This window comes from Geodermatophilus sp. SYSU D01186 (assembly GCF_054050215.1).
In genome coordinates this window covers 1-97,346 of sequence record NZ_JBJGYW010000019.1, presented here as the reverse complement: position 1 = coordinate 97,346, position 97,346 = coordinate 1, and the positions used below count along the sequence as shown (strand labels likewise).

At 74.6% G+C, this 97,346-nt stretch carries 99 protein-coding genes, 4 tRNA genes and 1 riboswitch; of the genes, 60 read left to right on the top strand and 43 right to left on the bottom strand.

Translation table 11 applies throughout. From position 1 onward, the window contains the following. Together ACI784_RS15445 and ACI784_RS15440 are read left to right on the top strand one after the other, a co-directional pair. The coding region (locus ACI784_RS15445) for a zinc-binding dehydrogenase (protein ID WP_457014041.1) at positions 1–614 on the top strand (614 nt) is incomplete at its 5' end. Further along, positions 611–1,219: an MBL fold metallo-hydrolase gene (locus tag ACI784_RS15440; protein ID WP_456922403.1), complete on the top strand. Its 609-nt coding sequence runs from the start codon at positions 611–613 to the stop codon at positions 1,217–1,219. The genes ACI784_RS15445 and ACI784_RS15440, both read left to right, overlap by 4 nt. A 54-nt stretch (positions 1,220–1,273) precedes the next feature. Here the strand turns inward: ACI784_RS15440 and ACI784_RS15435 are convergent, their stop codons facing one another. Then, positions 1,274–1,942, bottom strand: a complete 669-nt coding sequence (locus tag ACI784_RS15435; RefSeq protein WP_456922404.1) for a DUF5701 family protein — start codon at positions 1,940–1,942, stop codon at positions 1,274–1,276. Positions 1,943–2,091: 149 nt separating this feature from the next. Here ACI784_RS15435 and purF point away from each other — a divergent pair, with 149 nt between their 5' ends. Both purF and purM read left to right on the top strand, forming a co-directional pair. Beyond that, on the top strand, positions 2,092–3,645 hold the full coding sequence (gene purF / locus ACI784_RS15430) for an amidophosphoribosyltransferase (protein WP_456922405.1): 1,554 nt from the start codon (positions 2,092–2,094) through the stop codon (positions 3,643–3,645). Next, positions 3,642–4,703: a phosphoribosylformylglycinamidine cyclo-ligase gene (gene purM, locus ACI784_RS15425; protein ID WP_457014040.1), complete on the top strand. Its 1,062-nt coding sequence runs from the start codon at positions 3,642–3,644 to the stop codon at positions 4,701–4,703. Before purF ends, purM begins: the two co-directional genes overlap by 4 nt. Before the next feature lie 135 nt (positions 4,704–4,838). On the opposite strand, the gene ACI784_RS15420 is transcribed toward purM, so the two are convergent. From ACI784_RS15420 to ACI784_RS15410, 3 genes are all read right to left on the bottom strand, one after another. Then, positions 4,839–5,063, bottom strand: coding sequence for a DUF3073 domain-containing protein (locus ACI784_RS15420; RefSeq protein WP_456922407.1), 225 nt, complete (start codon positions 5,061–5,063; stop codon positions 4,839–4,841). A 184-nt stretch (positions 5,064–5,247) separates the two neighbouring features. Continuing rightward, positions 5,248–5,736 (bottom strand): ester cyclase, encoded by a 489-nt coding sequence (locus ACI784_RS15415; protein ID WP_456922408.1) that lies wholly within the window; start codon positions 5,734–5,736, stop codon positions 5,248–5,250. Positions 5,737–5,900: 164 nt separating this feature from the next. Beyond that, the gene (locus ACI784_RS15410; RefSeq protein ID WP_457014039.1) at positions 5,901–6,965 is read right to left on the bottom strand and encodes a Glu/Leu/Phe/Val family dehydrogenase; all 1,065 of its coding nucleotides are present in this window, start codon (positions 6,963–6,965) and stop codon (positions 5,901–5,903) included. A 109-nt stretch (positions 6,966–7,074) separates the two neighbouring features. On the opposite strand from ACI784_RS15410, the gene ACI784_RS15405 reads away from it, so the two are divergent. From ACI784_RS15405 to ACI784_RS15390, 4 genes are all read left to right on the top strand, one after another. After that, positions 7,075–8,058: a sugar ABC transporter substrate-binding protein gene (locus tag ACI784_RS15405; RefSeq protein WP_457014038.1), complete on the top strand. Its 984-nt coding sequence runs from the start codon at positions 7,075–7,077 to the stop codon at positions 8,056–8,058. A 104-nt stretch (positions 8,059–8,162) separates the two neighbouring features. Then, positions 8,163–9,104: an ABC transporter permease gene (locus ACI784_RS15400; protein ID WP_457014037.1), complete on the top strand. Its 942-nt coding sequence runs from the start codon at positions 8,163–8,165 to the stop codon at positions 9,102–9,104. Continuing rightward, positions 9,101–9,919 carry an ATP-binding cassette domain-containing protein gene (locus ACI784_RS15395; RefSeq protein WP_457014036.1) on the top strand — a complete coding sequence of 273 codons (819 nt, stop codon included), beginning with the start codon at positions 9,101–9,103 and terminating at the stop codon, positions 9,917–9,919. The genes ACI784_RS15400 and ACI784_RS15395 overlap by 4 nt, the downstream gene beginning before the upstream one ends. A 152-nt stretch (positions 9,920–10,071) precedes the next feature. Next, on the top strand, positions 10,072–11,433 hold the full coding sequence (locus tag ACI784_RS15390) for a M23 family metallopeptidase (protein WP_457014035.1): 1,362 nt from the start codon (positions 10,072–10,074) through the stop codon (positions 11,431–11,433). Positions 11,434–11,534: 101 nt separating this feature from the next. Here ACI784_RS15390 and ACI784_RS15385 read toward each other — a convergent pair whose 3' ends face one another. Then, positions 11,535–12,053, bottom strand: a complete 519-nt coding sequence (locus ACI784_RS15385; protein ID WP_457014034.1) for a hypothetical protein — start codon at positions 12,051–12,053, stop codon at positions 11,535–11,537. 59 nt (positions 12,054–12,112) lie between these two features. On the opposite strand from ACI784_RS15385, the gene ACI784_RS15380 reads away from it, so the two are divergent. The 3 genes from ACI784_RS15380 to ACI784_RS15370 are packed head-to-tail and all read left to right on the top strand — an operon-like array spanning position 12,113 to position 15,902. Then, a complete protein-coding gene (locus ACI784_RS15380; RefSeq protein WP_457014033.1) occupies positions 12,113–12,982 on the top strand; it encodes an MBL fold metallo-hydrolase in 870 nt (289 codons plus the stop codon). After that, entirely contained in the window at positions 12,979–14,286 is a 1,308-nt protein-coding gene (locus tag ACI784_RS15375; RefSeq protein ID WP_457014032.1) for a class I adenylate-forming enzyme family protein, read from the top strand. The genes ACI784_RS15380 and ACI784_RS15375 overlap by 4 nt, the downstream gene beginning before the upstream one ends. Continuing rightward, positions 14,283–15,902 (top strand): GMC family oxidoreductase, encoded by a 1,620-nt coding sequence (locus ACI784_RS15370; protein ID WP_457014031.1) that lies wholly within the window; start codon positions 14,283–14,285, stop codon positions 15,900–15,902. The genes ACI784_RS15375 and ACI784_RS15370 overlap by 4 nt, the downstream gene beginning before the upstream one ends. Before the next feature lie 3 nt (positions 15,903–15,905). Here the strand turns inward: ACI784_RS15370 and ACI784_RS15365 are convergent, their stop codons facing one another. Continuing rightward, the gene (locus ACI784_RS15365) at positions 15,906–17,981 is read right to left on the bottom strand and encodes a transglycosylase domain-containing protein (protein ID WP_457014030.1); all 2,076 of its coding nucleotides are present in this window, start codon (positions 17,979–17,981) and stop codon (positions 15,906–15,908) included. A 155-nt stretch (positions 17,982–18,136) separates the two neighbouring features. Then, complete coding sequence (locus ACI784_RS15360; protein ID WP_456922432.1) at positions 18,137–18,343, bottom strand: hypothetical protein; 207 nt, start codon at positions 18,341–18,343, stop codon at positions 18,137–18,139. A gap of 186 nt (positions 18,344–18,529) precedes the next feature. Between ACI784_RS15360 and ACI784_RS15355 the strand changes: the two genes are divergently transcribed. Then, positions 18,530–19,207 (top strand): phosphodiesterase, encoded by a 678-nt coding sequence (locus ACI784_RS15355; RefSeq protein ID WP_457014029.1) that lies wholly within the window; start codon positions 18,530–18,532, stop codon positions 19,205–19,207. A gap of 7 nt (positions 19,208–19,214) precedes the next feature. On the opposite strand, the gene ACI784_RS15350 is transcribed toward ACI784_RS15355, so the two are convergent. After that, on the bottom strand, positions 19,215–21,794 hold the full coding sequence (locus tag ACI784_RS15350; protein ID WP_457014028.1) for a DUF4062 domain-containing protein: 2,580 nt from the start codon (positions 21,792–21,794) through the stop codon (positions 19,215–19,217). A 167-nt stretch (positions 21,795–21,961) separates the two neighbouring features. On the opposite strand from ACI784_RS15350, the gene ACI784_RS15345 reads away from it, so the two are divergent. The 3 genes from ACI784_RS15345 (at position 21,962) to ACI784_RS15335 (ending at position 25,685) form a co-directional block, all read left to right on the top strand. Further along, the gene (locus tag ACI784_RS15345) at positions 21,962–22,846 is read left to right on the top strand and encodes a hypothetical protein (RefSeq protein WP_457014027.1); all 885 of its coding nucleotides are present in this window, start codon (positions 21,962–21,964) and stop codon (positions 22,844–22,846) included. After that, positions 22,839–24,536 (top strand): NAD(P)/FAD-dependent oxidoreductase, encoded by a 1,698-nt coding sequence (locus ACI784_RS15340; RefSeq protein ID WP_457014026.1) that lies wholly within the window; start codon positions 22,839–22,841, stop codon positions 24,534–24,536. The genes ACI784_RS15345 and ACI784_RS15340 overlap by 8 nt, the downstream gene beginning before the upstream one ends. Before the next feature lie 156 nt (positions 24,537–24,692). Continuing rightward, positions 24,693–25,685, top strand: a complete 993-nt coding sequence (locus ACI784_RS15335) for a glycosyltransferase (RefSeq protein ID WP_457014025.1) — start codon at positions 24,693–24,695, stop codon at positions 25,683–25,685. Positions 25,686–25,692: 7 nt separating this feature from the next. Here the strand turns inward: ACI784_RS15335 and ACI784_RS15330 are convergent, their stop codons facing one another. From ACI784_RS15330 to ACI784_RS15315, 4 genes are all read right to left on the bottom strand, one after another. After that, the gene (locus tag ACI784_RS15330) at positions 25,693–26,181 is read right to left on the bottom strand and encodes an N-acetyltransferase family protein (protein ID WP_456922438.1); all 489 of its coding nucleotides are present in this window, start codon (positions 26,179–26,181) and stop codon (positions 25,693–25,695) included. Positions 26,182–26,233: 52 nt separating this feature from the next. Next, positions 26,234–26,307 (bottom strand) — tRNA-Phe (locus tag ACI784_RS15325). A gap of 24 nt (positions 26,308–26,331) precedes the next feature. Further along, positions 26,332–26,405: transfer RNA gene (locus ACI784_RS15320), tRNA-Asp, on the bottom strand. Positions 26,406–26,420: 15 nt separating this feature from the next. Further along, a tRNA-Glu gene (locus ACI784_RS15315) sits at positions 26,421–26,493 on the bottom strand. A 141-nt stretch (positions 26,494–26,634) separates the two neighbouring features. Here ACI784_RS15315 and ACI784_RS15310 point away from each other — a divergent pair. After that, on the top strand, positions 26,635–27,300 hold the full coding sequence (locus ACI784_RS15310) for an AMIN-like domain-containing (lipo)protein (protein ID WP_457014024.1): 666 nt from the start codon (positions 26,635–26,637) through the stop codon (positions 27,298–27,300). A 63-nt stretch (positions 27,301–27,363) separates the two neighbouring features. On the opposite strand, the gene ACI784_RS15305 is transcribed toward ACI784_RS15310, so the two are convergent. Genes ACI784_RS15305 through ACI784_RS15295 form a run of 3 tightly spaced genes read right to left on the bottom strand, consistent with a single transcriptional unit; the run spans position 27,364 to position 29,736 of the window. Then, positions 27,364–27,699 carry a hypothetical protein gene (locus tag ACI784_RS15305; RefSeq protein WP_457014023.1) on the bottom strand — a complete coding sequence of 112 codons (336 nt, stop codon included), beginning with the start codon at positions 27,697–27,699 and terminating at the stop codon, positions 27,364–27,366. 22 nt (positions 27,700–27,721) lie between these two features. Next, a complete protein-coding gene (locus tag ACI784_RS15300; protein WP_457014022.1) occupies positions 27,722–29,227 on the bottom strand; it encodes a metallophosphoesterase in 1,506 nt (501 codons plus the stop codon). A gap of 29 nt (positions 29,228–29,256) precedes the next feature. Beyond that, positions 29,257–29,736 carry a GtrA family protein gene (locus ACI784_RS15295; RefSeq protein ID WP_456922442.1) on the bottom strand — a complete coding sequence of 160 codons (480 nt, stop codon included), beginning with the start codon at positions 29,734–29,736 and terminating at the stop codon, positions 29,257–29,259. 220 nt (positions 29,737–29,956) lie between these two features. On the opposite strand from ACI784_RS15295, the gene ACI784_RS15290 reads away from it, so the two are divergent. The 5 genes from ACI784_RS15290 (at position 29,957) to ACI784_RS15270 (ending at position 34,394) form a co-directional block, all read left to right on the top strand. Further along, the gene (locus tag ACI784_RS15290) at positions 29,957–30,832 is read left to right on the top strand and encodes a Rieske 2Fe-2S domain-containing protein (protein ID WP_456922443.1); all 876 of its coding nucleotides are present in this window, start codon (positions 29,957–29,959) and stop codon (positions 30,830–30,832) included. A gap of 157 nt (positions 30,833–30,989) precedes the next feature. Further along, entirely contained in the window at positions 30,990–31,718 is a 729-nt protein-coding gene (locus tag ACI784_RS15285; RefSeq protein ID WP_456922444.1) for a hypothetical protein, read from the top strand. Between the two features lie 571 nt (positions 31,719–32,289). Next, positions 32,290–33,111 (top strand): MEDS domain-containing protein, encoded by an 822-nt coding sequence (locus ACI784_RS15280; RefSeq protein ID WP_456922445.1) that lies wholly within the window; start codon positions 32,290–32,292, stop codon positions 33,109–33,111. Beyond that, positions 33,108–34,187, top strand: a complete 1,080-nt coding sequence (locus tag ACI784_RS15275; RefSeq protein ID WP_457014021.1) for an anti-sigma factor RsbA family regulatory protein — start codon at positions 33,108–33,110, stop codon at positions 34,185–34,187. Before ACI784_RS15280 ends, ACI784_RS15275 begins: the two co-directional genes overlap by 4 nt. 134 nt (positions 34,188–34,321) lie before the next feature. After that, positions 34,322–34,394 (top strand) — tRNA-Lys (locus ACI784_RS15270). 73 nt (positions 34,395–34,467) lie between these two features. Here the strand turns inward: ACI784_RS15270 and ACI784_RS15265 are convergent. Then, a complete protein-coding gene (locus ACI784_RS15265; RefSeq protein WP_457014042.1) occupies positions 34,468–34,815 on the bottom strand; it encodes a tyrosine-type recombinase/integrase in 348 nt (115 codons plus the stop codon). Between the two features lie 92 nt (positions 34,816–34,907). On the opposite strand from ACI784_RS15265, the gene ACI784_RS15260 reads away from it, so the two are divergent. Both ACI784_RS15260 and ACI784_RS15255 read left to right on the top strand, forming a co-directional pair. Continuing rightward, complete coding sequence (locus tag ACI784_RS15260) at positions 34,908–35,150, top strand: hypothetical protein (RefSeq protein WP_457014020.1); 243 nt, start codon at positions 34,908–34,910, stop codon at positions 35,148–35,150. Positions 35,151–35,423: 273 nt separating this feature from the next. After that, positions 35,424–35,780: a hypothetical protein gene (locus ACI784_RS15255; RefSeq protein WP_457014019.1), complete on the top strand. Its 357-nt coding sequence runs from the start codon at positions 35,424–35,426 to the stop codon at positions 35,778–35,780. A 426-nt stretch (positions 35,781–36,206) separates the two neighbouring features. Here the strand turns inward: ACI784_RS15255 and ACI784_RS15250 are convergent, their stop codons facing one another. Continuing rightward, complete coding sequence (locus ACI784_RS15250; protein WP_457014018.1) at positions 36,207–36,584, bottom strand: hypothetical protein; 378 nt, start codon at positions 36,582–36,584, stop codon at positions 36,207–36,209. A 540-nt stretch (positions 36,585–37,124) separates the two neighbouring features. Here ACI784_RS15250 and ACI784_RS15245 point away from each other — a divergent pair. Further along, positions 37,125–37,760 (top strand): hypothetical protein, encoded by a 636-nt coding sequence (locus ACI784_RS15245; protein ID WP_457014017.1) that lies wholly within the window; start codon positions 37,125–37,127, stop codon positions 37,758–37,760. A 689-nt stretch (positions 37,761–38,449) separates the two neighbouring features. Here ACI784_RS15245 and ACI784_RS15240 read toward each other — a convergent pair. Next, on the bottom strand, positions 38,450–38,683 hold the full coding sequence (locus tag ACI784_RS15240) for a hypothetical protein (RefSeq protein WP_457014016.1): 234 nt from the start codon (positions 38,681–38,683) through the stop codon (positions 38,450–38,452). A gap of 133 nt (positions 38,684–38,816) precedes the next feature. Here ACI784_RS15240 and ACI784_RS15235 point away from each other — a divergent pair, with 133 nt between their 5' ends. From ACI784_RS15235 to ACI784_RS15225, 3 genes are all read left to right on the top strand, one after another. Then, positions 38,817–39,128 (top strand): WhiB family transcriptional regulator, encoded by a 312-nt coding sequence (locus ACI784_RS15235; RefSeq protein ID WP_457014015.1) that lies wholly within the window; start codon positions 38,817–38,819, stop codon positions 39,126–39,128. Positions 39,129–39,174: 46 nt separating this feature from the next. Further along, complete coding sequence (locus ACI784_RS15230) at positions 39,175–39,477, top strand: hypothetical protein (RefSeq protein ID WP_457014014.1); 303 nt, start codon at positions 39,175–39,177, stop codon at positions 39,475–39,477. A gap of 88 nt (positions 39,478–39,565) precedes the next feature. Continuing rightward, positions 39,566–39,820 (top strand): hypothetical protein, encoded by a 255-nt coding sequence (locus ACI784_RS15225; RefSeq protein ID WP_457014013.1) that lies wholly within the window; start codon positions 39,566–39,568, stop codon positions 39,818–39,820. A 71-nt stretch (positions 39,821–39,891) separates the two neighbouring features. On the opposite strand, the gene ACI784_RS15220 is transcribed toward ACI784_RS15225, so the two are convergent. After that, the gene (locus ACI784_RS15220; RefSeq protein ID WP_457014012.1) at positions 39,892–40,023 is read right to left on the bottom strand and encodes a hypothetical protein; all 132 of its coding nucleotides are present in this window, start codon (positions 40,021–40,023) and stop codon (positions 39,892–39,894) included. A gap of 707 nt (positions 40,024–40,730) precedes the next feature. On the opposite strand from ACI784_RS15220, the gene ACI784_RS15215 reads away from it, so the two are divergent. Then, the gene (locus tag ACI784_RS15215; RefSeq protein ID WP_456922447.1) at positions 40,731–40,871 is read left to right on the top strand and encodes a hypothetical protein; all 141 of its coding nucleotides are present in this window, start codon (positions 40,731–40,733) and stop codon (positions 40,869–40,871) included. Positions 40,872–41,009: 138 nt separating this feature from the next. On the opposite strand, the gene ACI784_RS15210 is transcribed toward ACI784_RS15215, so the two are convergent. Further along, complete coding sequence (locus ACI784_RS15210; RefSeq protein WP_457014011.1) at positions 41,010–41,723, bottom strand: DUF4386 family protein; 714 nt, start codon at positions 41,721–41,723, stop codon at positions 41,010–41,012. An 81-nt stretch (positions 41,724–41,804) separates the two neighbouring features. Beyond that, the gene (locus tag ACI784_RS15205) at positions 41,805–42,440 is read right to left on the bottom strand and encodes a LysE family translocator (RefSeq protein ID WP_457014010.1); all 636 of its coding nucleotides are present in this window, start codon (positions 42,438–42,440) and stop codon (positions 41,805–41,807) included. 143 nt (positions 42,441–42,583) lie between these two features. Here ACI784_RS15205 and ACI784_RS15200 point away from each other — a divergent pair, with 143 nt between their 5' ends. From ACI784_RS15200 to ACI784_RS15190, 3 genes are all read left to right on the top strand, one after another. Beyond that, the gene (locus tag ACI784_RS15200; protein WP_457014009.1) at positions 42,584–44,149 is read left to right on the top strand and encodes a flagellin N-terminal helical domain-containing protein; all 1,566 of its coding nucleotides are present in this window, start codon (positions 42,584–42,586) and stop codon (positions 44,147–44,149) included. 331 nt (positions 44,150–44,480) lie between these two features. Continuing rightward, the gene (locus ACI784_RS15195) at positions 44,481–44,720 is read left to right on the top strand and encodes a hypothetical protein (RefSeq protein ID WP_456922451.1); all 240 of its coding nucleotides are present in this window, start codon (positions 44,481–44,483) and stop codon (positions 44,718–44,720) included. 78 nt (positions 44,721–44,798) lie between these two features. After that, complete coding sequence (locus ACI784_RS15190) at positions 44,799–45,701, top strand: hypothetical protein (RefSeq protein WP_457014008.1); 903 nt, start codon at positions 44,799–44,801, stop codon at positions 45,699–45,701. A 51-nt stretch (positions 45,702–45,752) separates the two neighbouring features. Here ACI784_RS15190 and phaZ read toward each other — a convergent pair whose 3' ends face one another. From phaZ to ACI784_RS15165, 5 genes are all read right to left on the bottom strand, one after another. Next, complete coding sequence (gene phaZ / locus ACI784_RS15185) at positions 45,753–46,610, bottom strand: poly(3-hydroxyalkanoate) depolymerase (protein ID WP_457014007.1); 858 nt, start codon at positions 46,608–46,610, stop codon at positions 45,753–45,755. Then, a complete protein-coding gene (locus tag ACI784_RS15180) occupies positions 46,594–48,324 on the bottom strand; it encodes a PHA/PHB synthase family protein (protein WP_457014006.1) in 1,731 nt (576 codons plus the stop codon). The genes phaZ and ACI784_RS15180 overlap by 17 nt, the downstream gene beginning before the upstream one ends. Before the next feature lie 71 nt (positions 48,325–48,395). After that, positions 48,396–49,457: a lysylphosphatidylglycerol synthase transmembrane domain-containing protein gene (locus tag ACI784_RS15175; protein WP_457014005.1), complete on the bottom strand. Its 1,062-nt coding sequence runs from the start codon at positions 49,455–49,457 to the stop codon at positions 48,396–48,398. Then, the gene (locus ACI784_RS15170; RefSeq protein ID WP_456922456.1) at positions 49,454–50,050 is read right to left on the bottom strand and encodes a hypothetical protein; all 597 of its coding nucleotides are present in this window, start codon (positions 50,048–50,050) and stop codon (positions 49,454–49,456) included. The genes ACI784_RS15175 and ACI784_RS15170 overlap by 4 nt, the downstream gene beginning before the upstream one ends. Then, complete coding sequence (locus ACI784_RS15165) at positions 50,047–51,741, bottom strand: lipopolysaccharide kinase InaA family protein (protein WP_457014004.1); 1,695 nt, start codon at positions 51,739–51,741, stop codon at positions 50,047–50,049. Before ACI784_RS15165 ends, ACI784_RS15170 begins: the two co-directional genes overlap by 4 nt. Positions 51,742–51,835: 94 nt before the next feature. Between ACI784_RS15165 and ACI784_RS15160 the strand changes: the two genes are divergently transcribed. Together ACI784_RS15160 and ACI784_RS15155 are read left to right on the top strand one after the other, a co-directional pair. Continuing rightward, positions 51,836–52,741, top strand: a complete 906-nt coding sequence (locus tag ACI784_RS15160) for an ABC transporter substrate-binding protein (RefSeq protein ID WP_457014003.1) — start codon at positions 51,836–51,838, stop codon at positions 52,739–52,741. Between the two features lie 73 nt (positions 52,742–52,814). Continuing rightward, positions 52,815–53,522, top strand: coding sequence for a hemerythrin domain-containing protein (locus ACI784_RS15155; RefSeq protein ID WP_456922459.1), 708 nt, complete (start codon positions 52,815–52,817; stop codon positions 53,520–53,522). Between the two features lie 201 nt (positions 53,523–53,723). On the opposite strand, the gene ACI784_RS15150 is transcribed toward ACI784_RS15155, so the two are convergent. Together ACI784_RS15150 and ACI784_RS15145 are read right to left on the bottom strand one after the other, a co-directional pair. Then, a complete protein-coding gene (locus ACI784_RS15150; protein WP_456925012.1) occupies positions 53,724–54,125 on the bottom strand; it encodes a cupin domain-containing protein in 402 nt (133 codons plus the stop codon). 118 nt (positions 54,126–54,243) lie between these two features. Continuing rightward, on the bottom strand, positions 54,244–55,896 hold the full coding sequence (locus ACI784_RS15145; RefSeq protein ID WP_457014002.1) for a flavin-containing monooxygenase: 1,653 nt from the start codon (positions 55,894–55,896) through the stop codon (positions 54,244–54,246). Between the two features lie 239 nt (positions 55,897–56,135). Between ACI784_RS15145 and ACI784_RS15140 the strand changes: the two genes are divergently transcribed. From ACI784_RS15140 to fmdA, 6 genes are all read left to right on the top strand, one after another. Further along, on the top strand, positions 56,136–57,467 hold the full coding sequence (locus ACI784_RS15140) for an MFS transporter (protein WP_457014001.1): 1,332 nt from the start codon (positions 56,136–56,138) through the stop codon (positions 57,465–57,467). A 202-nt stretch (positions 57,468–57,669) separates the two neighbouring features. Continuing rightward, positions 57,670–58,590, top strand: a complete 921-nt coding sequence (locus ACI784_RS15135; protein WP_457014000.1) for a hypothetical protein — start codon at positions 57,670–57,672, stop codon at positions 58,588–58,590. A 73-nt stretch (positions 58,591–58,663) separates the two neighbouring features. Then, positions 58,664–60,214 carry a gluconokinase gene (locus ACI784_RS15130; protein ID WP_457013999.1) on the top strand — a complete coding sequence of 517 codons (1,551 nt, stop codon included), beginning with the start codon at positions 58,664–58,666 and terminating at the stop codon, positions 60,212–60,214. Between the two features lie 81 nt (positions 60,215–60,295). After that, on the top strand, positions 60,296–61,873 hold the full coding sequence (locus tag ACI784_RS15125; protein ID WP_457013998.1) for an FMN-binding glutamate synthase family protein: 1,578 nt from the start codon (positions 60,296–60,298) through the stop codon (positions 61,871–61,873). Positions 61,874–62,024: 151 nt separating this feature from the next. Further along, on the top strand, positions 62,025–62,303 hold the full coding sequence (locus tag ACI784_RS15120) for an FmdB family zinc ribbon protein (protein WP_456925006.1): 279 nt from the start codon (positions 62,025–62,027) through the stop codon (positions 62,301–62,303). Between the two features lie 84 nt (positions 62,304–62,387). Next, entirely contained in the window at positions 62,388–63,641 is a 1,254-nt protein-coding gene (gene fmdA / locus ACI784_RS15115) for a formamidase (protein WP_456925005.1), read from the top strand. Between the two features lie 57 nt (positions 63,642–63,698). Here the strand turns inward: fmdA and ACI784_RS15110 are convergent, their stop codons facing one another. Next, positions 63,699–63,866: a hypothetical protein gene (locus tag ACI784_RS15110; protein WP_456925004.1), complete on the bottom strand. Its 168-nt coding sequence runs from the start codon at positions 63,864–63,866 to the stop codon at positions 63,699–63,701. A gap of 126 nt (positions 63,867–63,992) precedes the next feature. Here ACI784_RS15110 and ACI784_RS15105 point away from each other — a divergent pair, with 126 nt between their 5' ends. Further along, positions 63,993–64,211, top strand: a complete 219-nt coding sequence (locus ACI784_RS15105; RefSeq protein ID WP_456925003.1) for a hypothetical protein — start codon at positions 63,993–63,995, stop codon at positions 64,209–64,211. A 103-nt stretch (positions 64,212–64,314) separates the two neighbouring features. Continuing rightward, a complete protein-coding gene (locus ACI784_RS15100) occupies positions 64,315–65,040 on the top strand; it encodes an AmiS/UreI family transporter (protein WP_456925002.1) in 726 nt (241 codons plus the stop codon). Between the two features lie 46 nt (positions 65,041–65,086). Here ACI784_RS15100 and ACI784_RS15095 read toward each other — a convergent pair whose 3' ends face one another. Both ACI784_RS15095 and ACI784_RS15090 read right to left on the bottom strand, forming a co-directional pair. Continuing rightward, the gene (locus ACI784_RS15095) at positions 65,087–65,707 is read right to left on the bottom strand and encodes an FMN reductase (protein WP_456925001.1); all 621 of its coding nucleotides are present in this window, start codon (positions 65,705–65,707) and stop codon (positions 65,087–65,089) included. Next, positions 65,704–66,861 carry an LLM class flavin-dependent oxidoreductase gene (locus tag ACI784_RS15090; RefSeq protein WP_457013997.1) on the bottom strand — a complete coding sequence of 386 codons (1,158 nt, stop codon included), beginning with the start codon at positions 66,859–66,861 and terminating at the stop codon, positions 65,704–65,706. Before ACI784_RS15090 ends, ACI784_RS15095 begins: the two co-directional genes overlap by 4 nt. A 195-nt stretch (positions 66,862–67,056) precedes the next feature. Further along, positions 67,057–67,204, top strand: a riboswitch (cyclic di-AMP (ydaO/yuaA leader). A 227-nt stretch (positions 67,205–67,431) separates the two neighbouring features. Between ACI784_RS15090 and ACI784_RS15085 the strand changes: the two genes are divergently transcribed. From ACI784_RS15085 to ACI784_RS15055, 7 genes are all read left to right on the top strand, one after another. Further along, positions 67,432–68,283 (top strand): aggregation-promoting factor C-terminal-like domain-containing protein, encoded by an 852-nt coding sequence (locus tag ACI784_RS15085; RefSeq protein WP_456924999.1) that lies wholly within the window; start codon positions 67,432–67,434, stop codon positions 68,281–68,283. Positions 68,284–68,383: 100 nt separating this feature from the next. Next, a complete protein-coding gene (locus ACI784_RS15080; RefSeq protein ID WP_457013996.1) occupies positions 68,384–69,022 on the top strand; it encodes a class I SAM-dependent methyltransferase in 639 nt (212 codons plus the stop codon). A gap of 5 nt (positions 69,023–69,027) precedes the next feature. Beyond that, a complete protein-coding gene (locus ACI784_RS15075) occupies positions 69,028–69,663 on the top strand; it encodes a TetR/AcrR family transcriptional regulator (protein WP_457013995.1) in 636 nt (211 codons plus the stop codon). Positions 69,664–69,724: 61 nt separating this feature from the next. Further along, positions 69,725–71,218 (top strand): flavin-containing monooxygenase, encoded by a 1,494-nt coding sequence (locus tag ACI784_RS15070; protein WP_457013994.1) that lies wholly within the window; start codon positions 69,725–69,727, stop codon positions 71,216–71,218. Then, on the top strand, positions 71,215–72,063 hold the full coding sequence (locus ACI784_RS15065) for an SDR family NAD(P)-dependent oxidoreductase (protein WP_457013993.1): 849 nt from the start codon (positions 71,215–71,217) through the stop codon (positions 72,061–72,063). The genes ACI784_RS15070 and ACI784_RS15065 overlap by 4 nt, the downstream gene beginning before the upstream one ends. Before the next feature lie 17 nt (positions 72,064–72,080). Then, positions 72,081–72,809 carry a DUF72 domain-containing protein gene (locus ACI784_RS15060; RefSeq protein WP_456924994.1) on the top strand — a complete coding sequence of 243 codons (729 nt, stop codon included), beginning with the start codon at positions 72,081–72,083 and terminating at the stop codon, positions 72,807–72,809. Between the two features lie 19 nt (positions 72,810–72,828). Further along, positions 72,829–73,185: a nuclear transport factor 2 family protein gene (locus ACI784_RS15055; protein ID WP_457013992.1), complete on the top strand. Its 357-nt coding sequence runs from the start codon at positions 72,829–72,831 to the stop codon at positions 73,183–73,185. A 104-nt stretch (positions 73,186–73,289) separates the two neighbouring features. Here the strand turns inward: ACI784_RS15055 and ACI784_RS15050 are convergent, their stop codons facing one another. After that, entirely contained in the window at positions 73,290–73,733 is a 444-nt protein-coding gene (locus tag ACI784_RS15050; protein ID WP_457013991.1) for a DUF2784 domain-containing protein, read from the bottom strand. Positions 73,734–73,810: 77 nt separating this feature from the next. Here ACI784_RS15050 and ACI784_RS15045 point away from each other — a divergent pair, with 77 nt between their 5' ends. Then, positions 73,811–74,227 carry a hypothetical protein gene (locus ACI784_RS15045; protein WP_456924991.1) on the top strand — a complete coding sequence of 139 codons (417 nt, stop codon included), beginning with the start codon at positions 73,811–73,813 and terminating at the stop codon, positions 74,225–74,227. 7 nt (positions 74,228–74,234) lie between these two features. Here ACI784_RS15045 and ACI784_RS15040 read toward each other — a convergent pair whose 3' ends face one another. Continuing rightward, positions 74,235–74,618: a VOC family protein gene (locus ACI784_RS15040; RefSeq protein WP_456924990.1), complete on the bottom strand. Its 384-nt coding sequence runs from the start codon at positions 74,616–74,618 to the stop codon at positions 74,235–74,237. Between the two features lie 68 nt (positions 74,619–74,686). Here ACI784_RS15040 and ACI784_RS15035 point away from each other — a divergent pair, with 68 nt between their 5' ends. From ACI784_RS15035 to ACI784_RS15025, 3 genes are read left to right on the top strand one after another with little or no spacing between them, the layout of a single operon-like run. After that, positions 74,687–74,896 (top strand): DUF4177 domain-containing protein, encoded by a 210-nt coding sequence (locus ACI784_RS15035; RefSeq protein ID WP_457013990.1) that lies wholly within the window; start codon positions 74,687–74,689, stop codon positions 74,894–74,896. A gap of 14 nt (positions 74,897–74,910) precedes the next feature. Further along, positions 74,911–75,735 carry a pentapeptide repeat-containing protein gene (locus ACI784_RS15030; RefSeq protein ID WP_457013989.1) on the top strand — a complete coding sequence of 275 codons (825 nt, stop codon included), beginning with the start codon at positions 74,911–74,913 and terminating at the stop codon, positions 75,733–75,735. Next, complete coding sequence (locus ACI784_RS15025) at positions 75,732–76,283, top strand: GXWXG domain-containing protein (RefSeq protein ID WP_456924987.1); 552 nt, start codon at positions 75,732–75,734, stop codon at positions 76,281–76,283. The genes ACI784_RS15030 and ACI784_RS15025 overlap by 4 nt, the downstream gene beginning before the upstream one ends. A gap of 6 nt (positions 76,284–76,289) precedes the next feature. On the opposite strand, the gene ACI784_RS15020 is transcribed toward ACI784_RS15025, so the two are convergent. Genes ACI784_RS15020 through ACI784_RS15000 form a run of 5 tightly spaced genes read right to left on the bottom strand, consistent with a single transcriptional unit; the run spans position 76,290 to position 81,648 of the window. Next, complete coding sequence (locus ACI784_RS15020; RefSeq protein WP_457013988.1) at positions 76,290–76,742, bottom strand: hypothetical protein; 453 nt, start codon at positions 76,740–76,742, stop codon at positions 76,290–76,292. 48 nt (positions 76,743–76,790) lie between these two features. Next, positions 76,791–77,750 carry an anti-sigma factor RsbA family regulatory protein gene (locus tag ACI784_RS15015; protein ID WP_456924985.1) on the bottom strand — a complete coding sequence of 320 codons (960 nt, stop codon included), beginning with the start codon at positions 77,748–77,750 and terminating at the stop codon, positions 76,791–76,793. Further along, the gene (locus ACI784_RS15010; protein ID WP_457013987.1) at positions 77,747–78,628 is read right to left on the bottom strand and encodes an MEDS domain-containing protein; all 882 of its coding nucleotides are present in this window, start codon (positions 78,626–78,628) and stop codon (positions 77,747–77,749) included. The genes ACI784_RS15015 and ACI784_RS15010 overlap by 4 nt, the downstream gene beginning before the upstream one ends. Before the next feature lie 45 nt (positions 78,629–78,673). Then, entirely contained in the window at positions 78,674–80,080 is a 1,407-nt protein-coding gene (pntB, locus tag ACI784_RS15005; RefSeq protein ID WP_456924983.1) for a Re/Si-specific NAD(P)(+) transhydrogenase subunit beta, read from the bottom strand. Next, a complete protein-coding gene (locus tag ACI784_RS15000) occupies positions 80,077–81,648 on the bottom strand; it encodes a Re/Si-specific NAD(P)(+) transhydrogenase subunit alpha (protein WP_457013986.1) in 1,572 nt (523 codons plus the stop codon). The genes pntB and ACI784_RS15000 overlap by 4 nt, the downstream gene beginning before the upstream one ends. Positions 81,649–81,882: 234 nt before the next feature. Here ACI784_RS15000 and ACI784_RS14995 point away from each other — a divergent pair, with 234 nt between their 5' ends. Then, positions 81,883–83,934 carry a putative bifunctional diguanylate cyclase/phosphodiesterase gene (locus ACI784_RS14995; protein ID WP_457013985.1) on the top strand — a complete coding sequence of 684 codons (2,052 nt, stop codon included), beginning with the start codon at positions 81,883–81,885 and terminating at the stop codon, positions 83,932–83,934. A gap of 32 nt (positions 83,935–83,966) precedes the next feature. Beyond that, positions 83,967–84,785: an HDOD domain-containing protein gene (locus tag ACI784_RS14990; RefSeq protein ID WP_457013984.1), complete on the top strand. Its 819-nt coding sequence runs from the start codon at positions 83,967–83,969 to the stop codon at positions 84,783–84,785. A gap of 54 nt (positions 84,786–84,839) precedes the next feature. Here the strand turns inward: ACI784_RS14990 and ACI784_RS14985 are convergent, their stop codons facing one another. Then, positions 84,840–85,991: an acyl-CoA dehydrogenase family protein gene (locus tag ACI784_RS14985; protein WP_456924979.1), complete on the bottom strand. Its 1,152-nt coding sequence runs from the start codon at positions 85,989–85,991 to the stop codon at positions 84,840–84,842. 7 nt (positions 85,992–85,998) lie between these two features. Continuing rightward, a complete protein-coding gene (locus ACI784_RS14980) occupies positions 85,999–87,174 on the bottom strand; it encodes an acyl-CoA dehydrogenase family protein (protein ID WP_457013983.1) in 1,176 nt (391 codons plus the stop codon). A gap of 128 nt (positions 87,175–87,302) precedes the next feature. Here ACI784_RS14980 and ACI784_RS14975 point away from each other — a divergent pair, with 128 nt between their 5' ends. Further along, on the top strand, positions 87,303–88,133 hold the full coding sequence (locus ACI784_RS14975; protein ID WP_457013981.1) for a hypothetical protein: 831 nt from the start codon (positions 87,303–87,305) through the stop codon (positions 88,131–88,133). A gap of 8 nt (positions 88,134–88,141) precedes the next feature. Here the strand turns inward: ACI784_RS14975 and ACI784_RS14970 are convergent, their stop codons facing one another. Together ACI784_RS14970 and ACI784_RS14965 are read right to left on the bottom strand one after the other, a co-directional pair. After that, positions 88,142–89,311, bottom strand: a complete 1,170-nt coding sequence (locus tag ACI784_RS14970) for a 4-hydroxybenzoate 3-monooxygenase (protein WP_457013980.1) — start codon at positions 89,309–89,311, stop codon at positions 88,142–88,144. Between the two features lie 50 nt (positions 89,312–89,361). Next, positions 89,362–90,138 carry an IclR family transcriptional regulator gene (locus tag ACI784_RS14965; RefSeq protein WP_456924975.1) on the bottom strand — a complete coding sequence of 259 codons (777 nt, stop codon included), beginning with the start codon at positions 90,136–90,138 and terminating at the stop codon, positions 89,362–89,364. A 69-nt stretch (positions 90,139–90,207) separates the two neighbouring features. Between ACI784_RS14965 and pcaH the strand changes: the two genes are divergently transcribed. Genes pcaH through pcaC form a run of 4 tightly spaced genes read left to right on the top strand, consistent with a single transcriptional unit; the run spans position 90,208 to position 93,394 of the window. Next, positions 90,208–90,954 (top strand): protocatechuate 3,4-dioxygenase subunit beta, encoded by a 747-nt coding sequence (gene pcaH, locus ACI784_RS14960; RefSeq protein ID WP_456924974.1) that lies wholly within the window; start codon positions 90,208–90,210, stop codon positions 90,952–90,954. After that, the gene (gene pcaG / locus ACI784_RS14955) at positions 90,951–91,610 is read left to right on the top strand and encodes a protocatechuate 3,4-dioxygenase subunit alpha (RefSeq protein WP_457013979.1); all 660 of its coding nucleotides are present in this window, start codon (positions 90,951–90,953) and stop codon (positions 91,608–91,610) included. Before pcaH ends, pcaG begins: the two co-directional genes overlap by 4 nt. A gap of 23 nt (positions 91,611–91,633) precedes the next feature. Continuing rightward, positions 91,634–92,962: a 3-carboxy-cis,cis-muconate cycloisomerase gene (gene pcaB, locus ACI784_RS14950; protein WP_457013978.1), complete on the top strand. Its 1,329-nt coding sequence runs from the start codon at positions 91,634–91,636 to the stop codon at positions 92,960–92,962. Positions 92,963–92,998: 36 nt separating this feature from the next. Further along, entirely contained in the window at positions 92,999–93,394 is a 396-nt protein-coding gene (gene pcaC / locus ACI784_RS14945; RefSeq protein ID WP_456924971.1) for a 4-carboxymuconolactone decarboxylase, read from the top strand. Positions 93,395–93,708: 314 nt separating this feature from the next. Here pcaC and ACI784_RS14940 read toward each other — a convergent pair whose 3' ends face one another. Next, complete coding sequence (locus tag ACI784_RS14940) at positions 93,709–95,472, bottom strand: ScyD/ScyE family protein (protein ID WP_457013977.1); 1,764 nt, start codon at positions 95,470–95,472, stop codon at positions 93,709–93,711. Positions 95,473–95,741: 269 nt separating this feature from the next. Between ACI784_RS14940 and ACI784_RS14935 the strand changes: the two genes are divergently transcribed. Beyond that, positions 95,742–97,202: a benzaldehyde dehydrogenase gene (locus tag ACI784_RS14935; protein WP_457013976.1), complete on the top strand. Its 1,461-nt coding sequence runs from the start codon at positions 95,742–95,744 to the stop codon at positions 97,200–97,202. Positions 97,203–97,346 lie beyond the last annotated feature (144 nt).

Here is a 97,346-nt window from a genome sequence, read left to right as displayed (position 1 = left end):
TGCTCGGCTGCGGCGTCATGGCCGGCGTCGGCGCCGCGATCAACACCGGTGCGGTCAAGCGCGGCGAGAGCGTGGCGGTGTTCGGCTGCGGCGGCGTCGGTGACGCCGCGATCGCCGGCGCGAAGCTGGCCGGCGCGACGACGATCATCGCCGTCGACATCGACGACCGGAAGCTGGAGTGGGCCAAGAAGTTCGGCGCCACCCACACCGTGAACAGCAAGAACACCGACGCGGTGGAGGCGATCAAGGGCCACACCGGCGGCTTCGGTGTGGACGTCGCCATCGACGCCGTCGGCCACCCCGCGGTGTTCGAGCAGGCGTTCTACGCCCGCGACCTGGCCGGTCGCGTCATCCTCGTCGGCGTCCCGACCCCGGACATGACGATCGAGCTGCCGCTGATCGAGGTCTTCGGCCGCGGCGGTGCGACGAAGTCCTCCTGGTACGGCGACTGCCTGCCCAGCCGCGACTTCCCGATGCTCATCGACCTGTACCTGCAGGGCCGCTTCCCGCTCGACGACTTCGTCTCCGAGACGATCGGCATCGACGACGTCGACGCCGCCTTCGAGAAGATGCACCACGGCGAGGTGCTGCGTTCGGTGGTCGTCTTCAAGTGAGCGCTCGCATCGACAAGACCGTCGTCAGCGGGGTCTTCAGCCTCGACGGCCAGGACTTCGACGTCGACAACAACGTCTGGCTGGTCGGCGACGACAGCGAGGTGCTCGTCATCGACGCCCCGCACGACGCCGCACCGATCCTCGAGGCGGTCGGCGGACGCAGGGTGACGGCGATCGTGCTCACCCACGGGCACAACGACCACATCACCGCCGCGGTCGCGCTGCGCGAGGCCACCGGGGCGCCGATCTGGTTCAACCCGCAGGACCGGATGCTGTGGGACGTCGTCCACCCGGACGCCGCGCCGGACGACGAGCTGACCGAGGGGACGACCTTCACCGTCGCCGGGACGACCCTGACGGCGCTGCACACCCCCGGCCACTCGCCGGGCAGCACCTGTCTGCACGCCCCGGACCTGAACACGGTGTTCACCGGCGACACGCTGTTCTGCGGCGGTCCCGGCGCCACCGGGCGGTCCTACAGCGACAAGCCGACGATCCTGAACTCCATCAGGGCGCGGCTGCTGACGCTGCACGGTGACACCGTGGTGAAGACCGGCCACGGCGACGACACCACCGTCGCCGCCGAGACCGACAACATCCACTGAGCGACCCCCTCCGCCCCACCTCCCGCACGCGGGAGGTGGGGCGGAGCGGCGCTCTCAGGTGACCGGCGCGCGGCGCCGGGCGGAGGCGAAGCCCAGCCACGTGTGCCGGTTGCCGGCCCAGCACCAGCCGACCTTGGGGGCGTGCCGCCGCTCGCGGCCGTCGCGGCCGGTCCCGTTGCTGATCCACAGCGCCGGCGTCCGGGCGTCGAGCCGCCCGTCGGGCCTCCGCCGCCGCGAGCCGATCGTCATGAAGCAGTGGTTGCGGTCGAGGACCCCCGGAGCCTGCAGCACCCAGTGCAGCCCCTCCCCGAGGGTCAGCGGCGTCCGGTCCGCGCCGGTGATCGCCGGCAGCGCCTCGTCGGGGCTCCAGTTCGCCATGGCGTCGCCGCGGTCGGGCTGCTCGACCAGGTAGAGCGGCCCGCCGGGCAGGCCGACCTGCTCGATCGGGGCGAACGCGTCGACGTCGGTCATGTCGGCGACGACGAACCCGCGGCGACCGCCGACCTCCAGCAGCGGCGCGAGCGCCGAGACCGGTGCCAGCTGCGGCGACAGGACGAGGAGCGCGCCGTCGTCCCGGACGCGGGCAGCGCAGCCGCGCAGGTCCTGGGCGGACAGCCCGGCCACCTCGTGCGCACCGAGGGCGATCAGCCGCTCGGCCTGGTCCGCGACGCGCGGCAGAGCGGGGAGCACGGTGGGCGGGGCGGCGGGCAGGACGGCGGGCACGGGCACCTCCGAGACGGACGGACACGGCCGGAGACCAACGCGCCGGTCCCCGCCCGGGTTCCTGACGACCCGCGCGGGCCGGGCCGGACGTGGGCACGGTCACCCCGCGGCTCGCGGGCAGCGGCCGCCGCCCCGGTACCGTGGACACCGTGCCTCGCGGTGATGGACGGCTGACGCACGACCTCGACCCCCAGTCTCCCGGCCCCCAGGACGCGTGCGGCGTCTTCGGTGTCTGGGCGCCGGGGGAGGAGGTCGCGAAGCTCACCTACTTCGGTCTCTACGCCCTGCAGCACCGCGGTCAGGAGGCGGCCGGGATCGCGGTCTCCGACGGTGCCTCGGTCGTCGTCTACAAGGACCTCGGGCTGGTCAGCCAGGTCTTCGACGAGGCCACCCTGGGCAGCCTGCACGGGCACCTGGCCGTGGGGCACACCCGCTACTCCACGACCGGTGCGTCGACGTGGGAGAACGCCCAGCCCACCTTCCGCACCACCGACGCCGGCACCGGCCTGGCGCTGTGCCACAACGGCAACCTGGTGAACACCGCGGAGCTGGCCGCCAAGGCCGCCGACAGCGGGGTGCGGGGCGCCTTCAGCTCCACCACCGACTCCGACCTGGTGACCGCGCTGATCGCCGCCCGGCCCGACCTCTCGGTCGAGGCCGCCGCCATGGAGGTGCTGCCGCAGCTGCGCGGCGCCTTCAGCTTCACCTTCATGGACGAGACCACCCTGTACGCCGCCCGCGACCCGCAGGGCGTGCGACCCCTGGTCCTCGGCCGGCTCGAGCGTGGCTGGGTGGTGGCCAGCGAGACGGCGGCCCTGGACATCGTGGGCGCCTCGATCGTGCGCGAGGTCGAGCCGGGTGAGCTCATCGCCATCGACGAGGACGGCCTGCGCAGCCAGCACTTCGCGGCGGCCGAGCCCAAGGGCTGCGTCTTCGAGTACGTCTACCTCGCCCGCCCCGACACGACGATCGGCGGCCGCGGGGTGCACGCCGCGCGCGTCGAGATCGGCCGGCGGCTGGCCAAGGAGCACCCGGTCGACGCCGACCTGGTCATCCCGGTCCCCGAGTCCGGCACGCCGGCCGCGGTCGGGTACGCCGAGGCCAGCGGGATCCCCTACGGGCTCGGCCTGGTCAAGAACTCCTACGTCGGCCGCACCTTCATCCAGCCGTCGCAGACGATCCGCCAGCTGGGCATCCGGCTCAAGCTCAACCCGCTGCGCGACGTCATCCGTGGCAAGCGGCTGGTCGTCGTCGACGACTCCATCGTGCGGGGCAACACGCAGCGGGCGCTGATCCGCATGCTGCGCGAGGCCGGCGCGGTCGAGGTGCACGTGCGGATCTCCTCGCCGCCGGTGAAGTGGCCGTGCTTCTACGGCATCGACTTCGCCAGCCGCGCGGAGCTGATCGCCAACGGCCTGGACGTCGACGGGGTGCGCGCCTCCATCAACGCCGACTCGCTGGCCTACGTCTCCGAGCAGGGCCTGATCGCCGCCACCGAGCAGCCGGCCACCCGGCTGTGCACCGCGTGCTTCACCGGCCAGTACCCGATCCCGCTCGGCGAGACCGAGGTGCTGGGCAAGCACCTGCTGGAGGGCATCGGCCGCCGGGTGGACGCCACGCGTGCGGTCAGCGGCTGGACCGGCCAGCAGGCCGGCAGCGCCACCGTGCCCGGTGGTGCCGACGACGCCCTGACCCGCCCGTGAGCAACGGCAGCGAGTTCACCTACGCCGCCTCCGGCGTCGACATCGACGCGGGGGAGCGCGCCGTCACGCTGATGCGGGCGGCGGTGGAGAAGACCAACCGCCCGGAGGTCGTCGGCGGCCTCGGCGGGTTCGCCGGCCTGTTCGCCCTCGACACGACCAAGTACCGCAGGCCGCTGCTGGCCTCCTCCACCGACGGCGTGGGTACCAAGATCGCGCTGGCCCGCGCCCTCGACCGCCACGACACCGTCGGGATCGACCTGGTCGCGATGGTCGTCGACGACCTGGTGGCCTGCGGCGCCGAGCCGCTGTTCCTGCAGGACTACGTCGCCTGTGGCCGGGTGGTGCCCGAGCGCATCGCGGCGATCGTCACCGGCATCGCCACCGGTGCCACGCTGGCCGGCGCGGCGCTGGTCGGCGGGGAGACCGCCGAGCACGGCGAGCTCATGGGCGCCGACGACTACGACCTGGCCGCCACCGCCGTGGGCGTCGTCGAGGCCGACGCGGTCCTGGGCCCGGAGCGGGTCCAGGACGGCGACGCCGTCATCGCGATGGCGTCCTCCGGCTTCCACTCCAACGGCTACTCGCTGGTCCGCCGCGTGGTCGCCGCCGCGGGGCTCGACCTGCACGCCACCCCGGCCGGCCTGGGCCGGCCGCTGGGCGAGGAGCTGCTGGAGCCCACCCGCATCTACGCGCTCGACTGCCTGGCCCTCGTGGAGCGGTTCGGCGTCGACGGCGTGCACGCCTACGCGCACATCACCGGCGGTGGCCTGGCCGGCAACACCGCCCGCGTCGTCCCCGACGGCCTGGAGGCCGTCCTCGACCGGGGCACCTGGGCGCTGCCGGCGGCCGTGCGCCTGCTCGAGGAGCACGGGGTGCCGCGCACGGAGTCCGAGCGGGCCTTCAACTGCGGCGTCGGCATGGTCGCCGCGGTGGCCCCGGAGGTCGCCGACGAGGCGGTCGCGGCGCTGGCCGCGCGCGGGGTCCCGGCCTGGGTCGCGGGCAGCGTGCAGGAGCGCTCGACCGACACCGCTGCACGGCTGGTCGGCAGCTACCGCTGAGCCCGCTGCCGGCCGGCACCGGGAGCCGCCGGACCCGGGGGGCCGGCGGCAGCAGGAGCACGCGCAACGACACCGCCGCCCCCGAGGGGGCGGCGGTGTCGTGCGGTCAGACCGACGGGTGCGGGCGCACCCGGATCAACGGCTGGTGGCCCAGTCGTCGTCCGAGTCGTCGTCCGCCCAGCGGTCGGTGTACTCGTCGTCCTCGTCATCGTCGTCGGTCGCCCGGTGAGGAGCGGTGTACGACGACGACGGTGAACCGGCCAACTCGCGCTGGAGCGCGGAGAGGTCGGTGTTCGGTGAGCTGTACTTGAGCTCACGGGCCACGCGTGTCTGCTTGGCCTTCGCTCGGCCGCGCCCCATCGGCTCGACCCCCTCGTTACGGAGTACGGGAGCCCAGCTCCGGGCTGGACGGCCCGCGTGGCGACCCCGACTGAGTGACTGTGTCTCGGACGAGCTTACGACACGGATCCGCGACGGGCACGGGTCTCCCCCCGCAGTCCCCCGTCAGGGCGTCGTGGGGAGGCCGGACCCGTCCGTCCGGGTGTCAGCGGGGCGCGCGGGCGGGCGCCTCGTCGGTGGTGGCCCGCGGCCCGGGGACCGCTGCGGGGGCCGCCTCGGGCTGGCTGAGTCCCAGCTGGGTCAGGAAGTCCAGCTGGTCGTAGTAGAAGCGGTGCTGCACGGCCACCCCGTCCCGCACGGTGACGAGGTCGCACTCGCGGAGGCGGAGGGCCCTGCCGGTGGGAGGGATGTCGCCCTCGGGTCCGCTGAGCGTCCCCGTGTGCGTCCCGACGAGGTACCCCTCGTCGATGGCGGTGTCGCCGCTCTCGTACTCGTTCCCGGACTCCCACGTCAGGTCCGGGAACGCGCTCCGGAAGCCCATGAGGTACTCGACGATCGCCGGACCGCCCTGGAGCCGGGGCCCCTCCGGCCGGTCGGCGACGGCGTCCGACGCGTACAGCCGGCCCAGAGCCTCGGCATCGCCCCGGACGACTGCGTCGGTGATGCGGTCCATGGTCTCGCGTGCCTGACCCATGACGACCTCCTCGGTCGCCCCGCCGCCCCGTCCGTCCGACCGTCGCCGTCGGCGAGGCGCCGGGCGCCGTCGCGAGCAGCGCGTCCCGGGCCGGGCCCACGCCTGCGGCGGGACCGTCCCCAGCCTCGGTCCCCGCCGTCCCGCGGAGCAAGGGGCGAACGACCTCAGCGCGGCAGGCGGATGGTGGCCAGCCGGCCGACGGCGGCCATGCGCTCCTCGGCCAGTCGGTCGGCCGCGACGGCGGGGGAGACGCCCTGCTCCTCGGCGCTGCGGAACACCCGCAGCGCGACGTCGAAGATGCCGGCGGCCCTGGCCTCGGCGCGGGCGAAGGAGAACCCGTGCCGCTCGTCCTCCACCTGGATCACCCCGCCGGCGTTGACGAGGTAGTCCGGGGCGTACAGGATGCCCCGGCGCATGAGCTGCTCGGCGGTGCCGTCGTGGGCGAGCTGGTTGTTGGCCCCGCCGCAGACGATCTCGGCCTCCAGCTCCGCGACCGTCTCGTCGTCCAGGGCCCCGCCGAGGGCGCAGGGGGCGTAGACGTCCGACGGCGTGCGCACCAGCGTCGCGGTGTCGGCCACCGCGTCGACGGCGGGGTGGCGGGCCAGTACCCGCTCCACCGCGCCGGCGTCGACGTCGGTGACCACCACGTCGGCGCCGTCCTCCACGAGGCGGTCGACCAGCCAGCTGCCCACCTTGCCGACGCCGGCCACGGCGACCGTGCGCCCGGCGAGGGAGGGCTTGCCCCAGCGGTGCTGCGCGGCGGCCCGCATGCCCTGGAAGACGCCGTAGGCGGTGAGCACCGAGGAGTCGCCGCAGCCGCCGTTGGCCTCGGAGCGGCCGTGCGCGAACCGGGTCTCCCGGGCGACGACGTCGAGGTCGGCGTTGTAGGTGCCGACGTCGCAAGCGGTCAGGTAGCGGCCGCCCAGGGACTCGACGAACCGGCCGTAGGCACGCAGCAGCGCCTCGGTCTTGTCGGTGGCCGGGTCGCCGATGATGACCGCCTTGCCACCGCCGAGGTCCAGCCCGGCCAGGCTGTTCTTGTAGGCCATGGCCTTCGACAGGGCCAGCGCGTCGGCGACCGCGGCCTCCTCGCTGGGGTACGGGTAGAACCGCGTGCCGCCCAGCGCCGGACCCAGCGCCGTGGAGTAGATGGCGATCACCGCGCGGAGCCCGGACCCCGGGTCGGAGCAGAAGACGACCTGTTCGTGACCGGAGCCGAGAACGTCCACGCGGCGAGGGTAGAACGCGGGGGCGGGGGCTCCGGCGGGCCCGCGCAGGCGGGCGGGCATGATCGGGGGTCGGACACCCCCAGCGACCCCCTCGGAGGACGACCGCTCCATGGCTGCACCGAGCCGACTGCTCGCACTGGCGGTCGCGGCGCCGCTGCTGCTCGCCGCCTGCACGACCGAGGGCGGCAGTGGGGGCGGCGGCGGGAGCGGCGGGGGTGGTCTCGACGCCGGTGGGGACCTCACCTTCGCCGTCGTCACGCACGGCTCGGCCGGTGACGCGTTCTGGGACGTCGTGCAGAACGGCGCCGAGGCCGCGGGGGAGGACCTCGGCATCTCCGTGGACTACCAGAGCGACGGCGACGCGCAGCGCCAGTCGCAGCTGGTCGACGCGGCGGTCAACCAGGACGTCGACGGCCTCGTCGTCTCGATGGCCAACCCGGACGCGCTGCAGGACGCCGTCGAGGCCGCGGTCGCGGCCGGGATCCCGGTCGTGACGATCAACTCCGGCGGGGAGCGCTCGGTGGAGTTCGGCGCCGTCGGGCACGTCGGCCAGGACGAGGAGATCGCGGGGCGCGGCGCCGGGGAGCGGCTGGCCGCCGACGGTGCGCAGAACGTCCTGTGCGTCGTCCACGAGCCGGGCAACATCGGCCACGAGCAGCGCTGCGCCGGCGCGGCGGAGGGCCTCGGCCGGCAGCTCACCCCGCTGCAGGTCGACATCAACGACCTGCAGGGCGCGCAGTCGACGATCACCTCGCAGCTGCAGAGCGACCCGAGCATCGACGGCGTCCTCACGCTGAACTCCGCGGTCGCCGCGGTGGCCGTCGCGGCGGTGTCCGACGCCGGCTCCGACGCCGCGATCGCCACCTTCGACCTCAACCAGGACGTCATCAGCGGCATCCAGGCGGGGGACATCTCCTTCGCCGTCGACCAGCAGCAGTACGAGCAGGGCTACCTGCCGATCGTGATGCTCAAGCTCTACGCGCAGAACCTGAACACCGTCGGCGGCGGGCACCCGGTGCTCACCGGCCCCGGCATCGTCGACGCCGGGAACGTCGACGACATCGCCGGCCTCGCCTCGGCCGGCACCCGCTGAGCGCCGCCGCCGAGGCCGCCCCGCAGGCCGACGAGCGCATCGCCGCCGTCGGCCCCCTGCGGCGGCTGCTGGTCAAGCCCGAGCTCGGCGCCCTCATCGGCGCGGTGGTGGTCTTCGCGTTCTTCGCGCTGCAGTCGCCGGTGTTCCGCTCGCTCGGTGGCGTGGCGAACTGGCTGGACCCGGCGTCCACGCTCGGGATCATGGCCGTCGCGGTCGCGCTGCTCATGATCGGCGGGCACTTCGACCTCTCCGCCGGCGTGATGACCGGGACGACGGCGCTGACGGTCGGCATCGTCGCGACGGAGTTCGGGCAGGACGTCTGGGTCGCGATCGCCGTCGCGCTGGTGCTCGCGCTGGGGGTCGGCTTCCTCAACGGCTGGCTGGTGACCCGCACCGGGCTGCCCAGCTTCATCATCACGCTGGGCTCGTTCCTGATGCTGCAGGGCCTGAACCTGGGGCTGACCAAGTTCTTCACCGGCACGGTCACCGCCGGCGGGATCGCCGCAGCGCCGGGCTACGGCAGCGCGGAGTGGGTGTTCGCCTCCCGGATGCAGATGGCCGGGGTCGAGTTCCGGGTGGCGGTCCTGTGGTGGGTGCTGGTCACCGCCCTGGCGGCCTGGGTGCTGCTGAAGACGCCGTTCGGCAACTGGGTCTTCGCCACCGGCGGGGACGAGGTCGCGGCCCGCAACGTCGGCGTCCCGACCCGGCGCACCACCGTCACGCTGTTCATGACGACGGCCGCCGCGGCCTGGTTCGTCGGCACGACCCTGGCGATCCGGCTGACCTCGGTGCAGGCCAACACCGGCATCGGCCAGGAGCTGATCTACATCGTCGCCGCGGTCATCGGCGGGTGCCTGCTCACCGGCGGGTTCGGCTCCGCGATCGGCGCCTCGCTGGGGGCGCTGGTGTTCGGCATGACCCAGCTGGGCATCGTCTACCTGCGCTGGGACGCCGACTGGTTCTACTTCTTCCTCGGGGCCATGCTGCTGCTCGCCGTCCTGACCAACCGGCTGGTCCGCCGCTACGCCGAGGCGGCGCGCCGGTGAGCGGCATCGAGGTGCCCCTGCTGGAGCTGCGTGACGTCGGCAAGGACTTCGGCTCGGTGATCGCCCTGGACGGCGTGAGCACCACCGTGCGGGCCGGCGAGGTCACCTGCGTGCTGGGTGACAACGGGGCGGGCAAGTCCACGCTCATCAAGATCCTCGCGGGGGTGCACCGCCCGGACCGCGGGGAGGTGCTGCTCGACGGGCAGCCGGTGTCGTTCTCCGCCCCGCGGGAGGCCCTGGACGCCGGGATCGCCACGGTCCACCAGGACCTCGCGATGATCCCGCTGTTGGCCATCTGGCGGAACTTCTTCCTCGGGGCCGAGCCGACCCGCGGGCGCGGGCCCTTCCTGCGGTTCGACTCCGCCCACGCCAAGGAGGTCACGCGCCGTGAGCTGCGGGCGATGGGCGTCGACATCCGGGACCCCGACCAGCCGGTGGGCACCCTCTCCGGGGGCGAGCGGCAGTCGGTGGCGATCGCCCGCGCCGTCCACTTCGGCGCGCGGGTGCTCATCCTCGACGAGCCGACCTCGGCGCTCGGGGTGAAGCAGGCCGGCATGGTGCTGCGCTACATCGCCCGGGCGCGCGACCGCGGGGTCGGGGTGGTCTTCATCACCCACAACCCGCACCACGCCCACCCGGTGGGGGACCGCTTCCTGCTGCTGGGCCGCGGTCGCAGCCTCGGGGACTTCGCGAAGGGCGAGGTCAGCGTCGAGGAGATCACCCGGCTGATGGCCGGCGGAGCCGAGCTCGCGGAGCTGACGACCGAGCTGGAGCGGCCGCCGTCCGAGAAAGGGGCCGGTCAGCCCTCAAGGTGAGCCCCCGGGGTGACGAGAACAAGAGGGACAGGAGGGGAGCAGGCGCTCCGCGAGCACGGTGTGACGACTGTGCCGCGTGTTGGCTTTGTCACCAGGTGTGACGGTGCCACGCTGCGTCGGCCCCCCCGCCCCCCTCTTCCCCAGGGAGCGTCATGCTGCACAGCCGTCCCCGCCGGCGCGCGTCCGTCCCCTCCGGGGTCGCGGCGTCCCGCTCGTGGACGCGTGCCGGTGCCGTGCGGGCCCTGCTCGCCGGCGCCGTGACCGGAGTGGTCCTGGTCGGCACCGCCGCCCCCGCCGGTGCCGTCCCGGCGCCGCCGCCCAATCCGACCGACACCGAGATCGGCCAGGCGCAGTCGGCCCAGGACGCCGCCGCCGCCGAGGTGGGCCGGATCGCCGCCCTCGTCGCCGAGGCGGAGGGGCAGCTGGAGCGCTACGCCGTCCAGGCCGAGGCCGCCGGCGCCGCCTACCTGGCCGCCGAGGAGGCCCTCGCCCAGGCGCAGGAGGCCGCCGAGCGGACGGCGGCCGAGCTGCAGGTCGCGGCCGACGCCGTCACCGCGGCCACCTCCCGCATCGCCGGCTTCTCCCGTGACAGCTACATGAACGGCAGCACGCTGTCCACCGCCGCGGTGCTGCTGGACGCCGAGGGGCCGGCCGAGCTGGTCCAGCGGGCCGCGATGATCGACTACGTCTCCGACAACCAGATCGACGTCCTCGGCCAGCTCGAGATCGCCCGTGTCCAGCAGGCCAACGCCGACTCCGCCGCCCGCTCGGCCCGCGACCAGATGGCCGCCGCGGAGGCCGCGGCGGAGGAGGCCAAGGCCGCCGCCGACGGCCAGCTGGCCGCCCAGCGGGCCGCCTACGACCAGGTCGCCGCGCAGAAGGCCGACTACGACCAGCAGCTGCAGGCCGCCCAGATCAAGCTCCTCGAGCTGCAGGGCGCCCGCGACGCCTACCAGCAGTGGCAGCAGCAGAAGGCCGCCGAGGAGGCCGCGGCCGCCGCGGCCGCCCGCCGTGCCGCCGAGGAGGCCGCCGCCGCGGCCGCCGCGGCCCGGTCCGCCGCCTCCACCAGTGGCGGGGGCGCCGCGCCGTCAGGGGGCTCGGGTGGCTCCGGCCCGTACGTGAAGCCCACCTCCGGCCGCACCTCCAGCTGCTTCGGCTGGCGCTGGGGCGCCCTGCACGGCGGCGTCGACATCGCCGCCCCGATCGGCACCCCGATCTACGCGGCCCACTCCGGCGTCGTGCAGCGCGCCGGCACCGCGACCGGCTTCGGCTACGCGGTCTACGTCCGCGGCGACGACGGCGCGATCACCGTCTACGGCCACGTCAACCGGTACTTCGTCCGGGCCGGCGAGCGGGTGGTGGCCGGCGAGCAGATCGCCGAGGTCGGCAACCGCGGGCAGTCGACCGGGCCGCACCTGCACTTCGAGGTGCACCCGAGCGGGGCCATGTACGGCGGCCAAGTCGACCCGGTGCCGTGGATGCGTGCCCGCGGCGTGAGCATCAGCGGCTGCTGAACGGCCCTCTGCAGGGGCTCGCGGCCCCGTCCCGTGGCTCACCCCGAGCCTGCGAGGGGTGAGGAGGACGGGGTCCTTCCACGGTGGGGCAGGGGCCTTCCTCAACTCGTCGGGGCGGCGCCGCCGAGCCCGCAGTTGGTGGAGATGTAGCCGAGCAGGTTGGTCTGCGCGGGGCCGAGGTCCTGGGTGAGCTGCTGCTCGGCCTGCGCGAGCTGCTGTTGCCCCTCGGGGGTGCTGAGGTCCAGCGTCGCCGCGGTGGCGCCGAGCTGCCGCAGGCTGCCGACGAACGCCTCCCAGTCACCGGCGATCTCGGCGGGCGGCTCCACCTGCTCCAGCGCGCCCACGATCTGCGGCAGGTTGCCGGCCAGCTCCGCCGGGGTGGCCGTCTGCAGGCTGCTGAAGGTGGCGAAGGCCGTCGTCACCTGGGAGCAGAACTCCGCGGCCGCCGGGTCCGGGGCCGGGGTCTGCGCCGGCTCGCTGGTGGTGGTGGCCGCGGACGACGACGAGGTGCTCGGCGAGGCGGCCGGCTCGTCGTCCCCGGACCCGCCGCATGCGGTGAGCAGGACGGCGGCCGCGGCCGCGGTGACGGCCGATCGGACGAGGGAGGCGGGCACTCGCATGGCCGAACGCTAACCGCTGTGCGCGCCCGCCGTGCGACCCGCGGGCTACGGTGCCGGTCGTGCAGACCCCGGCCGACCCGCGCACCAGCTGGGACCTCCCGGCACCCGGCGAGCTGCCGCGCACGGCGGTCCTGGAGCCCCTGGTGACCCGCGTGCTGGCGCCCAACCCCTCGCCGATGACCCTCGACGGCACCAACACCTACGTGGTGGGCGCCCCGGGCACCGGCCAGGCCGTCCTCGTCGACCCGGGCCCGGACGACCCGGCGCACCTCGCGGCCGTCGAGGCGGCCCTGGGCGACCGGGGCGCCCGCTGCGTCGCCGTGCTCGTCACCCACCACCACGGCGACCACGCCGAGGCCGCGCTGCCGTGGGGCGCCCGGTTCGGCGTCCCGGTGGCCGCGGCCGACCCGCGCGTCGCGGGCCCGGGCGGCCGGGTGCTGGCGCCGGGGGAGCGGCTGACGCTGGCCGGCACGCCGCTGGGCGTCGTCCCCACGCCGGGGCACACCGCCGACCACCTGGCGTTCCGGCTGGAGTCCGGGGCGGTGCTCGTGGGCGACCACGTGCTCGGCCGCGGCACCTCGGTGGTCACCCACCCGGAGGGCGACGTGCTGGCCTACCTGGAGTCGCTGCGCCGAGTGCACGACCTGGGCCCGAGCGCGCTGTACTGCGGGCACGGCCCGGAGCTCACCGAGGACCCGGGCGCGGTCCTGGACTTCTACCTGGCGCACCGCGCGATGCGGGAGGAGCAGCTGCTCGCCGCGCTGGCCGACGGGCCGCGGACCGTCGACGAGCTCGTCGCGACCGTGTACGCGGAGGTCCCCCGGGTCGTGTGGCCGGCCGCCGCCCAATCGACCCGGGCGACCCTGGTCAAGCTGCTCGCCGAGGGCCGGGTCGAGGGCCGGCTCGACGGGCCGGTGCGGACGGCGTGACCGGCGCCGCCGTGGTCCGGGCCGCGGACGCCGAGCGCGACCAGCGGCGCGCCGCGGCCGCGCTGCGGGCCGAGGGCCTGGTCCCGGGCGACCGGCTGCTGGTGTCGGCGTCCTCCTGCTCCGCGCTGCTCGCTGTCGTCCTCGGCGCGCTGCGCACCGGGGTGGTCCCGGTCGTGCTCGACCCCGCCCTGCCGGCCGCCGAGCGGGCCGGGCTGGCCGCCGACGCCGATCCGCGGCTGGACGTCGGCGGCGTGCCGGAGCGCCTGCTCGCCGGGACGGCGGAGGCCGAGCTGGCCGACGTCCCGCTGGCCCGGCCGATGCACTACACGTCGGGCACGACCGGCCGGCGCAAGGGCGTGTGGTCCGGCGTGCTGGCCGAGGACGACGCCCGCGCGCTGGCCGCGGAGGAGATCGACCTGTGGGGCTTCGGCCCCGCTGACCGGCACCTGGTGCTCTCCCCGCTGCACCACTCGGCGCCGCTCCGCTTCGCGGTGCACACCTTGCTCGCCGGTGGGGAGGTGCTGCTGCCCGGCCCGTTCGACGCGGCCCGCGCGGCGGCGGCGATCTCCACGCTGCGGCCCACCACGGCCTTCTGCGTGCCCACGCACCTGCAGCGCCTGATCGCCCGCGACGACGTCGACTGGTCCTCCTTCCGCCGTCTCGTGCACGCCGGCGCGCCCTGCCCCGAGCCGCTCAAGCGGGCGGTGCTGGCGGCCCTGCCCGAGGGCAGCGTGTGGGAGTTCTACGGCTCCACGGAGGCGCAGTTCACCGTCTGCTCGCCCGGCGACTGGCTGGCCCGCCCCGGGAGCGTGGGCCGCGCCCGGCCGGGGCGACGGCTGGAGACCGACGAGCGCGGGCAGCTGTGGTGCGCGGTGCCGCGGTGGGCCCGGTTCGAGTACTGGCGTGCGCCGGAGAAGACGGCGGCGGCCTGGCGGGGCGACCGGGTGACCGTCGGCGACCTCGGCCGGGTGGACGACGACGGTGTCGTGTGGCTCGACGGCCGCCGCGAGGACCTGGTGATCTCCGGCGGGGTCAACGTCTACCCCGCGGAGGTGGAGGCGGTGCTCGACGCCCATCCCGGGGTCGTGGAGTGCGCGGTCGTGGGCGTGCCCGACGAGCAGTGGGGCCAGCGGGTGGTCGCCGCCTACGTCGGCACCGCGGAGCCCGCCGAGCTGGCCGCCTGGGCGCGGGAGCGGCTGAGCCCCGCCAAGCGGCCCAAGAGCCTGCACCCGGTCGCCGAGCTGCCCCGCACCTCGACGGGCAAGGTGCGCAGGCTGGACCTGCCGCGGGTCCTGGGGCTGTGACGCCACCCGAGTGGGACGTCGTCGTCGTGGGCGCCGGGACGTCGGGCGCACCGCTGGCGGCCCGCCTGGCCGACGCCGGCCGCCGCGTCCTGGTGCTGGAGGCCGGCGCCGACCACGCCCGGCCCGCGGACTTCCCGACGGTGCTGCGCGACGCGGCCACGATGGGCGCCGCCGTGCCCGGGCACCCCGCGAACTGGGACCACACGGGGGTGCTCACCGAGGAGGTCACCTTCCCGGTGCCGCGCGGCCGGGTGGTGGGCGGCTCGAGTGCGATCAACGGCGGCTACTTCATCCGCGGCACCCGCGCCGACTTCGACGGCTGGGCGGGCGAGGGCAACGACCTGTGGTCGGCCGACCGGGTGCTGCCGGCCTTCGTCCGCCTGGAGGCCGACCGGGAGTACGGCGACCGGCCGGGGCACGGCAGCGCGGGTCCGGTGCCGGTCCGGCGTCCGCGGGCCGGGCACCCCCTCGCCGACGCCTTCGCCGCCGCGGCGGCGGAGCTGGGGTTCCCGGCCGAGCCGGACAAGAACGCCGACGGCGCGCCCGGGTACGGGCCGGTGCCGCTGAACGTGGCCGACGGGGTGCGGACCAACACCGCGATGGCCTACCTCTCCCCGCGGCGGGGGCACCGGGGGCTGACCGTGCGGGGCGGCGTGCACGTGCGGCGGGTCGTCGTCGAGGGTGGCCGGGCCGTGGGGGTGGAGACCGCCGAGGGCGTCGTGCGGGCCGGCGAGGTGGTGCTCAGCGCGGGCGCGGTCGGCTCGCCGCACCTGCTCCTGCTGTCGGGCATCGGGCCGGCCGAGGACCTGCGCGCGCTGGGCCTGGACGTGGTGGCCGACGTGCCCGGCGTCGGGGCCCGGTTCAGCGACCACCCCGACCTCTACGTGACCTACCGGCCGGCCCGCCGGCTGCCGATGCCGCGGGACCTCCACCCGCTGCACGGGGTCCTCCACACCACCTCCGACGGCGGCACCACCCCCGGCGACCTCGAGGTCATGCCGTGGCTCAAGCCGTTCAGCCGGGTGATGGTCAGCCGCTCGTCCGCGGGGGTCGCCGGCGCGCTGCGCCGCCCGGCCGCCACCCTGCGGGCCGTGCGCGGGGCCTCGCTGCACCGGCTGGTCGACACCGCGCGGCGCCGCGACGACCTGTTCGTCGGGGTGGCGCTGCAGGCCGAGGACAGCCGTGGCCGGCTGAGCCTGACCTCCACCGACCCGCGCGTGCAGCCGCGCCTGGAGTACCGCTACCTGACCGAGGTCTCCGACCGCCGGCGGATGCGGGAGGTGGTCCGGCTGGCGGCCGAGCTGCTGCGGGCGCCGTCCCTGGCCCCGCTGGTGGCCGAGCGGACCGGCCTGCCCGACGACGTCCTGGCCGACGACCGCGAGCTGGACCGCTGGATCGGCCGGCACCTGGCCACCGCCGTCCACCTGGCCGGGACGGCGCGCATGGGACCGGACGGCGACCCCGGCGCGGTGGTCGACCAGCACCTGCGGGTGCGGGGGGTCGAGGGGCTGCGGGTGGTCGACACCTCGGTCATGCCGCGGGTGACCTCGCGGGGCCCGGCGGCGACCGCGGTCATGATCGGCGAGCGGGCCGCCGAGCTGATGACGGCGTCGTGACCCTCAGGCAGGCGGGGGCGGGGGCGGTGGCGGTGGCGGTGGTGGTGGCGGTTCGACGGGGATGCCCGGCGGCGGGAAGGGGACCGGCGGGCCGGCGGTGAGGATCGGCCGCATGGCGTCGTGCCACACCTGGGCACCCCGGCCGCCGCCGAAGCCGCCGACGTCCTGGTTCTGCTTGGGGTTGAGGACCATCACGCTGGCCGCGTAGCGCGGGGTGTAGCCGACGAAGGCCACCGAGAAGCGGTCCTGGCTGGTGCCGGTCTTGCCCGCGACCTGGTGGTCGGGGACGGCGGCGCGGGTACCGGTGCCGATGGGCAGCGCGGTGTCGCCGACCAGGATCTGGTTCAGCGTCGTCGCGACCGCCGGCGGCACGGCCTCGGGGGTGCAGTCGTCGCCGGTGGGCACCGGCGTCCCGTCGTCCCTGGTCAACGGCTGGCCGTTCCGGTCCAGGATCTCGGTGACCGGCGTGGGCACGCACCGGGTGCCGTTCGCGCCGAGCGTCGAGTAGGCGCTGGCCAGCGCCAGCGGGCTGGTCGCCTCGGCGCCGAGGGTGAACGAGCCGCGGTTCTCCGCGATGACCTCGTCGGCCACCGGGTCGAGCGAGAACAGGCCCATCCGCTGGGCCATCCGCACCGGCCCCTCCACGCTGCCCAGCTGGTCCTCGAGGGCCACGAAGTAGGTGTTGGAGGAGCGGATCAGCGCCTCGGTCATGCTGAGGATCGGCGGCATGTCACCGACGTTCTCCACGGTGTAGGGCGCCGTGCCGTTGCGGTAGACGCTCGACACGTAGGGGCTCGGGGCCGTGATGACGTGGGACGGCGGGATCCCGCGGTCGAGGGCCGCGGCGGCGACGAACACCTTGTAGGTGGAGCCGGCGCCCTGGCTGGCGACCAGGTTGAGGTTCACCGACTCCTGCGCCGGGTCGGCGGCGTCGTAGCCGAAGACCCGGTTGATGCTCATGGCCTGCACGTGGCCGGTGCCCGGCTCGACGGCGGTGAAGATCGCGGCGAGCGGGTCGCCCATCGGCAGGCTGGCCAGCACCGCGGCGTCCCCGGACCGCTGGACGTCCGGCCGCAGGGTGGTGCGGATGGTCAGCCCGCCGTCCTCCAGCCGTTCCTGGGAGATGTCGAGGATCTCGGTGAGGTGGCGCTGGAGGTAGTCGCAGAAGAAGCCCCCGAGGAACGCGCTGACGCAGCCGTTGGGCGGCGCCGGGGCGGGCGCGGTCTCCACGGGCGTCGCCGAGACGTCGGCCAGCTCCTGGTCGGTGATGTGCCCGAGCTCGTGCATCCGCTCGAGCACCTGGTCGCGCCGCTCACGGCCCCGCTCGGGGTCGGCCAGGGGGCTGTCGCTCGTCGGGTTCTGCACCAGCCCGGCCAGCATGGCCGCCTGCGGGAGGGTCAGGTCGGCGGCGTCCACCCCGAAGTAGGCCTGAGCCGCGGCCTGCACGCCGTAGGCGCCCTCGCCGAAGTACACGATGTTCAGGTAACGGGTGAGGATCTCCTCCTTGGGATAGGTCTCCTCCAGGGCAAGAGCCAGCCGCGCCTCGCGCAGCTTGCGGCCCAGCGTCTGCTCGGTGGCCGCCTGCCGGTCCTCGGGGGTGACGGCGGTCTGCAGCAGGGTCTGCTTGACCAGCTGCTGGGTGATGGTCGAGCCGCCCTCCTGCACCGATCCCGCGGTGGCGTTGCGGACCAGGGCGCGCATCGTCCCCTCGACGTCGAGGCCGTTGTGCTCGTAGAAGCGCGAGTCCTCGATGTCGACCAGCGCCTGCTCCATGACGTCGGCGATCCGGTCGGCGGCCACGGGGGTCCGGTTGTTCCGGTAGAAGTACGTGACCACCGACCCGTCGGCGGCGAGGACGACGGTGTTGCCCGCCGGGGTGTCGTCGGTCAGCTCCACGGGCAGCGGTGCCAGCAGGGACGCCGAGCTGCTGGCGAGCACGCCGGGGCCGACGATCCAGGGGGTCAGCAGGGCCGCGACGAGCGTGCCGGCCAGCGGGAGTGCGAGGAGCAGCAGCCCGGCGGCCCGCAGCCGGCGGTGGGGGCGCCCCCGTGCCGCCTGAGCGGTGTGCGAACCGACCATGCTCGACCTCGCCGGCGCCGAGCCACCCGGAGTGAGCCTGTCGACGCAGTCCGATCATCGCGCACGGGGACGTTCCGGAACAGTTGATCCGGAACGGCCGGAGCGTCCCGGCGGCGCGCTGTCCGCAGCCGCCGGGACGCCGGGTCAGGGTGTGTTCAGCGCGCGGCCGGGATCTCCGAGGTCGGCACCGGCTCGGACCACGCGTCGGGGTGGCTGCGGCCGGTGGCGGCGACCCACCCCGGGCTCCCGGCGGACTGCGCGGATCCCCGGGTGGCCGGACGGGCGCTCAGGTTGACGATGAGCGCGAGCAGGGCGACCAGTCCGACGAGGACCCCGCCGATCACCAGGAGCGTCGTGAACATGTCCTGAACGTATGTGCCGGACCGCTCCGACCACAGGGCGAATACCGACCGACGTCGATCGGCGGTTGCACAGGATCTGCCGGACCGCGACCCGTTCGTCACACCCGTCACTGGTCGACCACCACGGGTGCACCGGTCCTCGTCCGGCGGGGTATGGGCTGCGGACGTCGTCGACAGGAGGACCCCGTGCCCGACCTGCCCCGGACCGCCGGACGCGCCGTCGCCGTCCCCCTGGCCGCGCTGGCCCGCCTGCGCTCCGGCAAGCCGATGCACCCGCGCGGGATCGTCGTCGACGCCGTCCTCGAGCGCACCGGCGGCCCGGAGGCCGACGCGGTGTCCTGGCTGGCCGGGCCGGGCAGCCGGCCGGTGCTGGCGCGGCTGTCCCGGGGGGCGGGGCTGCCCGCCGCGCTGCCGGACCTGCTGGGCCTCGCGGTGCGCGTGCCCGGCGACCCTCCGGTCGACCTGCTGCTGTCCAGCACGGGGCGGGGCCGGCTGACCCGCTTCGTGCCGGCGTTCCGGCGGGACGCCGCGACCAGCTACTCCTCGATCATGGGGTACCGGTCCGACGCGGGGACCCTGCACCTCGCGGCCTGGCCGGAGTCCTCGGCGTCCCTGCCGAGCGAGCCGGAGCCGCTGGCCGCCGCGATCGCCGTCGGCCGGCCGGTGTTCACCCTCGCCGTCTCCCGGGGCCTCGGCCCGTGGCACGCGTTCGGCCGGCTGCGCCTGCTGGGCCCGGTGGCCGGGCGCGACCCCGACCTGCGCTTCGACGCCGTCCGGAACCCGCCGCCGGGGCTGGTGCCCGACGGCCCGATGGCCCGCTTCCGCGCCCCGGCCTACGCCGCCGCGCGGGCGGCACGCGACTGAACCCCGCTCAGCCGGCGGCGAGGCCCTCGTCCAGCGCGGCCCACGGGTCCAGCAGCGCTCCCGCGGCCCGCTGCCGGCGGTCCTCCTCGGGGCCGAGGGCGGCGGTCACGGCGTCGTCCAGCCGCCGGCCGAGCGGCTGCATGGGCGGCCAGACGGCGATGCCGGTGCGGGCGCGCGTGGCCGCGGCGGCGCCGATGAGCCGGGCGGCCAGGGGCGCGTCCCCGCGGGCCAGCGCGAGCCCGGCCAGGCCGTCCAGGCAGTAGGCGAGCCCCTCCAGGTCGTGGTCCCGCCGGTGCAGGGTCGCGGCCTCGCCGAGGGAGGCCCGCGCGGCGGGCAGGTCCCCGGCCATGAGCGCGTCGAGGGCGAGCTGGTCGGCGAGCCAGGCCGCGAGGTGGTCGTCCCCGACCGCGCGGGCCCCCTCCAGGGCCTCCCGGTGCAGCCGCGCCGCCTCCGCGACGTCCCCCGCGAGGACGGCGACCGCGCCCCGGAACAGCTGCACGAGGGCCACCGACCAGCTGTCGCCGCTGTCCCGCAGCGCCGCCCCCGCCGCGTCCAGGGTGGAGGCCAGCTCCGGGTCGCCCGGCGGGAGGGTCATCGCCAGGCCGTTGAGCCCGTGGCCGAGCAGCCAGGCGTCGCCGTGCGCCCGGGCGTCGGCGACCAGGCGCTCCATCAGCGGCCGGGCCTCCGGGACGCGGCCGAGCGCGATCCGGGTGGCCGCCCGCGCCCAGAGCAGCCGGCCGGCCGGCCCCGGGGCCAGGTGCGCGGCCGAGGGCAGGGCCGCGGTGCGCTCGGCGAGCTCCGCCATGTCCACGAGCAGCCCCCGCGCCCACCACCACCGGGCCAGCGGCGCGGTCAGCCGGACGGCCAGCTCGGCGCGGTCGCCGTCCACCGCCCAGCGCAGGGCGGCCTGCAGGTCGGCCGCCTCGGCCTCCAGCCGGGCCAGCCACAGCCGGTGCTCCGGGCCGGACAGCCCCGCGCCCGCCTCCCGGGCGAACTCCGCGAGGTGGGCGGCCAGCCGGCTCCGGGTGTCCTCCTCCTCGCCGCGCTCGCGCAGCCGCTCGGCGGCGAAGGCGCGCACCAGGCCCAGCATCCGGAACCGCGGCTCGGCGGCGCCGGCGTCGGCGGGGCTGACCAGGCTGTGGCCCACCAGCGAGGACAGCCCCTCGAGGACGTCGAGGTCGTCGTCGGCCGCGCCGACCGCCTCGGCGGTGTCGAGCGTGAAGCCGCCGGCGCAGATCGACAGCCGGGCGAGCAGGGCGCGCTCCGGCTCGGTGAGCAGGTCGTGGCTCCAGGCGATCGTCTGCCGCAGGGTGCGGTGCCTGTCCGGCGCGTCGACGTCGGGTCCGCGCAGGTCGAGGGCGCGGTCCAGCCGGCGCAGCAGCGCGGCCGGGGGGAGGGTCCGCACGCGGGCGGCGGCCAGCTCGACCGCCAGCGGCAGCCCGTCGAGCCGGCGGACCACCTCGGCGACGGTCGCGGCGGTCGCGTCGGTGACGGCGAAGGACGGGTCGGCGCGCTGGGCGCGGGCGGCGAACAGCGCCACGGCCGGCGCGTCCCGCACCCGCTCGGGCCGGTCCTCGGCGGCCAGGGGAACGGCGAGCGGGCCGAGCGGGACGTCGTGCTCGCCGCGCAGGCCGAGGACCGCCCGGCTGGTCACGAGCAGCTGCGTGCCAGGGCAGCGGGCCAGCAGCGGCGCGGCCGCGGGGGCGGCGTCCAGCACCTGTTCGGCGTTGTCCACCACCAGCAGGGCGCGCAGTCCCGCCAGCCGCTCGGCGACCAGGTCGATCAGGGGACGGCGGCCCTCGGCGGTGACGCCCAGCGCGGCGGCGACCGCCACCGGCACCTCGCCCGGGTCGCGCAGCGGCGCGAGGTCGATCCACCAGACGGCGTCCCGGTCCGGCACGACCCGCTCGGCGGCGGCCAGCGCGAGGCGGGTCTTGCCGGTGCCGCCCGGGCCGGTGAGGGTCACCAGGCGCACCGCGGGGTCCGCGAGCAGGCCGGTCACCAGCTCCAGCTCGGCCGACCGGTCCACCATCGGCGTGGGCGGGGTGGGCAGCCACCCGGCGGACAGGCCCGGCGGCCGCGGGCGGGGTGCGGCGAACCGCTCGGTGAGCAGCACCGCCAGGTCGTCGGCGACGAGCTCGGCCAGCTGCTCGGGGTCGTCGTAGGGCGTGGTGGAGGCACCGCTCTCGGCCTGGATGCGGGTGATGAGCTCGGCCAGCCGGGGCTCGCGGCGCGGAGCTCCGCGGCGGACGTAGAGCAGCCGCGGCTTGGACCGCGACAGGTCGTACTCGTCCTCCAGCCCGGAGACGTCCATCCCGGGCGCGACCCACCCGTAGCGCTCCCCGTAGATGCCGACGAAGACGTCGCTCTGCGAGAGGTACGCGCGGTACAGGTCGCGCGGGGGGTGCGGCCGCGCGCCCAGCTCGAACAGCACGGGGGTCAGCCGCATCCGCGTCACCGCCGCGCGCACGGCCCGCCGTTCGGCGGCCAGTTCCTCCATCGTCGAGGAGACGAAGACCCGCAGCCGCTGGTCGGGGGTGGCGATCGGCGCCGGGGCGTCGTCGGTCGCCGGTTCCCTTCCGGCCACGGACACCTCCCGGCGGGCGCCGACGGCGGCGCCGGGGGGTCGGCGCTGTCCCCGCGAGTCTAGGGACGCGGGGAACGGGCGGAAATGCCGTGACAGCGTCCGGGAGCGGTGGTGTGATGCCCCCGTCCGAGAGCGGAACACGGGGGCCGATGCCCACGGGAGGCCGAGTGGACTCGACTGCCACGCGCCCCGAGTCTCCGGCGGTCCCGGTCCGTCGGCTGCTGCCCGCGATGCGCGTCCTGCTCGTGGTCTTCGCGGTGCTCACCGCGCTGGCCGTGGGCGCGCTGTTCGTGCTCTCCGGGCAGACCGACGAGACCTTCGCGTGGACCATCCAGCCGCCGCTCACCGCGGCGTTCCTCGGCGCGGGGTACGCCGCGGGCTGCGTGCTGGTCGTCCTGTCGCTGCGGGACGGCGTCTGGGCGCGCACGCGGGTGCCGCTGCTGACGATCCAGGTCTTCGTCGTCCTGACCCTCGTGGCCACGCTCGTGCACGTGAACCGGATGCACTTCGACGACGACTTCGGCGGGCTGCCGCTGCTGCCGAAGGTCGCGGCCTGGTTCTGGCTGGCCGTCTACGTCGTCGTCCCGGTGGGCATGGTCGCGCTGATCTGGTGGCAGGAGCGGGCACCCGGGCTGGACCCCCCACCCCGCCACCCGGTGCCCGGCGTGCTGCGCGCCGCCCTCGCCGTTGAGTCCGGCGTCCTGCTGGTCGTCGGCGCGGCGCTGTCCGTGGCCCCGGCGACGGCCACCGGGCTGTGGCCGTGGCGCCTGACCCCGTTCACCGCGCGCGTCGTCGGGGCCTGGCTGCTCGCGTTCGGCGTGGCGACGGCGCTGGCGGCGGTCGCCGGGGACCTGCAGCGGCTGCGGACGGCGGCGATCGCCTACACCGTCTTCGGCGTCCTGGTCGCCGTCGCGGTGGCCCGGTACTCCGGCACCGTGGCGTGGTCGGACCCCGCCGCGTGGGTGTTCGCCGTCATGGTGGCCGCCGTGGTCGGCACGGGGGCGGCCGGCTGGCGGCTGGCCGCGGTCGAGCCCGGGGCGCGGCGTGGTTGACGGCCACCCCCGGGGCGCGCTGGTCGTCGTGTGCCGGGACGAGACGCCGCGGCTGGAGACCGTCCGCGAGCTCAAGCGGCGCTACGGGGGCGACTACGTGGTGATCGCCTGCATCCGGCCCTCGGAGGTCCCGGCCGCGCTGGCCGGCTGGGGGAACCCGCCGGTGACCGCCCTCCTCGGCGGGCTGGGCGCGGCCGACCCCGATGGCCTGGCGATCCTGCGGGCGCTGCACACCGACCACCCGGGCGCGCTGGCCGTCGCGCTGATCCGCTGGGGGGCGTGGGAGACCGCGCGGCCCATCTTCGAGGCGCTGGCCCTCGGTCAGCTCGACCGCTGGGTCTACGCCCCGGAGGAGCAGGCCGACGCGGAGTTCCACCGGGCCATCAGCGAGATCATCGAGGAGTGGTCGGCCCGGCAGGGCGGCGGCTTCGAGGCGGTCCGGATGGTCGGCGACCGCTGGGCGCCGCGGTCCCAGCACCTGCGCGACCAGATGACCCGCAACCGCATCCCGCTCGGCTTCTACGAGGCCGGGTCGCCGGAGGGACGCGCGCTGCTGGCCGGCCTCGGGCTGGACGAGCCGCGGCTGCCGGTGCTCGTGCTGCGCTTCCACCCCGAGCACACCGTGCTGCAGGACCCCAGCGACCTGGAGCTGGCCGAGGCGTTCGGCCTGTTCGAGCCGCTGGACCCGGCGACGGTGCACGACGTGGTCGTGGTGGGTGCCGGCCCCGCGGGGCTGGGAGCGAGCGTCTACGGCGCCTCCGAGGGCCTGGCGACGCTCGTGCTGGAGTCCGAGGCGGTGGGCGGGCAGGCGGGCACCAGCTCGCTGATCCGCAACTACCCGGGCTTCCCGACCGGCATCAGCGGCAACCGGCTGGCCTTCAGCTCCTACCAGCAGGCCTGGGCCTTCGGCAGCACGTTCCACTTCATGCGCTACGCGACGGGCCTGCACACCGAGGACGGCCTGCACTCCGTCGCCCTCAGCGACGGGACGACGGTGCGCGGGCGGACCGTCGTCCTGGCCCTGGGCGCGCGCTGGCGGCGGATCGGCGTCCCGTCGCTGGAGGCGCTGGTCGGCCGCGGCGTCTTCTACGGGGCGGCGGTGAGCGAGGCCCCGGCGATGCGGGGGCGGCACGTCTCCGTCGTCGGGGGCGGCAACTCAGCGGGCCAGGCCGCGGTGCACCTGGCCCGCTACGCCGAGCGGGTGACGATGCTCGTGCGCCGCGAGGGCCTGGCCGACACGATGTCGGACTACCTGGTCCGCGAGCTGGACGCGCTGCCCAACGTGGAGGTGCGCACGCGGGTGCAGGTGGTCGACGGGCGCGGCTCGGACTTCCTGGAGTCCTTCGTGGTGCGCGACCTCGACAGCGGCCGGGAGACCGAGGAGACCGGTGTGCTGTTCCTGCTCATCGGCAGCGAACCACCCACCGACTGGCTGGCCGGCACGCTGGCCCGCGACCGGTGGGGGTTCGTGCTGACCGGGCCCGCGCTGGCCTCGGCCGACGCCGTCCCCGCCTGGCCGCTGGAACGGCCGCCCGCGCTGCTGGAGACGAGCACGCCGGGGGTCTTCGCCGCGGGGGACGTGCGGTCGACCTCGGTGAAGCGGGTCGCCTCGGCCGTGGGGGAGGGGGCGCTGGCGATCACGCTGGTGCACGCTCACCTGGCGGCCGCGCGGGTGGCGGCGCCGCGCTGAGCCGGGCCCGCAGGGTGACTCCTTCGGGTGGTCGCGCGCACCGAGGGTGATGTCACAGGTTCGCCGTCCGGATCATGGGTAAGCCCGTCCGGCCACATCCCGTCGAGGAGCACCGCCACCTGCCGTCGCAGTGCGCGGCAGGAGGAGAACGACCGCGTGAGCGCTGCCGACGACCTGGGGACCCGTGTGGTGACCATCCCCCACGGCGATCCCTACGTCGACGCCGTCCTGCCCTCGGGCGTCGTCCGGGTGGGCCCGGCGCACGCGCCGAGCCCGTGGCTGGACCCCGCCTACCTCGCCGCGCACGCCGCTGAGGTCGACGTCGTCCACGTGCACTCCGGCTACGGTCACCTGCCCGAGGACGAGATGGTGAGCTGGACGGAGACCCTGCGCCGCACCGGCGTGCCGCTCGTCACCACCGTGCACCAGCTGCGCGACCCCGTCCAGGCCTCGCCGCGGCGGCACGACGCCCACCTGGGCGCGCTGCTGGCCACCGCGGAGGTGGTGCTCACCCTCACCCCCGGCGCGGCCGACGAGATCGCCGAGCGCTTCGGGCGGACGGCGATCGTCGTCGCGCACCCGTCGGTCGCGACCCCGGTGCCCGAGCTGGGTGCCGAACGCGGCCTCGTCGGCCTGGCCCTGTGCGCCCCCGGGCCCGCGGTGCCCGACCCGGCCGGCCTGGTGCGGGCGGCGCTGTCGGGTGCGGTGAACGGTGGCGGACGGCTCCGGGTCCTCCTGGACGACGGCGTCGAGCCGCCTCCGGTGCCCGCGGCCGGTGACACCCTGGAGTACCTGCCGCGCAAGGCCGACGGCTGGGCCGAACAGCTGCAGGAGCTGCACGTCGCCGTCCTGCCGGAGAGCTGCGGCACGCACTCGACGGACCTGGAGATCTGCCGGGACGTCGGCACCCGCGTGGTCGCCCCCAGTTGCGGCTGGTTCGCCGACCAGTGGTCCGACGTCGTCACCTACGGCAACGACGAGGAGCGCGGGTTCGACCCGGTGTCGCTGGACGCCGCGGTCGCCGCCGCCCTGACCCGGCCGGCGCCGCGCCCGGCCGACCGCGCCTGGCGGGAGGAGCAGCGCGCCGCCGTCCGGGCGGTGCACGCGCAGGTCTACGCGCAGGTCGTGGCCGACCGGGCCGGCGCCTGAACGGTTCCTACAGGGCCCGCTTGAGGCCCACGTGGGAGGCGGCGAAGCCCAGCCGCTCGTAGAAGCGCAGCGCGTCCGGGCGGCTGGTGTCCGTGGTGAGCTGGACCAGCGCGCAACCCCGGCGGCGGCCCTCCGCGAGGGCCCACTCGAGCACCGCCGTTCCCAGGCCCGAGCCGCGGTGGTCGGCCCGCACCCGGACCCCCTCGACCTGCAGCCGCGTGGCGCCCCCGCGGGAGAGCCCTGGGAGCACGGTCAGCTGCAGGGTGCCGACGACGGCGCAGGCCGGCTCCTGTGTGACGACGAGCAGCAGGTGCGCGGGGTCGGCGTCGACGGCGGCGAAGGCGCGGCGGTAGGGCTCGAGGTCGGCTCCCTCCCGGTGGCGGCCGAGGGGGTCGTCGGTGAGGAGTGTCACGATCGCCGGGAGGTCCTCGGCGACGGCGCGACGCAGGCCGAAGCGGGTGTCGCCCGCGCGGAGCGTGGTGGGGAGGGTGCTCACCGCGACAGTCTGCGGGGCCCCGGAGGGCCGGACGGTGCGGGGGAGGTGTGTGTGGGCAGGGGCGGGGTCGAACCGCCGACCTCTCGCTTTTCAGGCGAGCGCTCGTACCGACTGAGCTACCTGCCCCTTCCGGTGTGGAACACCGGAGAGCGACCCTGACGGGACTCGAACCCGCGACCTCCGCCGTGACAGGGCGGCGCGCTAACCAACTGCGCTACAGGGCCTTGCTGGTGGTGCTGTGCCCCCAACGGGGTTCGAACCCGTGCTACCGCCTTGAAAGGGCGGCGTCCTGGACCGCTAGACGATGGGGGCTCGTGTTCGCCGGGGGCAGGCAGAACGATACATGCTCTCCGGGGGGACTCCGACAGGGGGTACCCGAGCGGGGTGGACCGCGCCCCCCGACACGTCCGCACGGTCCCCGCCGGGCAGCGCCGCCGCTGACACCATGAGCGGGTGATCCGCCGTCGCACTGCTGCCCTCGCCTGCCCCGCGGCCCTGGTCGCCGTCACGCTCCTCGTCGGCTGTGGCAGCGGCGACCCGGAGCCGGCCGCCTCCTCCGCGTCGACCGCGTCCGCACCGGCGACGCCGACCTCGGGCAGCGACGCGACGTCGGCGGGGAACGACGCGGACGAGGAGGGCGGTGCGACCACCGGTGCGGGTGCCGAGGGCGCCGCCTTCGTGGCCGACACGCGGCCGGACACCGCCGAGGCGTCGGCCGACTCCCGCGTCACCGTGACCGAGATCCGGACCGGCCGACAGGAGGGCTTCGACCGTGTGGTCCTCGAGGTGGGCGGGACCGGGACCCCCGGCTGGGACGTCCGTTACGTCGACCAGCCCGCTTCCCAGGGCCGCGGCGACGCGCTGCAGGTGGCCGGTGAGGCGGTCCTGCAGGTCACGCTCACCGGTGTCGGCTACCCCTACGACACGGGGATCGAGGAGTGGGCGGGTCCTGACCCGCTGCCCGGCAACGGCACGCGGACGGTGACGGAGGTCGTCTGGGACGCGACGTTCGAGGGCACGTCGGTGGCCTTCGTCGGCACGCGGGCCGAGGTGCCGTTCCGCGTCTACGCACTCGAGCAGCCCACGCGCGTGGTGGTCGAGGTCGCCGACCAGAGCTGAGCGCCGGTCCGGGGGCGCCCGCTGGACCGGCGTCGTCCCCGGCCGTCGACATCGGTTCGATGGTCAACCGAGCGAGGCGGTGACCTCCACGGAGTCGTCCTGCACGGACGTGCACTCCAGGGTCAGCGGGCCGGCGCTCACGGTCTCGCCCTGGGCGCAGGAGACGCTCGCGTTCCCCACGCGGAGCTCGGCGCGCCCGTCCTGGACGCCGCCGAAGGCCAGCGACGTCCCCAGGACGTCCACCTGCGAGCCGTCGCTGCTCAGCGTCACCGAGCACGAGCTGGTGCTGCAGGAGAGGTTGTCCGAGGTGAACGAGCAGGCCGACAGCGGCAGCAGGAGCAGCCCGCCGGCGAGGGCGGCGGCCAGGCGGGGGGCGCGGGTCGACGTCGTCGAGGGCATGCCGCGAGCGTAGGCGCGTCGCTCACCCGGTCGGGGAGGCGGGCGACGTGGGACCACCAGGGCCGCCGTCGGTCCCGGGGCCGCCGTCGGTCCCGGTCCCGTCCTCGCCCGGCGACGGGACGACGACCCGCTCGATGGTCACCTCGGTCTCCCCGAGCCCGCCCAGCGTGATGTCGTCGTAGGCGGTCAGCGCACCGGTGGCCGGGTCCAGGTACAGCACCGTGCAGGTCAACGGCTCGGGGTACTCGCCCTGGAGACCGCGCAGCCCGGCGCCGCCGGTCGAGCCCTCCACCATGAGCAGGGTCCCCTCGTCGAGCTCGGAGACCTCCCGCTCGTGCGTGTGCCCGGCCAGCACCAGGGGGACGACGCCGTCCAGCGGCGTGGCCTGCTTCGGGTCGTGGACCATCGCGACGGCCGGCGGCGTCGGCAGCGTCTCGACGAACTCCGCGAGGCCCTCCCCGCTCCCCTCCAGCGACTCGGAGGCCGGGGCGGCGTCCTGGTCGGGGGTGAACCGCGGGTCCGGCGTCCCGACGACCTCGATGCCCGCGACGGTGAGCGCCGAGTCGTCCAGGACCGTGGCGTTGGGCTGGGCGGCCACCAGCCCGGCGGTCACGGCCGAGTCGTGGTTGCCGCGGATGAAGACGTAGGGCACGTCCAGGGTGCCGATGCCGGCGATCAGCTGGTTCTCCGGTTCACTGCCCCAGTCGGTGATGTCCCCGGTGTCGAGGACTCCGTCGACGTCGAACTGGGTCACCACCTGCCGCACCAGGTCGAACCCGGCCGGGTTGAGGTGCAGGTCGGAGACGTGCAGCAGGGCGACGGTGCCGTCAGCGCCGCCGGGAGCGGGCAGTGCGGACAGCGTCGAGTACAGCGTGCTCACGTTGGTGACGAGGTCCTCCAGAGACGCGCGGTAGGCGTCGAAGCGGGCCACGATGTCCTGCGCGCTGCCGATGAGGCTGTTGGCGTTGACCAGCAAGCCGGTGTACCGGGGCTGCAGCAGCGCCTCCGGGCGCCACGTCGCCGCGGCCAGGCCGCCGGTCCCCGCCACCAGCGCGGTGGACAGACCGAGGGCCAGGAAGACCTCGCGGCGCCGGCGCAGCAGCAGCAGCGCGGCCACGGCCGCGCCGAGGACCGCCGCGATCGCGGTCAGCACGGTCACCCGCACGACGGCGTCCTGCAGGTCGGCGCTGACCCGGTCGACCACGCCGTCCAGCAGCACCGGGTTCGTGGCCAGCGCCTGGGCGCGGATCTCGTCGACCCGGCTGAGCTGGATCTCCAGCCGCAGCGGACCGTCGTAGGCGTCGACCTGCAGCGCGCCGAGCGGGGGGACGTCGAGGTCCGCGCCGCCACCCAGTGGCCGGAAGGCGACCGTCGCGTCGAACGGCCCGATCGCGGCGTCGACCCGGCCGAGGACGAGGATCCCGAGGAAGGCGCCGGCGAGGACGACGGCCAGCCGCAGGGCCCAGCGGCCGGTGCGGCGCAGGAGCACGGAGCCGCGCGAGGGGCGGGAGGCGCTCGGCTCGGTCACCCGCTCCAGGCTAGTGAGCGACCCGGGGGTCAGGCGGCGTCGGTGGCGGGCGTGCGGAAGATCCAGCGCAGCGCGATGAAGCGCATCAGGCCGATCAGGGCCGTCACGGTCACGACGCAGGCGACCTGCACGTAGACGCTGACCGAGCCGACGGTGGAGTCGAGGACGCCGAGCGCCGCGCTGGTGGCGAACAGGCCGATGACGGTGATCCCGCCGGCCTCCCACTGGGCGGTGAACCAGTGCACCCGCTCGTCGGCCCGGAAGGTGAGCCGGCGGTGGAGCTCGTTGGCGAGCACGGTGGAGGCAGCGGTGGCGATCAGGTGGGCCGGCAGGTAGCCGAGCCGCTCGAGGGCCACGAACAGGGCGGCGTAGACCAGCGTCGTCGCGCCGCCGACCAGCACGAACCGCACGAACTGGCCGAGGGTGTCCTCCGCGCGGACCCGCTCGCTGACGCTGCCGACCACGTTGCCGACCGCGGGGTGGCGGGAGCGCAACGACGGGCAGGTCACGAGCATCCTCTCGGCAGGCACAGGCTCTGTTGTGCAGGTTCCACCAGGCAATCGGCTGTACGCCAGCTGTTATTCCCCTGACCTGTGACGATCCCGCTGTGTCCTCACTCACGGGGATGACGGTGAACGAGTGGCAGATGCACCCCGTGCCGACCCGGCCACACGCCGTCCCCGTCGGGTCGGCGGCATCGGGGCGGGGCCGCGCGGGTAGGGGGAGCCCATGAGCCTGATGGGGATCCTCGACCGGGTCGCAGACGTCGCGACCTTCGACAAGGCGATCGAACCCGCCCGCAAGGCCGTGCAGGGCCTGCCGGACGTGCTCAAGGACGCCCTCCACGGCACCTGGCTGGGGCATCCCCTGCACCCGGTGCTCGTCCAGGTCCCGGTCGGCAGTTGGGTGTCGGCCGGCCTGCTCGACGCCGTCCCGCCGCTGCGCCCGGCGGCCACGGTCCTCATCGGCACGGGCGTCGCCGCCGCCGTCCCGGCGGCGCTGTCCGGTGCGGCCGACTGGTCGGAGCAGGGCTCGGGGGTGCGCCGGCTCGGAGCGCTGCACGCGCTGGCCAACACCGCGGCGCTCGGTCTCTACGTCGGGTCCCTGGTGGCGCGCCGCCGGGGCCGGGGCGCGCTGGGCCGGGTGCTGTCCTACGCGGGGCTGGGCATCGCGACCGGGTCGGCGGCGATCGGCGGCCACATGTCCTACGCGCAGTCCTCCGGGGCCTCGCACGCCGCGACCGCGGCCCGGGCACTGTCCACCGACTGGATCGACCTGGGCCCGCTCGACGACCTGCCCGAGGGGCGGCCGGCGCTGCGTACGGGGTCGGGCACGGGTGTGGAGGTGCCGCTGGTCGCCGTCCGCAGGGGGGCGCGCGTGGACGCGTTCATCGGGGCCTGCTCGCACCTGTCCGGCCCGCTCTACGACGGCTCGGTCGAGGAGGTCCGCGGGCACGAGTGCCTGGTGTGCCCCTGGCACGGGTCGGCGTTCGACCTCGACAACGGTGAACCGCGACGCGGCCCGGCCGCCAACCCGCAGGAGAAGCTGGAGATCCGGATGGAGGCCGGCCGCGTCATGGCCCGCCTCCCCGGCCACCAGCGGTAGCCGGCCGGCGCCCGCGGGCGGTCGCGCGGTCCTACGCTGCGGCGCCATGAGGCGCGCGGCCGTCGGGGTGGTCGCCCTGCTCTGCGCGGCGTGCGGGTCCTCGGCTGACGGGGCGTCGCCTTCTTCGGCCGCTCCGACGTCGGCCGTGGTGCCGGCCGTGCCCGGGATCGAGGCCGAGGTGGTGCGCCTGCGCACGGACGTCGTCGTGGGCGGCCGGGTGCAGGTGCGCGTGACCGACAGCGGCACCGAGCCGTTCACCGTCACCGCCGTGGCGCTCGACTCGCCGGGGTTCGCAGCCCTGCCGCCCACCTCGCTGACCGCAGAGTTCGCGCCCGGCCGGGTGATCGACCTGCCCACCCCCTACGGCGAACCGGACTGCGCGGCCGGACCGGACCCCGTCGCGGCCCGGCTCACGCTGACCCGGGCCGGTGGGACGGTCGAGGAGGTGCGCGTGCCGCTGGCCGGTGACGACCTGTCCGTCGTCCACCGCGAGGAGTGCGCCGTGGCCGGGGTGGTCGCCGTGGCCGGGGTCGCGCTCACCGGCCTCACGGTGGACGGCGAGATGGCCACGGGCAGCGTCGTCCTGACCCGGCGTGGGGACGACGACCGCGCGGTCGCCGTCACCGACGTCCGTGGCAGCGTCCTCGTCGACGTGGCCCTCGCCGGGCTGCCGCTGGAACTGGGTGCCGGGCAGGACGAGGCGTCGGGCGCGATCACGCTCACCGTGGCGACCTGCGAGCCGCACGTGCTCGCCGAGACCAAGCAGCCGTTCCTGTTCCCGCTGCAGGTGGTGGTGGGGGACGGCGAGGCGGTGCCGGTCCCGCTGCCGGTCGACGAGGCCCAGCAGCAGCTGCTCTGGGCGCTGGTGGACGGCGTCTGCGGCTGAGTGGAGTCCGGCCCGGCCGTCTCGGGGGGAACGGGACGGCCGGGCCGGGGCCTGGGGTCGCTCGCGGGCGACCGGCCCGGTCGGCGGCGGGGTCCGTACCGCTCGGCCGTTCGGGCAGATGTGACGCTAAGTGACCGCGACCGGGTCGGAGCATCCCCCGACCGGGTGAGCCGGCGTGATGAACGACACGGACGGTGACCTTCCGAGTCGTACGGGTCTCGCTGGGGTAGGGCGTGTCCCGTGTTCCTGTTCTTCTCCAGCCGGCTCGGCTGCCTCGGTTCGCTGGTCCTCTCGGCAGCGCTGACCCTGCTCGTGCTGCTGCTGCTCGACGTCCTCTGAGCGTCCGTGGGGAGGATGGGACACTCGGCCCGCCGGACCTCTGGTGGGATGCAGAGACTCTCTTGACCTGCTGCTTCGCCTCGCCGACGCATCGTGATCGTCGGGTTGTCGGGACGGGTGCCGATCTCGCCGGAGTGCAACGGCACCACTTCCGGAACGGCGCCCCTCCGAGCGGTCGTCGGTGTCTTTCGTCCTCGTCCTGAGCGGCGTGCTCTGCGCGTAGCGTTGGCCTGTGGGCGATGTCCGGGAGGCTCCGGGCGCGGGGTGGGACGGGCATGTCCTGCTGCTGCACCGGACCGAGGGCGAGCGGTTGGCCGGTCTGACCGCCTGGGTCCGTCGTGGGCTGGAGCTGGGCGAGAAGATCATCTACACCGAGCTCCCGCTCATGCCGGAGGACGCGCTGGTCCCGGTGCTGGAGGCGTGGGGTGTGGACGTTGCCGCCGCCGTCCGCGACGGGCAGCTCGTGGTGCTGCCACCGGAGGAGTTCTATCCACCGGAGGGCCAGCGTGTGGTCGTGGAGCGCGCGCTCGCCGAGGGGTTCCCGTCGGTGCGCATCTCGGCGGAGGTGCGGGCGGCGCTGAGCGTCCTGTCACCCAGTGCGGTCCACGGCGTTGAGCAACGGCTCGACGCGCTCGTCGGCGAGCTGCCGATGAGCGCGATGTGCCAGTACGCCGAGGCGGCCACCACCGGCACGTGGCTGGACGACGCAGTCGCCACGCATCTGTCCGGCGTGCACCAGTCGACCTTCTCCACGAGTCGGGACCTGGACGGGCTGGCCCTGCACGGAGAGGTCGACGCCACCAACACCGACGTCTTCACCTCGGTGCTGAGCGCCGCGAGCCGTCATCGGTCGCGGGTGCTGTGGGTGGACCTGGGCGAGGTCAGCTACGTCGACGCCGGTTCGTGCTGGCGGCTCGACGACGCAACCCGTCGCTTCCGGTCGTCGGGTGGCCACGTCCTGCTCGTCGCCCCGCAGCCGCCGGTCGAGCTCACGATGCGCATGCTGGAGGTCGACGAGCTGCCCGGCATGCACCTGGTGGGGGGCGAGCGATGACCTCCACCACCGGACCAGCCGACCTGCACGCCGCGCTGCTCTACCGCACCGCCGAGGAGCTGGTGTCCGCGGCCGTGCCGTTCCTGGCCGACGGGCTGGCCGTCGGTGAGACGGCCGTGCTCGCCTGCCGGAACGAGAACAGCGCCCTGCTGGCCGAGGCCCTCGGCCACGACGACCGCGTCCTCGTCCTGCCTCGGGAGGGGATCTACACCCGGACCGCGCACGCGATCGCCACGTTCCGCCGGGTGGTCCGCCGCCAGGTCGCGGCCGGGGCTCCCGGAGTGTGGCTGTTCGCTGAGGTCCCGGTCGATCAGTCCGGCGACGGATGGCACGAGTGGCACCGCTGCGAGGCAATCCTCAACGTCGCACTGGGACCGCTGCCGCTGTCAATCGTGTGCGCCTACGACCGTCGCGAACTGTCCGACGCGATCCGCGGAGGCATCGAGGAGACCCATCCCGCGCTGATGACCCCCGCGGGCCCCGTGCCCAATCTCCGCTACCTGGACCCCGCGACCGTCCTGCGCCGGACCCCGGCCCCCCTGGCAGGTCGAGCGGAAGACACTCCACCCACGCTCCAGCTGACAGACCTGACCGATGTCACCCGGATGCCGGAGCTGCGCGCGCGAGTGCGCGCCGCCCTGGACGGCTCGGGCGAGCCGGGGCAGCTGCGCAGCCGTTTCGCCGCGGCGGTCGCCGAGGTGCTCCTCAACGCCTTGCGGCACGGTCGCCCGCCGGTCGCCGTCCGGCTGTGGGCGACGCCAACCCGGCTCGAGTGCACGGTCACGGACTGCGGGGACGGGTTCGACGACCCTCTGGTCGGCTACACCCCGCCGGGCCCCGGCTTCCCACCTGCTGGGGCGGGGCTGTGGCTCGTCCGGGGGGCCTGCGACACGCTGGAGACGTTCAGGACCAGGGCCGGATTTGCCGTCCACCTGGCCACCCGCCTGCCCGGATCGGACACGGCTCCCACGCCGTCATCGGAGGCGGCGCCCGTCGACACCCCTGCCGCCCGGGCAGACCGGGCCCGCGCCGACGCACGGGAGTTGGCCCGTCGGTTCGGGGGGCGGCTCCACTAGGCTGCGCTGTACGCCGGGCCGTGCGCTGCTCGTGGTGGCACCTGGCGACGGCGGTAGCCTCGCAGCGGGCCGCAGGCGCTGCAGCTGTCTCACGCTTGTCTCGTGGGTCGTCTGGAGGGTTCTCTGCACCCACCGGGCCTCTAGCTCAACTGGCAGAGCAGCGGACTTTTAATCCGCGGGTTGTGGGTTCGATCCCCACGGGGCCCACCGTGCTTGAACTGGGCTTTCGTGGCTGCCGAGGGGCTGGCCGGGGCGCTTCTGGTGCCGCTGTGGTGGCCAGTCAGCCCCATAGTGCCTCTCCCATGCGTCGAGCGGCGTCCTCTGCGAGTTCCGGGACGACGTGGGAGTAGGTGCCGAGAGTCAGGTTGATCTGCGAGTGGCCGAGGATTTCCATCGCCACTCGCGCCGGCACGCCCTGCTGCAGCAGCATCGAAGCCGCGGTGTGTCGGGCGTCGTGCAACCGAGCCGATCGAACGCCAGCATCAGCCAGTAGTGCCCGCCAGGCCCGATGGTCTCCGCGAGGCTCAAGCGGACGCCCGTTCTCCTGGCAGAACACGAGGTCGTTGTCCTGCCATTCGGAGCCGGCGGCGATCCGCTCGGCGGCTTGAGCTGCCCGGTGAGTTCGCAGAGCCCACCACCCCGGGCGAGCTGGAGGCGGGGGCGCAGGAAGCCGCCCGGCGCCTCCGTGAAGCCCTCGCCGCCGATCCCCGGGTGCTCGCCGTGGCCGACTACTGGACCGCGCTACGGCGCCACTCCAGCCTGCGGCAGGAAATCAGCCGCGCGCGTATGCGGATCGGACAGGCGCCCCTTGGCCCGATGCCACCCGGCAACAGCACCGAAGTCGAGCCCGCGGCCCTGGTCGACCTCATCCTCGATGCTGCCGGCCGCTTCGCCACCGACCGCGTGAGCGCCGAGCTGGCCGAGCTGTACGCCAGCCGCGAGGCCGCAGCCGAGCGGGGCTGACCCAATGACCGAGACGGTGCCGGCGTCAAAGTCACCCAGGGTGAGCGCGCCATGAGGACCGCCCCGGGAGCCATGGTCGACCGAGATGCCGCGGCCCTTTCACTGCGACAGTCGACCAGCGCCGACACCGTCTCACCTCAGCATTTCCGCAGGTCAGAGCGCGACCCCGGGGGGTGAAACCGATGGCAACCCCCCTGACGGACCCGCCAGTGCTTCTTTCCGTTTTGGGGGTCCGAATCCATCGCCCCTTCCAACGACTCTCTGTGAGGACTGATGACCAAGCCGAAGACCCCGCCCGGCACTGGGCCGGCGGGTGCGAAGTTGTGGCGGACTGTGCTCGCTGAGTACGAGTTGGAGGAGCACGAGCTTCTGCTGCTCCGGGAGATGGTTCGCACCGTCGACACGCTGGATGCCCTCGAGGCCCGTGTCGCCGCTGACGGTGTCCTTCTGGGGTCGTCTCAGGGTGAGCGGGCTCATCCGGCGTTGGTGGAGGCGCGGCAGCAGCGGATCACTCTGGCTCGGTTGCAGGCGGCTTTGCGGCTGCCTGCTGGTGAGGACGAGGGCGGGGAGCGGCGTCCGCAGCGGCGGATGGGTGTGCGGGGCGTGTATGGCGTCGGTGGTGTGGCGTGAGGCGCCGACTGAGGCGGGCCGTGGTTGAGCCGCCGGCGCGACTGCTGGCTTTCGATCCGGCCGACTGGCTGCCGCTTGTGGATCCGTCTGGCTATGACCCGGAGATGTACCGCAATCGGCTGCCAGGGCGCCCCGTAGGGCCGGTTCGGCTGTCTTTCGAGGATGGGTGTCGGCAGGAAGCCGAAACGCTCTGGACGCGCGCTCGTCTGGATTGGTGCCGGGAGTTCGGCTGGCCGGGCGGTCTGGACGTCGTCCAGCTGCTGCAGCAGCAGGTCCAGCAGCGGCGTGTCACCGCGAGGGAGCGGTTCTGGTAAGGGTGCCCGTGAGGCGGGACAGCTAGCAATCTGATCCCAGGCTGCTGTGTCAACTGATCGCCGACGAGTGGCTAGGCCACCCCCCGCCAAACTGGCGGGGGGGCAAGCGGAATTAGCAGGCGCCGCGCACGTCCGGGAGCAAGCAGCCCGAGGTCAAGGGTCCCGGAAGGGTCGTCTCGATGTTGTTCGTCAGGTCGCGGATGATGATGTTGGAGTAGGTGACCGAGGCGACCTCCTGCGTCTGCCCGGACGGGCAGTCGGGGGAACGCGCCGCACGGGGACCGAACGTTTCCGACACCGCTATCCGGCCTAACTCATCGGCGAAGACGTCAGCGCCTGAGCCGGCGCCGAACTCGTTAACCGTGGTCTTATTGCTTGCGGACGGGACGGCTCCGCCCCTGTTGGCACAGACATGCACGATCGTCAGATCCACGAACACGTTGTAGGAGACCACTTGGCTGGGCTCGAGCCCGACCTCGGTGAAGGTCACCTCCAGGGTGGAGTCGTTGAGTACGGCCTTGGGGTCTCGAAATTGTGGACTTTGGGCACTCGCTGGAAGTGTCATCGCGAAAATCAGCAGTGGCGTACAGAGAAGCAGCGCAAGTCGCTTCATGGCGAGCGCCCTTCCGGGTGCGGTTTCCCCCGTGTGTGGCCTCATCACCGTAGGCGTTGGGTCGGGCCTGCGGGAGCTGCCCGCAAGCGCGCCCCTACGGTGAGTTCACCACCGTTCCCCACAGCGCAGCTGACCTTTTTGCGCTGACGGTCACCTGGGGGCAGCGCTCCGCGTTCATGGGGCGGCGGCCCGTTCGACCGCTCCCACGGTCGCGGTCCACTCGAACCAGACGCCCCTGCCCGTCGGGCGCCATGCGTTTCACCGGAGCGCGTGCAGGTGCCCGACTGACCTTTCTTCTGCATCTGTCTATGCGTCTCACGAGGTCACTGGGGTGGGCGGGGCCTCGTTGAGCCCAATGCGGTCACGCTGTGCGAGGCGTCCTTGACTCAGGTGAAGCGGTCACGCAGCGTCTTCCCGATGTACCTACCGACGGGGAGATTCATGAAACACAGGGCCCTGGTGATGGCGACTGCTGCGGCAGTTATGGCCCTGTCTGCCTGTGGCGGCGTTGAGTCGGCGGCGACGACGAAGGCTCGTCTAACGCTCCCTCCGACGACGAGCGCGGCACCGACAACCACGGCTCCGGCGCCTCCGACCCCGGAGCGCAACGCCCGGGGGAACTTGGTCAAGGGACTAGGCGAGGCCGGCGGTTTCGGTCATCCGGACACCGGCGAAGACATGGTCAGTTGGGCGGTGGACGAGATTGTCGTCGACTTGCCGTGCACGGAGCCGTACTACGACTACGAGCCCGAGAATGGGCACATCGTGGGCCTGCGCCTCCGGGTGTCTACCGGGAGCGACCTGTCCCCCTTGGGCTACTTCGCGGTTGACGAGCAGGATTTCTCCTACATCGGGCCGGACGGGATCACGCGCTCCAACATCTACTCCGTTTCCGCCTATGCGTGCCTGCCATCGAGTGAGCAGTTCACGACTGATGAGCTCGGGCCGAGCCAGCAGTATGTCGGCACGGTTGTCCTCGATGTGCCCGGTACGACTGGAACGATCGTCTACAAGCCGTCGGCAGCAGAGGGTGGCTGGGAGTGGAACTTTTAGGTCGCCGCCCCTGACAGCAGCGACCCCCTGGAAGCCCTTAGAACGGCTCTCAGGGGGTCGCTGTGTGTAGTAGCGCCCGGGTCCCAGCTCAACGGCTAACTAGACGCGTCGCCCGTCTCGCGCGGGGACTCCACTCAATCCCGGTCGCGAGAACCGTCATGTGTGCTTCCAGGTGGCCGACGAAGCCACCGCCAATAATCGCGCCAGAGTCGACGGGTCCTAGCGAAACGCGCGGTTCCTTCGAGTTGATTGACATCGTCCAAATATTGAACCCACGAGCCGATCGATTCGGGAAGGAATAGGCTGCCAGTAAACGTGAGCACGAGAGTAGTAGCGACTAGGGTAATCCCGATTGTGGCGAACTCGAGCCAGCCATGCCGCCAATCAAGCAGGCCGGACATCATGAAGAGCGAGAAGAGTATGACGCCCGAGGCGGTACACCAGAGGCTTGCCACCTCTCTGCTGTTCTCATGCTTGAGTCTCTCGTCTTCCGTCTCGCCGACGGCTCGCCTCCAGTCCACCGCCGTGGCGATCAAGCAGGCGGAGTTCACGGCTATGACAGCGGGAAGAAAGTCAGCCTCGACCGCCATGGAATCCATCCTCGTTCCAACTGCTTCATCGCGCCGTAAGGGGTCCCTGGCATGTCCACCTCTCGGCCCGCCACCGCGAAGTGCCGGACTTGCATCGAGCTATGACGGCGCGGCGTCACTCTCGACCTGGTAGCTCTTCACAGTCGCCGCGTACTCGTACCAGGCCCGGCCCTTACTGTCGATCCTGGCGACGGGGCCGTTCGCCTGCAGCGTGGACCAGTCCGGGAGTGCGATGTCATCTGCGAGCAACGGGACGCGCAGCATCGCGCGCAGCCCGGCTGTGGCTCGATCAAGGTGCTCGTACGGAAGCGCCGTCGTCGCCGTGAAGATCACCCGCGAGTTTGCCCGCCGAGCGCTGGACGGGGCGCGGGTCGGTCACGTCTCTTCACTCCCTTGGGCGGGTCGTGGTGTCACCTTTGCAAGCCTCATCCACCGCTGTGAATAAATCCGTGACGTAATAGGGGTCATGGCGGAGAGTGGAGCGGGGATCAACGCTGCGTACGCAATCCCGAAGCGGGCGCTGGACGAGTGGCTGAGGCTGGCCGCCGAACTCGAGGAAGCCGGCACTGTCCCGTGCCGGACCAGTGATCCCGAAGCCTGGTGGCCGGACCCGAAGCAGATGGACGACGACATGACCCAAGAGGCCATCGCCGACTGCTACCGCTGCCCCGTCCGCGAGGCCTGCGCCGCCTACGCCATCGCCGCCCGGGAGAACGACGGCATCTGGGGCGGGCTGCTGCCGGCGGAGAGGCAACAGTCTCGACGGGCCGCTGCCTGACCTGTTCGTGATCGGCGCTTCCCAGGCAGTTGGCTAGGGTCGCCGGGTGTCTGGAGATCTGGCGCAGAGCGTCCGGGACGCGATCGCCCTGACCACCCTCCTGGCCGACGCCGTGGAATCGGGCGGTGGGTGGGAGGAGTCGCTGATGTTCGCCCGTGGTCGCCTTGCCGAGCATCAGGAGAACCTGGTGATGGCTCAGGCGCACCTGTTGGTGCAGGCGCTCGGGGCGCTACGTGATCTCGTCAACGAGCTGCCCGAGGACGTGGAGGTCATGGACGTTGAGCGGCCGGTGACCGTGCTCTCGCTGCTTGCCCAGTTCGGTGCTTCGGCTGCATCCGAGGGCGACTAGCGCCGGGCAGACTGCGCTCTCTGACGACGGCGTGGCCGACTCCCGGTGGGACGTGTAGAGCGCGCCGGCCATGGTTACCGCGCCTGGCATGGACTTCCGCAAGATCAAGCCCGGCGAGTGGAACAAGGTCGGTCGCCTCGAGGTCGACCAAGTCGGCGCCGGTGAACCTGTCACCTTCCAGAACAGCCATGTCCTGTTCGCCGACGGGTGGTGCTACGTCGAGGTGGACGAGACGGACGGCGAAGGCTCGGTGAACGTCTACCCTGCCGGGCGCGTCAGGGCCGCCTTCAACGTCCACGAAGCGGATCAGAGTCCGCGGTCGAGGGCGCGAATCCTCTCGTAACTGAGGCAACTCGCTCGTTCAACTACTGCGCCCCGCCGATCATCACGACGGCGGGGCGCACTAGTTGAACGTCAGCCCAAGGCGATCTCGTGGGCCTTCATCTGGTCCGCCATGAACCGCGCGTGCTGCTGCAGCGTCAGCGGACCGTCCTCGATCTCCACGATGACCTCAGCGTCGAACGGGAGCAGTGCGGTCCGGTCCACAGGTCGTACGAGGTCACCATGACCAACCACGGGGTGTCGTCGTCGCTCATCGGTCGGCTGATGTGGTGGCGGTAGTGGGTGTCGCCGTCGCGCTGCCACTCGTGGCCTCCGATGAACCAGGACGGGCAGCCACCAGCCGTCGGGGTCATCGAGCGGCGGTCGGCGGCGGGGGTGTCGGTAGCGTTGCTCATGGGTCTCTTGCCTTTCTGAGGATGGCGAGGGATCAAGGCCCCGTTCCGGTGTTGCGAGCACCGGCGGGGCCGTTCCGTTTCTACTCGGATGCGTTTCGTAGTCGTCAGCCGAGGCTTGATCTGGTGCCTCGAGGGTGGCCAGCTCGCAGCGTTCGCGACCGTTCGCGGGGGTCCTGGACTGACAGCGGACCCGCCTGACCAGGGCAAACAGACAACGGCGGACGGTGGCGTACGCCCTACCTGCGCCCTATTAATCCGCGGGTTGTGGGTTCGATCCCCACGGGCCCACCGCTCTGGCTTGGGTCTTCGTGGCTCGGGTGGCTGTCCCGCCTGTGCCCCGTCACGGCGCCGGCGGAGCGGGGCTCATCCGTGCGTCATGCCGGGTGGGCCGGTGTGATGCCACGGGGTCGTCGTCCCCCTGTCGAGTGGTGCCCGTCCCCACCGACCTGCCCCTGGCCGCGGCGGCACGCGATCATCCCGTTCCGGGACCGAGAGCCGAGGGGGACGACCGTGGTGATGGACCTGCTGCAGGTGTGGCTGGCCCTGGCGGGGGTGGCAGTGGTGCTGATCGTCGGCGTGCTGTTCACCGCGGCCCGCCTCTGGGGCGACGTCCCGGCGGTGGACGACGACGAGGCCGCGAGCGTGGCGGCGGACTGAGGTCCCGATCGTGTCGGGCACGGCGCGGGTCGATCCCCGACCAGCCACGCGAGGTGGCGAGCCGGGGCTCTGTCGTGCTGGTGCCGGGTCGTCCGGAGAGGCGTTCGCTCACACCGGCGGGGACGTGCCTGCGTCGACCTAGGTCTGCGGTGTCGCCGTCCACCGCCCGCGGGCGGCGGTCGTGACGACGCCGACCGCGAACACCAGCACGAGGACCTGGAACGCCGGCACGGCGATCCGCTGGAGCCCGCTGTCGAGGCCGCTGTAGCTCACGTCGACCCCGACGACCACCGACAGGAGGCCGGCGAGGACGGCCGTCCAGCCCAGCCAGCCGGGCAGCATGCGCGTGGCGAGGACCGCCGCCCCGGACAGGACGAGGGCCGCCCCCAGCAAGAGGCGGAAGTAGCTCTGCGCGCCCCACTCGGTCCACCGCACGACCTCCGCGTCGGCGAAGCGGACGGCGCGGTCGGGATCGTCGGCGGCGACCCACGCGTCGACGGCCTGCTTGAGGGTGATCCCGTCCACGGCCTGCAGGACCGCCCAGACCGCGGCCGTGGCCACGGTCAGCCCGGCGGCGAACACCGCCAGCCGGGGCGCCTGCGACCTCAGCACCAGGTGCAGGACGATCAACCCGGCGAGGGCGGCGAGCACCCCGATGAACTGGGCGAGGTGGACCCACTCCCAGGAGGCGCTCGCGGCGTACTTCGCGAAGATCACCTCGTGGACGTCCTCGTCCCCGCCGGGATGGAACAGCACCGTCACGGCCGTGGCGAAGAGGAACCCGCCGAGGAGGAGCGCGCCGCTCTCCCGCAGGAGCCGAGGGGGCGCCGGGGTGCCGGTTGCCGACGTCATGACAGTCCTTCCCGCCGGACGGCGGTGACCGGACGAGCGTAGCGGCGGGACGCATCGCTGAGGGCCCTCCGCCGCGTCCGGTCAGCGGCTGGGCAGGGCCAGCCGGAGACCGAAGCCGATCAGGGCGATCCCGGTGGCGCCCTCCACGCTGCGGCTGACCCGCGGGCGCTGCAGCCAGCGCCGCATCGCCCGGGCACCGGTGATCAGGAGGGTGAACCAGACCAGGCTGAGCGCCGCGTGCACGGCCGCGAGCAGCAGGCCCATGCCGAGCGCCGAGCTGCCGGGTGGGAGGAACTGCGGGAGCGCCGCGACGTAGAAGGCGCCCACCTTCGGGTTGAGCAGGTTGGTCAGCAGGCCGGCGCGGGCCGACCGCCAGGCCCCCACGGCTCCGGCCGGGCCGGCGCCGTCCGGGAACTCCCCGTGCCGGCGGAGGAGGCGCCAGAGGATGCGCCCGCCGAGCCACAGCATGTACGCCGCACCGGCGAGGCGGAGGACGTCGTAGGCGACGGTGGAGGCGGTCACGAGGGCCGACACCCCGACCGCGGCCGCCACGCCCCAGGTGACCACGCCGCCGATGACGCCCAGCGCCGTCGCGAACGCGTCCCCTCGGCCCCGGGTGATCGCGGCCCGCAGGACGAGCGCGGTGTCGAGGCCGGGGGTGATCGTCAGCAGCAGCGCGACGACACCGAAGCCGAGCACGGCTCCCGAGGCGGTCACCGGCGCACACCGGTGGCAGAGAGCACCGACCGAGGCTAGCCGGGCGGGCGTGCCCGATCGATCGCGTTCCGGTGTTCGGGTTGACAACCGCCTCCGACCAGCCGTTGTCCGCGGGAGAGGTGCAGTCCGGTCGAGGGGGTGCTGTGGGGCTCGGCGTCGCCACCGGCACCACGGCGATGACCGCCTCCCGGCACATCGCGGCCGCCGGCGCCGCGGTGCGCACATCGCTCGAGCGGCTGTCCTCCGGCTACCGGATCAACCGGGCCGCCGACGACGCCGCCGGCCTGGCGGTCTCCGAGCAGTTGCGCTGGCAGCTCCGCGGGATGACGCAGGGCCGGCGCAACGCGCGGGACGCGGTCGACGTCCTCCAGACCGCCGAGGCGGCGCTGGGCAGCAGCACGGCGATCCTGCAGCGCATGCGCGACCTGGCGGTGGGAGCGGCCAACACCGGTGCGGCCGGCCGCGACGTGACCGTCGCCGTCCAGGCGGAGATCGCCCAGCTCAAGGCCGAGCTCACCCGCATCGCCGACGTCACCGCCTTCAACGGGATCCCGCTGCTCGACGGCACCTACGCCCGCACCTTCCAGGTGGGCGCCGACTCCCGCGACACCATCGACGTCGTCATCGACACCGCCCTGGACACCGCCGCGCTCGGCCTCGCCGGGGTGGACGTCACCGTGCTCGGCGGCCAGGCCGTGACCACCGTCGCGGCCCGGGGCCGGAGCGACGAGCCGCGGGCCGGCCTGCTGGTCTTCGTGGGGGCGACCGCCGGGCCCGGCGGCGTCAGCGGGCTCAGCGGGACCGTCACCCTCGGCGGCAGCACCGTCGACCTCGACGCGCTGTCCGACATCGACGGCGACGGCGTGGTCAGCGACCGCGAGGCGGTGGACCAGCTCAACGCCGCGGCGCAGGCCGCCGGCATCACCCACCGTCCCGACCCGTTCCTGGACGACGGCGACGACCTGGTCTTCCGCGGCCCGGTCCCCGCCGACGACGCGACGACCGCGGAACTGGCCGCGGCCACTCCTGCGTTCAGCGGGGCGCCCGCCCCCGACGTGGTGGTCGTCGAGGCACGCACGGGCGACCCCGCCACGGCGGGCCTCGTTGCCTTCCCCGGCACCGCTGCCGGCATCCCGGCGCTCCGGGGCAGCGTCTCGGCGGGCGGCCGGACCCTCGACCTCAGCGCCGTGGGGTACGCCGACACCGACGGCGACGGCACCGTGGACGGCGACGAGGCGCTGGCCCAGCTGAACGCCGCAGCGCTGGCCGCCGGCATCACCACCCGCCCCGACGCGTTCGAGGAGACCCGGCTCACCAGCGCCGGGGAGTACGGGTACGTGGACTCCGGTGTCGCCGTCGTCTTCCGCGGCCCCGTGCCCGCCGACGACGCGACCGGGGCGGAACTGCTCGCCGCCACCCCCGTCCACCGCCAGCCCCCGCCGCCGATCGCCGCGATCGACACGGCCATCACGGCGGTGTCCACGCTGCGTACGCGCCTGGGCGCCGTGCAGAACCGGTTGGAGCACGTCGTCGCCCACCTGGGTGTGTCGATGGAGAACACGACGGCGTCGCTGGCGCGGATCCGGGACACCGACACGGCCGCGGAGACCGTGCGGCTGACCCGCGCGCAGGTCCTCTCCCAGGCCGGCGCCGCGATGCTGGCGCAGGCGAACCAGTCCGCGCGCGGCGTCCTCGCCCTGCTCGGCTGACCCGCTCCTCCGACCGGCCCGGCGCCTGCGGCCGGCCGGTCGTCGGCGTGCCCGCACACGTCCCCGCGCGACATGCCGGGGTGTCCCAGGCGCCGCGGAGTGACCACGGGCCGGTGACCGCCCGCGCACGCTCCCGGCCCGGAGGGAAGTCGACATGGCACCGGTCACAACGGTGGGTCACCGTCCGCCGGCCCTGGCCTGGGCAACGATTCAGTGACGGGGGCTCCCCGGGCCCGGTCGAAGCGCCAGGTCAGGGCCGCGTAGGGCGCAGTATTCCGCCTGTCCACGGCACTTCCCCAGCCGCGGACAGGACGTACCGAGGAGACCCTGCGTGAGCGCGCCCGCTGTTCTCGTTCCCCATTTCCCGACCGCCGGGGATCAGTCCCCGGCCGACGACGGGCTGACCCTGCTGATGGACATGCTCGTGTCCGAGCCGCCCGCCGGGCCGCGGGTGCACGTGCCGCACGTGCGCGGCGCGCGCCGCGCCGCCCTGCGCGCGCAGCTGGAGGACTGGGTGCAGCGCGCGGCCAACTGGGGCGCCGGACCGCAGGGAGCCTGGCGTGCCTGGTGAGCGCTCTCCCTCCCGATCGATGACGACCCGGTCCGCCGCCCGTCCGGCGACCCCCGCACAGTGCAGAGAGGTGGCGTGATGTTCGTGTGGCCGGCAGTGACCGCGCTGGGCTTCCTCGCGCTGGCGGGGCTGGTCATCGCGCTGGGGACGAGGTCCACCGCGCGCTACGAGTTCGAGCGGAACCGGGTGCAGAAGCAGGCGCAGCCCGCTCCGGTCGCCGGCGGTGCGGCGCAGGCGACCGGCGGCGACCGTGCCGCCGCGCGGCCGGCCGCGAGCTCGGGCGGCAGCACGGGACGCACCGCCGCGACGCCGGTCCGGCAGCGGCGCCGCGAACGGGTCGGGTCCACCCACCCCGCGGGGAAGGGCATCGACCGCCCGTCGGGCTGGTGGCTGGTCGACGAGTCCGCGGACGAGCCCGGCGCGCGCATCCTGGCCGGCCCGTTCCCGGACCGGATCGAGGCGGACTGGGCCGCACTGTCCGGCGGGCTGGCGGAGTCCGTGCGGGCGGTCTACGGCGTCCCCCGCGCCGACGGCGCGGTCGTGCGCCGGCAGTCGCCGCAGGAGCGCGCCTGGCTGGCCCAGCTCAGCACCCAGATGGACCGGCTGCCCGAGGACTGGGACGACCTGCTGTCGGACACCGACGCCCTGACCACGCTCCTGGTGGAGGTGGCCGCGGCCGTCGTCGAGGCCGGCCTGCCGCTGCACGACTGCGCGGACCGCGGCCCGGCGGGCAGCGGTGCGGCCGGCGGCGTCTGCCTGACGCCCGACCCGGGCCGCCGGGGCGTCCTGGTCAGCTGGCGGCAGCACGACCGGATGAGCCTGCAGCAGGTCCGCGGCGCCGAGGCGGACGCGGCGGTGCAGCGGACGATGAACGCCGCGATCGCCGGCGTCCTCGCGGAGATGGGGTTCCAGGTCACGCCGTTCGGGTCGACCGGCTGCCACCTGGTGACCGCCGTCGACCGGTCCGCGCTGACCCCTTGACCGACGATCGGCTCCCGGCGGCCGGCAGCCGCCGGGAGCCGGGAGCGCGGGTCAGTCCAGGAAGCGCTCCACCACCGGCGCGAGCTCGCGGGCCTCGGTGATCAGCGCCAGGTGGCCGCCGCGGTAGACGTGCAGCGTCGCGTCGGGGATCAGCCGCGCCATGATCCGCGCGTTGACCACCGGCACGATCGGGTCGTCGTCCCCCGCGACCACGAGCGTGGGCTGCCGGATCAGCCGCAGGAACGGCAGGCTGCTCCAGCCGGCGCTGGCGGCCAGCTGGTAGTAGTAGCCGCGCCGCGGGCCCAGCCGGCTGGCCGCGTGCAGCACCCGGGCGGCCATGGCGGGGTCGTCGCGGACGGTGCCGCCGTAGATCGTGCCGGCCACCGCGCGGGTGTAGGCGGGGTCCCGGTGCCGGCGCGGGGTGAGCATCCGGGCCAGCACCCGCGGGTGCCCGGGCACCATGAGCGTGCCGGTGCCGGTGGCGGCGAGCACCAGCCGCCGCACGCGGCGCCGGTGCTGGACGGCGAAGTGCTGGGCCAGCCCGCCGCCCCAGGACAACCCCAGGACGTCGACCGGGTCGGTGTGGCCCAGGCGGTTGAGCAGGGCCACCACCACGGGGCTGAAGGTGGCCAGCACGTAGGGCACCACCGGCCGCGGGGAGCCGCCCACGCCCGGGACGTCGAAGCGGATGACGGTCCGCCGCGGGTCGAGGACGTCGACGAAGGGCTGGAGGACCTCCAGGCTCGCGCCGATCCCGTTCAGCAGCAGCAGGGGTGGCACGGAGGGGTCGTGCCCGGCGCGGACCGACACCCGGAGGGTGCGCCCCGCGACGGTGAGGTTCCGGACGGTCTCGCCCGGGCGGAACCCGCCCGGACGAGACGCGCCCGGGGTGCTACTTGTCGAAGACATACGTGCCCGGCGCCTCCGCGAGCGGCGGCAGCTCGTCGGTGCCCAGCGACGTCGGTGCGGGGACCTCGCCGCCGGTCCGCTCGGCCAGCCAGGCCGTGAAGTCCGGCCACCAGGAGCCCTTCTGCTTCTCCGCCAGCTCCAGCCACCGCTCGGCGTCGGCGGGGGTCTCGGGGGCGACCTGGAAGGAGGCCTTCGGGTTGGTCGGCGGGTTGACCAGCGAGGCGATGTGGCCGCTGGTGGAGAGGATGAAGCGGCTGCGCCCACCGAGCAGCTGCGTCGTCCGGTAGCAGGACTGCCACGGGCAGATGTGGTCGGCGATGCCGGCGGTGACGTAGGCGTCGACCTCGACCTTGGACAGGTCCACCGGCGAGCCCAGCATCGTCGCGGCCCCCGGCTGGGCGAGCTTGTTGCCGAGGGCGACGTCGATGAAGTCCCGGTGCAGCGCCGCGCTCATGCGGGTGGTGTCGGAGTTCCAGTAGAGGATGTCGAAGGCCGGCGGCGGGTTGCCCTGCAGGTAGTTGTTGACCCAGTAGTTCCAGACCAGGTCGTTGGGCCGCATCCAGGCGAAGACCTCGGCCAGCGAGGCGCCGTCCAGGTAGCCCTTCTTCCGCGACTTCTCCGTCGCCTCCCGCGCCCCCTCCTCGTCCATGAGGGCGCCGATCGTGCCCGCCCGGGACCAGTCGAGGACGGCGACGGCGTAGCTGGAGGCGGCCACGCGGTGCTGGGCGCCGGTCGCGGCCAGGTGGGCCAGCACCATCGCCAGGATGATGCCGCCGGAGCAGAAGCCCTGCAGGGCCGTCCGGTCGCTGCCGGTGATCTTCTCGGCGGCCTCCATCGCGTCGAGGACGGCCTGGCCGTAGGTGTCCAGGCCCCAGTCGGCGTGCCGCTCGTCGGGGTTGCGCCACGACATCATGAAGACCTGCTGGCCCGAGGCGACGTAGTGCTCGACGATGCTGCGGTTAGGGGCGAGGTCGGTGATGTAGTACTTGTTGATCGTCGGCGGGACGATCACCAGTGGCACCTCGCGCACCGTCTCGGTGGTGGGCCGGTACTGGATGAGCTCGAACACCGGGGTGCGCAGCACCACCGCGCCGGGCGTGACCGCGAGGTCCTCGCCGACGGTGAACGCGTCCTCCTCCACCATCGTCGGTACGCGGGGCGGGGACAGCAGGTCGTTGACCATCCGGCGCAGCCCGCTCACCGCGCTGCGGCCGCCGGTGTCGATGACCGCCTTCCACAGCAGCGGGTTCAGCGGGGTGTTGCTGGGGGCGAGGGCGTCGACCACGTTGGTCAAGGTGAAGCGGAGGCGCTCGTCGTCCCGCCAGTCGAGGTCGGCGTCCTCCAGCAGGCCCATGGCGGTGCGGGCGGCGACGATGTGTGCCTGCATCGCCCGGCGCATGAGCCCGTTGCCCTGCCACGCCGGGTCGGCGAAGCGCTTGTCCTTGGGCGAGGGCGCGATGTCGGAGGTGCCCACGACGACCTTGCCGAGGTCCTTGGCCAGGCCGCCGGCGCGGCGGGCGACGGACCGCGGCTGCCCGGCCAGCGCCCGGCCGAGGCGCAGCGACGTGCGGGCCGGGGGGATCATCCGGCGCAGCGGACCGCGGGCGCTGTCGACCAGCACCATGTCCAGGCCGATCGCGGCTTCTCCGGGGTCCTGGTCCGGCCCGTCGGTGGTGCGGTCCTCGGGCGGTCGCGCGCTGGCGGCATCGGTCATGGCCGGCTCCTCGGCTCAGGGGCTGCAGTGTGACCGCAGCCACTCAACCACGCCAGGAGACTGCTCGCTCGTCAGACGGTCTCGGGGACCAGCGCGGTCCGCGGCGCGGTGTTGGGCGGGCGCCGCCACGACCGGTTGTGCCGCCAGAACAGGTAGGTGCCCAGCCCCAGCGGGATCGGCAGCACGTAGGTCAGCACCCGGTAGACCAGGACGGCGGCGGCCACCAGCGACCGGTCCCCGCCCCCCGCGGCCAGGCCGGCGATCAGCGCCACCTCGACCACGCCGAGCCCGCCGGGGGTGAACGGGATCGCGGTGAGCAGCCGGGCGAAGGCGAACACCGCCAGCGCCTCCACCACGGAGACCTGCGCGGCGTCGACCCCCACGGCGCGCAGGGCGATCAGCAGCACGAGGAACAGCGAGAGGTGGCTGAGCAGGGTCGCCGCGGTGAGCCAGTGCCAGCGGGCCCGCAGCAGCAGCGCCGTCCGGTCGCGGAACTTGGTCGTCGCGGCGTCCCATCCCTGCACGGGCGGGCGGCCGAAGGGCCGCAGCACCGCGGAGGCCACCCGCCCGGCGCCGGTGCCGATCCGGGCAGCACCCTCCCGGCTGCGCAGCAGCAGCCCCAGCAGGACGACGGCGACGACCAGGCCGGCCAGCCCCGCCGCCCCCGCCAGCACCCGGCCCGAGCTCGGCTGCCCGCCCAGCGCCAGCAGGCTGAGCGCGAGCACCGGCAGCGCCAGCTTGGCGAAGTTGTTCCACAGCCCCGACACCAGCAGCGACACCGACGTCCGGGAGCGGGAGAAGCCCCACGAGGAGTTCATCGCGTAGGTCAGGCCCATCGCGATCGCGCCGCCGGCGACCACGGTGTTGGCCACCGCCGTCGTCGAGAGGGTGGCGACCGTCGCCTGCCGCAGGGTCAGCCCGGGCATGCTCGCGACGACGACGAACTGGTAGGTGAGCAGGTTCCAGACGGTGGCCGCCGCCAGCAGCGCGATCTCGGCCCCGCTCATGTCGCGCACCGACGCCCACACCGCGGACATGCTGGTGAACTGCGGCAGGAACCAGGTCAGGACGGCAGCGGCCAGGGCCAGGGAGAGGACCGGCGCCAGCGCGCGCCGCCAGGGGGGCCGGCTCACGGCGGGTCCCCGGCCGCGGGCGGGTCCAGACCCAGCCGTCCGCCGGTCTCCGCCCGCACCTGGGCGTCGAGCTGGGCGCGGCGCAGGACGCCGATGGCCTGGGTGGCCAGCGCCAGCGGCTCGCCCCGGTTGTCGCCGGACAGGGTGAAGACCAGCGTCAGGCACCCGCCGGTGAACAGGTAGAAGCGCGAGCCGCGGTACTGCGGGGTGACGGCGGTGACCCGCTCCAGCCGCCGCATGCCGTCGCGGTCGCTGGGGATCTCCGTCGCGCCGTCGGTGTCGCACTCCGCGGTCAGCCGCACCTCGATGGCCCGCGCCCCGTCGCGGTCGGAGTCCAGCCAGAAGCTCGCCGCGCCGTCGCGGGCGTCCAGCCCGGCGAAGTGCCAGCCGAGCGGCAGGCCCTGGACGCAGGGCACCCGGGACGCCGTCGGCACGGCCTGGGCCATGAGCAGCACGCCGTTGGCCGCCTTGGCGTCGTCCCCGATCGAGCAGGCGGGAGCGGCGCCGAAGGAGCTGCTGACCGGGGCCACGCACCCGCCCAGCGACAGCGCGAGCGCGGCGGCCACCGCCGCCGCCGGCCGGGCCCGGCTCACAGCGGCGAGTCCAGCAGACCGACGGCGACCAGGGCGGCGAGCAGCAGCCCGACCAGGGCCAGCAGGGACAGCTCCGCCCGCCGCCAGGTCCACCGCTGCATCACCACCGGGGGCAGCCGGTAGGGCAGCAGCCGGAGGAAGTCGGCGTGCAGGTCCCGGCTGTCGGCACGCAGGCAGCGGCGCAGCTGGGTGGGCATGGTCAGCCCGCGGGTGGCGGCGAAGGCCTCGGCGATCTCCTCGTCGGAGAAGCGGACCCGGGCCCGGGCGTGCACCCGCTCGGCGTCGGTGCGCAGCGCCAGGACCAGCATCATGTTCGCGAGGTCCACCGCCTGCCGCCACGGGCTCGGCCGCACCTCGGCGAAGGCCGAGTCGATCAGGAAGAGCGTGCCCTCGCGCACCAGCACGTTGGCCGGCTTCACGTCGCGGTGCGCCACGCCGATGTCCCACATCCGCCGGACCACGGCCAGCCCCTGGTCGATGACCGCCTCGTCGACCTCGGCGTCCCCGATCTCCTGCGCGCCGAGCAGGAACTCGGTCACCAGCAGGTACTCGCGCTCGGGGGTGATCTCCACGATCCCCATCGGCTGCGGGACGGGCAGCCCGGCGTCGGTGAACAGCCGCAGCACGTAGTCCTCGTACTGGACCAGCCGGCGCACGCTGTGGAAGGGCTTCTCGTCCTCCAGCCCGCCGTAGAGCAGCGTGCGCACCAGCTTGAACCACCGGTCGGACCGGACGTGGGTGGCGGCGTAGAGCTTGCCGAACACGAAACTCTCGCCGTCCTCGGCCTTGACGGTGATCCGCAGCGGGGTGGATCCCCCGGAGCCCTCCAGGTGGAACGGCTGCACGTCGGTGGCCAGCAGGCCCAGCTGGTCCTGCAGGGCCCGGACGATCGCCTCGCCGCGCGCGCCGGTGACGTCGAGGTGCGCCGGGCGGCCGCGGCGGTACCGCACCGGGTGGACGTCGTTCGGCGTCATCAGGCGGAACGCGGCCAGCGGCGTGGCCACGCCGAGCACCACCCCGGCCACGATGCCGCTGGGATGGTCCTGCGCGAGGTACAGCCGGGAGGCGACGGTGACGGCGAGCAGGCCGACCACCACCCACTTGCCGATCGTGCGGTACCGGCCGGCCGGCACGAGCGCGTAGACGGTGCTCACCAGGAAGGCGGCGAGCACCGTCACCGGCAGCGAGGGCATCGCGTAGCCCGACCACGTGCCGAGCAGCTCGACCTCGAACGGTCGGGGACGCCGGAGCAGCAGCGTGGCCAGGGAGCCGAGGTCCACCACGACGAGGGCCACGCCGACCCAGGTGAACAGGTGGTGCCAGCGGCGGAACACCAGCAGCACGGCCAGGTTGGTCAGCCACAGCGCGTGCACCACCGGCGGGGTGGCGAGCACTCCGGCGGCCTCGACGACGTCGGTGAGCCCGGGGGAGCGCAGCGTCGCGATCGCCTGCAGGATCCGCGTGTCCACGAGGTCGACCAGCGGCACGCTGTCGGTGAGCAGCACGACCGACCACCCGACGAACACCGCGGCCGACAGGCCCAGCCACCAGCGGCCGGAGGCGTTGAGGTGGCGGGGCAGCGGCGGCGGCTCACCGGAGGGACGGCGGCGCCGCCGGACACGCTGGATCCCCGGCGGGCCGGGGCGCTGCACCGGGTCGGCCTCCGGGACGGCGCGGGGAGGCGACGCCATGCCGCCCGATGCTGCTCCCCGCCGGGCCCGAGGTCCATTGGGTTCGTCGCCGTCCGCCGCTAGCGTGGCCCCGCGTCAGCGGGAGGAGCCCCCGATGCGGTGTCGCCGAGCGGTCCCCGCGGTCGTCGTCCTCCTGCTCGCGCTGCTGACCGCGTGCGGGTCCGCGCCGGCCACCCCGACGCCGGCGGCGGAGGAGACGGTCCGCTTCGCCTCCTACGACTTCACCGAGAACCAGATCCTCGCCGAGGTCTACGCCGAGGCGGTCCGCCGCGCCGGGCTGTCCGTGTCGGTGCAGCACGGCACCGGCACCCGCGAGGTGGTGCTGCCGGCGCTGGAGCAGGGCGTGGTCGACGTCGTCGTCGACTACCTGGGCACCGCGCTGGAGTTCGTCGACCCGGGCGGCCCGGGGGTGCCGCGCGCGCCCGAGCACCTGCGGGCGGCGCTGGCCCGCGTCATGGGGCAGCGCGGGGCCACGGTGCTGGCCGCTGCCGACGCCGAGGACCAGAACGGCTTCGTCGTCCCGGCCGCCCTCGCCGAGGAGCACGGCCTCGCCCGGATCTCCGACCTGCTGCCGCTCGCCCCGGGGCTGGTGTTCGGCGGCCCGCCGGAGTGTCCGGAGCGGCGCTACTGCCTGCCGGGCCTGCGCGAGGTCTACGGCCTGGAGTTCGGCCAGGTGCGTCCCATGCCGAGCCGGTCGGCGACGGCGGAGGCGCTGCTGGCCGGGGCGATCGACGTCGGCATGCTGGAGACGACCGACGCGCGCCTGGCCGGCACCTCGCTGGTCCTGCTCGAGGACGACCGCGGCCTGCAGCCGCACGAGAACGTGGTGCCGATCGTGCGGACCGCGGTGGTCGACCGTGTCGGGGAGGACCTGACGACGGCGCTGGACGCCGTGAGCGCCCGGCTGGACCGCGCCGACCTGGTGCGGCTCAACCGGCTGGTCGTCCTCGACGGGAAGACCCCCGCCGAGGCCGCCGCCCTGTGGTGGGCCGGCCGCTGAGCGTGCATGCCGCCGGGCCGGTGGGGGCAGGTAGAGGCGTCACCGACCCCGCACGATCCCGGAGGAACCAGCCGTGGCCAGATCGATCGCCGACCAGACGGTGGAGGAGCTCGGCGGCCCGGGCAGCGTCCTGACCCGCCAGCGCCGCGACCACGTCGAGCTCGACCGGCTGCTGCAGGAGCTGGAGGGCACCACCGGCCGGGCGCAGGAGGAGGTGCTCACCCGTGTCGACCGCCTGGTGTTCGCCCACGCGTTCGCCGAGGAGACCGTGCTGTGGCCGGTCCTGCGCCGGGTGCTCCCCGACGGCGACGCGCTCACCCTGCGGGTGGAGGAGGAGCACCAGGAGGTCAACGAGCTGGTGACCGAGCTGGAGACGATGGGCCACGACGACCCCCGCCGCGCCGTGACGGTGGCCCGGCTGGTGGCGGTGCTCCGCGAGGACGTCCGTGACGAGGAGGACCTCCTGCTGCCCCGCCTCCAGGAGAAGCTCGACCCCCACCAGCTGCGGCGGCTGGGCCGGCAGTGGGAGTTCACCCGGCGCATCTCGCCGACCCGCGCGCACCCCACGGTCTCCCGCAGGCCGCCGGGCAACGCGCTGTCGGCCCTGCCGCTGTCGGTGCTCGACCGCAGCCGGGACGTCGTCGACGCCGTCGTCCGCCGGGTGCCGGAGCGGTTCGCGCCGGCCGGGGAGGCGGTCAGCCGCGGGCTGGCCGGGCTCGCCGGCCTGGTGGAGCGGGTGCCCATGGCCCGCAGCGGGGACCGCCCGCCGACGTCCCGCTGAACACACGGCAGTGGGGCCCCCCCCCGCCCGGGGGGGGGGCCAGCCCTGGGTCGGGTTCCCCCCCCACTTTTTGTGGGGGGGGGTGGGGTGGGGGGGGGGGGGGCGGGGGGGGGTGGGGGGGGGGGGGGGGGGGGGGGGGCGGGGGGGGGGGGGGGGGGGGGGGGGGGGGGGGGGGGGGGGCCCCCCCCCCCCACCCGGGCCTCACTGGGTCGGCGGCTCGTCCTTGCCGGCCTCCTCGAGCTCGTCGGCCTCCTCCTTGGTCTTGTGCACCGCGCCGTCGGCGTGCTCCGGCGGGCCGTAGACCGTGTAGAGGACCAGCGGGTTGGGCCCGGTGTTCACGAAGTTGTGCTTCGTGCCGGCGGGCACGACGACCAGGTCGCCCTGCGTCACCTTCTTCTTGCTGCCCGCGATCCGCGCCTCACCGGTGCCGCTGACGAAGGTGAGGATCTGGTCGATGTCCTCGTGGACCTCCTCGCCGATCTCCCCGCCCGGCGGGATCGTCATGATCACCAGCTGGGTGTTCTTCCCGGTCCACAGGACCCGGCGGAAGTCGGCGTACTTCTCGGCCTCGGTCGCGATCTCGTAGTGGATGACGGACGCCATGGAGGCGCTCCTCTCGTCGGACGGTCTCGTGCGGCCGGGGCCGGCTGGCCCCGGCGGACGCGGTCCTCCTGCCCGCCGACGTGCACGGTTAGTCGTGTCCGGGAGGGGAGTCGATCACTCACCCGGCGAGGACGAAGCCCTCGTAGTCCTTGGCGGCCACCTCGTCACACCGCTGCCGGTAGGGGCCGAGCCCGCCGATGTAGGGCATGAACACCCGCGGCTTGCCCTCCACGTTCGAGCCCATGTACCAGGAGTTCGCCGTGGGGAACAGGGTGGCGTTGCCGACCTCCTCGTTGTGCGCCACCCACTCGTTCTCGGCCTCGATCGTGGGCTCGATGGTGGGCACGCCCCGCTCGCGCAGGTGGGCGATGCAGTCGGCGATCCACTCCACGTGCTGCTCGATCGCCGTCATCATGTTCGTGAACACCGAGGGGCTCTGGGGCCCGGTGATGATGAACATGTTCGGGAAGCCGGCCACGGTGATGCCGAGGTAGCTGCGGGGCCCCGCGGCCCACTTCTCCTTCAGCGACAGGCCCTCCCGACCGCGGATGTCGATCGAGGTCAGCGCCCCCGTCTGGGCGTCGAACCCGGTGGCCAGCACGAGGGCGTCGAGGGGGTACTCCCGCTCCGTCGTCCGGATCCCACTCGGCGTGATCTCCACGAGGGGGGTCTTGCGCAGGTCGACCAGGTGCACGTTGTCGCGGTTGTAGGTCTCGTAGTAGTCGGTGGCGACGCACAGCCGCTTGGTGCAGATCGGGAAGTCCTTGGGGCACAGCGTCTCGGCGACGTCGGGGTCCCGGACGATCTGGCGGATGCGCTCCCGGACGAACTCCGAGGCGGTGTCGTTGGACGCCTGGTCCACCAGCGTGTCGTTGAAGGCCAGGTACATGTCGGCGAGGATGTTCTCCGGGTTGGACCAGGCGTTCTCGTACCGGCGCCGCCGCTCCTCCTCGTCCACCTCGAGGGCGGACTTGTCCGGCATCTCGTACGGCACGCCGAGCATCGACATCCGGGCCTGCTCCCGGTGCTCGCGGTAGCGCGCCTTCACCGCTTCCTGCTGACCGGCCGGGAAGTCGTGGTTGTTGGCCGGGATGGCGAAGTTGGGCGTCCGCTGGAAGACGTAGAGGTCGGCGGCCTGCTGGGCGATCAGCGGGATGCTCTGGATCGCCGAGGAGCCGGTGCCGATCACGCCCACCCGTTGCCCGGTGAAGTCCACGCCCTCGTGCGGCCAGCGGGCCGTGTGGTACCAGGCGCCGCGGAAGCTCTCCAGTCCGGGGACCTCCGGCTTCTTGTAGATCGACAGGCACCCGGAGGCGTGGACCAGGTACCGGGCCGCGACCTCGTCGCCCTGGTCGGTGCGGACCGTCCAGCGCTCGGCGGTCTCGTCCCAGACCGTCTCGGTGACCCTGGTCCGGAACTGGATGTCGCGGCGCAGGTCGTACCGGTCGGCCACGTGGTCGGCGTAGCGGAGGATCTCCGGCTGGGTCGGGTACTTCTCCGTCCAGTGCCACTCCTGCTCGAGCTCGGGATCGAAGGAGTAGGAGTAGTCCAGGCTGTTGATGTCGCAACGGGCGCCGGGGTAGCGGTTCCAGTACCAGGTGCCGCCGACGCCGTCACCGGCCTCGAAGACCTGCACCGAGCAGCCGAGCTGCCGCAGCCGGTGGAGCATGTACATGCCGGAGAAGCCGGCGCCGATGACGACGACGTCCACCCGGCGGGTGGGGGTGTCGGCCGCAGCGGTCTCCTGCGGGGTGGGCGCGGTCTGCGTCATGGGGTCGGGTCCTCCTCGTCGAGGCCGGGGGCGACCCGCGACCCGGCTGCCCGGGATCGCGGGAGCGGGAGTGACCGGCGCAACCGCCGGTGTGTCCTGGGTCACACAAGCTAGGAGCCGGGATCGGGGCCGGTCAAGGGCGGTGGCGGGACCCCCGGGCCGGCCGCGGGGCGGTGGTGGTGAGGGATCTCACGGCCCCGCGCCGGAAGCCTCCGGGCCGGCCGGACGTCGTCCCTGGGGTGAGCTCGCCGACCGCCACCCGCCCGACGGCCCGCGCCTACACGGTGTGGCTGGTGGCGCTGGCCGCGTACGCCGTCGCCGTCTTCCACCGCGCCTCCCTCGGTGTCGCCGGGGTGGAGGCGCAGGAGCGGTTCTCCGCGGGCGCCTCGGCGGTCTCGCTGTTCCTCGTGCTGCAACTGGTCGTCTACGCGGGCATGCAGGTCCCCGTCGGTGTCGCCCTCGACCGGTTCGGCTCGCGCCGGCTGATCCTGGCCGGCGCGCTGACCATGGCCGCCGGCCAGGCGCTGCTCGCCCTCGCCGGCGACGTCCCGACCGCCGTCGCGGCGCGGGTGCTGGTCGGGGCCGGCGACGCGATGACCTTCGTGAGCGTGCTGCGGGTGATCGGCTTCTGGTTCCCCGGCCCCACGGTCCCGCTGATCACCCAGCTGACCGGCATGCTCGGCCAGTTCGGGCAGATCGTCGCCGCCTACCCGCTGGTGACCCTGCTGCACTCGACGTCGTGGGAGACCACGTTCCTCGGCGCCGCGGCCGTCGGCGTGCTCGTCGCCGTGCTCGTCGTCGTCGCCCTGCGCGACGCGCCGCCCGGCACGCAGCTGGCCACCCCCACCGGCCTGTCGGAGGTGCGCCGCAGCCTGGTGCTGACCTGGCGGGAGCCGGGCACCCGGATCGGCCTCTACACCCACCTGGTCACCCAGTTCTCCGGCACCGTCTTCGCGCTGCTGTGGGGCTACCCGTTCCTCGTGGTGGGGGAGGGACGCAGCCCCGCGACGGCGGCCGGCCTGCTCACCCTGCTCGTCGTGGTCGGCATCCTCGTCGGCCCGCTGCTGGGCCGGCTGTGCGGGCGCTGGCCGCTGCGCCGGTCGGTGCTGGTGTTCTCGATCCTCGCGCTCACGGCGGCGACGTGGACCGTCGTCCTGCTGTGGCCGGGTCCGGCGCCGCTGCCGCTGCTGGTGCTGCTGGTCGTCGTCCTGGGCACCAACGGCCCGGGGTCGATGATCGGCTTCGACTTCGCCCGCACCTGGAACCCGGCCGAGCGGCAGGGCAGCGCCAGCGGCGTGGTGAACGTCGGGGGGTTCGTGGCCTCGCTGCTCACCATCCTCGCCGTCGGGGCGGTCCTGGACGTGCTCACCCCCGGCGGCTCGACCGACTACTCGCTGGACGCCTTCCGCGCCGCCTTCGCCGTCCAGTACGTGTTCTGGGCGATCGGGTTCGCCGGGGTGCTGCGGCACCGGCGGCAGCTGCGCGACCGGCTGGCCCGCGACGGCGTCGTCCTCGCGCCGCTGCACGTGGCCGTCGGCGCCCGCCTGCGGGGCGGGTCGGCCTACCGCTGACCCGGCGCCCGCCTCACCGGTCGTAGCCGTTCCGGTACGGGCAGCCGAGCTACGCCGGGGGCCCCCTCCGGCCGCGCCCGGGGGGCCCTCCGCGCGCCCGCGCGGTGGGACCGTGCGACCACCAGCACGACATCGAGCTGGCCGGGCGTGCGGCAGCCAGGCCACGGCTCCGACCGCACGTCGGGTCAGGAGGGAGGCCCCGGTGTTCGGACGGAACGAGGTCGTGGACACCGACGAGGCCCGGCCGGCCGACGCGCCGGCGTCCGCGGACGAGGTGAGGCGCCCCAACCTGGCCGGCGACCTCGACACCATCCTGGAGGGGCGGCCGCTGTTCCGGGGGGCGCTGCGCGGCTACGACCGGCTGCAGGTGGACAACTACGTCGCCTGGGCCGAGACCGAACTGACCGCGATCCGCAGGGAGAACGACGACCTGCTGTCCCGCTACGGCACCTGCTCGGCGGAGCTGGAGATCTCCCGCCGGCTGCTGGCCTGCTCACCCGAGGGCCGCGAGCTGCTGAAGACCTCCGAGCGGATCGGCGAGATCCTGCGCCTGGCCGCCGACGAGGCCGCCGGGCTCACCGAGGCCGGGGCGGCCGAGGCCGACCGGCTGCGCGCCGAGGCCCGCGCGGAGGCCGACGCCCTGCTGCGCCGTGCCACGGAGATCAAGGAGGCCGCGCTCGCCGACTGCCAGCGGGCGGAGGAGGAGGCACGCGCCGCGCGCGCGGAGGCCGTCACCCGGCTGCAGGAGGCCGCCGCGGAGGCCGACCGGCTGATCGTCGAGGCCGCCGCCGAACGCGACCGGCTGGCCCTGGAGGCCGCCGGGGAGCGGGAGCGCCTGGCAACGGAGGCCCGCGCGGACCGGGAGCGGCTGGGCGCCGAGGCCGCCGCCGAGCGGGCCCGGCTGCTCACCGAGGCCCGGGCGGAGTACGACCGGCTCACCGGTGAGGCCCGCGGGGCCGTGCGGCGGCTGGCCGAGCAGCTCGACGACGCGGTCGGCACGCTGACCGGCCTCCTGGCCGAGGCCCGGGTGCACGAGCAGCCCGACCCCGAGGAGCCCGGGGGGCCCGCGGAGCCGTCGGAGCGCTCCGAGCCGCCGGCGCCGGTGCAGCAGCTGGCCTCCTGAGCGTCCGGCTGGCGCCCGCCTCCCGCGCCGAGCACGATCGCGGCAGGGCCACGGGGCCGGTCAGGGGGTCGGGGTGGACGTCGTCGTCGGGCTCGACTCGGGCACGACGGCCACCAAGGCGGTCACCGCCGGTACCGACGGCCGGGTGCGCGACGTCGCCAGCGTCGGCTACCCGCTGCAGGTGCCCGCGCCCGGCCGCGCCGAGCTCGACGCCCGGCAGCTGCAGTCGGCCGCGGTCGAGGCGCTCGCCGCCGTCGCCGCCCGCGCCCGCGAGCGCGGCGACCGCGTGGTCGGGGTCGGCCTCAGCGCCGCCATGCACGGCCTGGTGCCCATGGACGACGCCGGGGTGCCGCTCGGGCCCCTGGTGACCTGGGCCGACGACCGGGCCGCCCGGTGGGCCGGGGAGCTGGTGGCCGACGGCCGCGCCGCGGACCTGCACGCCCGCACCGGGACGCCGGTGCACGCCATGTCGCCGCTGGTGAAGCTCTCCTGGGAGCGGGCCGAGGACCCCGACCTGGTGGCCCGCACCCCGCGCTGGGGTGGGGTCAAGGAGCTCGTGGTCGCCGCCCTGCACGGCGGCCGGCACGTGCTGGACCGGTCGTGCGCCTCCTCCACCGGCCTCTACGACCTCGCCACCGGCCGGTGGGACGACGAGGCGATGACGATCGCGGGGGTGCGGGCGGCCCAGCTCGGGGAGGTGCTGCCCACCACGGCGGTGCTGCCCGGGCTGCGCGCCGAGGTGGCCGCGGCGACCGGCCTGCCCGCCGACCTGCCGGTGGTCGTCGGCGCCTCCGACGGCGTGCTGGCCAACCTCGGCATCGGGGCGGTGCGGCCGGAGGTCGCGGCGGTCTCCCTCGGCACCAGCGGGGCCATGCGGGTCGTCGTCCCCCGGCCCACGGTGGACCGGGACCGTCGGCTGTTCTGCTACGCGCTCACCGACGACGCCTGGGTGGTCGGCGGCGCGGTCAACAACGGCGGCTCGGTGGTGCGGTGGGCCGCGCGGGCGCTGGCCGCCGGGTTCGACGCCCCGGACCCCGAGGGGGAGGACGCCGACGCCCTGGACGCCCGGCTGCTCGACGAGGCGGCCGGGGTGCCGGCCGGCAGCGCCGGGCTGCTCTGCCTGCCCTACCTGCTGGGGGAGCGGGCGCCGTGGTGGCGGTCGGGCCTGCGCGGGGCCTACGTCGGGCTGCGCCGTGAGCACCGCCGGCCGCACCTGGTGCGGGCAGCGGTCGAGGGGGTCTGCCAGCAGCTGGCCCTGGTCCGCGACGCGTTCGCCGCGACCGACCTGCCGGTGCGGGAGGTGCGGGCCACCGGCGGTGCCGTCGCGTCGTCCCTGTGGGTGCGCACCCTGGCCGCCGCGCTCGACCTGCCGGTGCGCGTGGCGGAGTCCCCCGAGGGGACGGGCCTGGGGGCCTGCCTGCTGGCGTGGCACGCCCTGGGCGAGCTGCCCGACCTGGACGCCGCGACCGCGCTGGTCGAGGTCGGCGACCCGGTGGTGCCCGACCCGGCGGAGGTCGCGGTCTACGCGCGGCTGCGCCCGCTGGTCGACCGCTCGACCCGGGCGCTCACCGACGTCCTGGCCACGCTCGACGCGGTCGACGACCCGCAGACCCATCCGGAGTGACCCCCGAGACCGAGGAGGAACCGTGCCCGCGAGCGATCCTGGAACCCGACCCGGAGCGGCCCGACCGAGGGGGGCCGCGTCGTGAGGCGCGGGGCCCGTGCCGCCGCCGCTGCCGCTCTGTCCGCCGTCGCGGGCGTCGCCGCCCGCGACCTGCTGCAGCGGGAGCACACGCTGCTGCGCAACTTCCCCGTGGTCGGTCACGCGCGCTACCTGATCGAGGCGATCGGCCCGGAGCTGCGCCAGTACCTGGTGGCGGGCAACAACGAGGAGCGGCCGTTCACCCGTGACCAGCGCCGCTGGGTGTACGCCTCGGCCAAGAAGGCGAACAACTACTTCGGGTTCGGCACCGACAACGACCTCGAGTACACCGCCGGCTATCCCGTGATCAACCACAAGACGTTCGGGGCCGCCGTCCCGACGTCGGTCCCCATGTCCGCGCACGACGTCGCCCTGCCGTCGGCGAAGGTGCTGGGCGGCCCGCGCGGCCGGGCGCGGGCGTTCCGCCCGTCGTCGGTCGTGAACATCTCGGCGATGAGCTTCGGCTCGCTGTCGGGCGCCGCCGTCGAGGCGCTCAACCGCGGCGCCGCGCTCGCCGGCTGCCTGCAGAACACCGGCGAGGGCGGGATCTCGGTGCACCACCGCAACGGCGGTGAGCTGGTCTACCAGATCGGCACCGCCTACTTCGGCTGCCGGGACGAGCGCGGCCGCTTCGACCTCGCCCGGCTCAAGGGCCTCGTCGCCTCCGCCCCGGTGCGGGCGCTGGAGATCAAGCTCAGCCAGGGCGCCAAGCCCGGCCTCGGCGGCGTGCTGCCGGCGGCGAAGGTGTCGGCGGAGATCGCCGCCGCCCGCGGGGTCCCGGAGGGGGTGGACTGCGTGAGCCCGTCGCGGCACGCGGAGTTCTCCGACGTCGACAGCATGCTGGACTGGGTCGAGCTGCTGGCCGCCGAGACCGGGCTGCCGGTCGGCATCAAGTCCGCCGTCGGCGACATGGCGTTCTGGCACGAGCTGACCGACCAGATGAGCCGCACCGGCCGCGGCGTGGACTTCGTGACCGTCGACGGCGGCGAGGGCGGCACCGGGGCCGCGCCGCTGATCTTCACCGACTCGGTGTCGCTGCCCTTCCAGCTCGGCTTCGCCCGCGTCTACTCGGTGTTCGCCCGGGCCGGGCTGCACGAACAGGTGACCTTCATCGGCGCGGGCAAGCTCGGGCTGCCGGACAACGCGATCGTCGCCTTCGCCCTCGGCTGCGACATGGTCAACGTCGGCCGCGAGGCGATGCTGGCGATCGGCTGCATCCAGGCGCAGAAGTGCCACACCGACACCTGCCCGACCGGGGTGGCCACCCAGAACCCCTGGCTGGCCCACGGGCTGGACCCGGCGCTGAAGTCGGTGCGCGCCGCCAACTACATCGACACGCTCCGCCGGGACCTGTTCAAGGTCTCCGAGGCATGCGGCGTGCTGCACCCGGGCCTGATCGGCCCCGACGCGGTGGAGGTCCTCGACGGGCGCACCAGCTCGACCCCGCTGGCGGAGGTGTACGACTACCGGCCGGGCTGGGGCATGCCCTCGGCGGAGGACCGCGCCGCGATCAGCGCGCTCATGGAGGGACGCGCCCCGCAGGGCGGCTCGGCCCCGGCCTCGCCCGACGTCACCGGCTGAACCCACCGGGGGTCACCCCTCCTGAGCCCGGGGTGGCGACGCGCGTGGTGCCGCGATCGGAGGGGTCGGACGGGCGTCCACCGGCTCCGCGCGACGCCAGGGGCCGCTAGCTTCCGCGTTCACCTGTGGTCCCGAGCCCCGGAGGACCTCCATGGCGGGTTACGTCTACCGGTGTCCCAGCTGCGGCCCGTGGGAGGTCCGCCGTCCCATCGGCACCGCGGACAGCACCTCCCGGTGTCCCGCCTGCGGGGCGGTGGGCCGGCGCGTCTACACCGCCCCTCTGCTCAGCCGCACGGCCGCCCCGGTGGCCGCCGCGCGGCTGAGCGAGGAGGCGAGCCGGGACGCGCCCACGGTCACGACGGAGGTCCCGCGCGCAGCCGGCCGCCCGGCGCCGCGGAACCCGCGATGGGACGCGCTGCCCCGGCCCTGACGGCTGCGGGCCCGCGTCCCCCACGGACGGCCCGTCTTCCCGCGGGCCGGCGCTCACCATCAACGCAGATCGGAGAGTGGGGACATGCCAGACGTGGTGTTCACCGTCGACCAGGCCAAGTCCATGAGGGACCAGGCCGTACCCGGCCACAACCGCTGGCACCCGGACGTCCCGGTCGCCACGATGGTGCGCCCCGGACAGAGCATCCGGGTCGAGTGCCGCGAGTGGACCGACGGCCAGATCGGCAACAACGACTCGGCCAACGACGTCCGCGACGTCGACCTGACGCACGCCCACATGCTGAGCGGGCCGATCGGGGTCGAGGGCGCCGAGCCGGGCGACCTGCTCGTCGTCGACATCCTCGACCTGGGCCCGGTGCAGGCGCCGCAGGAGTTCGGCGACGCCCCCGGGCAGGGCTGGGGCTACACGGGCATCTTCGCCAAGGTCAACGGCGGTGGCTTCCTGACCGACTACTTCCCGGACGCCTACAAGGCGATCTGGGACTTCCAGGGCCAGGTCGCGACGTCCCGGCACCTACCGGGGGTGCGCTACACCGGCCTGACCCACCCCGGGCTGTTCGGCACGGCGCCGTCGGCGGACCTGCTCGCGAAGTGGAACGAGCGCGAGCGGGCGCTGATCGCGACCGACCCCGACCGGGTCCCGCCCCTGGCCCTCCCGCCGCTGGCCGAGAACACCCTCGGCGGGACGGCGTCCGGCAACGTGCTCGACGGCATCGCCCGGGACGGCGCGCGCACGGTGCCGGCCCGGGAGAACGGCGGCAACCACGACATCAAGAACTTCTCCCGCGGTTCGCGGGTCTTCTACCCGGTGCACGTCAAGGACGCGAAGCTCTCCGGCGGCGACCTGCACTTCAGCCAGGGCGACGGCGAGATCACCTTCTGCGGCGCCATCGAGATGGGCGGGTTCATCGACTTCCACATCGACCTGATCAAGGGCGGCATGGAGACCTACGGCGTGACCACGAACCCGGTGTTCATGCCCGGCAACGTCGAGCCCCGCTACTCGGAGTTCCTGACGTTCATCGGGGTCTCGGTCGACCACGAGAGCAACACGAACAAGTACCTGGACGCGACGCTGGCCTACAAGCGGGCGTGCCTGAACGCCGTCCGGTACCTGGAGAAGTTCGGGTACTCCGGCGAGCAGGCCTACCTGCTGCTGGGCTCGGCTCCGATCGAGGGCCGGGTGAGCGGGATCGTCGACATCCCGAACGCCTGCTGCTCGCTCTACCTGCCGACGGCGATCTTCGACTTCGACATCAAGCCGTCGGCGTCGGGGCCGGTGCGCGCCGACCGCGGTCAGTGCGCCGTCAGCTCGTGACCACCCGGCGGGCGGGAGCCCGCGCCGGGTGAGCCCGTCCCGGGCCGGGCGCCGTGCTCAGGCGGCGTCCGGCTCGGAGGCGAGCCAGATGGTGGGACGGGCGGTCACGACGACCGGCCCACCGCAGTTCCAGCAGGTCGGGTCGGCATCGCCGTCCTCCTGCGCGTCCTGGCCACCCACCTCGCACGGGTGGCACGTCCACACCACCTCGACCCGGTGCTCCACCGATCGGCCCCCTCGAGTCCCCTCCGTCGTGGCCGCCGGGTGTTCGAGGCCGGGAGGGTGGTACCCCGGGGGTGCGGTCGCCGAACACGCGGCCGCGTGCGCCACCGACCCCCCCTGGAGGACGCCGTGTCCGACGAGCTCCCGCCGATCGCGCGGCACGAGGCCGCCGACCGCTTCGGCAAGGCGGCCCTGCGCACCGCCGCCGACCTGACCGCGGCGGTGACCGACGACGAGGACGCCGTCCCCGACCCCGTGGTGGTGCGCACCGACGGGCCGCACCGGTCCCTCGAGGGCCTCGCCGCCCTCCTCGACGAGGCGCTCGCCGAGGACGACGCGGAGCGTTGACGCGGGAGGGGTGCGGCGCCATCGTTGCCGCTGAACGTCTGCGCACCGGCACACCTCACGGGGGACGTCCGCACCGTCGCGGGACCCGAGGAGATGACTGCACATGGGAGCCGTCGGACTGCTGTACGTCGGGGCCGTCCTGATCGTCAACGGCCTGATGCTCCTCGGCAGGGTGGACCCCCGCGCCGCGGCACCGCTGAACCTGTTCGTGGGCGCGCTGCAGGTGTTCACGCCCACCTACCTGATCCTGACCGCCGGTGGGGACCAGGCCGCGATCCTGTTCGCGGGCGGCATCTACCTGTTCGGCTTCACCTATCTGTACGTCGGGATCAACCTGCTGGGGAACCTCGACGGCACCGGGCTGGGCTGGTTCTCCGCCTTCGTCGCCGTGTGCGCGGTGGTGTACGCGGGCCTGAACTTCTTCTACTTCGAGCCGCGGGACCCGGGGTTCGGCGTCATCTGGCTCTACTGGGCCGTGCTCTGGGGGCTGTTCTGGCTGGTCCTCGGGCTCAAGCGCGAGGACTACACCCGCTACACCGGCGCGATCGCCATCGTCGCCGGCGTGCTGACCGCGGCCCTGCCGGCCTTCCTGCTGCTCACCGGCTCCTGGACGCAGTACAGCGGCGTGTGGGCGGTCATCCTGGCCGTCGTCCTGCTGGCCAGCCTCGTGCTGCCGTACTCGCGGCTGCGGGGACGGCCGGAGCCGGCCGTGCCGCCGGCGGCGCCGGTCCCGTCAGGGGCGCCGGCCGCACCGGAGGGCGTGCCCGTCGCACGGCAGACCACCGAGCGCGGCGCCGACCGGCGGACGGACACCCGCGGCACCACCTGACCCGACCCGACGGCGCCGGGAGGTCTCCCGGCGCCGTCGTCCGCGGTCAGCTGTCGCGGAGCAGTTCGTCGAACGGCGTGAAGTCGGCGAACGGGTCGGCCGGGCGGGCCGACGCCGGCCGGCCGGCCACGAGGTCGGCCAGCTCGCCGGCGGCGCGCTCGACCCGGGCGGCCAGCGCGCGGTCGACGCCCTCGCCGCCGCCCCAGTCCTCCGGGGCGGCGAAGACGCCGGTCGGGACGGCGATCGCGCGCAGGTAGGCGAACAGCGGGCGCAGCGCGTGCTCGATGACCAGCGAGTGCCGCGCGGTGCCGGCGGTGGCCCCCAGCAGCACCGGCTTCCCGGTCAGCGACTCCTTGTCGATGACGTCGAAGAACGTCTTGAACAGGCCGCTGTAGGAGCCCGAGAACACCGGCGTCACCGCGATCAGCCCGTCGGCGCCGACGACGGTGTCGATCGCCGCCTGCAGCGACTCGTTCGCGAACCCGGTGACCAGGTGGTCGGCCAGGTCGCGGGCGTGGGTGCGCAGCTCCACCACCTCGACCGTGGCGTCCTCACCGCGCGCCCGGAGGGCGTCGACGGTGGCGGCGGTGAGCCGGTCGGCCAGCAGCCGGGTGGACGACGGGGTCGACAGCCCGGCGCTGACGACGGCGAGGGTGCGGGTGCTCATCGGACCTCCACCTCCTCGGCCTCCTCGCGCGCCTGCCCCGTGACACTGTCGGCGGCCGCGTGGACGGTCGCGTCCTTCGCCCCGCCGCGGGCGGCGACCCGGGAGGCGTGGGTCGGGGCGTCGGGCACGTGCGCGGGCTTCAGCGCGGCGAACTCGCGGCGCAGGACGGGCACGACCTCCTCGCCGAGGATGTCCAGCTGCTCCAGCACCGTCTTCAGCGGCAGGCCGGCGTGGTCGATGAGGAACAGCTGCCGCTGGTAGTCGCCGACGTAGTCCCGGAAGCCGAGGGTGCGCTCGACGACCTGCTGCGGGGAGCCGACGGTCAGCGGCGTCTCACGGCTGAAGTCCTCCAGCGACGGGCCGTGCCCGTAGACCGGGGCGTTGTCGAAGTAGGGCCGGAACTCCCGGACGGCGTCCTGGCTGTTCCTGCGCATGAAGACCTGCCCGCCGAGGCCGACGATCGCCTGGTCGGCCGAGCCGTGGCCGTGGTGCTCGTAGCGCTGGCGGTAGAACTCGACCATCCGCTGGGTGTGCTGCGGCGGCCAGAAGATGTGGTTGTGGAAGAAGCCGTCGCCGTAGTAGGCGGCCTGCTCGGCGATCTGCGGCGAGCGGATGGAGCCGTGCCACACGAACGGCGCGACGCCGTCCAGCGGCCGCGGGGTCGAGGTGAAGCCCTGCAGCGGGGTGCGGTACTGCCCCGACCAGTTGACGACGTCGGTGTCCCACAGCTTGCGCAGCAGCGCGTAGTTCTCCACGGCCAGCGGGATGCCGTCACGGATGTCCTTGCCGAACCAGGGGTAGACCGGGCCGGTGTTGCCGCGGCCCATCATCAGGTCCACGCGGCCGCCGGCCAGGTGCTGCAGCATCGCGTAGTCCTCGGCGATCTTCACCGGGTCGTTGGTGGTGATCAGCGTGGTCGCCGTCGACAGCTGCAGCGTCGGGGTCTGCGCGGCGATGTAGGCCAGCGTGGTGGTGGGGGAGGACGAGAAGAACGGCGGGTTGTGGTGCTCGCCGAGGGCGAAGACGTCGAGCCCGACCTCCTCGGCCTTCTTCGCGATGGCCACGACCGCCTGGATCCGCTCCGCCTCGCTGGGCGTGCGGCCGGTCGTGGGGTCGGTCGTGAGGTCGCTGACCGAGAAGATCCCGAACTGCATCTCGTGCTCCAAGTGGTTGAGAGCGCAACTACTGCTGCGTGCAACAGCGCCGCCCCGGGCGTATTCCGGATCCGCCGAGAACTCTCCCGCGACGAGGGTCACGTGACGGATGGGGCCCACGGGATTGTCACAGGACGATAACGGCCCGTACGGTGAGTGGGTCCGGTCGGTCGTGCTTCCCCATCCGGGGAGCCTGGCCGGACGCCGCCGAGTCGTGTCCGCCTCCCGCGGACGTGAGCCGGGGACCCATCGAAGCACTGGGGTGAGTCCTGCTCTCGAGCAGGTAGGGCACCTTCCCGCCCGAACCCGTCAGCTAACTCGGTAGGCGGCCATGGAAGGAACGGAGAGCATCCGCATGCCTCGCCCACGGGCCCTCCCGGCTCGCAGGGATCCCGGGCCACGCGCACCTCGCGCCTCTTCCTCGGTCCGCTGATCCCGCCTCGCCGTTGACCGGCCGCGCGCGTCACTGACCGCCGCCGGACCCCTCCCGTAGACCCTCGCGTCCCGGGCTGCCCTCCGTACGAGTCGGCAGGCCCGCGGGCGCCCTCGCGCCCCGGAGCACCCCACTCGATGAACGACCGCACCGTGCAGTTCCCCGCCGTCGACGCCGCCACCACCCCCGCCGCCGACGCCGCCACCCCCCAGACCACCTCCCGCCGCGGCTTCGGCCTGCCGGCCAAGGGCCGCCGTCCCGCGTTCTTCCTGGCCGCCGCCGCGGCCGGCGCGATCGTGGTCAACGTCCTGGCCAGCGGCGCGCCCGACGCCGAGGCCACCGCCACCCGGACCGAGTCGGTCAGCGTGGCCGAGCAGCTCGGCATCACCGCCGACGCCGCGGCCGCGGCGACCCCGGAGGCCGCCGACCTGGCCCCGCTGCAGCACCTCGCCGCCTCCCGCAGCGAGCGCCAGGCCGCCGAGGCCAGCGCCGCCCAGGCGCAGGCCGCGGCCGACCAGGCCGAGCTCGACCGCCAGGCCGCCGAGCGCGAGGCCGCCGAGCGCGCCGCCGCGGAGGCCGCCGCCGCCGAGCAGGCCGCCCGCGAGGCCGCCGAGCGTGAGGCCGCTGCCGCTGCGCAGGCCGCGGCCGCGGCCGCTGCCGCTCCTGCCGCCGCCCCGGCGCCCGCGGCCGCCGCGGCTCCCCGCGGCTCCTTCAAGGAGTACGCGATGTCCAAGGTCGGCAGCGCCCAGCAGTTCAGCTGCCTGGAGAACCTGTGGGGCAAGGAGAGCGGCTGGAACCCCAACGCGCAGAACCCCACCAGCACCGCCTACGGCATCCCGCAGTTCCTGAACTCCACCTGGGCCGGCACCGGCATCGCGAAGACCTCCGACGGCTACCGCCAGATCGACGCCGGGCTCATCTACATCGAGAACCGGTACGGCAGCCCCTGTGGCGCGTGGGCGCACTCGCAGGCCCACAACTGGTACTGATCGCCGCCCCGGTCCCGCACCGGGCACCCGTTCGAGGGGCCGCTCCTGACAGGGGCGGCCCCTCGAGCCGTCTCGGGACCGGGTGTGGGACGGTCGGGCGGTGAGGGTCGTCCCGTCCGGTTTCGTCCGTGCCCACACCCAGGTCCGGCGGCCGTCGTCGGTCCCGGAGGTGCGGCTGCACGTGGCCGAGGACGTCGTCGCCCTGTGGGAGGCGATGGAGACCGAGGACGGTGGCGCCGGGGAGGCGCCGCCGTTCTGGGCGGCGGCGTGGCCGGGCGGCCAGGCGCTGGCCCGCTTCGTCCTGGACCGGCCCGAGGTGGTCGCTGGACGGACGGTGCTCGACCTCGGCGCCGGCAGCGGCCTGGTCGCCCTCGCCGCCCGGCTGGCCGGTGCCCGGTGGGTGCTGGCCAGTGACGTCGACGAGTTCAGCCGCACCGCGGTCGGCGTCAACGCCGGCCTCAACGGAATCGACGGCGTGAGCGTGATCGGTGACGTCCTCGGCCGCGAGCTGCCCGGCATCGACGTCGTCCTGGCCGGGGACGTCTGCTACGACCGGGAGATGACCGAACGGGTGCTGCCGTTCCTCGACCGTGCCCGCGCCCGCGGGGTCGAGGTGTACGTGGGTGATCCGGGGCGGCCCTACCTGCCGCACGACCGGCTGGCCGCCGCCGCGGTCTACGAGATCCCGGAGACCGAGGGTCCGGGCCTGCGGCGGACGACGGTCTGGCGGCTGCCGTGAGCAGCGTGGCACCCGACCGTGGCCGCCGCGCCCGCCGTCCCTCCGGTGACGACCGGGAGCGGGCGATCCTCGCCACCGCCGAGGCGCTGCTGGCGCAGCGGTCGCCGGCGGAGATCTCCGTCGACGACCTCGCCCGCGGTGCCGGCATCTCCCGGCCCACCTTCTACTTCTACTTCGCCTCCAAGGAGGCCGTCGTCCTGGCGCTGCTGGACCGCGTGGTCGCCGAGGCCCGGGAGCTGCGCGCCGCCGCCCTGGCCGCCGCCTCCGACGACGTGCGGGAGAGCTGGCGCGCGGCGCTGGTCGCGGTCCGCGACACCTTCCGCGCACACCGGGCCCTCACCGCGGCCGCCACCCAGCTGCTGGCCGCCAGCGCCGAGGTGCGGGAGCTGTGGTCCCAGGTCATGGAGGGGTTCGTCGCCGAGACCGCCGCGGCGATCGAAGAGGAGCGGGCGCGCGGTGCGGCGCCGGGCGGGCCGGCGGCGCGCGACCTCGCCACGGCGCTGAACTGGATGAACGAGCGGGTCATCCAGGGCACCCTCGCCGGCCAGCAGCCGGCCGTGGGGGAGGACGAGCTCATCGACGTCCTGCTCACCGTCTGGCTGCGCACCATCTACGGCACCGACGAGCCGACGCGTCGTTGACGTCCTCGACGACGTGTCGACTACCGTGGCGCAGGTCACCGGCCGAGCCAGGGGGAACGACATGACCGCACCCGCCGAGCACGTGGACGTGCTCATCGTCGGCGCCGGGCTCTCCGGCATCGGCGCCGCCTGCCACCTCCAGCGGGAGTGCCCCGACCGCAGCTACGCCGTCCTCGAGGCGCGGGAGGCCATCGGCGGTACCTGGGACCTGTTCCGCTACCCCGGCGTCCGCTCGGACTCCGACATGTTCACCCTCGGCTACTCGTTCAAGCCGTGGACGCAGGCGCGGGCCATCGCCGACGGCGAGTCGATCCGCCACTACGTGCAGGAGACCGCGCGCGAGCACGGCGTCGACCGGCACATCCGGTTCGGCACCCGGGTCGTCTCGGCCGAGTGGTCGACCGACGAGGCGCGCTGGACGGTGACCGCGCAGCGCACCGGCACCGGCGAGACCGTGCGGCTGACCTGCTCGTGGCTGTCGGTCTGCTCCGGCTACTACCGCTACGACGAGGGGTACCGCCCACGCTTCCCGGGCGAGGAGCGCTTTGCCGGCCGGATCGTGCACCCGCAGCACTGGCCCGAGGACCTCGAGCACGCCGGGAAGCGGGTCGTCGTCATCGGCAGCGGCGCCACCGCGGTCACCCTCGTCCCCACGCTGGCGCGCACCGCCGCGCACGTGACGATGCTGCAGCGCACGCCCAGCTACGTGCTCGCGCTGCCCGGTCGCGACCCGCTGGCCGACACCCTGCGCCGCCGGCTGCCGGCGCGGGCGGTCTACCCGGTGGTCCGGTGGAAGAACGTCCTGGTGTCCATGGCCTCCTACCAGTTCAGCCGGCGCCGGCCGGCTGCCATGAAGGCCCTCATCCAGAAGCTGGCCCGCAAGCAGTTGCCCGCCGGGTTCGACGTCGAGACCCACTTCGGGCCGCCCTACGACCCGTGGGACCAGCGGCTGTGCCTGGTGCCCGACGGCGACCTGTTCGCCGCGATCCGCGAGGGCCGGGCCGACGTCGTCACCGACCGGGTCGCGACCTTCACCGAGACCGGCGTCGCGCTGGAGTCCGGGGCCGAGCTGCCGGCCGACGTCGTGGTGACCGCCACCGGGCTGAACCTGCTGCCGATCGGCGGCATGGCCCTCACCGTCGACGGCGAGCCGGTCGAGCTGTCGGAGCGGGTCTCCTACAAGGGGATGATGATCTCCGGGGTGCCGAACTTCGCCATGACGATCGGCTACACGAACGCCTCCTGGACGCTCAAGGCCGACCTCGTCGCCCGCTACGTCTGCCGCCTGCTGCGGCACATGGCCGCGCACGGACACGCCATCTGCACGCCGGTCGCCCCTCCGGGCGGCGGCACGGAGCCGTTCATCGGGCTCACCTCGGGCTACGTCCAGCGCAGCGTCGCCGCCCTGCCCCGGCAGGGCGCCCGCGCACCCTGGCGGCTGTACCAGAACTACGTGCGCGACGTGCTGCTCATGCGCCGCGGCCCGGTGGCCGACCAGGGCGTCCGGTTCACCGCCCGCCCGCCGGCCCGGGCCACCGAGGAGGTCGCCGCGTGAGCCTCGCCCCCTACGTCTTCGCCGGCGGGACGGCGGTCGTCACCGGCGCGGCCGGTGGCATCGGCGCCGGCCTCGCGCACGGCCTGGCCCGGCGCGGGAGCTCGCTGGTCCTGCTCGACCGGGACGCCGCCGGGCTCGCGACGGTGGCCGGGGCCATCGGCAGCGCGTACCCCGGTCTGGCGGTCACCACCCACGTCGTCGACCTCTCCGACGCCGAGGCCACCCGGCGCGCGGCCACCACCCTCGCCGAGGCCCACCCCGAGGTGACGCTGCTGGTCAACAACGCGGGGGTGGCCCTCGGCGGCCGCTTCGACCAGGTGACCCTCGAGGAGTTCGAGTGGGTGCAGGAGGTCAACCTGCGCGCCACGGTCCGGCTCACGCACGCGCTGCTGCCGGCGCTCAAGGCGCACCCCGGCTCGCACCTGGTCAACGTCTCCAGCGTGTTCGGGCTGATCGCGCCGGCCGGGCAGGTGGCGTACGCGACCAGCAAGTTCGCCGTCCGCGGGTTCACCGAGGCGCTGCGGCACGAGCTGGCCGACGACGAGGTCGGCGTCACCTGCGTCCACCCCGGCGGGATCCGCACGCGGATCGCCGCGGACGCGCGGGTGGGCTCCGGCGTGCCCGTCGAGGAGGGCGAGGCGGGCAAGCGCGACTTCGCCAAGCTGCTCACGATGGACCCCGCGAAGGCCGCGGAGATCGTCCTCACCGCGGTGCAGCGGCGCCGTCCCCGCCAGCTGGTCGGCTGGAGCGCCGTCGTCCCCGACCTGCTGGTCCGGCTGGCGCCGGGCTCCTACGGCCGACTGCTGGCCGGCCTCACGTCGCTGGCCGCACGGGGCCGCCGCTGACGGGGTAGGGGTGTCCCGTGGCCGTGCACGTGGGGACGTCGGGGTGGAGCTACGACCACTGGGACGGCGTCCTCTACCCGCCGGGCACGCCGGCGCGGGACAGGCTGGCGCACTACGTGCGGCGGTTCGGCACCGTCGAGCTCAACGCCAGCTTCTACCGCTGGCCCCGGACGGCGACCTTCGCGAGCTGGCGCCGCCGCCTCCCGCCCGGCTTCCAGCTGTCGGTCAAGGCGCCGCGCGGCCTCACCCACGCCAAGCGGCTGTACGGGCCGGAGGTGTGGGTGGAGCGGCTGGTCGCCTGCTGGCACGAGCTCGGCGACCGGCGGGCGGTGCTGCTGGTCCAGCTGCACCCCGCCCACCAGCGGGACGACGAGCGGCTGCGGTACTTCCTGGGCCTGCTGCCGGACTGGATGCGGGTGGCCGTGGAGTTCCGGCACCCCAGCTGGCACACCGACGAGGTGTTCGGCCTGTTGGAGCGGTACGGCGCGGCCTACGTCGTGATGAGCGGCGCCGGCCTGCCGTGCGTGCTGCGCGCCACCGCACCGTTCGTCTACCTGCGGCTGCACGGCCCCGACGACACCCACCTCTACGCCGGCTCCTATCCCGACGCCGACCTGCGCTGGTGGGCCGACCGGGTGGGGGAGTGGGCCGGGGACGGCCGCGACGTGTACGCCTACTTCAACAACGACGGGTACGGGCACGCCGTCCGCAACGCCGAGACGCTGCGTGGGCTGGTCGATGGCTGACGGCGGGCACCCTGTGGACGTGGACCACGTCGATGCGGACACGGCGGCGGTCGTCGAGCGGGAGCGGCTGCTCCTGCGCCCGGACGTGCGAGCGGACCCCCACGAGGTGGAGGGTCTGCTGCACCCGGACTTCCAGGAGTTCGGAGCCTCGGGACGGGTCTGGGACCGGGCGACGATCATCGATGCGCTGGTCGCGGACCCCGCGGTACCCGGCGCGGCTGAGGGGTTCGCACCGGTGCGGCTCGCCGAGGACGTCGTCCTCCTCACCTACCGCGTGCGCGGGGAGCCCGGTTCCCTGCGCAGCTCGCTGTGGGTGCGTGACGCGGCGGCGGGCTGGCAGCTGCGCTTCCACCAGGGCACCCGTCTGCCGACCTGAGGCCGGCGGGCGCGCGCCGGCCACGTCGACGCTCCGTGCCAGGTGCGTCACCGGGCCGGGCCTCCCGCCGGCGCGGTCCCGCGGGAACGACCGAGCGACGCACGTCAGGTGGCTCCTCCGGTGATCCGAGCTCCCGCGCGGCGGTCACCGCCCGCCCCGGTGGCCCGCCCCGCCCGGCCGCCGGGCAGCCCGCGCCTCCGCAGCGCGCGGGCGGCCAGCAGCCCGTAGCCGACCGCGTTCGGCAGCAGCGCCACGGTGTAGATGCCGGCCTGCACGGCGGGACTGGTCGCCTCCAGGCCGAGCGGGGTGAAGACGTGGTGGCCGAGGAACCCGCCGGAGTACGGCTCGGCGCCGGCCCGCTCGCGCAGCGCCAGTTCCCACTCGGTGAGCGGGCAGGGCGCACCGGCGAGGTGGACGGCCAGGATCGCCGCGGCGACCGGGGCGTGCACCAGCAGCACCCGGGGCCACCGCAGCGCCAGCAGCGCGCCGGTCAGCATCACGACGACGGCGAGCGCGTGCACCCCCGCGACGGCGTACGCCCAGGACACGCCGCCAGCGTGGCACGGGGCGCGGCGCCCCGGGAGGCGGGGCGCGCCGGGAGTGCCCGGGCGGGAGACTGGGCGGCATGAGCGAGCGCGAGGAGAGCAGCCGCGACCCGGGCAACCGGGTGTCCCGGTCCATCGAGGAGTTCGTCAGCCAGCTGCGCGGGTTCACCGACCGCGCCCGCGGGATGGCCGCCGGCGCCGTCCCCTTCTCCCTGCCCAAGCTGCCCTCGCCGCCGGGAGCGATGTCGGCGGCCCAGCTCCAGGCGATCGACAAGGCCGTCCGCGGTCAGCGCCAGCAGATCCAGGCCATGACCGCGCAGCTGCAGGCCTTCGACGAGCAGCTCGCCGTGTTCGAGCGGATCCTCGACCCGCTGGTCGAGTGGAGCGCCACCTGGGCGCGGCTGGAGGAGTCGGTGGCCGACCTGGTCCGCCGTCAGCCGGCGGAGCCCGACGACCCGGCACCGGACGGCGGCCCGCCGGCCGGCCGCCGGCCCTGACCGGAGCTCAGCGCAGGTCGCGGCGCAGCGGGTGGTCCGGGGGCACCTCGACCAGCACGATGCGGACGCCGTCGGGGTCGGCCACCCAGCCCTCGACCAGACCCCACGGCTCGGGGGAGGCCTCCCGCAGCACCGGCACCCCGGCCGTGCGCAGCCGCCGGACCTCCGCGGCGGCGTCGCGCACCTGCAGCCACATCGCCAGGCCCCGCGGCCGCTCGTCGCTGCGCCCGGCGACCTCGAGCAGACCGTTGCCCAGGAAGAACACCAGCCCCGGGGCGTCGGGCGGGCCGAACTCGCGGTACACGGCCAGGCCCAGGACGTCGCGGTAGAACGCCCGCGACCGGGCCGGATCGGTCGGGCGCAGCAGGATCCGGCTGCTCAGCACGTCCACTCGGGCATCATCGGGGCACACCGGCGTCCCCGACAGGGCCACCGGCCGTGCCGAGACCAGGAGGACGGATGGCTCAGCGCTACGAGTACAAGGTCGTCGAGCTCCGGGAGGGCCTGCTCGGCGGCAAGATGTCGGGTGACAAGCTGGAGAAGGTGCTCAACGAGCACGCCCGCGAAGGCTGGCAGCTGAAGGCGATCACCTCGGTGGAGGTCAAGGGCCGGATCGGCCCGGGCGGTGTCGAGGGCGTGCTGGTCACCCTGGAGCGCCTCACCGCCTGACCTCGGAGGAGCCCGTGCCCGACGTCACCGACGCCCGGGCGGAGCTGCGGGCCGACTGCGCCCGGTGCGCGGGCCTGTGCTGCGTGGCGCCCGCGTTCGCCGCCTCGGCCGACTTCGCGCTCGACAAGCCGGCCGGGAGGGCGTGCCCGCACCTCCAGGGCGACTCCCGCTGCGGGATCCACGCCGAGCTGCGCGAGCGCGGTTTCCCCGGCTGCACGGTCTTCGACTGCTTCGGCGCCGGCCAGCGGACGGTGCAGGTGACCTTCGGCGGCCGCGACTGGCGCGCCGGCCCGGACGTGGCCGCGTCCGTCTTCACCGCCTTCGGCGTCCAGCGGCAGCTGCACGAGCTGCTCTGGTACCTCACCGAGGCGCTGTCCTTCCCCGCGGCCGCGCCGCTGCGGCGGGAGCTCACCGCGGCCCGGGACCGCGCCGCGGAGCTCACCGGCGCGACGCCCGAGGAGCTGGCCGCCGTCGATCCCGCCGTGTTGCGCGCCGAGGCCGGTGCGCTGCTGGCCTCGGTCAGCGAGCTGGCGCGGGCCGGCGTCCGCCGCGGGGGCCGGGACCGCCGCAACGCCGACCTCGTGGGCGCCGACCTCCGGCGCACCGACCTGCGCGGGGTCAGCCTGCGTGGTGCCTACCTGATCGGCGCCGACCTGCGGGCCGCCGACCTGACCGGGACCGACCTGCTCGGCGCCGATCTGCGCGCCGCCGACCTGCGGGGCGCGGACCTGTCCGCCGCCCTCTTCCTCACCCGCCCCCAGGTGGCCGCCGCCCGGGGGGACGCCGGCACGCGGCTGCCCGCCGTCCTGGAGCACCCCGGGCACTGGGGCGCCCGGTGAGCGCGGACGACGACGTCCGCTGGCTGGCCCGGCACCGCGGCGGGACGGCGGCGGCGGACGCGCTGGCGTTCTTCGACCGGCTGCCCGCGGTCGAGCCGGACGCCGTCGTCGGCCGCTGGCGCGGTGCCGAGCTGCCCACCGGCTCGCGGCTGGACGGGCTGCTGCCCGCGCACGGCTGGTGGGGCAAGGAGGTGGTCGACGCCGACACGGTGCACCCGCTGCTGTTCCCCGACCGGGCCGGCCGGCCGCGGCCGGTGCAGCCCGCGGCGGCCCCGCTGACCTTGCTGCGCCGCGCCCCCCGGCTGGCCGCCGGCCGGCCGGCCCGGATCGGGTTCGCCGCCCTCCGCCCGCTGCTGAGCACCCGGCGCCCGGCGGCGCGCATCCGTGTGGTGTCCCACCGCGGGGTCGCCACCGCCGCGGTGGTCTACGACCGGCTGCCGGTGGTCGACGTCCTGCGCGCGGTCGGTACCGACGTGCTGCTGGGGCTCATGGACCTGCGGGGCCTGCCGGAGCCGTTCTTCTTCGTGCTGGAGCGGGACGCCGGCTGAGCCGGCTCACGGCTCGGGCGTCTCCTCGGCGGCGTACCCGGCCTCCCCTCGCCGGCCGCGGCGGCGCAGCATGCCGGTGACCGAGCCCAGCCGGTCGGTGGCCTGCCGCAGGCCGTGCACCAGGGGCAGCAGGTCCTCCGAGACCTTCCGCAGGGCGTCGGGCACCGTGTCGATCGCCGGGTCGTCGAGGACCTTCCCGACCCGCTCGAGCCCGGGCTTCAGCGACCGCACCGGGTCCTCGAGCTCCTCCACGAGGGTCTCCAGCCGCTCGGCGGTCCGCTGCGCCGAGGAGATGGTCTCGGTGGCGACCCGAGTGGCCGCGATCAGCTCCCGGACGGCGGTGTTCAGGTCGGTCAGCGTGCGCGGCAGCTGGGCCAGGGCCTCGGTCTGGGCCTGCAGCGTGCTGATCAGCTCGGAGAGGCCGGGGATCCGGGGCATGCCCATGCGGAAGGGGTCCACGCCGCAACGGTCGGTGACGCGGCCCGCCGCCGCAACCGCCGGGGAGGCTCAGTGCCAGGTGGTGACGCGGACCGTCGTCCCCGCGGGGGAGGAGCGCAGCTGCACCAGGTCGCACAGCTGGTGCACCAGGTAGACCCCGCGCCCGCCGCCGGCCTGTCCGGGATCGGGCCGCCGCCGGCCGAGCAGGGGGTCGGTCACCTGGCCGCGGTCGGAGAACTCCACGACGGTCGCGCCCGGCTCGCTCCACATCGCCAGCACCCCACCGCCCCCGCCGTGGCGGACGCTGTTGGTGGCCAGCTCCGAGGCGGCCAGCTCCAGCGCCTCCACGCGCTCGGCGGGCAGGCCGGTGGTGCGGGCGAACTGCGCGACGGTGCGCCGTACCGCGTGCACGTCCGCGGCGCCGAACTCCCCGCGCAGCACGACGTCCCCGGGCGAGGGGAGCGGGGCGGCCAGCAGCCCGGCGGCCGTCAGCCCGCCGGGGCCGTCGGTGGGGTGGACGCCGTCGGCGCCGGTCCACCACGGGTGGGTGCGCAGCGCGCCGGCGCACACCGCCCCCGGGAGACCCCGCTCGTCGTAGGGGCACAGCAGCCGCCAGGCGGGGCCGCCGTCGAAGGCCTCGTTGAGCAGCAGCTCGTGCAGCTCGCACTCGACGAGCTCGGCGGGGGACCGGCCGGGGTAGGCCGGCTCGCCCACACCGCGCAGCGTCCGGCCGGCGGCGGTGTGCCGGTCGAGGACCTCGGTCCACACCCCGATGATCCGGCCGGGGTTGCCGCCGATCTCGGACATGTCGAGGAAGTCGACGGCGGCGGCGTCCGCACCCAGCGCGGTGCGCAGCTGCGCCAGCCGGTGCGGGGGCTCGGCGACCACGACGGCCTCGCCGGAGGCCAGGCCCTCCCGGACGAACGCGACGACCGTGTCGGTGAACCCGGCCTCGTCGCGGTAGGCGAACGTCTCGTGCGAGAAGCCTGGTGCCGCGGCGCCGGCGGCACGCAGGAGGGGTGTGCTCACGCGCGCTCCCGCGGGGAGACGGTCACGATGCGGTCGTACCCGAGCAGCCCCCACACCCGGGCGAACAGCGGCGGGACGCCGACGACGGCGACGTCCAGGCCGGCGGCGAGCCGGTCCTGGGCCCACCTGGCGATCGCCCGGCACCCGGCGGCGTCGGCGAACTCCAGCCGGGTGAGGTCCAGGACGGCCGTGCCGGTGCGGAGCACGGGGGAGTGGGCCAGCACGCGGCGCAGCCGGTCGGCCCCGAAGGCGTCCACGCTGCCGGCCACGGCCACGCGACCGCCGTCCACGTACACCCGGAACGGGGCCAGGACGTCGTGGGCGAGCCCGGACGGGGTGCGCACCTGGGGGTGGACTCCGGCCACGCCGGCGAGGACCTCGGGCGCCAGCGCGCCGCGCTGGTAGGCGCACATCGCCGACATGCCGGACCCGGCGGCCACGAAGTCGTCGGCCAGGTGCTCCCAGCGGACCAGCTCGGCGTGCCGGTCGGGGTCGGCGGCCAGCCGGGTCAGCTCGGCGACCACGCGCAGCCCGGTGTGGCCCGCGGCGATCGCCTGCTGGGTCAGTGCGTCGTAGAACTCCAGCTGCTGCTCCGGAGCGAAGCCGCCGTCACCGTCGTAGGCCTCGCCCAGCGGCAGCAGGACCAGCCTGCCGTCGGAGAGCAGGTCACCCAGTGGCCCGAGGGGGCCCGGGGTCGCGTGCAGCCGCGCCACGTCGTCGTCGGACCCCACGAAGACCAGCCGCTCGCCGCGGGCCAGGCCGGCGGCGAGGAACCGCCCGGCGGCGGCGGGGAGGGCGGCGGCGTCGTCGTAGACCCAGCAGAGGTGGTCGGCCGGACCGACCGGGACCGGCTCGGTCACCGGGCCCTGGGTGCGCATGTGCCCACCGTAGGACGGCGGCCTCCGGGATGACAGCCGCGCAGGTCAGAGGCTCTTGAGGATGTCCTCGACCCGCTCGCGGGCGTCGCCGAAGAGCATGCGGGTGTTCTCCCGGAAGAACAGCGGGTTCTGCACGCCGGCGTACCCCGTGTTCATCGACCGCTTGAACACGATCACCCGCTCGGCCTCCCACACCGCCAGCACCGGCATGCCGGCGATCGGGCTGCCGGGGTCCTCGAGGGCCGCGGGGTTGACCGTGTCGTTGGCCCCGATCACCAGGACGACCGACGTCTTGGGGAAGTCGTCGTTGATCTCGTCCATCTCCAGGACGATGTCGTAGGGGACCTTCGCCTCGGCCAGCAGCACGTTCATGTGGCCGGGCAGCCGGCCCGCGACCGGGTGGATGCCGAACCGCACCTCGATGCCCTTGTCGGTGAGCTTGCGGGTGAGCTCGGCGACCGGGCCCTGGGCGTGCGCGACCGCCATGCCGTAGCCCGGCGTGATGACCACCGACTCCGCAGCGAGCAGCAGCTCCGCGGCCTCGTCGGCGGTGATCTCGGTGTGCACGCCGTCCTCGGACGCCGCGGCGGTGCTGCCCTCGTTGCCGAAGCCCCCGGCGATGACCGACAGGAACGACCGGTTCATGGCCCGGCACATGATGTAGGAGAGGTACGCACCCGAGGAGCCGACCAGCGCGCCGGTGATGATCAGCAGGTCGTTGTCGAGCAGGAAGCCCGACGCCGCGGCGGCCCAGCCCGAGTAGCTGTTGAGCATCGAGACGACCACCGGCATGTCCCCGCCGCCGATGGAGGCGACCAGGTGCCAGCCCAGCGCCAGGGCGATGACGGTCACCGCGGCCAGGACGCCGAGGCTCGGGGTGACCACGAAGGCGACGGTCAGCGCGAGGAAGGCGACCAGCGCGCCGAGGTTGAGCCAGTTGCGGCCCGGCAGCATCAGCGGGTTGCTCTTGATCCGCGCCGACAGCTTGAGGAAGGCGACGATCGAGCCGGTGAAGGTCACCGCGCCGACGAACACGCCGATCGCGACCTCGGCGGAGTGGATGCCCAGCAGGTCCGCGGGCACCTCGGTCTGCGCGGCGCCCTCGCGCTCCACCGACAGGTAGCCGTTCCAGCCGACCAGCACCGCGGCCAGGCCGACGAAGCTGTGCAGCACCGCGATCAGCTCGGGCATGCCGGTCATCGGCACCCGGCGCGCCCGCCACAGCCCGATCGCGGCGCCGACGAGCATCGCGACCACGATCGCCGCGACGGCGGCCGCGGAGATGCTGCGGGCGGCCAGCCCGATGGTGGCGACCAGGGCGATCGCCATGCCCGCGATGCCGTACGCGTTGCCGGCCCGCGCCGTCTCGTGCCGGGACAGCCCGGCCAGGCTGAGGACGAACAGCAGCCCGGCCACGATGTAGGCGGCCGCGGAGGCCGAGGCCGCGCTCACCGGGAGGTCCGGGTGGGGGAGCCGGCGGCGAACATCCCCAGCATCCGCCGGGTGACGGCGAACCCGCCGAAGACGTTGATCGAGGCGACCAGCACCGCGACGAACGCCAGCACGGTGACCAGCGTGCTCGTGTGGCCCAGTTGCAGCAGCGCGCCGACCAGGATGATCCCGGAGATCGCGTTGGTGACGCTCATCAGCGGCGTGTGCAGCGCGTGGTGCACGTTCCCGATGACGTAGAAGCCGACCACGATGGCCAGCGCGAACACCGTGAGGTTGCCGATGAGCTGGTTCGGCGAGAACGCGGTGGCCAGGAACAGCAGCGCGGCCGCCGTCCCGACCAGCGCGGCGGTGCGGGCCGGCGAGGGTGGCCGGCGCTGCGCCGGCGGGGGGACGGCGGTCCGCGGGACGGGTTCGGCGGTACCGGCCCCCGGCCCGCCCGCGGACACCTGGACCGGCGGAGGTGGCCACAGCACCTCGCCGTCCCGGACGACGGTCATCGACCGCTGGACGACGTCGTCGAGGTCGAGGACCAGTTGCCCGTCCTTGCCCGGGGTCAGCAGCTTCACCAGGTTGACCAGGTTGGTGCCGAACAGCTGCGAGGCCTGCCCCGGCAGCCGGCCCGGGAGGTCGGTGTAGCCGATGATCGACACCCCGTTGGGAGTGGTGACCACCTCGTCGGGCACCGAACCCGCGACGTTGCCGCCCTGGGCGGCGGCCATGTCCACGACCACGCTGCCCGGCCGCATGCCCGCGACCATCTCCTCGGTGATCAGCCGCGGCGCCGGCCGGCCGGGGATGAGGGCGGTCGTGATCACGATGTCGACGTCCCGGGTCTGCTCGGCGTACATGACCGCGGCCCGGCGGTCGTAGTCCTCCGAGGTCACGGTGGCGTACCCCGTGCCGCCGCCCTGCTGCTCGTCGGCCGGCACGCCCACGTACTCCCCGCCGAGGGAGGCGATCTGCTCGGCCACCTCCGGGCGGACGTCGGTGGCGCGCACGACCGCCCCCAGGCTGCTGGCCGTGCCGATCGCGGCCAGCCCGGCCACGCCGGCGCCGACCACCAGGACCGTGGCCGGCGGCACCTTCCCGGCCGCGGTCACCTGCCCGGTGAACGACCGGCCGAACACGTGCGCGGCCTCGATCACCGCCCGGTAGCCGGCGATGTTGGCCATGGAGCTGAGCACGTCCAGCGACTGGGCCCGCGAGATGCGGGGGACGGCGTCCATCGCCAGCGCGGTGACCGGCCGCGCGGCGAGGGTCTGCACGAGTTCAGGGTCGAGCGCGGGGGCCAGCGTGCTGACCAGCACCGCGCCGTCGCGCAGCAGCCCGACCTCCGCGGCCGACGGCTTCGCGACGTGCAGCACCAGGTCGGCGGCCCACGCATCGGCCGCCGACCCGATCCGGGCACCGGCCTCGGCGTAGGCGGCGTCGGGGAAGCTGCTGGCCTGCCCAGCCCCGCTCTCCACCACCACCGCGTAGCCGAGGCCGATCAGCTGCCGCACCGTGGCCGGTGTGGCGGCCACCCGTGTCTCGCCGGGGCGGGTCTCCCTGGGCACTCCGATGAGCACGTCGGCTCCTTCCTGACCGTGGTGCAGCCGCGGCCCGATCATGCCGCCCCCCGCCACCCCGGCGCCCCTCGACGGCCATCACGCCGGTCCCTCCCCCGGGAGGGTGAGGTGCGCGGCCGCTCGGGTGCAGACACCCGCCCGGGCTGCCGTACTGGCAAGTGAGCCGGGAACGCCCGGACCACGTCCGGTGGGAGCCGGCACGGCCACGTTGGGGGGAGAGTGTCAGCGCCGACCGTGCCTGCCGAACCGCTGGTGCCACCGGAGATCGTCTCGTCGATCTTCTACGGCGCCGCCGTCAGCGACACCCTGGTCCTGATGGTCGCCGAGATGGTCGGGGGCGCCGCGCGGATCACCTGGTGCAACGAGGGCGCCACCCAGCTGCTCGGCTACGGCCTCGAGGACCTGCGCACCCTGCCGGTGTCCGCGCTGGTGCCCACGCTGCGCGGGGCCGAGGTGAAGCTGCTGCTGCGCCGGGAGCGCAGCGCGCGGATGAGCCTGCCGGTGCGGACCGCCAGCGGCGCCATGGTCGAGGCGGTGGTGCTGTGCACCCCGGCGCCGTCGGGCCGGATGTGGACGCTGCGCCTGGTGCCGGCCGCCAACGAGCAGGAGCGTGCCCTGCGCGCGACCGCCGACGCCCACGAGCAGCGCTTCGCGACCCTCACCGAGCGCTCGCCCGTCCCGACCCTGCTCTCGGAGCAGGGCATGCGGCTGGCGCACGTCAACGACGCGTTCTGCAGCCTCGTCGGCCTGCAGGCCGAGCAGCTCCTCGGCACCGGCTGGATGGCCACCGTCCACCCCGAGGACCTCGACGGCGTGATCGAGCAGGTCGTCGCCGTCCTCGGCGGTGGGGACGGCGAGGCGCAGGCCCGGCTGCTCCGCGAGGACGGCACCGAGCGCACGACGGTCATCCGCTTCGCCCACCTGTTCACCCCGGGCGTGGGCGCGGGCTTCGTCGGCACGATCGAGGACATCACCGACCGGCTGGCCTTCGAGGCCCGGCTGGCGCACCAGGCCAACCACGACCCGCTGACCGGCCTGCCCAACCGGACCCTGCTGGCCGAGCACGTGGCCGAGCGGTTCACCCCCGGCGGCGGCGGGCTGGCCTGCCTGTTCCTCGACCTGGACAACTTCAAGGTCGTCAACGACTCCCTCGGCCACGCGGCCGGCGACGAGCTGCTGGTCGAGATCGCCGGCCGGCTGCGGTCGACCGTGCGCCCGGGTGACCTGGTGGCCCGCTTCGGGGGCGACGAGTTCGTCGTCGTCTGCGAGGGCGTGGACGAGGCCGACGCGGTCACCCTCGCCGAGCGGATCGGGGCGGCGCTGGCCGAGCCGGTCCGGCTGGGCGGGGTCGACGTGCGCCCGCACGCCAGCGTCGGGGTCACCGTGCAGACCGACGAGCACACCGCGGCCGAGGAGCTCATCCGCGACTGCGACATCGCGATGTACCAGGCCAAGGCCGGCGGCAAGGGTCGCATCACCGTGCTCGACCAGGCCGCCCGCGCCGAGGCCCGGGACAAGCTGCGGCTGGTCGCCGAGCTGCGCACGGCCATCGAGCGCCGCGACGTCACGCTGCTGTACCAGCCGATCTTCAGCACCGCCGACGGCACCTCGACCGCGGTGGAGTCGCTGGCCCGCTGGGAGCACCCCGAGCGGGGCGCGATCAGCCCGGCGACCTTCGTCGCCCTGGCCGAGGAGAGCGGCCTGATCGGCCCGCTGGGCCTGCTGGTGCTCGACGAGACGTGCCGCCAGCTGGCCGAGTGGGACCGCCTCCTGGGGGACGCCGCACCGCAGCGGGCCAACGTCAACGTCTCCGCCCTCCAGCTCGACGGCAACCTGCACCCGCAGGTGGTGGCCGCCCTGCAGCGGCACCGGCTGCACCCGTCGCGGCTGTCGATCGAGATCACCGAGTCGGCGCTGATGAAGGACCCGTCCTCGGCGCGGGAGGTCCTCACCCAACTGCGCGACCTCGGCGTCCAGCTGGCCATCGACGACTTCGGCACCGGCTACTCGTCGCTGGCCTACCTGCGGCACCTGCCCGTCGACTGCCTCAAGGTCGACCGCTCCTTCGTCGCCGAGCTCGGCCACGGGCACACCGAGATCGCCTCGGCGGTCATCGCCCTGGCCAAGAACCTCGGCCTGACCACCGTCGCCGAGGGCGTGGAGACCGCCGAGCAGGCCGAGCAGCTGGCCCGCCTCGGGGCCGGCTTCCTGCAGGGCTTCAGCCTGGCCCAGCCGATGACCGGCCACCGCACCGCGGCGTGGTTCGCCGCGCACTCCGCCCGATGACCCCCACCCCACTCGCCCGACCGGGAGCCGACGTGCCCACCAACCTGGCCCCCGCGCCCACCTTCGACCTCGAGGGCGTGCTCGCCAGCATCGACACCATGGCCAGCCAGAAGCCGGTGGCCGCGCAGATCGTGTTGGTGGCCAACTCCGACGACACCTCCGCCAAGGCGCTGGCGCAGATCCTCGCCGGGGACGTCGCGCTGGCCAGCCGCGTGATGAAGCTGGCCAACTCCGCCTACTTCGGCATGCGCGGGCGGGTGACCTCCCTGCAGTTCGCGGTGACCGTCGTCGGTTTCACCACCGTGCGCACGATGGCGACCGTCGCCCTCACCGACCTCGACGACGAGGCGCGCCTGCCCGCCGACTTCTGGCGGACCAGCACCAGCGTCGCGCTCGCCGCCTCGACCCTGGCGCCCCGGTTCGGGGACCGCCCGCAGGACGCGCTGTGCCTCGGGCTGCTCGCCCCGCTGGGCATCGCCCTGCTGCACCACAACGACCAGGAGGGCTACGCCGGGCTGGCCGCGTCGGAGCCGACCAACGTCGGCCGCCGCGCCGCGGAGGTGCACCGCTACGGCATCCACGCCTACCGGCTCAGCGCGGTCGCCCTGGAGCAGTGGGGCTTCGCGCACAGCATGGTGGCCCCGCTGGCCGCCGTCGACGACCTGTCCGACCCCGACGCGAGCCTGCTGCGCTGCGCGCTGGAGGTGGCCTCCCGGCTCACCGTCGAGGACTACGAGCCGGTGCCGGTGGAGCGGCTCACCGACGGCGCCCTGCGGGAGGACGCCGTCCCGCCCGTCATGGACAAGGTGCGCGCGGAGGCCGAGGAGCTGCGCCTGGCGATGCTCGGCTGAACCGACGGCAGCGGCCGGCGTCCCACGGGGGGACACCGGCCGCTGCCGTGTCGATCAGCTGGTGTAGGGCGCGCCCAGCGGGTCGACGGTCTCGTACGCGGTGACCCCCGACGCCAGGCGGCCCAGGGCCCAGTCGCCGTCGCCGAGCAGGTGGTCGATGGCGGTGAGCCGGCTGGTGTGGTGGCCGACCTTGTACTCGGCGGTCACGCCGATGCCGCCGTGCAGCTGGATGGCCTCCTTGCCGATGTGCCGGCCGGCGCGGCTGGTCTGCAGCCGGGCGCGGTCGGCCGCGGAGACGACGTCACCGCCGGCGTCGGCGACCATCGACGCCCACAGCACGGTGCTGCGGGCCAGCTCGAGGGCGATGTACATGTCGGCGGCCCGGAAGGTCAGCGCCTGGAACTTGCTCAGCGTCACGCCGAACTGCTTGCGGGTCTTCAGGTACTCGGCAGTGGTCCGCAGCGCGGTCTCCATCGCCCCGATCGCCTCGTGGCCGTAGGCGATGCGGGCGTGCGCGAGCACCTTCTCGACGTCGGCGGTGCGATCGGCCGTTCCGGTACCGAGCAGCTCGGCCGGCGTGCCGTCGAGGCGGACGTGGGCCGCCCGGCCGCCGTCGTGGGTGCGGTAGCCGGTGCGGGTCAGGCCCTCGGCGTCCCCGCGGACGAGGAACAGCGCGGTGCCGCCCTCGACCACCGCGGAGACGACCAGCACGTCGGCCCGCGCGCCGTTCGGTACCGGCTCCTTGACGCCGGTCAGCCGCCACGCGCCGCCGTCGTCGGTCGCGGTGACCGCGGCGGCCGCGGGGCTCCAGCGGGTGCCGGGCTCGGCGAGCGCCGCCGCGAGCACGCTCGTGCCCTCGGCCAGCGGGCCGAGCACCGCGGCGCGCTGGTCGTCGGTGCCGACGGCGGCCACCAGGCCACCGGCCAGGACGACGGCCTCGACGAACGGCTCCGGCGCGAGCACGCGGCCGACCTCCTCGGCGACGATGCCGACCTCGATCGGGCCGGCGCCCATGCCGCCGTCCTCCTCGGCGAAGGGCAGGCCGAGCAGGCCCATCTCCGCCATGCGCGACCACGTCTTCTCGTCGAAGCCCGGGTCCTGCGCGGTCACCTTCCGGCGCTGCTCGCTGTCGCCGTAGGCCCGCTCCAGCAGGCCGCGCACGGCCTCCCGGAGGTCGTTCTGCTCGCTGTCGTAGTCGAAGTCCACGGCTACCTCACAACCCCAGGATCGTGCCGGCGATGATGGTGCGCTGCACCTCGTTGGAGCCTCCGTAGATGGAGACCTTGCGGTAGTTCAGGTACTCCGGGGTCGCCACCCGGGCCCAGTCGGGGACGTCGGAGCCCCCGTCGGCGAACGAGGCCACCGACAGCGGGCCGGCGATGTCGACGATGAGCTCGGTGGCGGCCTGCTGCAGCTCCGAGCCGCGCAGCTTGAGCACCGAGGACGCCGGGTGCGGCCGGCCGTCGGCGGAGTTGGCGACCACGCGCAGCGCGGTCAGCTCCAGGGCGAGCAGCTCGTTCTCCACCTCGGCGATGCGGCCCGCGGTGCGCGGGTCCTCGGCCAGCGGGCGGCCGTCGACGGTGATGGCCCGCGCGTACTCCTTGGCCTGGGCCAGCAGTCGCTTGGTGGCCCCGACCCGGGCGATGCCCACGCGCTCGTTGCCGAGGAGGAACTTCGCGTAGTCCCAGCCGCGGTTCTCCTCGCCGATGAGGTTCTCCGCGGGCACGCGGACGTCCTCGAAGAAGACCTCGTTGACCTCGAAGCTGCCGTCGAGCAACTCGATCGGCCGCAGCGTGACCCCCGGGGAGTCCATGCGGAACACCAGCATCGAGATGCCGCGCTGCCGCTTCTCCGCGGTCGGGTCGGTGCGGACCAGGCAGAAGATCCAGTCGGCGTGCTGCCCGAGCGTCGTCCACGTCTTCTGGCCGTTGACCACCCAGTCGTCGCCGTCGCGCACCGCGGTGGTGCGCAGGCTGGCCAGGTCGGAGCCGGCGTCGGGCTCGGAGAAGCCCTGGCACCACCAGATGTCGAGGTTCGCCGTGGCCGGCAGGAACCGCTCCTTCTGCTCCTGGTTGCCGAAGGCCGCGATGACCGGGCCGATCATGCTGGCGTTGAACGCGAGCGGCTCCGGCACGTTGGCCAGCTGCATCTCCTCACGCCAGATGTGGCGCTGCAGCGGTGTCCAGTCCCGGCCGCCCCACTCCACCGGCCAGTGCGGCACGGCGAGCCCGGCGGCGTTGAGGACGCGCTGGGTCGTGACGTAGTGCTCCTTGGACACGTGCCGCCGGGCCGCGACGGTGTCGCGGATCTCCTGCGGGACCTGGGTGGTGAAGAACGTCCGCATCTCCTCCCGGAAGGCCTCCAGCTCCGGGGACAGCTGCAACCGCATCGGACCTCTCTCCTGACGGCTGCGTCGCCGTCTCGCAGGTTGGGACCCCGACGATCCCACAAGAGCTACCCGCCGGTAGATCCGGCCTCCGCGCGTGTCCGGGCGCCGGTCGGGGGACGCTGGGGAGCGTGTTCGACGTCGACTGGATGGGGCAGCTGACCCGTGAGGTGCTGCGGGAACGGGTGCCCGCGCTGATCGCCGAGGCGTGCGCCTGGAGCGTCGGGATCTCCGACCGCCGGCACGTCGAGCGGCGACGGGGGCGGCTGGTGGAGACCGGGGGCACCAACGCCGACCGGCTGGCCCGCGGGCAGTCCCTCAGCGGCGAGGAGGACGGCCGCCTCGACCTGGGCGACGCCCGGCCGGGCAGCTTCCGCGACGCGCTCAACGCCGTGGACGGCGACGGGGTCCTCTACGCCGACCGCTTCGACCGCGAGGTGATCGAGCCGTTCGTGCTGGCCACCTGCGTGCTCGCCGCCGAGCGGGCGCGCAGCACCCGCCGCGCCGACTGGGCCGACCTGCTCGACGACCTCGGGGAGGACGGCCGCGACCTGGTCGGCGTCGTCCGGGCGGGGGAGTGGGAGGCGCCGCTGCGCACCGAGGCCGAGCACCTCGTGCTCGCCGCGCTGGCCGACGTCCCCCTGCTGGACGTCGAGGCCGAGGGGCTGCCCCTGTCGCTGGTCCGGGCCGCCGAGGCGCTGACCCGGGACGCCGCCGGTCCTCCGCCGCCGGCCCCGGCGGGGGAGGACCCGGCCGCCTCCGGTGCGGTCTTCCTCGCCCGCGCCGCGCTGGCCGCCGAGCAGCTGCCCGAACCGGTGGCACCGCGGTACGCCGACCGGCTGCTCACCGCGCTGCTGGCCGAGGGCCTGGAGCCCGACGAGCTGCGCGACGTCCTGCCGCACCTGCCGCTGGCGCCGGGGACCGCCGAGGCCGTCCTCACCCTGCTCGACGGGGGCCGCTGACCCGCGGGTCAGACCTCCAGCGGCAGGCCGGTGTAGTTCTCCGCGAGCTCGCGGGCGGCCGGCTCGGAGGCGGCGATCCGGCGCAGCTGCGACAGCTGCAGCTCGGCGTCGAAGGCGTCGCCGGAGCGGTGCAGCATCGAGGTCATGAACCACGAGAAGTGCGTGCACCGCCAGACGCGGGCCAGCGCGCGGTCGGAGTAGGTGTCGACCAGGTCGGTCTGCTTCTCCTGCAGCAGCCGCACCAGCGCCTGCGCCAGCAGCGTGACGTCGGCGACGGCGAGGTTGAGGCCCTTGGCGCCGGTCGGCGGGACGATGTGCGCCGCGTCCCCGGCGAGGAAGAGCCGGCCGCGGCGCATCGGGGCGCTGACGAACGAGCGCATCGGCAGGACCGACTTCTCGGTGATCGTGCCGGTGTTGATCTGCCAGCCCTCGAGCGCGAACCGCGTGGCGAGGTTCTCCCAGATCCGGTCGTCGGACCAGTCCTCGATCTTCTCGCCGGGGTCGACCTGCAGGTACAGGCGGGACACCGACGGGGAGCGCATGGAGTACAGCGCGAAGCCGTCGGGGTGCCAGGAGTAGATGAGCTCGTCGGTCGCGGGCGCGGCGTCGGCCAGGATGCCCAGCCACGCGTAGGGGTAGGTGCGCTCCCACACCGTCCCGCCGGCGGCCTGCACCACCTGGCGCGAGGGGCCGTGGAAGCCGTCGGTGCCGGCGATGACGTCGCACTCGAGCACCTGCTCGGTGCCGTCGGCGTCGGTGAACCGGATGCGGGGGCTGTCGCCGTCGACGTCCTCGGGTCGGACGTCGGAGACCTCGAACAGCAGTGGCGGGCCGCCGTCGAGCTGGGCCTTGATGAGGTCCTTGGTGACCTCGGTCTGGCCGTAGACCCACACGGTGCGCCCGCACAGCTCGGGGAAGTCCAGCGTGAAGCGGTTGCCCGGGTACTGGAGGTGGATGCCGCGGTGCTCGAGGCCCTCGCGCTGCAGCCGGTCGCCGACGCCGGCGGCGGTCAGCGTGTCGACGGTGTGCTGCTCGAGGATGCCGGCGCGGATGCGGGCCTCCACGTAGTCGCGCGACCGGTTCTCCAGGACGACGGAGTCGATCCCCTGGAGGTGCAGCAGCCGCGACAGCAGCAGGCCGGCCGGGCCGGCTCCGATGATCCCCACCTGAGTACGCACGGGCCGAGTGTGACCGCCGGTACGTTCCCGTGGGAACCGTGCGCTCCCGCTCAGTGGAAGTGGCGCACCTGCGACAGCTGCCGGCCGATGCCCCGGGCCGCCACCTCGAGCACCGGCACCAAGCGGGTGAGGTCGCGCCGGTGGCTGGGTGCGACGACCCCCAGCGCCGCCACCACGACCGGGTCGCCGGAGCGCTCGGCGCGCACCGGGACGGCCACCGACAGCGTGCCCAGCGACATCTCCTCCGCCGTCCGCGCGTACCCCCGGCGGCGCACCTCGCCCAGTTCCCGCCGCAGCCGCGCGGGGTCGACGACGGTGTGCCGGGTGGCGCGCGCGGGCCTCCGCAGCACGGCCTCGACCACGTCGTCCGGCGCGGAGGCCAGCAGCACCTTGCCGACGCCGGTCGCGTGCAGCGGCAGCCGGCTGCCGACCTGGCTCACCACCGGCACCGACTCGCGCCCGGAGATCCGCTCCACGTAAAGCGCGGAGCGGCCCTCGCGGACGGCGAGGTGCACGGTGTCGCGGGTGGCGGTGTGCACGTCGAGCAGGAAGGGCGCGGCCACCTGCCGCAGCTCCAGCTGCACCGGGGCGAGCAGGCCGAGGTCCCACAGCTTGCGGCCGATCTCGTAGCGGCCGTCGTCGCGCCGGGCCAGCGCGCCCCACTCGGTGAGCTCCCCGATCAGGCGGTGCGTGGTCGACAGCGGGGTGCCCGACCGCTCGGCGATCTCCGACAGCGACAGCCGGGGCGCGCTGCTGTCGAAGGCGTCCAGCACCGCCAGCGCCCGGGAGGTGACCGACCGCCCGGGCGTCGTGCTCCCACCGGCCACGGGCACCTCTTTCCACTGGACGGGAGTCTTGGCTTGGGCAGCGTAGACCCGCGGCCGTACGGTCCCAGCATGACCGGGACCACATCGGGCAGCCGGCTGGTGCTGCCGCGCTACCTCCGCGAGGACGCCTCGCTGCGCACCCCCGTCGGCTTCCCCGACTATCGGAGCACCGGGCTGCGGGCACCGCTGCGCGAGCCCGTCGACCTCCCGCAGCGGCTGACCGAGATCACCGGCCCGGTGCTCGGCGAGGACCGCGTCCTCGCGCAGGATGCCGACCTCACGTGGCGCAACGGTGGCGAGGCGGTGGGTCAGCGCATCCTCGTCTACGGGCGGGTGCTCGACAGCGACGGCCGGCCGGTGCCGGACGCCCTGGTCGAGGTCTGGCAGGCCAACGCCGCCGGCCGCTACCGGCACGTCGTCGACAACTGGCCCGCGCCGCTGGACCCGCACTTCGACGGCCTCGGCCGGGTGGTCACCGACAGCCTGGGCCGGTACGAGTTCCTGACGATCAAGCCCGGCGCCTACCCGTGGGGCAACCATCACAACGCCTGGCGCCCGGCGCACATCCACTTCAGCCTGTTCGGCCGCGCCTTCACCCAGCGGCTGGTCACCCAGATGTACTTCCCGGACGACCCGCTGTTCGGCCAGGACCCGATCTACAACGCCATCCCGCCGGCGGCGCGGCACCGGGCGATCAGCCAGTACAGCCTCGAGCGCACCCAGGACAACTGGGCGCTGGCGTTCGAGTGGAACATCGTGCTCCGCGGCACGGACCAGACCCCGTTCGAGACCGACGACGACGGAGATGTCGCGTGAGCACCTTCAACCCGCTGGACGTCCCCGCCGACCCGGCCACGCCCTTCCAGCCCCGGTCGGGGCAGCGCGGCACCGGCTTCCTCACCGGGCCGTTCCGGCTCGGCCCCACCCCGAGCGCGACCGTCGGCCCGTACCTGGCCATCGGGCTGACCTGGCCGGACGGTGCGTGGGCCGCCGCCGAGGGCACCGAGGGCGGGATCTGGATCCGCGGGCGGGTCTTCGACGGCGCCGGTGACCTGGTCCCCGATGCCATGATCGAGACCTGGCAGGCCGACCCCGACGGCCGTTTCCCGTCGCCGGAGGACCCGCGCGGCGCCGCCACCCGCCCCGGTTTCCGTGGCTACGCCCGCGTGCAGACGATCGACCCGCCCGGGGAGTTCGCCCTGTACACGCTCAAGCCGGGCCGGGTGCCCGACGGCGAGGGTGGCCTCCAGGCGCCGCACGTCGACGTCAGCGTCTTCGCCCGCGGCCTGCTCGACCGCGTGGTCACCCGCATCTACTTCGCCGACGAGGCCGAGGCCAACGCCGAGGACGTCGTCCTGCGGAGCGTCCCGGAGGACCGGCGGGACACGCTGATCGCCACGCCCACCGGTGACGGCTACCGCTTCGAAGTCCACCTGCAGGGCGACACGGAGACGGTCTTCTTCGCGGTGTGACCGGTCACGGTAGGAAGGACCCCGTGACAGGTCTGTTCGCCGGCACGTTCGCCCGCGGCGCGGCGGCGGCCGCGGTCTCCGACGACGCCTGGTTCCGGGCGCTCCTCGACGTCGAGGCCGCGCTCGCCCGCGCCGCGGCGCGTACCGGCCTCGTGCCGATGACGGCGGCCGACGCCGTCACCGCCGCCTGCGCCGACCCCTCGCGGCTGGACCTGGCCACCGTCGTGGCCAGGGCGGCCGACGCCGGCAACCCGGTGCCGCCGCTGGTGCGGGCGGTGCAGGAGGCGGTGGGGGAGCGTGACGCGGTCGCCGTCCACGTGGGCGGCACCAGCCAGGACGTGCTGGACACCGCGCTGGTGCTGCTGGCCCGCAACGCCGTCGCGGCGATCGACGCCGACCTGGCGGCCGCCGCGGAGACCGCCGCGGCGCTGGCGCGCACCCACCGGGACGACGTCGTCATGGGCCGCACGCTCATGCAGCAGGCACTGCCCACCACCTTCGGGCTCAAGGCCGCCGGCTGGCTGGCCGGCCTCGACGGCGCCCGGCTGCGGCTGGCCGAGGTGGTCGCCTCGCTGCCGGTGCAGTACGGCGGGGCGGTCGGCACGCTGGTGGCCAGCGACGGCTCCGGCGTGGACCTGCGGGCGGCCCTGGCCGAGGAGCTGGGGCTGGCCACCACCGCCGTCCCGTGGCACACCGTCCGGCTGCCGGTCGCCGACCTCGCCGGAGCACTGGGCGCCGCCGCCGGGGCGGTCGCCACCGTGGCGGTCGACGTCGTGCTGCTCGCCCAGTCCGAGGTGGCCGAGGCCGCCGAGGTGGGGGAGGGCCGGGGCGGCTCGTCGGCGATGCCGCACAAGCGCAACCCGGTCGCGGCGATCTCCGCCCGCGCCTGCGCCCGCCGGGCCCCCGGTCTGGTCGCCACCCTGCTGGCCGCCATGGAGCAGGAGCACGAGCGCGCCGCCGGCGCCTGGCACAGCGAGTGGCCGGCGCTGACCGACCTGCTGACCACCGTCGGGTCGGCCGCGGCCTGGCTGGCCGAGAGCCTGCGCGGGCTGCGACCCGACGTCGCCCGGATGGCCGCCACCGCCGCCGCGGCCGCCGAGGGCCCGCTGGCCGGCGCCCTCGCCGACGCGCTCACGCCGTCCCTGGGCAAGGGGCCGGCGCACGACGCGGCGGCCGCCGCGGTCCGGGAGGCGCGGGACACCGGCCGGCCGCTGGCCGAGGTCGTGGCGGCGCGCACCGACGTCGACGCCGGCGCGGTCCTCGCCGCCGCGTCGCCCGACGTGGGCGAGGCCGGGGCCCAGGTGGACGCCGCCCTCGCCGAGCACGCCGCGCTCATCGACGGCACGCCCTGACCGGCGCGCCGCCCACCACCCCGACCGAGGAGTCCCATGAGCGAGCTGCCCAGCACCGACGACGCCCGGCGCGAGGCCGGCATGGCCACCCGCCGGCAGGTGCTCGGCGACGAGTGGGTCGACCGCGCCGTGGCCGGCACGACGCCGTTCACCGCCGACTTCCAGGACTTCATCACCCGGGTGGCGTGGGGTGACATCTGGCAGCGGCCGGGGCTCGCCCGCCGCGACCGCAGCCTGATGACGCTCTCGATCACCATCGCGCTGCGGCACTGGGACGAGTTCGCGCTGCACGTGCGCGCGGCGGTGAACAACGGCCTCACCGACGCCGAGATCGGCGAGTGCATCCAGCACGCCGCGGTCTACGCGGGCGTGCCGGCGGCCAACCACGCGTTCAAGGTGGCCGGCCCGATCCTCGCGGAGCTGCGCGGCTGACCGCCGTCCGCCGGGGTGACCGGGCGGTGCCGCGGGCGGGGGCGTCCCGCGGCACCGCGCGGCCGGCCCGGGTGCCGGCGACCGCGCGACGGTGTCGACGCCCCTGACGGTAGGTCCGCACGGGGCCGGGTGGACCCGCCGGCACCTCTGTCCACAGGGCGGCGGCGTGGTGGACACCGGCTGTCGAGGCGGCGCCACGGCCGGTCGCGCGGTGCGGCGACCGACCCGGGCGGTGCGGCGACCGACCCGGGCAGGGTCGTGCGGTGCCGCGGCAGGGGGTTCCCGCGGCACCGCACGACCGGTCGGGGGCGCGGTCAGGGCCGGTTGGCCCGCCGGGTGGGCGTGGCGCTGTCGTCGTCGCCCGGGACGACGGTGTCGTCGCCGGTCGTGACGCCCGGGGTGACGGCGTCGCCGGAGCCCTGGTTGGCGGTGCCGTCGTCATCGCCAGGGACCACGGTGTCGTCGCCGGCCGTGACGCCCGGGGTGCCGGTGGCCGCGTCCCCGGAGCCCTGGTCGGCGGTGCCGTCGTCGTCACCCGGGACCACGGTGTCGTCCCCGGTCGTGCCGCCGCCGGTCGTGCCGTCGTCCGGGGTGGCCGGATCGGCCGGCGTCGTGGTGGGCGGCGCCGTCACCACCGGGAGCGGGAGCTCCGCGGCGTCCTCGGGGAAGCTGAAGCGCCACACCTGGCCGCTCTCGGCGTCCCCTTCGGCCGCGTCCGGAGCGTCCCCGGGGGAGAGGCTGTAGGCCGCGACGTAGACGGTGTCGCCCCGGCCCAGGACCACGCCCGCCGGGAACGGGATGTCGACCTGGGCGTACGTGGCGTCGTCGGAGTCGTCGGTCTCGAAGCGCACCACCGTGCCGGTGCCGCCGCCCGCGGGGCCCTCGCTGCCGAAGACCTGCGAGACGTACACGTGGTCGCCGTCGGGCTCGACGGCCAGGCCGTTGATGCCGGTGAACCCGCCCCAGCGACCGGTCTCCTCGCCGTCGGCGTCGTAGCGAACCACCTCCGCGGCGCCCGGCACCAGGCCGCCGACGCCACCGACGTAGACGTTGCCGTCCTCGTCCTGGGCCAGCGCGCTCGGGACGAACTGCGGCTCCGCGTCATCCGCGTCGCCCGCGGGGAAGGCGGCGAAGACGCTGACCTCGTAGTCGGGGAGCTCGTCCTCGTCCAGGTCGTCGAAGTCGGCGGTCACCTTCCACACGGCGTTGGCGCCGGCGTCGGCGACGAGGGCGTACTCGTCCCCGTCGCGGTCGTCGTCCCCGTCGCGGTCGTCGTCCGGGTCGACGACGAGGACCGCGTTCGGGTTGCTGTCGGCGATGCCGTTGCCGTCGGGGTCAGCGTCGGCCTCGTACTCGCCGAGGTCGACCCACGGGACGGCCGTGCCGTCGACGCTGACCAGCAACTGCTCCTGCGTCTCGGCGGCCTCGGTGGCCGGGTCGGCGAGCGCGTCGGGGGTGAGCTCACCCTGGGCGATCAGCAGCACGCCGGGGGTGCCGGTGGCGGCCACCCCGTCGGGGCCGACCGCGCCCTCCGCGCTCTCGACCGAGTGCAGGCCGTCGACGACCGGCTCCGCCTGGCCGCGTTCGGTCCGGCCGGGCCGCTCGATGGCGGAGATGCGGCCGGTGGGGCCCTCGCAGTCGGCCGCTGCCACGGCGGCCGCCTGGTCCGCGGTGCCGGCGCCGTCGCCGCTGCCCTGGTCGGCGGTGCCGTCGTCGTCGGTGGTGTCGGGGGCCGTGCCGGCGTCGCCACTGCCCTGGTCGGCGGTCCCGTCGTCGGTGACGGGGGCTCCGGGCGTGTCGATGACGGGGGTCTCGTCCACGGGCGGGTCGGCGACGGGCGCGTCGGCCGGCGGCGCGTCGGCGACGGGGGCCGGTGCCGGGGCACAGTCCGCGCCACCCTGGCCGGCCTCGGCGACCAGGAGGCCGCGACCGGCCCAGGCGAGCTGGCGGGGGTTGTCCAGGCCGGCGGCGACGACGACGTGGTCCGGCGGGTCACTGCCCTCGGGGAGGGCGTTCGCTGCGGTGGCACTGCCCAGGAGGAGGGCGAACGAGCCGGCGGCGACGATGGTTCTGCGCATGGGGGGCTCCGCTGCGGGGTCGGCGGGGGGAAGGCCCGGCTCGGGCCGGGGACGGAACGGCCGGGTCGGCCGATGCGGCGACGCTAGGTGCGCCCGGTGGGCGTCCGGAGCCCCCATCGAGGGGGGACGGACCGGTCCCCCTCTGGGGAGGGCGGCGCGTGGCCGCCACCGGCTGTCAGGAGCGGCACACGGAGAGGCCGCCGGAGCGCTGGTTACCCGCAGGTAACCTGGCCGCAGGCCGCACGGGCGGCCGGAACGGGAGACGAGAGATGGCACTGCTGGACGACGGCGCGTGGCGGGGGAAGGTCTGGACGGGGGCCTGGACCGACGGGTCCGGCGGCACGTACGACGCGGTGGAGCCGGCGACCGGCGACGTGATCGCCCCGGTCGGGAAGGCCACGCCGGATGACGTGCACACCGCGGCCGAGCGCGCGGTCGCTGCGCAGCGGGCGTGGGCGGCGCTGTCCTACGAGGAGCGGGCGCGGGTGCTGCGCCGGGCCGGCGAGGTGTTCGAGGCCTCCGCCGAGGAGATCAAGGGCTGGCTGGCGCGGGAGTCCGGGGCGATCCAGCCGTTCGGGGACTTCCAGGTGCACACCACGGCTGCCGAGTGCTTCGAGGCCGCGGCCCTGCCCAGCCACCCGTACGGCGAGCTGCTGCGCACCGGCGCCCCGCGGCTGAGCTTCGCCCGGCGGGTGCCGGCCGGCGTCGTCGGGGTGATCGCGCCGTTCAACGTGCCGACCATCCTCGCCGTCCGGGCCATCGCGCCGGCGCTGGCGCTGGGCAACGCGGTGATCCTCAAGCCCGACCCGCGGACGGCGATCTCCGGCGGCGCGGTGTTCGCGCGGGTGTTCGAGGAGGCGGGCCTGCCCGCCGGCGTGCTCCAGGTGCTGCCCGGCGGCGCCGACGTCGGCGAGGCACTGGTCGTCGAGCCCGCGGTGCGGGTCATCGCCTTCACCGGCTCCACGAAGGCCGGCCGGGCCGTGGGCGCGCTGGCCGGTCAGCACCTCAAGCGGGCGCACCTGGAGCTCGGCGGGAACTCGGCGCTGATCGTCCTGCCCGACGTGGACGTGACCGCCGCGGCCTCCGTCGGCGCCTGGGGCACCTTCGCCCACTCCGGGCAGATCTGCATGGCCACCAGCCGCCACCTGGTGCACGAGTCGATCGCCGAGGAGTACACGGCGATCCTCACCGAGAAGGTGGAGAAGCTCCCCGTCGGCGACCCGTTCCGGGAGCAGGTCGCGCTCGGCCCGGTCATCGACGCCGGCCAGCGCGACCGGGTGCACGGGCTGGTGACCTCCAGCATCGACGCCGGCGCGACGGTGCACACCGGCGGCACCTACGAGGGGCTGTTCTACCGGCCCACCGTGCTCGGCGACGTCCCGGTCGACGCCCCGGCGTACCGGGAGGAGATCTTCGGGCCGGTCGCGCCGGTGACCGCGTTCTCCAGCCTCGACGAGGTCGCCGCGCTCGCCGCCGGCACCGAGTACGGCCTGAGCCTGGGCATCCTCACCCGCGACGTCTACGCCGGGCTGCAGCTGGCCGAGCGGATCCCGTCGGGGCTGGTGCACATCAACGACCAGACGGTCAACGACGAGGCGGTGGCCCCCTTCGGCGGCGTCGGCGCCTCGGGCACCGGCTCCCGGCACGGCGGGCCGCAGGCCAACATCGAGGCCTTCACCGAGACCCAGTGGGTCACCCTGCGCGGTGACCTCCCCGCCTACCCGTTCTGAGGAAGGACCCCGTCCCCCTCACCGCTCGCAGGCTCGCGGCGAGCCTCCGGACGGGGCCAGGGGGGGGGGGGGGGGGGGGGGGGGGGGGGGGGCGGGGGGGGGGGGGGGGGGGGGGGGGGGGGGGGGGGGGGGGGGGGGGGGGGG

Coding starts and splice junctions, on each gene's coding strand:
- ACI784_RS15225 (WP_457014013.1), top strand. CDS start 39,566: ATGGACTTCCGCAAGATCAAGCCCGGCGAGTGGAACAAGGTCGGTCGC.
- pcaH (WP_456924974.1), top strand. CDS start 90,208: ATGACCGGGACCACATCGGGCAGCCGGCTGGTGCTGCCGCGCTACCTC.
- phaZ (WP_457014007.1), bottom strand. CDS start 46,610: ATGTCTTCGACAAGTAGCACCCCGGGCGCGTCTCGTCCGGGCGGGTTC.
- ACI784_RS15390 (WP_457014035.1), top strand. CDS start 10,072: ATGCTGCACAGCCGTCCCCGCCGGCGCGCGTCCGTCCCCTCCGGGGTC.
- pcaC (WP_456924971.1), top strand. CDS start 92,999: ATGAGCGAGCTGCCCAGCACCGACGACGCCCGGCGCGAGGCCGGCATG.
- ACI784_RS14980 (WP_457013983.1), bottom strand. CDS start 87,174: ATGCGGTTGCAGCTGTCCCCGGAGCTGGAGGCCTTCCGGGAGGAGATG.
- ACI784_RS15150 (WP_456925012.1), bottom strand. CDS start 54,125: ATGGCGTCCGTCATCCACTACGAGATCGCGACCGAGGCCGAGAAGTAC.
- ACI784_RS15190 (WP_457014008.1), top strand. CDS start 44,799: ATGTTCGTGTGGCCGGCAGTGACCGCGCTGGGCTTCCTCGCGCTGGCG.
- ACI784_RS15305 (WP_457014023.1), bottom strand. CDS start 27,699: ATGCCCTCGACGACGTCGACCCGCGCCCCCCGCCTGGCCGCCGCCCTC.
- ACI784_RS15120 (WP_456925006.1), top strand. CDS start 62,025: ATGGCGGGTTACGTCTACCGGTGTCCCAGCTGCGGCCCGTGGGAGGTC.
- ACI784_RS15070 (WP_457013994.1), top strand. CDS start 69,725: ATGACCGCACCCGCCGAGCACGTGGACGTGCTCATCGTCGGCGCCGGG.
- ACI784_RS14940 (WP_457013977.1), bottom strand. CDS start 95,472: ATGCGCAGAACCATCGTCGCCGCCGGCTCGTTCGCCCTCCTCCTGGGC.
- ACI784_RS15210 (WP_457014011.1), bottom strand. CDS start 41,723: ATGACGTCGGCAACCGGCACCCCGGCGCCCCCTCGGCTCCTGCGGGAG.
- ACI784_RS15145 (WP_457014002.1), bottom strand. CDS start 55,896: ATGACGCAGACCGCGCCCACCCCGCAGGAGACCGCTGCGGCCGACACC.
- ACI784_RS15090 (WP_457013997.1), bottom strand. CDS start 66,861: ATGCAGTTCGGGATCTTCTCGGTCAGCGACCTCACGACCGACCCCACG.
- ACI784_RS15100 (WP_456925002.1), top strand. CDS start 64,315: ATGGGAGCCGTCGGACTGCTGTACGTCGGGGCCGTCCTGATCGTCAAC.
- ACI784_RS15385 (WP_457014034.1), bottom strand. CDS start 12,053: ATGCGAGTGCCCGCCTCCCTCGTCCGATCGGCCGTCACCGCGGCCGCG.
- ACI784_RS15245 (WP_457014017.1), top strand. CDS start 37,125: ATGTACCTACCGACGGGGAGATTCATGAAACACAGGGCCCTGGTGATG.
- ACI784_RS15360 (WP_456922432.1), bottom strand. CDS start 18,343: ATGTTCACGACGCTCCTGGTGATCGGCGGGGTCCTCGTCGGACTGGTC.
- ACI784_RS15165 (WP_457014004.1), bottom strand. CDS start 51,741: ATGGCGTCGCCTCCCCGCGCCGTCCCGGAGGCCGACCCGGTGCAGCGC.
- ACI784_RS15405 (WP_457014038.1), top strand. CDS start 7,075: ATGGCTGCACCGAGCCGACTGCTCGCACTGGCGGTCGCGGCGCCGCTG.
- ACI784_RS15275 (WP_457014021.1), top strand. CDS start 33,108: ATGACCTCCACCACCGGACCAGCCGACCTGCACGCCGCGCTGCTCTAC.
- ACI784_RS15255 (WP_457014019.1), top strand. CDS start 35,424: ATGACCAAGCCGAAGACCCCGCCCGGCACTGGGCCGGCGGGTGCGAAG.
- fmdA (WP_456925005.1), top strand. CDS start 62,388: ATGCCAGACGTGGTGTTCACCGTCGACCAGGCCAAGTCCATGAGGGAC.
- ACI784_RS15095 (WP_456925001.1), bottom strand. CDS start 65,707: ATGAGCACCCGCACCCTCGCCGTCGTCAGCGCCGGGCTGTCGACCCCG.
- ACI784_RS15365 (WP_457014030.1), bottom strand. CDS start 17,981: ATGGTCGGTTCGCACACCGCTCAGGCGGCACGGGGGCGCCCCCACCGC.
- ACI784_RS15035 (WP_457013990.1), top strand. CDS start 74,687: ATGGCTCAGCGCTACGAGTACAAGGTCGTCGAGCTCCGGGAGGGCCTG.
- ACI784_RS15045 (WP_456924991.1), top strand. CDS start 73,811: ATGAGCGAGCGCGAGGAGAGCAGCCGCGACCCGGGCAACCGGGTGTCC.
- ACI784_RS15180 (WP_457014006.1), bottom strand. CDS start 48,324: ATGACCGATGCCGCCAGCGCGCGACCGCCCGAGGACCGCACCACCGAC.
- ACI784_RS15415 (WP_456922408.1), bottom strand. CDS start 5,736: ATGGGTCAGGCACGCGAGACCATGGACCGCATCACCGACGCAGTCGTC.
- ACI784_RS15160 (WP_457014003.1), top strand. CDS start 51,836: ATGCGGTGTCGCCGAGCGGTCCCCGCGGTCGTCGTCCTCCTGCTCGCG.
- ACI784_RS14935 (WP_457013976.1), top strand. CDS start 95,742: ATGGCACTGCTGGACGACGGCGCGTGGCGGGGGAAGGTCTGGACGGGG.
- ACI784_RS15010 (WP_457013987.1), bottom strand. CDS start 78,628: ATGCGCACCCAGGGCCCGGTGACCGAGCCGGTCCCGGTCGGTCCGGCC.
- ACI784_RS15085 (WP_456924999.1), top strand. CDS start 67,432: ATGAACGACCGCACCGTGCAGTTCCCCGCCGTCGACGCCGCCACCACC.
- ACI784_RS15290 (WP_456922443.1), top strand. CDS start 29,957: ATGAGCCTGATGGGGATCCTCGACCGGGTCGCAGACGTCGCGACCTTC.
- ACI784_RS15235 (WP_457014015.1), top strand. CDS start 38,817: ATGGCGGAGAGTGGAGCGGGGATCAACGCTGCGTACGCAATCCCGAAG.
- ACI784_RS15420 (WP_456922407.1), bottom strand. CDS start 5,063: ATGGGGCGCGGCCGAGCGAAGGCCAAGCAGACACGCGTGGCCCGTGAG.
- ACI784_RS15215 (WP_456922447.1), top strand. CDS start 40,731: ATGGACCTGCTGCAGGTGTGGCTGGCCCTGGCGGGGGTGGCAGTGGTG.